Annotated in this window: 87 protein-coding genes; 10 read left to right on the forward strand and 77 right to left on the reverse strand. The window is 29.3% G+C overall.

Translation table 11 applies throughout. The features are described 5' to 3' along the window. The first annotated feature begins 46 nt into the window (after window positions 1–46). The 3 genes from VIM70_RS19575 to VIM70_RS19585 all read left to right on the forward strand — a co-directional run bounded on the left by VIM70_RS19575 (window position 47) and on the right by VIM70_RS19585 (window position 4,733). A complete protein-coding gene (locus VIM70_RS19575; RefSeq protein ID WP_331947463.1) occupies window positions 47–232 on the forward strand; it encodes a hypothetical protein in 186 nt (61 codons plus the stop codon). A gap of 218 nt (window positions 233–450) precedes the next feature. After that, the gene (locus VIM70_RS19580; RefSeq protein ID WP_331947464.1) at window positions 451–3,402 is read left to right on the forward strand and encodes a hypothetical protein; all 2,952 of its coding nucleotides are present in this window, start codon (window positions 451–453) and stop codon (window positions 3,400–3,402) included. A gap of 176 nt (window positions 3,403–3,578) precedes the next feature. Continuing rightward, window positions 3,579–4,733, forward strand: a complete 1,155-nt coding sequence (locus VIM70_RS19585; RefSeq protein WP_331947465.1) for an acyltransferase — start codon at window positions 3,579–3,581, stop codon at window positions 4,731–4,733. 135 nt (window positions 4,734–4,868) lie between these two features. Here VIM70_RS19585 and VIM70_RS19590 read toward each other — a convergent pair whose 3' ends face one another. The 11 genes from VIM70_RS19590 to VIM70_RS19640 all read right to left on the reverse strand — a co-directional run bounded on the left by VIM70_RS19590 (window position 4,869) and on the right by VIM70_RS19640 (window position 16,900). Continuing rightward, window positions 4,869–5,297, reverse strand: coding sequence for a putative ABC transporter permease (locus VIM70_RS19590; protein WP_331947466.1), 429 nt, complete (start codon window positions 5,295–5,297; stop codon window positions 4,869–4,871). 153 nt (window positions 5,298–5,450) lie between these two features. Next, window positions 5,451–6,437 carry a glycosyltransferase family 2 protein gene (locus VIM70_RS19595; protein ID WP_331947467.1) on the reverse strand — a complete coding sequence of 329 codons (987 nt, stop codon included), beginning with the start codon at window positions 6,435–6,437 and terminating at the stop codon, window positions 5,451–5,453. Between the two features lie 13 nt (window positions 6,438–6,450). After that, window positions 6,451–7,362, reverse strand: coding sequence for an NAD-dependent epimerase/dehydratase family protein (locus tag VIM70_RS19600; RefSeq protein WP_331947468.1), 912 nt, complete (start codon window positions 7,360–7,362; stop codon window positions 6,451–6,453). Between the two features lie 54 nt (window positions 7,363–7,416). Further along, entirely contained in the window at window positions 7,417–9,147 is a 1,731-nt protein-coding gene (locus VIM70_RS19605; RefSeq protein ID WP_331947469.1) for a thiamine pyrophosphate-binding protein, read from the reverse strand. Window positions 9,148–9,166: 19 nt separating this feature from the next. Continuing rightward, on the reverse strand, window positions 9,167–9,586 hold the full coding sequence (locus VIM70_RS19610; protein ID WP_331947470.1) for a GtrA family protein: 420 nt from the start codon (window positions 9,584–9,586) through the stop codon (window positions 9,167–9,169). Next, window positions 9,583–10,917: a lipopolysaccharide biosynthesis protein RfbH gene (gene rfbH, locus VIM70_RS19615; RefSeq protein ID WP_331947471.1), complete on the reverse strand. Its 1,335-nt coding sequence runs from the start codon at window positions 10,915–10,917 to the stop codon at window positions 9,583–9,585. Before rfbH ends, VIM70_RS19610 begins: the two co-directional genes overlap by 4 nt. Further along, complete coding sequence (rfbG, locus tag VIM70_RS19620) at window positions 10,911–11,990, reverse strand: CDP-glucose 4,6-dehydratase (protein WP_331947472.1); 1,080 nt, start codon at window positions 11,988–11,990, stop codon at window positions 10,911–10,913. Before rfbG ends, rfbH begins: the two co-directional genes overlap by 7 nt. After that, a complete protein-coding gene (rfbF, locus tag VIM70_RS19625; protein WP_331947473.1) occupies window positions 11,975–12,748 on the reverse strand; it encodes a glucose-1-phosphate cytidylyltransferase in 774 nt (257 codons plus the stop codon). Before rfbF ends, rfbG begins: the two co-directional genes overlap by 16 nt. Window positions 12,749–12,847: 99 nt before the next feature. Continuing rightward, the gene (locus VIM70_RS19630; RefSeq protein WP_331947474.1) at window positions 12,848–14,215 is read right to left on the reverse strand and encodes a DUF6056 family protein; all 1,368 of its coding nucleotides are present in this window, start codon (window positions 14,213–14,215) and stop codon (window positions 12,848–12,850) included. 448 nt (window positions 14,216–14,663) lie between these two features. Beyond that, the gene (locus tag VIM70_RS19635) at window positions 14,664–15,941 is read right to left on the reverse strand and encodes an FAD-dependent oxidoreductase (protein ID WP_331947475.1); all 1,278 of its coding nucleotides are present in this window, start codon (window positions 15,939–15,941) and stop codon (window positions 14,664–14,666) included. Next, window positions 15,938–16,900, reverse strand: coding sequence for a sulfide/dihydroorotate dehydrogenase-like FAD/NAD-binding protein (locus VIM70_RS19640; protein ID WP_331947476.1), 963 nt, complete (start codon window positions 16,898–16,900; stop codon window positions 15,938–15,940). The genes VIM70_RS19635 and VIM70_RS19640 overlap by 4 nt, the downstream gene beginning before the upstream one ends. Window positions 16,901–17,053: 153 nt before the next feature. Here VIM70_RS19640 and VIM70_RS19645 point away from each other — a divergent pair, with 153 nt between their 5' ends. Then, window positions 17,054–17,749, forward strand: coding sequence for a phosphatase PAP2 family protein (locus tag VIM70_RS19645; protein ID WP_331947477.1), 696 nt, complete (start codon window positions 17,054–17,056; stop codon window positions 17,747–17,749). A 50-nt stretch (window positions 17,750–17,799) separates the two neighbouring features. Here VIM70_RS19645 and VIM70_RS19650 read toward each other — a convergent pair whose 3' ends face one another. Both VIM70_RS19650 and VIM70_RS19655 read right to left on the reverse strand, forming a co-directional pair. Next, window positions 17,800–20,118: an ATP-dependent Clp protease ATP-binding subunit gene (locus tag VIM70_RS19650; protein WP_331947478.1), complete on the reverse strand. Its 2,319-nt coding sequence runs from the start codon at window positions 20,116–20,118 to the stop codon at window positions 17,800–17,802. Window positions 20,119–20,219: 101 nt separating this feature from the next. Beyond that, window positions 20,220–20,372, reverse strand: coding sequence for a hypothetical protein (locus VIM70_RS19655; protein WP_331947479.1), 153 nt, complete (start codon window positions 20,370–20,372; stop codon window positions 20,220–20,222). Between the two features lie 231 nt (window positions 20,373–20,603). Here VIM70_RS19655 and VIM70_RS19660 point away from each other — a divergent pair, with 231 nt between their 5' ends. Next, the gene (locus VIM70_RS19660; protein WP_331947480.1) at window positions 20,604–22,202 is read left to right on the forward strand and encodes a recombinase family protein; all 1,599 of its coding nucleotides are present in this window, start codon (window positions 20,604–20,606) and stop codon (window positions 22,200–22,202) included. 183 nt (window positions 22,203–22,385) lie between these two features. Here VIM70_RS19660 and VIM70_RS19665 read toward each other — a convergent pair whose 3' ends face one another. Further along, entirely contained in the window at window positions 22,386–23,516 is a 1,131-nt protein-coding gene (locus tag VIM70_RS19665) for a D-alanyl-D-alanine carboxypeptidase family protein (protein WP_331947481.1), read from the reverse strand. A 135-nt stretch (window positions 23,517–23,651) separates the two neighbouring features. Between VIM70_RS19665 and VIM70_RS19670 the strand changes: the two genes are divergently transcribed. Together VIM70_RS19670 and ytfJ are read left to right on the forward strand one after the other, a co-directional pair. Then, window positions 23,652–24,248 carry a DUF2953 domain-containing protein gene (locus VIM70_RS19670; RefSeq protein WP_331947482.1) on the forward strand — a complete coding sequence of 199 codons (597 nt, stop codon included), beginning with the start codon at window positions 23,652–23,654 and terminating at the stop codon, window positions 24,246–24,248. Beyond that, a complete protein-coding gene (gene ytfJ, locus VIM70_RS19675) occupies window positions 24,241–24,663 on the forward strand; it encodes a GerW family sporulation protein (protein WP_331947483.1) in 423 nt (140 codons plus the stop codon). Before VIM70_RS19670 ends, ytfJ begins: the two co-directional genes overlap by 8 nt. Before the next feature lie 124 nt (window positions 24,664–24,787). Here the strand turns inward: ytfJ and scpB are convergent, their stop codons facing one another. The 37 genes from scpB to dapF all read right to left on the reverse strand — a co-directional run bounded on the left by scpB (window position 24,788) and on the right by dapF (window position 56,220). Next, on the reverse strand, window positions 24,788–25,387 hold the full coding sequence (gene scpB / locus VIM70_RS19680; protein ID WP_331947484.1) for an SMC-Scp complex subunit ScpB: 600 nt from the start codon (window positions 25,385–25,387) through the stop codon (window positions 24,788–24,790). Between the two features lies 1 nt (window position 25,388). Continuing rightward, window positions 25,389–26,129 carry a segregation/condensation protein A gene (locus VIM70_RS19685; RefSeq protein WP_331947485.1) on the reverse strand — a complete coding sequence of 247 codons (741 nt, stop codon included), beginning with the start codon at window positions 26,127–26,129 and terminating at the stop codon, window positions 25,389–25,391. A 229-nt stretch (window positions 26,130–26,358) separates the two neighbouring features. Beyond that, window positions 26,359–27,462, reverse strand: a complete 1,104-nt coding sequence (locus VIM70_RS19690; protein ID WP_331947549.1) for a D-alanyl-D-alanine carboxypeptidase family protein — start codon at window positions 27,460–27,462, stop codon at window positions 26,359–26,361. A gap of 286 nt (window positions 27,463–27,748) precedes the next feature. Next, window positions 27,749–28,627, reverse strand: coding sequence for a tyrosine recombinase (locus VIM70_RS19695; protein ID WP_331947487.1), 879 nt, complete (start codon window positions 28,625–28,627; stop codon window positions 27,749–27,751). Between the two features lie 268 nt (window positions 28,628–28,895). Beyond that, a complete protein-coding gene (gene spoIIM, locus VIM70_RS19700) occupies window positions 28,896–29,546 on the reverse strand; it encodes a stage II sporulation protein M (protein WP_331947488.1) in 651 nt (216 codons plus the stop codon). A 239-nt stretch (window positions 29,547–29,785) separates the two neighbouring features. Next, complete coding sequence (gene spo0A, locus VIM70_RS19705; protein ID WP_331947489.1) at window positions 29,786–30,598, reverse strand: sporulation transcription factor Spo0A; 813 nt, start codon at window positions 30,596–30,598, stop codon at window positions 29,786–29,788. Between the two features lie 195 nt (window positions 30,599–30,793). Next, complete coding sequence (gene spoIVB, locus VIM70_RS19710) at window positions 30,794–32,005, reverse strand: SpoIVB peptidase (RefSeq protein ID WP_331947490.1); 1,212 nt, start codon at window positions 32,003–32,005, stop codon at window positions 30,794–30,796. 352 nt (window positions 32,006–32,357) lie between these two features. Then, the gene (gene recN / locus VIM70_RS19715; RefSeq protein ID WP_331947491.1) at window positions 32,358–34,052 is read right to left on the reverse strand and encodes a DNA repair protein RecN; all 1,695 of its coding nucleotides are present in this window, start codon (window positions 34,050–34,052) and stop codon (window positions 32,358–32,360) included. An 11-nt stretch (window positions 34,053–34,063) separates the two neighbouring features. Continuing rightward, on the reverse strand, window positions 34,064–34,516 hold the full coding sequence (locus tag VIM70_RS19720) for an arginine repressor (protein WP_331947492.1): 453 nt from the start codon (window positions 34,514–34,516) through the stop codon (window positions 34,064–34,066). Then, complete coding sequence (locus tag VIM70_RS19725; RefSeq protein WP_331947493.1) at window positions 34,485–35,366, reverse strand: NAD(+)/NADH kinase; 882 nt, start codon at window positions 35,364–35,366, stop codon at window positions 34,485–34,487. The genes VIM70_RS19720 and VIM70_RS19725 overlap by 32 nt, the downstream gene beginning before the upstream one ends. Window positions 35,367–35,381: 15 nt before the next feature. After that, window positions 35,382–36,203 carry a TlyA family RNA methyltransferase gene (locus VIM70_RS19730; protein WP_331947494.1) on the reverse strand — a complete coding sequence of 274 codons (822 nt, stop codon included), beginning with the start codon at window positions 36,201–36,203 and terminating at the stop codon, window positions 35,382–35,384. 35 nt (window positions 36,204–36,238) lie between these two features. Continuing rightward, entirely contained in the window at window positions 36,239–38,101 is a 1,863-nt protein-coding gene (dxs, locus tag VIM70_RS19735; protein ID WP_331947495.1) for a 1-deoxy-D-xylulose-5-phosphate synthase, read from the reverse strand. Between the two features lie 151 nt (window positions 38,102–38,252). Then, on the reverse strand, window positions 38,253–39,122 hold the full coding sequence (locus VIM70_RS19740) for a farnesyl diphosphate synthase (protein ID WP_331947496.1): 870 nt from the start codon (window positions 39,120–39,122) through the stop codon (window positions 38,253–38,255). A 45-nt stretch (window positions 39,123–39,167) separates the two neighbouring features. Beyond that, window positions 39,168–39,413 carry an exodeoxyribonuclease VII small subunit gene (locus VIM70_RS19745; RefSeq protein ID WP_331947497.1) on the reverse strand — a complete coding sequence of 82 codons (246 nt, stop codon included), beginning with the start codon at window positions 39,411–39,413 and terminating at the stop codon, window positions 39,168–39,170. Further along, a complete protein-coding gene (gene xseA, locus VIM70_RS19750; RefSeq protein WP_331947498.1) occupies window positions 39,413–40,618 on the reverse strand; it encodes an exodeoxyribonuclease VII large subunit in 1,206 nt (401 codons plus the stop codon). The genes VIM70_RS19745 and xseA overlap by 1 nt, the downstream gene beginning before the upstream one ends. Further along, window positions 40,608–41,456: a bifunctional 5,10-methylenetetrahydrofolate dehydrogenase/5,10-methenyltetrahydrofolate cyclohydrolase gene (locus tag VIM70_RS19755; RefSeq protein ID WP_331947499.1), complete on the reverse strand. Its 849-nt coding sequence runs from the start codon at window positions 41,454–41,456 to the stop codon at window positions 40,608–40,610. The genes xseA and VIM70_RS19755 overlap by 11 nt, the downstream gene beginning before the upstream one ends. A gap of 138 nt (window positions 41,457–41,594) precedes the next feature. Then, window positions 41,595–41,990, reverse strand: coding sequence for a transcription antitermination factor NusB (gene nusB, locus VIM70_RS19760; RefSeq protein ID WP_331947500.1), 396 nt, complete (start codon window positions 41,988–41,990; stop codon window positions 41,595–41,597). Window positions 41,991–42,077: 87 nt separating this feature from the next. Then, window positions 42,078–42,467, reverse strand: coding sequence for an Asp23/Gls24 family envelope stress response protein (locus VIM70_RS19765; protein ID WP_331947501.1), 390 nt, complete (start codon window positions 42,465–42,467; stop codon window positions 42,078–42,080). Between the two features lie 80 nt (window positions 42,468–42,547). After that, a complete protein-coding gene (locus VIM70_RS19770; protein ID WP_331947502.1) occupies window positions 42,548–43,057 on the reverse strand; it encodes a SpoIIIAH-like family protein in 510 nt (169 codons plus the stop codon). Between the two features lie 41 nt (window positions 43,058–43,098). After that, the gene (gene spoIIIAG, locus VIM70_RS19775) at window positions 43,099–43,746 is read right to left on the reverse strand and encodes a stage III sporulation protein AG (protein ID WP_331947503.1); all 648 of its coding nucleotides are present in this window, start codon (window positions 43,744–43,746) and stop codon (window positions 43,099–43,101) included. 50 nt (window positions 43,747–43,796) lie between these two features. Beyond that, entirely contained in the window at window positions 43,797–44,390 is a 594-nt protein-coding gene (spoIIIAF, locus tag VIM70_RS19780) for a stage III sporulation protein AF (RefSeq protein WP_331947504.1), read from the reverse strand. Window positions 44,391–44,455: 65 nt separating this feature from the next. After that, a complete protein-coding gene (gene spoIIIAE / locus VIM70_RS19785) occupies window positions 44,456–45,604 on the reverse strand; it encodes a stage III sporulation protein AE (protein WP_331947505.1) in 1,149 nt (382 codons plus the stop codon). Window positions 45,605–45,651: 47 nt separating this feature from the next. Further along, on the reverse strand, window positions 45,652–46,035 hold the full coding sequence (spoIIIAD, locus tag VIM70_RS19790) for a stage III sporulation protein AD (RefSeq protein WP_331947506.1): 384 nt from the start codon (window positions 46,033–46,035) through the stop codon (window positions 45,652–45,654). Between the two features lie 61 nt (window positions 46,036–46,096). Then, window positions 46,097–46,294: a stage III sporulation protein AC gene (spoIIIAC, locus tag VIM70_RS19795; RefSeq protein WP_331947507.1), complete on the reverse strand. Its 198-nt coding sequence runs from the start codon at window positions 46,292–46,294 to the stop codon at window positions 46,097–46,099. Window positions 46,295–46,307: 13 nt separating this feature from the next. Further along, window positions 46,308–46,826, reverse strand: a complete 519-nt coding sequence (gene spoIIIAB, locus VIM70_RS19800; protein WP_331947508.1) for a stage III sporulation protein SpoIIIAB — start codon at window positions 46,824–46,826, stop codon at window positions 46,308–46,310. Between the two features lies 1 nt (window position 46,827). Then, on the reverse strand, window positions 46,828–47,748 hold the full coding sequence (gene spoIIIAA / locus VIM70_RS19805) for a stage III sporulation protein AA (RefSeq protein ID WP_331947509.1): 921 nt from the start codon (window positions 47,746–47,748) through the stop codon (window positions 46,828–46,830). Window positions 47,749–47,944: 196 nt separating this feature from the next. After that, entirely contained in the window at window positions 47,945–48,502 is a 558-nt protein-coding gene (gene efp, locus VIM70_RS19810) for an elongation factor P (protein ID WP_331947510.1), read from the reverse strand. A 343-nt stretch (window positions 48,503–48,845) separates the two neighbouring features. Then, on the reverse strand, window positions 48,846–49,247 hold the full coding sequence (locus tag VIM70_RS19815) for a hypothetical protein (RefSeq protein ID WP_331947511.1): 402 nt from the start codon (window positions 49,245–49,247) through the stop codon (window positions 48,846–48,848). 2 nt (window positions 49,248–49,249) lie between these two features. Beyond that, window positions 49,250–49,696, reverse strand: coding sequence for a hypothetical protein (locus VIM70_RS19820; RefSeq protein WP_331947512.1), 447 nt, complete (start codon window positions 49,694–49,696; stop codon window positions 49,250–49,252). A 6-nt stretch (window positions 49,697–49,702) separates the two neighbouring features. Beyond that, window positions 49,703–50,479, reverse strand: a complete 777-nt coding sequence (locus VIM70_RS19825; RefSeq protein ID WP_331947513.1) for a hypothetical protein — start codon at window positions 50,477–50,479, stop codon at window positions 49,703–49,705. A gap of 11 nt (window positions 50,480–50,490) precedes the next feature. Next, complete coding sequence (locus VIM70_RS19830; RefSeq protein WP_331947514.1) at window positions 50,491–50,955, reverse strand: hypothetical protein; 465 nt, start codon at window positions 50,953–50,955, stop codon at window positions 50,491–50,493. Further along, window positions 50,945–51,388, reverse strand: coding sequence for a competence type IV pilus minor pilin ComGF (locus VIM70_RS19835; protein ID WP_331947515.1), 444 nt, complete (start codon window positions 51,386–51,388; stop codon window positions 50,945–50,947). Before VIM70_RS19835 ends, VIM70_RS19830 begins: the two co-directional genes overlap by 11 nt. Then, window positions 51,385–51,888, reverse strand: a complete 504-nt coding sequence (locus tag VIM70_RS19840) for a type II secretion system protein (protein WP_331947516.1) — start codon at window positions 51,886–51,888, stop codon at window positions 51,385–51,387. Before VIM70_RS19840 ends, VIM70_RS19835 begins: the two co-directional genes overlap by 4 nt. After that, the gene (locus VIM70_RS19845) at window positions 51,869–52,312 is read right to left on the reverse strand and encodes a type II secretion system protein (protein ID WP_331947517.1); all 444 of its coding nucleotides are present in this window, start codon (window positions 52,310–52,312) and stop codon (window positions 51,869–51,871) included. The genes VIM70_RS19840 and VIM70_RS19845 overlap by 20 nt, the downstream gene beginning before the upstream one ends. A gap of 20 nt (window positions 52,313–52,332) precedes the next feature. Further along, on the reverse strand, window positions 52,333–53,529 hold the full coding sequence (locus VIM70_RS19850; RefSeq protein WP_331947518.1) for a type II secretion system F family protein: 1,197 nt from the start codon (window positions 53,527–53,529) through the stop codon (window positions 52,333–52,335). Between the two features lie 41 nt (window positions 53,530–53,570). Beyond that, window positions 53,571–55,250, reverse strand: a complete 1,680-nt coding sequence (locus VIM70_RS19855) for a GspE/PulE family protein (protein WP_331947519.1) — start codon at window positions 55,248–55,250, stop codon at window positions 53,571–53,573. A 148-nt stretch (window positions 55,251–55,398) separates the two neighbouring features. After that, window positions 55,399–56,220, reverse strand: coding sequence for a diaminopimelate epimerase (dapF, locus tag VIM70_RS19860; protein ID WP_331947550.1), 822 nt, complete (start codon window positions 56,218–56,220; stop codon window positions 55,399–55,401). Between the two features lie 156 nt (window positions 56,221–56,376). On the opposite strand from dapF, the gene VIM70_RS19865 reads away from it, so the two are divergent. Beyond that, the gene (locus tag VIM70_RS19865; protein ID WP_331947520.1) at window positions 56,377–58,110 is read left to right on the forward strand and encodes an Rqc2 family fibronectin-binding protein; all 1,734 of its coding nucleotides are present in this window, start codon (window positions 56,377–56,379) and stop codon (window positions 58,108–58,110) included. A gap of 138 nt (window positions 58,111–58,248) precedes the next feature. On the opposite strand, the gene VIM70_RS19870 is transcribed toward VIM70_RS19865, so the two are convergent. From VIM70_RS19870 to mraZ, 25 genes are all read right to left on the reverse strand, one after another. Next, a complete protein-coding gene (locus tag VIM70_RS19870) occupies window positions 58,249–58,440 on the reverse strand; it encodes a hypothetical protein (RefSeq protein WP_331947521.1) in 192 nt (63 codons plus the stop codon). Between the two features lie 464 nt (window positions 58,441–58,904). Beyond that, window positions 58,905–60,044 carry a class I SAM-dependent RNA methyltransferase gene (locus VIM70_RS19875; RefSeq protein ID WP_331947522.1) on the reverse strand — a complete coding sequence of 380 codons (1,140 nt, stop codon included), beginning with the start codon at window positions 60,042–60,044 and terminating at the stop codon, window positions 58,905–58,907. A gap of 154 nt (window positions 60,045–60,198) precedes the next feature. Continuing rightward, window positions 60,199–61,479: a uracil permease gene (uraA, locus tag VIM70_RS19880; RefSeq protein WP_331947523.1), complete on the reverse strand. Its 1,281-nt coding sequence runs from the start codon at window positions 61,477–61,479 to the stop codon at window positions 60,199–60,201. Window positions 61,480–61,545: 66 nt separating this feature from the next. Further along, window positions 61,546–62,079 (reverse strand): bifunctional pyr operon transcriptional regulator/uracil phosphoribosyltransferase PyrR, encoded by a 534-nt coding sequence (pyrR, locus tag VIM70_RS19885; RefSeq protein WP_331947524.1) that lies wholly within the window; start codon window positions 62,077–62,079, stop codon window positions 61,546–61,548. Window positions 62,080–62,299: 220 nt separating this feature from the next. Then, window positions 62,300–63,211: an RluA family pseudouridine synthase gene (locus VIM70_RS19890; protein WP_331947525.1), complete on the reverse strand. Its 912-nt coding sequence runs from the start codon at window positions 63,209–63,211 to the stop codon at window positions 62,300–62,302. Then, the gene (lspA, locus tag VIM70_RS19895) at window positions 63,212–63,658 is read right to left on the reverse strand and encodes a signal peptidase II (protein ID WP_331947526.1); all 447 of its coding nucleotides are present in this window, start codon (window positions 63,656–63,658) and stop codon (window positions 63,212–63,214) included. Window positions 63,659–63,771: 113 nt separating this feature from the next. After that, window positions 63,772–64,371, reverse strand: a complete 600-nt coding sequence (locus VIM70_RS19900) for a TraR/DksA C4-type zinc finger protein (RefSeq protein WP_331947527.1) — start codon at window positions 64,369–64,371, stop codon at window positions 63,772–63,774. Window positions 64,372–64,482: 111 nt separating this feature from the next. After that, window positions 64,483–65,175, reverse strand: coding sequence for a 5'-methylthioadenosine/adenosylhomocysteine nucleosidase (locus VIM70_RS19905; RefSeq protein WP_331947528.1), 693 nt, complete (start codon window positions 65,173–65,175; stop codon window positions 64,483–64,485). Between the two features lie 121 nt (window positions 65,176–65,296). Beyond that, window positions 65,297–65,908, reverse strand: coding sequence for a DivIVA domain-containing protein (locus VIM70_RS19910; protein ID WP_331947529.1), 612 nt, complete (start codon window positions 65,906–65,908; stop codon window positions 65,297–65,299). 16 nt (window positions 65,909–65,924) lie between these two features. Beyond that, the gene (locus VIM70_RS19915) at window positions 65,925–66,698 is read right to left on the reverse strand and encodes an RNA-binding protein (protein ID WP_331947530.1); all 774 of its coding nucleotides are present in this window, start codon (window positions 66,696–66,698) and stop codon (window positions 65,925–65,927) included. A gap of 12 nt (window positions 66,699–66,710) precedes the next feature. Beyond that, window positions 66,711–66,980 carry a YggT family protein gene (locus VIM70_RS19920; RefSeq protein ID WP_331947531.1) on the reverse strand — a complete coding sequence of 90 codons (270 nt, stop codon included), beginning with the start codon at window positions 66,978–66,980 and terminating at the stop codon, window positions 66,711–66,713. 83 nt (window positions 66,981–67,063) lie between these two features. Then, window positions 67,064–67,510 carry a cell division protein SepF gene (locus tag VIM70_RS19925; protein ID WP_331947532.1) on the reverse strand — a complete coding sequence of 149 codons (447 nt, stop codon included), beginning with the start codon at window positions 67,508–67,510 and terminating at the stop codon, window positions 67,064–67,066. A gap of 1 nt (window position 67,511) precedes the next feature. After that, window positions 67,512–68,186, reverse strand: coding sequence for a YggS family pyridoxal phosphate-dependent enzyme (locus VIM70_RS19930; RefSeq protein ID WP_331947533.1), 675 nt, complete (start codon window positions 68,184–68,186; stop codon window positions 67,512–67,514). A gap of 123 nt (window positions 68,187–68,309) precedes the next feature. After that, the gene (locus tag VIM70_RS19935) at window positions 68,310–68,999 is read right to left on the reverse strand and encodes a DUF881 domain-containing protein (RefSeq protein ID WP_331947534.1); all 690 of its coding nucleotides are present in this window, start codon (window positions 68,997–68,999) and stop codon (window positions 68,310–68,312) included. Window positions 69,000–69,011: 12 nt separating this feature from the next. Then, complete coding sequence (locus tag VIM70_RS19940) at window positions 69,012–69,350, reverse strand: small basic family protein (protein ID WP_331947535.1); 339 nt, start codon at window positions 69,348–69,350, stop codon at window positions 69,012–69,014. 10 nt (window positions 69,351–69,360) lie between these two features. After that, window positions 69,361–70,083 (reverse strand): DUF881 domain-containing protein, encoded by a 723-nt coding sequence (locus VIM70_RS19945; protein ID WP_331947536.1) that lies wholly within the window; start codon window positions 70,081–70,083, stop codon window positions 69,361–69,363. Window positions 70,084–70,129: 46 nt separating this feature from the next. Continuing rightward, window positions 70,130–70,936: a cell division protein FtsQ/DivIB gene (locus VIM70_RS19950; protein ID WP_331947537.1), complete on the reverse strand. Its 807-nt coding sequence runs from the start codon at window positions 70,934–70,936 to the stop codon at window positions 70,130–70,132. A gap of 332 nt (window positions 70,937–71,268) precedes the next feature. Then, a complete protein-coding gene (gene spoVE, locus VIM70_RS19955) occupies window positions 71,269–72,375 on the reverse strand; it encodes a stage V sporulation protein E (protein WP_331947538.1) in 1,107 nt (368 codons plus the stop codon). 20 nt (window positions 72,376–72,395) lie between these two features. Beyond that, window positions 72,396–73,349 carry a phospho-N-acetylmuramoyl-pentapeptide-transferase gene (gene mraY, locus VIM70_RS19960; RefSeq protein ID WP_331947539.1) on the reverse strand — a complete coding sequence of 318 codons (954 nt, stop codon included), beginning with the start codon at window positions 73,347–73,349 and terminating at the stop codon, window positions 72,396–72,398. 2 nt (window positions 73,350–73,351) lie between these two features. After that, window positions 73,352–74,815, reverse strand: a complete 1,464-nt coding sequence (locus VIM70_RS19965) for a UDP-N-acetylmuramoyl-tripeptide--D-alanyl-D-alanine ligase (protein WP_331947540.1) — start codon at window positions 74,813–74,815, stop codon at window positions 73,352–73,354. Next, on the reverse strand, window positions 74,816–76,279 hold the full coding sequence (locus VIM70_RS19970) for a UDP-N-acetylmuramoyl-L-alanyl-D-glutamate--2,6-diaminopimelate ligase (protein WP_331947541.1): 1,464 nt from the start codon (window positions 76,277–76,279) through the stop codon (window positions 74,816–74,818). It lies immediately after the preceding gene. 295 nt (window positions 76,280–76,574) lie between these two features. Further along, the gene (locus tag VIM70_RS19975; RefSeq protein ID WP_331947542.1) at window positions 76,575–78,764 is read right to left on the reverse strand and encodes a stage V sporulation protein D; all 2,190 of its coding nucleotides are present in this window, start codon (window positions 78,762–78,764) and stop codon (window positions 76,575–76,577) included. 64 nt (window positions 78,765–78,828) lie between these two features. Next, window positions 78,829–79,314, reverse strand: a complete 486-nt coding sequence (locus VIM70_RS19980; RefSeq protein ID WP_331947543.1) for a hypothetical protein — start codon at window positions 79,312–79,314, stop codon at window positions 78,829–78,831. 27 nt (window positions 79,315–79,341) lie between these two features. Next, window positions 79,342–80,274 (reverse strand): 16S rRNA (cytosine(1402)-N(4))-methyltransferase RsmH, encoded by a 933-nt coding sequence (rsmH, locus tag VIM70_RS19985; protein ID WP_331947544.1) that lies wholly within the window; start codon window positions 80,272–80,274, stop codon window positions 79,342–79,344. Between the two features lie 31 nt (window positions 80,275–80,305). Continuing rightward, entirely contained in the window at window positions 80,306–80,734 is a 429-nt protein-coding gene (mraZ, locus tag VIM70_RS19990) for a division/cell wall cluster transcriptional repressor MraZ (protein ID WP_331947545.1), read from the reverse strand. 389 nt (window positions 80,735–81,123) lie between these two features. Here mraZ and ychF point away from each other — a divergent pair, with 389 nt between their 5' ends. Then, on the forward strand, window positions 81,124–82,221 hold the full coding sequence (gene ychF, locus VIM70_RS19995) for a redox-regulated ATPase YchF (protein WP_331947546.1): 1,098 nt from the start codon (window positions 81,124–81,126) through the stop codon (window positions 82,219–82,221). A gap of 47 nt (window positions 82,222–82,268) precedes the next feature. Here the strand turns inward: ychF and VIM70_RS20000 are convergent, their stop codons facing one another. Continuing rightward, a complete protein-coding gene (locus VIM70_RS20000; RefSeq protein WP_331947547.1) occupies window positions 82,269–84,563 on the reverse strand; it encodes an AAA family ATPase in 2,295 nt (764 codons plus the stop codon). A 249-nt stretch (window positions 84,564–84,812) separates the two neighbouring features. Between VIM70_RS20000 and VIM70_RS20005 the strand changes: the two genes are divergently transcribed. Further along, a complete protein-coding gene (locus VIM70_RS20005) occupies window positions 84,813–85,235 on the forward strand; it encodes a hypothetical protein (protein ID WP_331947548.1) in 423 nt (140 codons plus the stop codon). The last annotated feature ends 171 nt before the right edge of the window (window positions 85,236–85,406 follow it).

Below are 85,406 nucleotides of genomic sequence, written 5' to 3' on the forward strand. Positions count from 1 at the left end.
TAATTAATATATATTAAGTAAGTAATTAATTGATGAGGTGTGTTAAATGGGCAATGACTTAAAAAAAATAATACATGAAGAAATTAACGAACCACTTATTAAAATAGTTGATAATTCCAGTAAAAAACCTAAAAAGATTGATTCTAAGCTAGTTGTCCTTTTGATTATAGTTAGCTTTTTAGCTGTATTTTTACTTTACTATGCATACAAAATGCTAAATATTTATTTCTAAATCATTTTATGTTTAAATCATAATTTTAACTGACGTCCCGAATAATTAATAACTTTAGATACGTTATTGAAAATAATGGAATGCATACTATACTCATCTATTTCACAAAATATAGATATAAATTAATTAATATCTCCCAAACTTATTATAAATTAAAGGGAATTATGGTTAAAATAATCTAAAATGCACAAGTCATAATAGCTGGGGGATTACAAGATATGAAAAAACTATTGAAAACTATATTTATTTTATTATTATTTTGTGTTTTATTACTATCTTCTCATAATTCATATGCCTCTCTACCAATGAATAATCAAATAGTTAGATCAGACAAAGTTTGGAATATCCAATTTAATAAAGAGCTTAAATTTGATAATGTGAAGAAATCTATAACCGTATTAGATAGTTCAGGATCAGAAGTAAATATAACCTTTGAGCTCGGTGACGATATGAAATCTATTTTAATTTTTCCCCCAGTAAAAGGATATAATTTAAGAGAACAATATACTTTGAAAATAGATACAGATATCTATTCAAAAGACAATATGAAGTTGCAATCACCAATACAGATGAATTTTAAAATTATTAATAACTTACTTATAGAAAACAATAAAAACATTAAAGTTATTTTTAATGATAATTGCAATAACTTAACTAAAAGTGGTTGGATCAAAGGTTCTGAATATACACAGAACTCATTTATATCAGATAACATTGAGAGTAAAAATTATTCCACTCCTATTCCATATGGGCAATATTTATTTTATAACAATATTCTAAATTCAAGTGCAAAAATTAATAAATATATCCAAATAGGTGCTGGTCCTTTTAATATAGAATTCGATGCTAAAATAACGAATTTACAAACTCCCTCGTCAAATCTTGGTTGGAGAGGCTTTGTAGTAGATGTCCTTGCTAATAATAAAAGATATTATTTTAGTTTTAATAGCAAAAATTCAGATAACAAAATAAAAGTAAACTTATTGAATAATATTTCAGGAGCAAATTCTTTTCAAACGGTAGATGCAATTTTGCCAAACGATAACAATATTCATAGATGGTCCTTAAAAAATGATGGGAATAAAACTATCTCATTATTATTAGATGGAAAAGTTATAGGAAGGTTTATTAATCCCCAATTACCAGCTGCGAGTCTTACTGATAGGGTTACCCTCTATAGTGATATGAATAATGCACTTACTGGTTTTAATAAAGTATATATTGAAAATTTCTCCATAGTTAAATCCTTATCAATAAAAAACTATACTCAAGTGGTTTATGAAAAGAACCAAACTATAAAAACTTCTATAACTATGGCATATGACGATAAAAAAATTATAAAAGATAAGCAATATTATATTAAATCATACTTATACAAAAACGATAAAATTATAGCACAATCTGACCCTGTACTGGTAGATAATATAAATATATCTTTAACTCTAAATAATATAACTCAATCAGGAGAAATGAAACTTATATTGAAGCTTGTTACTGGTATTACTCAAATTGAAGAAACATCAAAAATTATACATATTAACATTTCAGTTGCTAATTTAGAGCCAGGTCAGGCTATAACCTCTCACTCAGGAAACATATACTTATATACCCAAATGGGTAAGATGTTAGCAGAGGGCAAAAGTGATGCAGAGCACAGCGGGTGGGAATTAGGATCATACACTGATAATGAAAACAAAAAAAATGGAACGATAATAGAAAATGGAGAAAATGCACTTAAAATCAAAATGCCTGTAACTTTAAATGGTTGGTTTAGAATTTATGTAGGTTATGTTACTGGTACAGAAAGTTTTAAAATAGGTGTTACGAATGGTACTTCGCCTCTCCAAATAAATGGAGACATTTCTCTTGAATCTAAAGATTTATATGGTGATCAATGGATTAATGAAAAATCTACAATAATATCAAATTTTGATAATAATTCAATTGTGCTTTCCACAAACTCCTACCAAAGAGCGCGGATTGCTTATATTAAATTAATAGGTTTAACAGATGAACAGATTTCCTTATATAAAAAACAAAAGGAGAATAAAAATACAGTTATTTATGATTTTGATGGATATTCTGATTTCTTCTCTGGGAAATACCCTACTGTTGATATGCTTAAAAGTGAAACTGTAGATAAACTTGCTAATAAAAATGTTGGAGAAATAAATTGGTGTTTAGGAACTACAGGTATGTTACATTATAATAGTAAATATGCTGGCAAAGCATTTGTTGGTGTTGAAGAATTTGATGAACAACTAAGAGATGGAGATAAGTTAGCAAAATATCAAATATTAAATATCCTAAGTTCTGGAAAGTCCCCTTTAGAAATTGTGGCTCATAGAGGATTTGAAAAAGGAGTGAAGGTAAATGCTTCACTTAGAATGGATGCATTTTACAATCCAACTATTTACGGTGCTTTCAATGGGGCTATGTATAATGAATATAATCAATTCACTCAAGTTGGGAATTTTCCACTAAGCTATTACTACCCAGAAGTTAGAACTTATATAAAAAACGTACTTTTAGAAGCAGCTTCTTTTGATAATGTAGAAGGTTTAACATTAGATTTTTGCAGGTACCCAACAGTTTTTGGAAGTGAAACCCCTTCTGGCGAAAAAGTACTCATTATGAATGAATTTTTAAGAAGTCTACGAAAAGAACTACCTAAAAACAAAAGCATTACCATAAGAATACCCTATAATGATCCTATAAAATATGGCTTCGATATTGAAACTTGGATTAAAGAGGATTTAGTTGATACATTGGTACCATCAAGCATAGGCTTTGAAGAGTTCTTTAATATTAAACCTTATGTAGACATGGTTAAAAATACAAATGTAAAGTTATATATTGGTATTGCTGCTGATGTTAGTGGTCATGATATAACAAAGGAAGAAGAACAATTGGTAAAGAAAGGATTATATGTACACAATAAGGTATATTTAAATATTCAGCAATATTTACTACGGGCTTATGACATATATGAAGGTGGAGCTGATGGAATATTTTTATTTAACTCTAGCGCCGAACTTTATATTGACAATATCGCACCACTTGAATCATCGTTCTTGGGTGACAAAGTCCTAATTGAAAAATGGCATGAATTTGATTATATATCAGGTTTTGTAATAAACAAAATTAATGTCTTAAAGCCCCCCTTTTAATGATGATAACACTACACTAAAATCAGAACTTAAATATATTTCGGTAGTTTTTACTTTAAAAATAAATAGGTTTTAATAACATTATTTTACTACTTAAAAAGTGGTGTCAAAGGTAAATCAATGTGATATAATAAATTATAAGACGACATAAAATTGATTTAAGGGGTTGACAGTTCTTGGACAAAACACGATATACACTTTCTCAAGGTAATTCAATGCTGATAAATATACTCAGGTTATTTGCAGCGGAAATGGTGCTTTTCGGGCATAGCATCAGATATTTAGACTTGTTTCCTAGGTTGAATCCACCATATATGGGAGCTATTGAAAATTTTAGTGTTATTATATTATTCGTTATATCAGGCTTCTTAATCTTTTATTCCCTTGATAAAAAAAAGGACATGACTTTTAATTCTTTCTTTTTGAATAGATTTTCCAGAATATATTCTGCCTTAATACCATGCCTTATATTAATTGCACTATTAGATTTTATAAATTTGAAATACTTCAATTATCAATTGAAATATCATAATGCGTTTAATTTTAAAACATTACTTGGTAATATTTTTATGTTACAGGATTTGCCAATAAAAACTATAAATGGAGTTACTTCAAAAATATTTAATTTTAATTTATTGAATTTTAATAGCTTAACGAGTTTTGGTTCTGCTAGACCTCTTTGGACAGTTGCTATTGAGTGGTATATTTATTTATTTTATGGATATTTCTATATAATTATGATTAAAAAAAAGAAATTGAATATTTCTAATTGGGTTATATTTTTCTTAGTGAGTATTGTTCCTCTTTCCAATGTCATAACCGGTAGGGGAAATGGATTACTTTTGTATTGGTTAGCTGGTGGTACTGTTTTTTACTTAATTAAGAATATAAGTGGAAAATTCAACGTGCAGGTATTAATATTTTTAGGCTTACTAAGCTTCTGCTTTGCTTTTTTAGATACTTTACCTATTGCAGATTATTATGATACTAAATTTGTGCTTTTATTCTCTTTATCATTTTTTTTGTTCTTAGTAGCTTTTAAAGATAATGAAAGTAAGTTAGTGATTAAAGCAAATAATATATTAAAAAAGTTTACTAAATACTCATATACCTTATATTTAATACATTATTCGTTAATTGATTTATTGGTTCAAATCTTAAAATCAGAGAATAAGTATGTTGTTTTAGTGATTTGTATTATAACATCAAATGTTGTCGCTTTAATAATGTATGGATTTGGAGAAAAGTATAGTGGAATAATTAATATAAAATTGAATAAAATATTTTTGAATGTTAAACCTAATAAAAGTGACACTTTTTTAATGAAGTAGTTTTTTAACTCTAAAATGTTAATTACCTATTATTAACATTAACCCAATTATATAAGAACAAATAAAAAACTCCATGAAGTAAGTTCAAACAACTTATTTCTTGGAGTTTTTTAATTTTCACCGTCTAGTATAACCTCATTTAAAATTGTCATTAAAGCTGATACCATTCTCAATGCGTTCTATAAAATCATGTATATGCTCAAATAAAATCCCATATGCCATCCATACAGGTACATAACTTAGTGTAATTATTCCATAAATTGATAATGTTGTATTTGCATAGTTCCATGGGCACTCGCCTAAAATCAACCTAAGAAATAGTCCACTAATTAGTTCTACTGTAAATATAAGGACCATATATATTCCCCCCCGAGCCAAAAGGGGAAGATGTCTAATCCTATTATGAACAGGTTCAAGAAATACTGCAAGACCATATATAGGAAACATCCAGATGCAAGTAGTTCCCCTGAGTAAGACATCTCCCTTTAGCATAGCTCCAAAACCATTCCAAAAAACCTCAGCCAATAGTCCTATAAATCCGTATATAACAAATTTTTTCCACATGAGAATATTGTGTCTATTCTATTGCAAAATATACAACTAATTTTTTCAGATTTATATTATGCTATTGTTGGCGATTCTATGATACATTACTTATTGTAATTGTTCACTATATTTTGTATGGTTGTATCTAATAATGTCATAAATGCATTGTATTTATGTTTCAATATCTGCGGCCACTTCATCTAAATAGTTATCTTCTTGTTTTTCATCAAAATTAATTCTCATTTCTTCAATCACTAATGGTCTATTCATAACTCTAGTATTTATATTCATAATATATTCTCCAACTAAACCAATAAAGAAAAGTTGCATTGATCCAAAGAAAAATACACCTATAATTATTGGTGCCATCCCAATAGGAAAATGATTCCAATATATTAATTTTAATATTAGATATACTAAAGCAACTATTATACTTAATCCAGATAATGCAAATCCTATAAAAGTTGCAATCCTAAGACCCATCTTAGTATACGATGTAAAACTAAGCATAGCAGCATCGTATAATATATATAAATTGTTACTTGTTTTACCAGCTCTTCGTTTTGCTTGTTCATATGGAATATCTTTTCTTTCAAAACCTAATTCAGCAACAATCCCTCTTAAAAATGGTGAAGGATCCCCTAAATTTCTAAGGATATCAACAAAGCTTTTATCATATAATCCAAACCCTGTGAAATGTTCTATTTGTTCCACATTAGACATTTTTTTTATAGCTTTGTAATAACACGATCTTAGAAAATACATCAATTTATTTTCTTTACTTGTAGTCTTTATACCACAAACTATTTTATATCCATTTTTCCATTCTTTAATAAATTTAGGAATCATACTAATGGGATCTTGAAAATCAGCACACATAAGAATCGTACAATTACCTGTTGTTTGACATAATCCATAATAAGGTGAATTAAACTGCCCAAAATTTTTTGCATTAAATATAGCCTTTATATTATTATTTTTTCTACATAAATCCACTAATAATAATCTCGTGTTATCATTAGAATAATTATCTATAAATATAATTTCATAATCATAGATTACTAATTCATTTTTAAACAATTTAACAATTTCTTGACTTAAAGGAATTACATTTTCTTCCTCATTATAAGTAGGAATTAAAATACTTATCTTTTTCATTAAACTAACATCCTTAATTAATAAATTTTAAAATTTTCTTTATTCCCTCATCAAATTTCACGCTACAAGACCAAACTAAATTTTTCTTTAATTTATCTATAATCGGTTCAAAGCTTATGACACCTTCTTTATTATATGGTATTGCCCCAAATTGTAATTCACTTGTTGATTTACAAATATCTTTCATATCTATTACAAAATCTTTAAGTTGTCTACTTGTTCCACTTGCAATATTATATAACCCATCATTGCAAGATGTATTTGCAAGTAAATACATGGTTTTAGCTACATCTTCTACATAGATAAAATCCCAGCTTTGTACACATTGAGTTAAGGGTATACTCTCATTCCTTTTCATCTTATTTAGCGCTGACATAACTAGTGTTCCTTGATAGTCATAAACACCATATACACTAAATATTCTTGTCCATATAAATTTCATGTTATTTTCTCTAGCCATTATTTTTAGTGTTTCATATGCCCTTAACTTAGCCTTACCATATTCAGTAGTAGGTCTAGACTCATAGAGTTCATCAATTTTACCGACGCATTTTCCATATTCCGCCTGAGAACCAGCTCCTATAAATATGTTGCATCCTAATTCTTTTGCAACCTCCATAGCCTTTATTGCGTATTGGTAATTTTTATTCTGCAGTATAACATCATCACGGTAGGGAATTCTTGCTCCCTCCCATGCCAAATGATAAAATATATCTACTTTTTTATTTGTCATTACACCTATTATATCTTCGATTTTTTCCATACCTGTTTCAATAATTGTAAGATGATTACTTTCTGGTAGTCTATTAATTTTTTTTGAATTAGGTCTTACTACTGCTATTACATTACAATTATTTTTCAAATATTCCTTAATGATATGCACTCCTATAAAGCTAGTAGCACCAGTTATTACTACGTTTTTCATAATTATGCCTCTTTCTATTTTACTAAATTATAAACTAGTATTATTACTTCTACTTTAAACATTACAAATCTCCATTAATTTATTAAATAAACTTCTCTCTAAAAGTGGATCTTGATCATTAATCGGTCTACCCATAGCAAGCTTAGGATACAAATAAGTAGTATCAGTTAAGCTTATTTCTATAAAACAAGGTTTATTATCCAATAACATATCTTTGCATCTCGAAATTTCCTCTACAGAATTTATATTTGTGTATCGCAGGCCATACGCAATTGCAATTTTCTCAAAATCAGGAGTTGTATAACCAAATTCTTTTTTAGTTTGTACAAAATTAGATTCAAAGTACATTTCCTGAAAATGACGAATCATACCTAGTGATTTATTATTAAGCAAAACAATCTTAACAGGAATATCTTCTCTAACTATAAACTGAAGTTCTTGGATATTCATCTGTAATCCACCATCTCCATTAAAACTAATCACATTTTCACGGCTACCATAATATGCACCAATAGCAGCTGGCAATGAATACCCCATTGCACCATGTCCTCCAGAAAAAAGCATTTTTTGCTTACTCTTCATAACAAAAGATTGTGCCACCCATATTTGATTTTGACCAACATCTGTTGTTATAATAAAATTATTTGGCACATTATATGAAAATTCTTTTATAATATCAGTTTCATATTGTGAATCAATTTCCTTAAGTTCTTCTCGTATCTTTTTACATGAATTTATCCACTTCTCGTATTTATATTTTACGTCGAACTTTTCTGTATTCAATATTGATATTATTTTTTTTAAGTCTGCAACAATAGATATCTCGTCATCTTTAATTTTATTAGTAAGTTCTCCACTGTCGATATCTATTCTTAGAATTTTTGCATTTTCTGCGAATATTTTCAGATTACTTCCTGTTTGCCTACAATCAATTCTAGAACCAATACTAATAATTAAATCACTATTAGATATTACAAAATTTGCACATCTATTCCCATAAGCACCCACGAATCCGAAATTGTTATCATCGCCATCTGGCATTACATCTCTTCCGATCATACTTGTAACAACAGGAATTCCAGCCAAATCAACAAAATTTCTAAACTCATCAACTAAATTTGCACTGTTGATTCCATTCCCTGCTAGAATAACAGGTCGTTTAGATTTAAGTAGCATATCTAAAATAATATCTTTAATTTTTTTATAATATAAATTTGATTTTTCATCCTCTTCTGGTTCATATCCTTTTAATTTTTCCGGAATAATATTTGCTCTTTGAATATTCATAGGAATATCAATAAGTACAGGACCTGGTCTTCCATTACAACTTATAAAAAAAGCTTTTTCAAGTTCAGACCTTATGTTATTTTCATCATCAATCTTCACTGCATATTTTGTAACTGATTTTACAATGCTTACAATATCAGTTTCTTGAAATCCCTTTTGCCTAACAAGTAAGTCTCCCTTTGATTCGTAGGTATTAACCTGACCAGTAATAAATATACAAGGAATAGAATCAAAATAGGCATTTGCAATCCCTGTAATAAGATTTGTAGCACCTGGTCCACTTGTAGCGTATGCAACTCCAGGTTTCTTTGATGTTTGAGCATATCCACAAGCACAGAATGCAGACCCTTGTTCATGATAATTCACATGTGCCGAAATGGACTCCTTGTATTTATCAAAAGAATCCATAAGGTGTGTAACCATGCCACCAGGATAACCAAATACATCCGTTATTTCTTTTTCAATTAAAAAAGTTACAATATAATCACTTAATTTCATATTACAATTCCTCCTATACTTACTTAAATGCCCAGAATTTATTTAATAAAAAATTAAGGGGTATAGTAATAATTAAATTTAATGCTGGTGCAATTATTTTAGAAATATTTAAATAATCAACCATAGCTATTAGTAAAATTGTGCTCAATACAAATGTTGCACCGTATGACACAAAAGTTTTTATCATAGGTTTTAGATTGTTTTCATTACTCTTTTTAAATACAAATTTACTGTTCCAATAGTAAGCATTTAACACACTTATAAAGAAACCAACCGTATTTGCCACAATATAATTTATTCCAAAATAAATTAATATATAATAGGTAGCAAGTGAAATAAGAGTGTTAGAAAGCCCAACTATTCCAAATTTAATAAATTGCGCTGCTAGTTTCAATAATTCTTTTTTATTAACATTTAGCTTAGTAGAAAAATTCATCATTTAATGGCTTCTTTTATTGTCTTAACCATAAAATCAATCATATCATTGTTCATTCCTGGATAAACTCCTACCCAAAAGGTATCATTCATAATTCGGTCTGTATTTGTTAGATCACCAACAACACGATATCCTTCGCCACTAGCCCTCATCTCATCAAAACAAGGATGTTTTATTAAATTTCCTGCAAATAACATTCTTGTCTGAACACCATTGCTTTCAATATATTGAACAACTTTATTTCTATCTAAACCTTCTTTACATGTTATAAGGAACCCAAACCAACTTGGATCAGAATTTTCACATGAGACAGGTAAAATAAGCTTATCTTCAACCTCTAATAGACCTTCTTTTAATCTTTTAAAGTTTTCTTTTCTTCTCTCAACAAAAGAAGGAAATTTTTTAAGTTGAGCACATCCAATAGCGGCTTGCATATCAGTAGCCTTTAAGTTATATCCGAAATGTGAATACACATATTTATGATCATATCCAAAAGGTAATTCACCATACTGGTTATCAAAACGATGTTTACATAAATTATCCACTCCAGAAGGGCAAACACAATCCCTACCCCAATCTCTAAGTGAACGAATTATTTTATTAAGTAATGGATTATTTGTATATACTGCTCCACCTTCACCCATTGTCATATGATGTGGTGGATAGAAGCTTGATGTTCCAATATCGCCAATTGTACCTGTGAATTTTTCTTCTCCGTTTATTATGTATTTAGATCCAAGGGCATCACAGTTATCTTCAATAAGCCATAAGTTGTTTTTGTTACAGAATGCTTTAACTGCACTTAAATCAAAAGGATTCCCTAATGTGTGAGCAATCATGACAGCCTTAGTATTATCTGATAATGCCTTTTCAAGCATTGTTACATCAATATTATATTGTGGAATAGTAACATCAACAAAAACTGGAACCGCACCAAACTGAATTATAGGGGTGACAGTAGTAGGAAATCCTGCCGCAACAGTAATAATCTCATCCCCACGTTTAACAGCTCTTTCACCTAAAAGCGGAGACGTTAATGCCATAAAAGCAGCTAAATTAGCACTTGAACCTGAATTAACAAGACTACAATATTTAACATTTAAGTATTTAGCAAATTCACTTTCAAACTCATTTGTATATCTTCCTGATGTAAGCCAAAACTCAAGAGAGCTGTCTACAAGGTTAGTCATTTCAGCGTTATCATAAACTCTTGATGCATAAGGAATCCTTTGGCCTACTACATAGTCTTCCTTTTTATGGTATTTCTCACAATACTCACTAACGAGTTTTAAAATTTTTTCTTTATCCTTTTGTTCATTTAATTTATCTAACATATTTTATTCTCCCTCTCGAAAAACTCTGTTATTTGTTTATTCATACATTCATCAATATCATTTTTATTCAAATAACATTTTGAAAAGTCAACTGTTTTTTGAATTGCTGTTTCAACATCCCATCTAGGGCTCCACCCAAATACATTTTTAATTTTTGAACAATCCAACTTTAAAAAATTAGCTTCGTGAGGTCCTCCCATGAATTTGTCTTCCCAAGCTATGTTCTCTCCCCACTTTTTGCAAAACATGTCTACCAAAGTTCCTGTTGTTATACAATCACCGTCATTAGGTCCAACATTATAGTAACCTGCATATTTTATATTTTCATATTGCATTGATGCAATCATAAGATATACAGATAAAGGCTCTAATACATGTTGATAAGGTCTAGTTGAATGGGAATTTCTTACAATTATAGACTCTTTTTTTTCTGCTGCTCTAATACAATCTGGAATTATTCTATCATTAGCGAAATCTCCACCACCTATAACATTTCCAGCTCTAGCTGTAGAAATAGCAACTCTTCCATCTGTAAAAAAAGAATTTTTATAACCATGAGTGACAATTTCCGAGCAAGATTTACTATTCGAATAAGGATCAAAGCCATCTAACGGTTCATTTTCACGGTATCCCCATTCCCATTCATTATTTTTATAAACCTTATCAGTTGTAACATTTAAAAATGATTTTACATATGAATTTTTTCTTACACATTCAAGTATATTGACAGTTCCCATTACATTTGTTTCATAGGTATAAACTGGTTCTTTATAACTCTCAAGTACAATTGGTTGCGCTGCAAGGTGAAAAACTATCTCAGGCTTGTACTTATTAAACGTGCCCATCAACTTTTCCAAATCTCTAATATCACCAATTACCGAATTAACACCTTTTTCAATTTGTGAAATCTCAAACAAATTTGGTTTCGTAGGTGGGATTAAAGAATACCCAGTAACCTCAGCACCTGCTTTTACAAGTATCTTACAGAGCCAAGAACCCTTGAACCCAGTATGACCTGTTACTAAAACTTTCTTTCCCTTATAAAACTCCAAGTTTCTTACCATTTTTTCCATGGTGCTTTCCCACTTTCCCATAAAAATTCAAGCTGCTGTTTATCTCTCTGTGTATCCATACAGCTCCAATAACCTTCATGCTTATATGCCATAAGCTCACCCATTTTAGCAACTTTTTCTAATGGAGTTTTTTCGAATACAGTACTATCACCTTCAATATACTCAAAAATCTCAGGATTAAGGACCATAAATCCTCCATTTATCATACTACCGTCATCGTCATTTTTCTCTCGAAAAGAATCAATTGTATTATCCTCATTAATATCAAGAACACCAAATCTTTGTGCAATATTTATTGCTGTCATGGTAGCTATCTTTCCATGAGTTTCATGAAACTTAACAAGTTCAGCAATGTTAACATCACTAACCCCATCTCCATAGGTAAGCATAAATGGTTTATTACCAATGTATTTTTGAATTCTTTTTATACGTCCACCCGTCATCGTATTAAGGCCTGTATCAACTAATGTAACTTTCCAAGGTTCTGAAAAATTGCTATGTACAGTCATTTTATTATTTTCACTAAAATCAAATGTAACATCACTTCTATGTAAATAATAGTCTGCAAAGTATTCTTTAATCATATGAGCCTTATATCCACAACAAATTATAAAATCATTATATCCATAATGTGAATATATTTTCATAACATGCCATAAAATAGGCATGTCTCCAATTTCTATCATTGGCTTTGGTTTTAAATGACTTTCCTCTGAAATTCTTGTTCCAAATCCACCTGCTAATAGTACCACTTTCATATTTCAACATCTCCTATATATATATGATCCAAATTTCTAAAAACTGTGTATAATTACTCTCATGTCCACGTTTCCTAATTGTTCAAATCGACTGGTTTGTTATCTGTTTTTCGTGTCAACAATTATATAGATACCATAATACGACGTATAATATGTTTCATATTTAGGCTTATGATTAGCACGATTCATACGAGTAAAATAGTTGTTTGTACTTTGAGGATATTCAGGAACTATTACCTCCGTTTGACCCTTTTCTTTGGCTTCTTTAATCAAAGTTCGCCACTCGGTTGTGGTGGTTCGTAAAGCGTTCATCCACACATAACTTTTAACACCAATATACGCCAATAAACAAATAGATACAATGCTTACCAAACTGAGTTTAGCCAAGTTTTCATTAACCTTAATATTCCTAAGTAAAAATATCAAAACAAAATCCAGCCAGAGCAGTGTTCCATATGGTGGGGTGTATGGTACAAGGCCCCATATAACAATAGAAGCCACAATTCCAATTAAGTATTCAAAATTATTAATAAATAGCTGTTTCACTTCTCCTCTTGTTAATCTTACTAAAGTGAAAACAAACAAAAACAATAATATAGTCAATATAACTAAATTGAGATGACTTGTTCCCATGAGTGTTGCCATATGCACTTTCAAACTTAATTTCATTCTTGTCAATATACTGAGATGAAATACTAAACTATCATGACTTTGACGTATTCTGTTGAAATTTCCCGGTGCAAAAAAACAAAAACAGTAACCTACAAATAATCCGCTATGTATAAATATTCGCTTTATTCCTGCCTTTTGTTGATAAATGAAAACGAGTGTTTTAATCATTATTATTATAATACAAATAACACCTAATACTTCATGTGTAATTCCTGCAATAAATCCCAAAATATTAAATAACACGATCCATCTTTTCTTCAAAACGAATTTTCTTGAAATTAGCTTGTTTAGCATCACCATATATATTAGATAAAGCAACATTGTCAAAGCATACATACATGTCATCGTCCACATTGACATAATTCCCACTGCTGCATTATACCAGAATAGTGTCACACTAAAAACCAAAATTACCAGTGGATTTCGGACAATTCCTTTTAACGAACCAAACGCCAAAATACCACTTACAAGAACAATTCCTGTGTATATGATAACGCTGACTACCGCCGTAAATAATTGTCCGAACATTTCTAAAAATGGCACACATATTGTTCCTAAAATTCTTCCATTCCAAAGACTATATTCATAAGTCATTTTGCTCCAAACTTGGCTCCAAGATGTTATCAGGCTACCAATATTTCTGTTTGGATTATCTAAATATAAATTAATTCCAGTTACATGCTGTCCTAAAACATCATCACCAAGCGGCATACGATAATATATTAGCATAAACCAGAGAGTAGCAAAGAATAATATAATTACAATGCTCAGCAACTCTCTTTTATTAATTTTCAAAAATTTCACCCCCCATTAACCATGTAATTAAACCATTTGAGATAGTACCTATACCATAATATACTATATGGTGTTTATAGTATATAGTATATTACTTCCGTTCATCAGTTTTACATACATAATAAAAGAGTTAATTTTGGCGAATATCAGCAAAAGATACTACTTTTTCATCCTTTATATCAAATCATAATTATAGTTTATCATTTATTTAGAGTGTACGGGTAATATTTTATGTAAATATACTTATTATTTTCAAAATTACCACTTAAATGTTTAATCATATAAAATTAAATGAATATCAATAAATACATAGATAATAGCATTATATATTCCTTATGTCCTCTTTAAGCCTTGTTTGCTTAACAATTTAGCATTTACACCTTAATGGGACATAATAGCTTATATTGTAATATAAGCTATTATGTCCCATCTTAACTTCCATTTAAATTTATATTAATTTTTCCTTAAATATATCAGTTAAATTTAATTTCTCTACTTTCCTCTTAATTTCGTCTATATTCATTGTATAAAGTCCAAGTTCCTGCATTCTTTTAAAATACTCTGCTCCCGCAAAAGTATATCTATTTCTTCTGCCTTCTTTAGATTTCATTTTTTCATTTGCATAGGCTATTATATCTCCAACAGCTAGGGATCTTGGTAATATTAATAGAGGCATTCCTAAGCAATTTCTTATTGCATTATGACCTGCTAGTGCACCCGTTATCATAGCCTCTGTGTGACCTACAAATAATCCAGACTTTTCTCCTGCGCAAAACATATTATCTAGTCCTACAACCTTCATACTGTCCGTTCTCGGAGCTACCGATAGGTATCTTATGGAGTTCCCCTTTCCTCCTGCAATTGGATCAATATATTTAGCGTTTTCAAGCCCTTGAATTTTTCTTAATTTATCCAATGGATAATATGAAGTCATAAGTTTTGCATCTCCTGTATCTAATAAAATCATATTTTCTGCAAACTCTTTGATGGCATATTGTTGACACACCTTCACTTTAAGTTTATCTAAATTTACATCCTCTTCTGGAACTTTTAAAACAACCACTCCTGTCTCATTTAGCTTTTTCATAACATCATCACTTAAAGAAGACTTAGCCAGTTTACACGAACCGCTAAAAGCTCCATATACATCTTCTTCTCTTTCACCTTTTAAATCTTCAATACCCGCTCTGTAACTTATGCTTACTCTCGGACCAAAAGCTGGACATCTTAAAACACACATTGAACAGCCATTCCCGTATTTTAAGCAGTTTCCCATTGGACCTGTTGAACCTGTGGTTTCTATAAATACATCAGCTTCTACATATTTCCCATCTGATAGATAAATTCCTTTTATTTTATTTCCTTCTTTTTCAACATCTACCACTCTTGTTATCATATTTAATTCTATATCCATAGCTTTTAAACATTTTACCACCGCTGGTTCAATCATATTTACATCATAGAGCCAGGCATTTTTATGCGCAGGAAAATCAACATTCTTATGTCTACTATTCCCATCAGTAACATGTATTAAATCACCTGCCCCAAGTGCTATCAGTTCTTCAGCAGCAGTATATCTACCATTATTTCTCATTATACCACCTGCATTACCAAGCCCTAAAAGCATATCTGTTTTTTCATATATTACAACCTCAGCTCCTGCTTTTTTTGCTGTGATTGCCGCGCTGCAGCCAGACCATCCACCACCAATTATGATTACTTTCAAAATATTCTCCTCCCTTCCAATACATATTTAGGTTCCGTCTGCATTTTGCAGAGCCTTCTTAATTTAAGATCGTTATTTATTCTTGTACAACAACCACATATTCCTTCTCCACAGCACATCTTAGCATTATTACAACAAGAATATTTGATATTTTCGTCAATATCTTCTACTACCTTCATAAGTCCATAATTTAATACATCTGCAGCATCACAGTGAACTAAACTAATATCATTATTACTAATTAAATTATTTAATATATTATTAAACTCTTCTGTTATCTTGCCATTTACTATAGTATTGCAGTTTATAATTTTTGAAGCATATTTTTGTATATATTCAAAAACAAAACTATTTTTATATGGTGAATTATCAAGAATAACAATAATTTCATTATTATTTGCGTGCAAATATTTAAGCACTGGTATCATAGGTGCCTGACCTATCCCTCGTGCTACAATTAAGCACTTACTATTCTTAATTTTATATATGTTTTTTAGTCCTAAAGTACCATTCCAAAATGGCCCTTTTATTAGTAGTTCTTCCCCTACATTTAACACATTTAATGCTTTGGTTTTAGGCCCTTTAACTTCTATTGCAATAGTTATAGTATTATTTCTCGTATCAGTATCCACTATTGATATAGGCATATCAAACTTGGTTTCAGTATCTGGTCTACGTGCAAAAACATAACTTCCAACGTGAACCAATTCACTTACCAATTTATCACTTGCACACGCTTTAAATGTAACAATATTATCTTCAAATTTATTTTTCTCTAATATTTTACAATTGTAATATTTTCTACTTTCTTTAGCTTTATAGTTGTTTGAAGCATATTCTTGATAAATACATACTCCATTAAAATTGCAGCAGTCACAGAAATCTTTACCTGCTAGCTGTGAACATAATATACAATCTCCTGTTTCTGCCAGATGGCAAGGACATGGTTGAGACGCCAAACAACGATAATCACTAATAAATTCAATAATATATAGAGTTATAATTCACTAAATTTTATATTAATGACATAATATTCATAAAAACCTTTTAAAAAATCATTGAAATTTTTCTTATTTTCAGTTAAACTAATCTTTGAAGAAAGGACTGATTATGTGAAAAAACTTATTAAAAATCTACTGCCACTATTACTTATTGGTTCTATTCCTTTATCTAATTTATTTTATTGGACATTAAATAACACTCAAAGAGGCGTTTATGATTTATCTACTGATTTAGATAGATCTTTACCACTTATAAAAATATTCATAATTCCTTATATGTCTTTATGGTTTTTCTTAGCCATTTGTTTTACTTATTTGTGCTTTAAAAACAGAAAAGTTTATTATAAGATTATGGTTACTTTAGTACTATGTTATGTTGCTGCATTTATTACTTTTTACTTTTTTCAAACCACTACTCCAAGGCCCCTAGTTACAGGACATGATATATTCTCTAAATTAGTTTTATTTACCTATAATTCTGATAAACCATTTAATTGTTTTCCAAGTATACATGTAATTACTGCATACTTAGCTATGAAAGGAATTAATGCTACCAATGCTAGAAAATCAATAAAAATTCCAGTAAATATTATGGGATTTCTTATTATTATATCTACTCAACTTGTTAAACAACACGTAATAATGGATATTTTTTTCGCATTATTTTTATGCGATGTAATTTACAATTCTATTGTGTATGTTGAACGCCAATACAATCTTTATAATTCCAAAAAGACTTATGAAAAAAGTTATGAAGAAGATTTTGAAAAAAAATATACTATGGGCAAACAAAATATTAATCAATAATTAAAATAAAGCATAAAAGCTGCTAAGTATTTTTTAGCAGCTTTTATGCTTTATTTTATAACAATTTTATTGTCTTTTAATCTTATGGATATATTTGACCCTTCACTAAATTTATTTTCAAGATAATGCTCTGCAATTTCATCTTCAATGTATTTTTGAATAGTACGCCTAAGTGGCCTTGCCCCATATTTTTCATCATAACCTTTTTCTAGTATAAAGTCCTTAACATCTTCTGAAACCTCTAATATAATCTTTTTTTCTCTTACCTCTTCCATTACTTCCATAATCATTAAATCTACTATTTTGCGAAGCTCATCCTTTTTAAGAGGGGTAAATACAATAATCTCATCTACTCTATTCAAAAATTCTGGTTTAAAAGATTCTTTTAAAGCATCCTTCACACGAGCTTCTAAGATATCGTAATTATCCTGAACAAAACCAATGTTACTTGTTTTAAACTTAGTACCTGCATTGGATGTCATTATAATTACAGTATTTTCAAAGAAGACAGTTCTACCTTGACTATCTGTTAGTATTCCATCTTCTAGAATTTGCAGTAGCATGTTAAATACATCCGGATGAGCCTTCTCTATTTCATCTAAAAGTATTACTGAATATGGCTTTCTTTTAACTTTTTCAGTCAATTGCCCACCCTGATCATAACCTATATAACCTGGTGGTGCTCCTATAAGCTTTGAAACTGTATGTTTTTCCATATATTCAGACATATCAATACGTATCAGTGCTTCCTCGCTCCCAAAAAGCTCACAGGATAGTGCTTTAACTAGCTCTGTTTTCCCTACCCCCGTTGGTCCTACAAAAATAAAAGAAGATGGTTTTTTCTTTTTTCTAAATCCTGAACGATTCCGCCTAATTGCTCTAGATAAACTTATTATAGCCTCATTTTGGCCTATAACCCGTTTATGTAATCTTCCTTCCAAGTTTAACAACCTTTTTGCTTCTTTTTCTGTAATCTTTTGAATCGGAATTTTAGTCCATGACTCAATTACAAAAGCAATATCTTCTATAGTAATTTGAACTTCACTGCATTTTTTTTGGGTCTCATTAATATCTTCTTTTATTTTGCATAACTTCATCCTATATTCTGCAGCTTTTTCAAAATTTCCATTTACCTCTGCTTCCTTCTTATTCTTTTTAATTTTTTCTGATTCCTCTTTTAATCCTGCCAGTTCCACAAGGCCTTTATTTTTTAAATTGGCTCGAGAGCCTGCTTCATCAATAACATCTATAGCTTTATCTGGCAAGAATCTATCTGTTATATATCTTTCAGATAAATTTACAACTTCCTCAATTACTTCATCTGATATTTTAACTTTATGATATTCTTCATAGTAACCTCGTATTCCTTTTAAAATTTCAATTGTCTCCTCTATACTAGGTTCCTCAACTAAGACTGGTTGAAATCTTCTCTCAAGTGCTGCGTCTTTTTCTATATATTTTCTATATTCCTCAAGGGTAGTCACTCCAATGACTTGTATATCTCCCTTAGCTAAAGCAGGTTTTAAGATATTGGCTGCATTCATCGCTCCGCCTTGGACTTCACCAGCACCCATAATATTGTGTACCTCGTCAATAACCAATATTATATTTCCATTTTCCTTAGCTTCTTCAATAATTGACTTCATACGGCTTTCAAATTGTCCTCTAAATTGTGTACCTGCAACTACCGCAGTGAGATCAAGTAAATAAACTTCCGCATTAAATAATTTTTCTGGAACCTGTTTTTCTACAATTCTGCAAGCAAGGCCCTCTGCAATAGCTGTTTTACCGACACCCGCTTCACCAATTAATATAGGGTTATTTTTAGTTCTTCTGTTTAAAATCTGTACTACGCGATCTATTTCCTTATTCCTCCCAACAACCTTATCTACAGCATTTTGCTTTGCTTTGTTTGTTAGGTTTATTCCATATGTATCTAAATGTTTTCGTTTCTTTTTAAACAAGTTCTTTTTTAATTTGTCTTCAGATATTTCTTTAATCTTTGGGGAAGTTTCAGCCTCATCCTCTATAAAATTGTCACTTTTATCAGCTGGAGTAAATAATCCATTTAAAATATTTCCAATAATGTTTTTTTTATCATCACTTTCAATATTCATATCTGTTTCATCTAAATCCTGAAGATTCATATCTTCCAAATTCATATCTTTAAACATATTACCCATTTGCTCATTTAAGCTTTCAATATCCTCGGAAGATAACCCCGCTTGTTGCATCAATTGATCCATAACTGGAATACCCTTTTTTTTAGCACATTCTATACATAATCCTATAGTTTCAGTTTTTCCATTTTCAATTTTTGATGTTAATATCATTGCTATATTTTTTTTGCATATTTCACATAACTTCATATAACTCATCTCCATATTTTATGATGTATTGAATATTATTATAGTATATCATTTTTTAATAAGATTTGTTCCAAAAAATCGGATTGTTTAGTTAAATTAGCCTAAGTAATCATAATTTTTTCTATTAATTGGGTTATTTCTTCTAATGAAAGCTGCGACGTTATTAGCTTTGCAAAGGTCCGTGTATACCGTTCATTCAAAAGTTCTACTTCTCTCTCATTTAATTCTAAAAGAATTGTGGAATTAACCTTCATGATAATCCTCCAAATAAGCTATTATATTATAGTATGTATCTTTAAACTTAATGTTACAAAAATGTATATAACTAAATAAATTTAGTTATATACATTTTTACGTAATATTATTTTTTAAAAGACATATCTTTATTTTGTAAAGATATTATTGTTTATAAGATAAATAGTTTTATCTTTTATGGCTTTAGAAAAAAAATATTATTTTAAATCAATTATTGAGGAGTAAATAAATTGAAAATCGCTGCTATATACTCCAGAAAATCAAAAATTACGGGAACAGGAGAATCAATTATTAATCAAATTGAAATATGTAAACGTGAAGGTAATCATTTGGGTTTTGAAAAATTTATAATATACGAAGATGAAGGTTTTTCAGGTAAAAATATTAAAAGACCCCAGTTTCAAAAAATGCTCTCTGATTCAAAAGAAAAAAAATTTAATGTACTGATATGTTATAGGTTAGATAGAATAAGTAGAAATATCTCTGATTTTACTCTCCTTATAAATGAATTAGACAATTTACACATAAGCTTTATAAGTGTAAATGAACGTTTTGATACTTCAACACCTATGGGGCGCGCCATGATGTACATTGCCTCCGTTTTTGCGCAACTTGAACGAGAAACTATAGGAGAGCGGGTTCGTGACAATATGTTAGAACTTGCTAAAACTGGAAGATGGTTAGGCGGTCAAACGCCTTTAGGCTATGAAAGTAAAAAACTATTCTATTTAGATTCTCAGTTCAAACAAAAGACAATGTATACATTAGCACCTATAAAAAAAGAATTAGATGTCGTTAGAATAATTTACAACAGATATTTACAGTACAAATCAATTAATCAAGTTTTTATTTACATTTTTAAAAAGAATATCAAAACAAAAAACGGAGTCGATTTTAATAAGAAAAGAATTCAACTTATATTAAGGAATCCATTATATGTTAGAGCAAACGACACTGTTATAGAACATCTTCAAATTATTGGCATGAATGTAATGGGAAAAGCTGATAATAAGCATGGTATTTTAACCTATAATAAAAGTAAAGGTTCAAAAATTAAACGAGACATAACTGAGTGGATAGCTGCGATATCAACTCATGATGGTATTATTAGTGCTCCCCTTTGGATTAAAGTTCAACAAATATTAGATGAGAATAAAAACAAAGCTCCAAGGCTCGGAACTTCTGCTGCGGCACTGCTCACAGGGTTTTTAAAATGTTCCAAATGTGGTAAAAGCATTATTGTAAAACATGGTCATATAAGTGCGATAACTAATAAGAAAATTCAATACTATGTCTGCAGTACTAAAGATTATTCAAGAGGGGAAAGATGTAATAATCCTAATATCCGAGTAGATGAGCTTGAAAAAATAGTTGTTGATAATTTAAAAAATATCACTATACAAAAAAGCATTTTATTAGATGAGTTAAATAAAATCAAAAGTGAACAATCTAAAAATAGTTTCATGTTATCTGAAATAGATGGTTTACCTAAATTAATAAATATAAAACAAAGTCAAATAGATATTCTTGTAAATCAATTATCTTTAAGCAACGAAATGTCCCAATATATAACACCTCAAATTTCTAAATTAGGAATTGAATTAGAGAAATTAACTATTAAATATGAAAATTTAAAAGATATTTCTTATCAATACAAAGATGATAATTCGAATGTAAATAATTTTTTATATTCTTTAGATAACTTTTCATCAATAATAGATACCTTAAATTTTAATAACAAACGTTTATTACTTAATACTGTTGTTAAGTCAATATATTGGGATGGTTATAAAGGTATTGTAAAAATTGATTTAGTGCGTTTAAAGTAAACACTAAACTGCTTATCGCAGTTTAGTGTTTCTAGAACAAAATTCACTTCCGACATCAATACAGTCGTATGGTTCATAACTCATCAATATAACCTCCTAAAGTACTCTACTATTAAAATATTTAAAAAGGTTAAAATTGTTACAACTTAAATTGAGATAAATAGTAGAGGCTTTGCTGTTTTTTTATTTATTGAGAATTATTAAGTTCTTTATCTTATCCAAATTTTGTTTAAAATTGCTTTTCTTTTTCACTTCATTTTTGCTTACTAGAGCTTGTGTATAAAGGAGTTTATTATTTGCATAGATTTCTATCCTACCAACATTTTGTCCTGCTTGTATCGGTGTATATACTTTATATAGGGGCTTTTTAATTTTAAATTCAATTTTCTCATCTTCTTTTACCGGAATTATAATATCTTTATTACTTACTAATTGTAAATCATCAATTCCATTTTCTACACTAAGGCGCGCTAAAACATTATCTTTATTGATTATCTTTTTATATTGATAATTTTTTTCTATATAATTATTTATTTTTTCAGTTTCTTTCCACCTAGGTGTACAATTTAGTGTAACTATTATGATATCTCTATTTTGAATTTTAACAGAAGTTACTAAACATTTACCTGCTTTTCCAGTAAATCCAGTTTTTACTCCAGTAGCATTTGGTAAAAGATATAGAATCTTATTTATATTGTGATAACTTCTAGTAAAGTTATACTCTTTAGCATCAATATCTTTAGAACTTACTATATCATTAAAAAATTTAATTTCTTTTGCTTTTGAAGTAATTAAAGCTAAATCATATGCTGTAGAATAATGATTGCTACTATCTAGTCCATGAGGTGATTCAAAATTGCTATTTAATAAGCCAATTTCTAATGCATATTCATTCATAAGCTTTAAAAACTCATCAACACTTCCACTTATTCCTTCTGCAATTGCAATTGAAGCATCATTTCCTGACCTTAACAATAGTCCATATAATAACTCTTTTAAAGTTATTTCTTCCCCTTCCTTTAACCCAATTTCAGAACCGCGTATAGAAGCAGCCTTTTTTGATATAATTATTTTCTTGTTTAAATCTCCACATTTAATTGCTACTAAGGCAGTTATTATTTTTGTAGTACTTGCAATTTCAATTGGAGTGTATGCATTTTTTTCATATAAAACACGTTTTGAATCACAATCTAATGCTATAGCACTAATAGCATTAACATTTATATCTGTAGCATAGACATTTTGAATTAAAGTTGTAGATAAAAGAAACAATCCCAAAAACAATGATAAATATACTTTAAATTTCCTTTTCATAATTTCACCTCTTTTAGATTTTAATATATTTTAAAAATTTAAATACTTATAGATAATGTAAATTACAATACCTTATTGATATTTTTATATGATTTTGGGTATAATACCAGTTATTGAATAAAATCGGAGGTTACGATGCTTAAATATACAATAGTATTCATTTTAGTGATAACAGTTATATTATTTCCAATCCCTTTAAAAATAACTCTTAAATATATAAACAAAGTTTTGGAAATTTACATATATAATAAAGGATTTATGGTAAAAAGCCCTTTGAAAAAAACTATAAAAAACACTACAAAAGGTGTTTCAATAGATCCTTCAAAAGGAAACAAAATAGAAACTTTCTTGAGATCTTTAAATCTAAGTGATATAAAATTGATTATTCATCAAACTAAAAGCTTAAAGTTTAAGTCTACTTTCTCTTTAAATACTAAAATAGAATATGGATTAGATGATGCTGCTATGGTAGCTATCTTATATGGTTTAATTCATTCCACTTATAGTCTTTTGTATTTGATGTTAAAGAGTTTTGTAAAAGTTAAAGAGATAGATTTTAAAGTTATTCCTCATTTTGAAGAAAATGATTTATATATGGAAATTTCAAGTATAATTTATATCAATTTAGCAAAAGTTATTTATATGGCATTTAAGATGTTACCTTGCCTTGTAAAAATAAAACACAACAAATTTAATATTAAAAATTATAAAGGAGGAGATATACATGGATAATCATCCAATTGAAAACTTAATGAGGAGTACCATGGAAAATATAAAAGATATGATAGACGTAAACACCATTGTAGGGGATCCTATAAAATCACAAGATGGTACTACAATTATTCCTATTTCAAAAGTATGTTTTGGTTTTGCATCAGGAGGAAGCGAATTCAATAACATTAAAGATTCAGATTTAACTACTAAATATCCTTTTGGTGGTGGTTCTGGTGCTGGAGTCACTGTTAAACCTGTTGCATTTTTAGTTGTTAAAAATGATTCTATAAGACTACTATCTGTAGATCAACAAAATACATATGATAAAATCGTTGATGCTGTACCACAGGTAATAGATATTATTAAGGGTATGTTTAAAGATAAAACTGACAAAGATACAGAGCCTAGTGATAAAGAAAATTCAGATAAATAATTGCTTTTAATTATTAAATATAAAACTTTTGATATTTAAAATAATAACTCCACTATAATAAATTTTAAGTAAAAAATTTATTATAGTGGAGTTATTAACTATATACAAATCATCTTCCAAAAGTCTATTCAAAATGATCTAGATCAGTATTCGGCCTCAGATTGTCTTTATTAACATCTTCTAAATGCGGCATTTCATCTAGACTATGAAAATCGAAATGTTTAAGAAATTCATCCGTAGTTACATAAATAATTGGTCTCCCAGGAACATTTTTTCTTCCACTTTCCTTGATTAATTTTTTTTCTGATAAGGTATAAACAGCTCTATCACTCTTGACCCCTCTTATCATCTCAATTTCCACTCTCGTGATTGGTTGTTTATATGCAATTATTGCTAAAGTTTCAAGTGAAGCTTGGGATAAAGATTGCCTAATATTTGTCTTTAATAGTTTTTGAACATACTCACTATTACAGGATTTTGTAACAAATTGATATTCATTATTAGTGACTAAAATCCTAATACCTCTGCTTTCTTCTTCATATTTCAATCTTAATTCATTTAATAGCTCTCTTGTAAAATTAGTGCTGCATTCTAATATACTTGCCATTTCATTTAGCTTTAATGATTCTCCCGCAACAAACAACAATGATTCAATAATAGAGAAATATATGGATTTAGTAGAATTCTTTTCACTCTCTAATCTTTTAACATTAAATTCATTCATATTAAATTACCCTTTCTAAATATATATCTTTAAAATTACTTTCTTGAATTACCCTAACACTTTTAATTTTAATTAGCTCTAGTAATGCTAAAAAAGTAACGATAATTTCCAATTTTGATGAATAACCATAAATAAATTTGGTAAAATGAATTTTCCCAAAATAATCAAGTTTTTCTTTCAATTCTTCCATTTTATCTTCTATTTTATATTCATCTATTAGTATTTTTTTAGTGATAACATTATCCGTATCCATTTTATTTATATATTCTAACATTAAATCATTGTAATAATTATATAAATCCAAAATCGTAACATTCCTTAGGAAATCTATTTCTTTATTAGTTTCATTGTTTTCTTCGATTATTTCGGGCTTTTTACTAATCATTATACCAGTGTCCTGTTCCATAATTTTTAGGCTTTCTGCAATAACTTTGTATTTTCTATACTCTATTAATTTATTTAGTAATTCCTTTTCAACATCATTTTCTTCATCCTCGCTAAGTTCTTCTTTATTTTTAGGCAATAAGTATTTGGATTTTATCTCAATTAATGTTGCAGCAATAACAATAAATTCTGATGTCACCTCTAAATCCATTTCCTTCATGCTTTTGAGATACTGCATATACTGATTTGTTATTTCAACAATGTTTATATCATAGATATTCATTTCATTTTTCTTAATAAGATGTAATAACAAGTCAAATGGGCCTTCAAAATTAGTTACTTTTATACTTAATGGCATGTACACTCTCTCCTAAATAAATAATTAATTATAAAGAAATATTTAATTTACTTTTATTTCTCTATATCAAGTTTATTTTAATTATAATGCATCTTGGAAAGAATAACTAGTATCTTGTTATAATCTAAATTTCAATATTAATATAAAAACAATTTATCTTTATTAAAGGATAATAAATTATAAAAATTTAGCTTCTAAGCAAGTTTTTTGCCCAGAAGCTATAATTTTATTAAATTGATTTATCAAATAAGTCTAAAAAATTACTTTTAATATTATCCCATAATCTAGATTTTTTAATATCTCTATCGCTATAGATATTAATTTTACCGCTTAAATTATTGTCAATATATATTTCACAAATTCCAATTACTGCATCCTTTTTATATTCTTTAAGCCCTTCATTTATAACAAACTTCTTAGTAATTATATTTTTCTTACCTCTCTCAAGTGTTATGAGAAAATCCTTTTGTGCTTTGGCCATTAGGAACTTATCACCTTTTTTATTTAAAGTTACTTTTTCTAAGTCTTGATCTTTTGTTATAACTTTTTTAGTTTCAAATTTAGAAAATCCATAATTCATTAACATACTTGCATCACTATTTCTTATTTTATAAGTAGGGGCACCCATAATTATTGCAAGCATTCTTACATTGCTTCTGATTGCAGTAGCTGATATACAATATTTAGCCTCGTCTGTAAATCCAGTTTTAAGCCCATCACACCCATTAAAAAACCTAACAAGCTTATTATGATTTACAAGACCAATTGGTGACTTTCTACCTTCAGAGATAGTTTCCATATAGGTTCCAGAATATTTTAATATTTTAGAATGTTTTAATAACTCTCTAGACATAATTGAAATATCATATGCAGTTGTAAAATGTCCATCTGCAGGTAACCCAGTACAATTTTTAAAACTAGTATCTTTCATATTAAGACTTTTTGCCTTTTCATTCATCATATTTACAAAAGCACTTTCGCTACCTCCTAAATACTCTGCCATTGCCACTGCTGCATCATTTCCTGATGCGATGGCAATACCTTTTAAAATTTCTTCCACCGTTCTTATTTCGCCAGTATCAAGTATCATACTGCTTCCACCCATCTTTTTAGAGTTTTCACTTATAGTCATTTTGTCTTGTAATTTAATCTTACCTGAATCTATTGCCTCCATAGCCAGTAACATAGTCATTATTTTAGTTACTGATGCAGGTGCGAATTTTTCATGAGAATTTTTCTCATATATTATTTTTCCACTAGATGGTTCCATTAATAGTGCTGAACTTGCTTGCACTACAATTCCCTTAGTATCCTTATTTTCTCCTACTGCCATAGCTGATATACCAAAAAGCTGTGTTGTAAAAATTAATGATAAAATTAAACATAATACATTTTTAAAGCTCGTTCTCATATGCATCCTCCTCGAATTCCTTTCCGCTAGATAACAATTTTAAAATGCCATCTGCTCTATTCAAAATTTATAACATTATTTTTACCAATTTACATTGATATTATCACTATTTATTTGTAATAAATTAAAAATATTATTTTAACTGTAAAACAAAAAAAATCCACCTTCATAATAAATGAAAGCGAATTCTTATTTCTAATCATAATCTTTATGCTCTAGGATGAGTGTTCTTATAAATCTCTGCCAATTTACTCTTTTTAACTATTGTTGTATAAACCTGAGTCGTAGACATACTATTATGACCTAAAAGTTCTTGAACTGAAGTTATACCAGCACCATTTTGCAATAAATGAACAGCAAATGAGTGCCTTATTGTATAAGAATTTATTGTTTTTTTTATGTTTGTGTTTTTAGCATACTCTTTAATTATTTTCCAAAACCCTTGCCTTGTCATCTTGTTACCCTTTATATTTAAGAATAGTAAATTCAAATTATTAAAATTCATTTTAAATCGAATCTTCAAATATAAAGATAGACACCTAACTGCATGAGAACCTATAGGAATTATTCTTTCATTTTTCTTACCATTATTGCAACTTATGTATAACAATTCTAAATTAATATCATATATTGTTAAACTTAAAAGTTCTGAAACCTTTATACCTGTTGCATACATCAATTCTAGCATTGCTTTATCTCTAGACCCCTTTACCGTTAATTCCTGTGGTTGATTTAATAATTCATCTATTTCCTCTATAGTAAGAATTTGGGGTACATTCCTTTTAATTTTAGGAATAGAAAAATATGCTGTAGGATCATATTGTGCATAATCATTTTCAATAAGATATTTATAGTAATTTCTGATAGAAACTATACTTCTCGCAATAGAACTATTTGCGCGACCCTCTTTTTTAAGATGCTCAGAATATGCCATTATTGTTATGTTATCAATAATTTCTATAGTTTCATTTTTATTTTCTGAGAATTCTATAAATCGTTTAACATCCCTAGTGTAAGCTTCTACAGTGTTTTTAGTTAAATTCTTATTTTTTAAATTTTCAATATAGTTTATCAATAAATTTTTCATAATTTTCTCCCATATTTTAGAGAATATTTATATTTATATTAAGGTTAGACTTTAAAAAATAAATAAAATGTAAGAATATAATTATAAACTAATTTGTAATTATTATCAACTAATTTGTATACAACAACACTGTTTTTGTAAACATTTGTATTATTAATTAAATTGTGCAGCATATAATCTACAGCTTTGGGCATAAAAATCCCAATTATTAATAAAATAATGAAACATTTTATTGTTAACATAACAAAATGCAATAAATCTTTATGCTTCACTTAACTACACTTCCCAAATTATTAATAAGATTTTTAACAAAATATGGTGCAATATATGATTCTATAACTATTCCTATAAAAAGGAAAATTATTAATACAATAAAGATTACGCTATAATATATTAACCTACTTGATAGACTACTTGTCCATTGTTTATTAAACTTATTTTTAAGTAGCATTATAGAAAATTCCATTGATACTACTGATGCAAAAATAATGCACGGAATATAAATTATATTTTGAGGCAATACCCCTAGTATTGCAATTCCAATACCACTCTTTCCGAGCCCACTAATCATAAAACTAAAAGTAAACCCAACAGTAAATCCTTTTAATAAATCAATTATTAAAATTACTGGTATTCCGACAATAGTTAAGCCTAAAAACCAAAGAAAAATAATCACAGGGAGATTATTTTTAATAGATTGTAAAAATATTAATTTATAACTAATCCCACTAGTGTTTGTTGGATCAATAAAATTCGTCAAGTAATTCACTAAATCATTTCGTTCAAATTCCCCCATGTATTTAACGCTATAGATACCTAAAATTATACCTGTAAATACACAAAGAATGCTTATAATATACAACCAAAAATTCTTTTGTATATGTTTGTTTATATTACTTACTAATGTATTAGATGACATAAATTTTTCCCCCTTTGTTTATTATTTTATTTACTTAGTATCTACTCATAATATGTTGTTAAAATTATTCACGTTATTTTGTATATGAATATTATAACTTAGTTCATATTTATGATAGTAAAGAGGGTTATATGCATACTTAATTTAACATTAGTAATAACATAGTTTTTTATACTTCATATTTCCTTATTAAAATAATATAACCTATACAAATAAATTGTATAGGTTATATTATTTAATTAACTAACTCTGTTCTGTAATCTTAATTTATCGGCAACCATTGCTATGAATTCACTATTTGTGGGTTTTCCTTTAGCATTATGTATAGTATAACCGAATATTTTATTTATAGTTTCAACTTGTCCACGTCCCCATGCTACTTCTATAGCATGTCTAATCGCTCTCTCTACCCTACTAGCGGTAGTATTAAACTTTTTAGCAATGGATGGATATAATTCCTTTGTTACTGCAGAAAGAAGTTCTATATCGTTTACTACCATTGTAATTGCTTCCCTTAAATACATATAACCTTTAATATGAGCTGGAACGCCAATTTCATGAATTATATTTGTAATTTCAGCTTCTAAGTCCATTGGTTCGTTACGACTTTTTCTAGTTTCAGTTGTATCAATAAATGAAATTGATTTTTTACTGGTATCGCTAGAAATTGTATTGTTAAACATCTGTCTTATTCGTTTTGTAAAAACTTCCATATCAAATGGTTTTACTACATAATAATCTGCACCTAAAGCTATAGCTCTTTGTGTAATTTTATCTTGTCCTACTGCAGATAATACTATTATTTTAGGTATTGGATCAAGCTCCATGCTACCTAATCTTTCTAGTACACCAAGACCATCTAAATGTGGCATAATGATATCTAATACTACTAAATCTGGTTTTCTCTCTTTTATTAATTTAAGAGCCTCTATACCATCTTTTGCTATGCCTGTAACCATAATATCTCTTTGGCTTAACAAATAATCATTTAAAATATTGCAAAATTCTTTATTATCATCTGCAATAAGCACGCTAATTCTAGTTTCTTCCATATTATAACTCCCCCTCACTAATAAATTCCCATATCTTAACAAATATTAATTCGACAAAAGAATTACAATTCCTTCTTAAATTAAGAAATTTTACAAATAAATAATTATTATTCGTCTTTTCTAAAATAAAGGATAGCATATGCTATCCTTTAACTCCTAATATATATTTTACCCCTTTTTCTAAAAAAATACTAGCTATTTTGCTAAAATACCAGCATCTTTTAGCATCCATTCTATATATATTCCATATCCTACTTCAGGTTTATTTATTAATACATGGGTCACAGCACCTATAATTTTATTGTTTTGAATTATAGGACTACCACTCATTCCCTGAACTATACCACCAGTTTTTTCTAGAAGTCTTGGATCTGTAACTTTAATAACCATACTTTTAGATCCAGATGTATTTTGTGGTAATAATTTCTGTATTTCTATTTCAAACATTTCCGGTTCACTACCATTTATAGTTGTTAAAATTTGAGCTTTTCCTACTTTAATTTCACTTCTTAAACCTATTTTCATAGGCTTATTAAATTTATCATTTATAAGACTTTTAGTCCCATCTCCAAATATACCACATTCTGTATTTGTAATTATCTGACCTTTAATTTTGTCTTCATTTATAAAGAGACCTCTTAACTCTCCTGGGCTTCCTCTTGTTCCTTTTTTTATGGACACAATATTAGATGATACAATTACACCACTATTAACATTTAGTATTGTTCCAGTATCAGAATCCGTAATTGGATGACCTAGCGCAGCGAATTTTTTAGTTTTATCATCATATAAAGTTAATGTCCCAACACCAGCAGTTGAATCTCTTACCCATAGCCCAATTTTTTGTTTTCCATCGGAAGAATCCAGCGTTGGTTTTACTTTTATTTCAAACATATCAGAATTTTTACGTTGTAATTTAAGAATAAGTTCTGAATTTTTTCCTTTATTTACAAACCTCGTTAAATCTTCCGCACTATTTATTTCAACATCATTAATTTTTATTATACTATCTCCTATTTGTATACCTGCTTTTGCAGCAGGACTTGATACTTTACCATTAGCACCATTAATATCAGATAAAGCTACTACTAAAACACCTTTGATATTGAGTTTAACGCCAATTGGTTGACCTCCTGGATAAACAGTTATCTCTTGACTGTTTTTTGCAAAAGTTGATTTAACTGCTAATACCTTTTGAGTATTATCTATTTCACCCTTCTTTTTTTCTATACTAGGTTTAATAATAATACTACTTTTATCTTGTTTTGCAAATTGGCTCGTATACAAACTTTCTATAGATCTATTAAACATGGAAACAACTTTATTTTGAACATTAAAACATGAATATAAAGTGATTATTAACAGAGGTGTCATAACCCAACATAATATACTTACTCTTTTCTTCATAAGCTTTACCTCCTTTTCTTTTTTTGTCATTACTCTAAGTTACCCTCGAATTCTTTATATTATGCTATACCATAAATTCAAAAACAGTCAAACACATAGATTTAAAACTAATTTTTGATATATTTAAAATATCTTTCTTAATTAGAATTATTTCCACCTTTTTTTAAATTATTAATCTTAGATTATTTAAACTTTATAGTTTATAATGAATATTTTTTATTTGCTAAATTAAAGATTCAAGTAATAATAAAATATAAACTATGGTAATAAAAGAGCAAAAAAAATAAAGCCTTAATAATATGACTTTATTTTTCCCTATAACACATATTTTTATTAATGTTTTACAAAAAAATTACAAACTAATTATTTTCTTGTTTTTAGCCATGTTTATCATTTCTTTAGAATTTTCTAAGGTTAATTTTGTAACCTCTGTGCCACCTATCATTCTAGCAATTTCTTGCTGTTTTTCTTTATCATTCATTTTTATAATATTAGTATAGGTTTTATTATTTATAACATTTTTAGATATTAAATAATTAATATCTGCCATACTAGCTATTTGCGGCAAATGAGTTACACAAAAAACTTGATGGTTTAATGATATTGAATACATTTTTTCTGCAACACATTGTGCGATTCTACCACTAATACCAGTATCTATTTCATCAAAGATAACCGTAGGTATTTCATCTTTATCAACGAATACAGTTTTGAGTGCAAGCATTATACGTGACAATTCTCCACCAGACACAATATCCTCTAAAGGATTCAAAGGTTCTCCAGGGTTAGTAGATATACAAAATTGAACTTTATCACAACCATTTTCATAAAATTCGTTTTCTTGTTTTACTTCAATATGAAACTTACTTTTTTCAAGTCCGATGTAATTTAATTCCTCTTTTATTTTATATTGAAGATCTTTTGCTGTATCACATCTAATTTTATGAATTTCATTTGCTAGAATTTTCATTTCACTCTCTATAACAACTTTTTCTTTTTTAAGAATAGTAATTATTTCACTACTATTAGTTAATTCTTCATACTCAATTTCAATTTTATCTTTATATTGAAAAATCTCTTCAATTGTTGGACCGTACTTTTTTTTACAAATGTTAATTTGGTTTATTCTACCGTTCATATATTCTAATTCTTTTTCATCAAAATATATTGTGTCTCTTAAATCTCTTAGTTCCGCAATGTTTTGTTCTATATTAAAGTAGCTTTCTTCTAAAGAGTCTGTAATTATTTTTATTTTCTCCATGTGTTTTTCAATACTTCGGAGTTCTTTAATTGTCATGGCTAAATTGTCAAATACTGACGTATTTTCTTCATCACTGGTATATAACAATTCATAACTTTTTGATAAATGTTTTTCCAAATTTTCTGCGTTACTGACTATTGCATATTTTTCTAAAAGTTCTTGATCTTCACCATTTTTAAGATTGGCATTTTTAATTTCTTCTATCTGATAATTTAAGAAATCAATTCTTTTTTCCCTCTCACCTTCATTGCCTTCAAGTTTAAGAATTCTATTTTTCATATTAGTCATTTTTGTATATTTCTCATTATACCCAGAAAGAACATGATCAATCCTATCAGTTCCAAATGAATCCACATAAAATATATGATTAACTTTATCTAATAAATTATGGTTATCATGTTGTCCATGAATATCTAATAGATTTTTGCTAATGTGTTTAACCTTTGAAAGCAACATTGATTTACCATTTACTTTAGCAATGCTTTTCCCAGATTGAAATGTTTCGCGACTAATAAATACTGTGTCCTCATAATCAATATCCATCTCATCTAAAACATTTTTATTACTTTTGGTATCTATAGTGAAAATTGCTTCAACATAAGTTTTATCTTGCCCTGTTCTAATTAAGTTCTTATTAAATTTTCCACCTAACACATAATTTATAGCATCAATTAAAATTGATTTTCCTGCTCCTGTTTCACCTGAAAGAACATTAAAACCTCGTTCAAAATTAATACTCAATTTCTCAATTAAGGCAAAATTCATAATATTTAATTGTAGGAGCATACTAATTCCTCCTATTCACTAATCATTTTTTTAATTCTTTGGATTATTTCTTTTGTATCTTCTTCGCGTCGTACTAAAATAAAAACAGTATTATCTCCAGCTATAGTTCCTACAATTCCATTGAATTTTAACGAATCTAACGCTTCTGCTGCAGCAGCCCCAGCTCCCGAAATAGTTTTAAGCACTATAAAATTATCCACATGATCAACATAAATCACTGTTTGAGAAAAAATATTCACCAATTTATTTGATAAAAAACTATCACCGGGAGAACTAGTTGCATATTTGTGAGTTCCATGTGAATTCATAACCTTAATTAATTTTAATTCTTTTATATCCCTAGATACAGTTGCTTGAGTAATCTCAAATCCATTATTTTTTAATTCTTCCGCTAACTGCTCTTGAGTTTCAACCTCTTTTCCCTGAATAATCTCAATTATTTTTGCATGACGTGAAATCTTCATCTTTTTCTCCCTCACAATCTATTGTTCTAGAAATTATTTTTTTTCTCAAAATGTCAAAATAATTATAGTCATTAAATTTAACCAACCTACATTTTATATTAGAAACACTAACTACTATTTTTTCAAAATTATTTAACTCTATTACCCGTTGTCCATCTAAAGTCAAAAATATACTTTCATGTTCACATTTTATACTTATAGCTATCTCACTTTTACAGTCCAGCACTATAGTTCTCAAAGATAAAGATAGAGGACAAATGGGTGTTAAAGCTATTACATCTAAATTAGGATAAATTATTGGTCCCCCAGCAGATAAAGAATATGCTGTAGACCCTGTTGGCGTAGATATTATAAGTCCATCCCCTGTATAATTAATATAAAACTTGTTATTTATATAAATCACATATTTAACAACTCTCGCTAGTGTACCCTTTGATACAACTATATCATTTAAAGCAGTATAATTTTCACTCTCTCCCCGATTAGGCAAATTGCAATTAAGCATTATTCTGTCTTCAACATAATAATCATCTTCAATAAATCTTTTCATAGCGCTTTCAAATTCTAACATCTCCACACTAGAAAGAAATCCCAAATTACCAATATTCACTCCTAATATAGGTATATTAGGGTTATTTAAATTCCTTGATGTTCTTAAAATTGTTCCATCTCCACCTAAAGCAATAATAATATCCAAATGATCATACTTGATATTCTGAAGGCCAATGGCATCTTTAAATATAAATATATTCTTATCATCAATATATTTATTAACAATATTTTTTACATATTCACTTATTTTTCCATCTTTGTCCTTAGTGGTATTTATATTAATGCCAATGCTTTTCATATTCCCTCCTTGATCCTAATTTAAATCTTCATGAGCTTTATTAACTAATTGTTTTATATTGTCTCCAAGATAACTTACATAATATTCTTTAAGTTCATTTTCTTTATCTTTTGTAAAATAAATTAAATATTCAATGTTGCCATTTGGTCCTTTTATGGATGAGTAATTAACATTAATAACCTTTACATTCAGACATTTCAGAAGGTTTAGAAATTTAACTATAACTCCCACATGGTCACTAGGTTTTTTAACTACACCTTTTTTATTTACTATGCCTATACCTACTTCAAATTGTGGCTTTAATAAAGCTACAACACTGCCATCATTTTTTAATAGGTTGAGTAAATTTGGAATAACTTTTTCAAGTGAAATAAATGATACATCTATACTAGCAAAATCAGCAAGTTCACCTATACTATTTAGATACCTTATGTTTGTCTTTTCCATTGATACTACCCTCGCATCGGTTCGGAGCTTTTCATCTAATTGATTTGTTCCAACATCAATAGCGTATACCTTAGATGCCCCATGCTGGAGCATGCAGTCCGTAAACCCTCCTGTAGATGCACCTATATCAATACAGACTTTAGTTTTAAGATCAATGTCAAAGCAAATTATAGCCTTTTGAAGCTTCAATCCCCCCCTACTTACATATGGAATATCTTCTCCAATAAACTCAATTCTAGACAATAAATCTACCTTTTTCCCACATTTAGTACTCCTAATACCATCTACAAATATATTTCCAGAAATTATATTTTCCTTTGCTCTTTCCCTTGAAAATAAAATTCCCCTTTCAACTACAATAACATCCAATCTCTCTTTATTTTCCAACATAAAAAACTCCTCAAAAATTAACTAAATAACCTTATTTAAACTAACTTTAAAATACTTTCAAAAATTCCATCCACATCTAATTTACATAATCTATACAATATGTCAACTTTTCCGTGAGGAATAAATTCATCTTTTAGTCCTAAATTAATAACCTTTGTAGCGGTCCCCAATGAATTTACATATTCCAGCACTAATGACCCTAAACCACCATGTACAAGGTTATCCTCTATAGTCACTAAAGAATACTTTTTATCCACTAGCTCAGAAATTAGGGTTTTATCAATAGGCTTAATAAAACATGCATTAATTACAGTAGCTTCTACTCCAATATTGCTTAACTTTTCTCTAACTAAAATAGCATCTTGAACCATTTTGCCTGTAGCTATAAAAGCTATTTTTCCACCTTCAAAAATAGTTTCCCATTTTCCTTTCTTAAAGTCTTCAATTGGAGACATTAAAACGTTACAATTATCCCCTCCCCTAGGGTATCTTATAGCAATTGGGTAATCTTGTTTAACTGCAAATGTTAACATAGTTTTTAGTTCACTTATACATTTAGGGGCCATAATTGTCATATTAGGAATATGAGATAAATATGATAAATCAAATACTCCTTGGTGTGTTTCTCCATCTTGCCCAACTATTCCAGCTCTATCTATTGCAAAAATAACAGGTAACTTTTGAAGACATACATCATGTAAAATTTGGTCATATGCTCTCTGAAGAAAAGTTGAGTAAACTGCAAAAATGGGTTTTAACCCTTGCGTTGCCATTCCTGCAGCCATAGTAACTGCATGTTGTTCTGCAATTCCTACATCAAAAAATCTATTTGGAAACTCTTTTGAAAATGTCTTAAGACCTGTACCGTCAGGCATTGCTGCTGTTATTGCAACAATATTTTTGTTCTCCTTTGCAAGAAGCGTAATCTGCTCTCCAAATGCATCAGAATAACTTTCCGTGTGTCCACTAAGTGGCTCTCCACTTAAGCAATTAAATGGTCCAGGTCCATGAAATTTATGCGGTTCTTTTTCGGCAAATTTATAACCCTTGCCCTTTTTAGTTATGACATGAATAATCACTGGTCCATTTATATTATTAGCAAGCTTTAATACTTTACTTACTTCTTTAATATCATGCCCATCTATAGGTCCTAAATATTTTATACCCATATGTTCAAACAACATCCCTGGTACAATAACCTGCTTTATTCCATTTTTAAGTTTTTGAATTGAACTCACCATACCGTCACCTACGCTAGGTATTTTTCTAAGCGTAGCATTTATTTCCTTTTTTATTTTGTTATACGTTGGATCAATTCTAAATTGGCTTAAATACTTAGATATTCCTCCAACATTTTTAGAAATAGACATTTGATTATCATTTAAGACAATAATCATTTTGGTTTTTCTAAATCCAACATCATTTAAAGCCTCAAACGACATGCCTCCTGTTAGTGCACCATCACCTATTACTGAAATAACATGATAGTCTTCTTTCAATAAATCTCTAGCTCTAGCAATGCCGAGTCCAGCAGAGATAGAAGTACTACTATGACCTACATTAAATATATCATATTTACTTTCTTCTCTTTTAGGAAAACCACTTATTCCACCATAATTTCGAAGCAAATCAAATTTATCTTTTCTTCCAGTAAGGATTTTATGTACATAAGATTGATGACCAACATCCCATATGACCTTGTCTTTATTTAAATCAAAAACATTATATATACTTAATGTTAATTCCACTATACCTAGATTAGAGGCTATATGCCCTCCTGTTTTCGATACTTTTTCAATTAAAAATTCTCTAATTTCTTGTGCAAAAGCATTCAATTCTTGTATAGACATTTTTTTTATTGCATTTATATCATTATATTCATCTAATATTTTACCCATATATCTAGCCTCTTTTATTAAATATATTATTTTACCCACATTTATGGAAATATTATATCATATAATATTATTTAATTCAAAAGCTATTTCCAACTAGAAAACAATTTAATTACATTTAATACAAAAATAATTAATAACCAAAATTGTATTTTTAGTATTCTCTTTTTAATAAAAATTCTGTGAGTTCTTCTAAATATTTTGTATCTACCTTAAGCTTTTTTAACATTTCAAAACACTCCTGTGTCAAATCATTACACTTTTCTTTACACTTTTCTATACCATACATGGTTATAAAAGTGGTTTTATTATTACACTCATCGCTTTTTACATTTTTTCCCAAAATAGTTACATCACCAATTATATCTAATATATCATCTTTTATTTGAAATGCTAATCCTAATTTATCACCATATTTTTTTAAATTACTTAAATCCTCAGCATTCGCTTTACCTAGGATAGCACCACATACTATTGCCGCTTTTATTAGTTCTCCAGTTTTATTTCTATGCATATACAGAAGTTCTTCCTCTGATATTGCCTTTCCTTCACTTAAAATGTCACATATTTGCCCTGCTATCATCCCTTCGGCACCAGCAGCTTTTGCTAAGGATGCACTTGCTTTAATTTTATTTAAATCTCCATCTAAACATTGATTTAACATTATTATCATGGCCTCATTTAATAGGCCATCCCCTGCGAGTATTGCTATTGCTTCGCCATAAATTTTATGATTTGTAGGTTTACCCCTACGCAGATCATCGTTATCCATACAAGGCAAATCATCATGAATAAGTGAGTATGTATGAATCATTTCCAAGGCTGCTGCAAAAGGCAGAATTTCTCTATAATCTTTCATGTACATATCATATGTAAGAAGCATTAAAATCGGTCTTATTCTTTTTCCGCCTACTTTTATACTATAAATCATTGCTTCAAAATTTCTATTGCTAATTTCACGCTTTTTTTCAAAATATTCACTTATCCATTGTTCTACATCATCTTTCAGCAATTTTATATTCATTTTATCCCTTCTTTTCTTTTTAGAGTAAAAATAGTATAGTATAAACTAATTTTCAAATACCTTCTCAGAAACATCTGCAAGACTCACAAAGTCTTTTTCGCCTTCATCTGTTAATATCTTTATTTTACCTTCTGTATCGTTTAAAATCTTGTATAAACTATTGCAGATTTTTATACCTTCTTCATAATTAATCATCGTTCCTTCGAGTGTTATTTCATTTCCATCCATCAGCTCTACAATTTCTTCAAGTCTTTTCATCATGTTTTCATATGATTCTTTTTTCTTTGCCATTATAATTCCTCCAAACTGCTTAACTTAAATCTAGTGCAACCGTCCTTTAACGTAATTTTCACCTCTTTTATATTTTTAAGTTCAATAATTTCGCTAATAACCTCATTTTCATTGTTTTGTAACACTGCGTATCCTTTATTTAATACATTCAAAGGGTTATGCGCATATAAAAGAGCATTAAATTTGGATAATTTCTGCTTTTCTAGTGAAATTTTTGTATTAAATTTGTAATTTAGATTCTTTTGCAAATTATCAATAAGAGTATATTGATTTACAATAAAATTTAAAGGATTATTAATTTTTAAAGTTTTATTTAATAAATTAACTTTATTATATTCTTTAGTAATCTTAAATTCCACAGATTTTAGTAACAATTGCCTAAATGCTTTAATTTCATTATTTAAGTCTTTTATATTCCTTACAGCAATTTCTGCAGCGGCTGATGGTGTTGGTGCTCTATGGTCACATACAAAATCTGCTATAGTAAAGTCCGTTTCGTGACCAATTCCAGTAATTATAGGTATCTTAGAATTATATATTGCGTAAGCTAAGTTTTCCTCATTAAATGCCCATAATTCCTCTATTGATCCTCCTCCTCTTGCAATAATAATTAAATCTACATTTTTTAAATTATTAAAATATTTAATACCTTGTTCAACATCTGCGCTAGCATTTATTCCTTGAACAATGGATGGATATATAAGCATGTTTACCAATGCATTGCGTCTTGTCGCCACATTAATAATATCTTTAACTGCTGCTCCAGTTGGCGATGTAATTACTCCTATTCTAGTAGGAAATGAGGGTATATCTTTCTTGTGAGCTTCATCAAATAATCCATCTTTTTTTAATTTATCCTTCAGATTTTGAAAAGCTAAAAATAACTGTCCTTCTCCATCTGTTTCCATGGAGTCACAATAAAATTGATATGCCCCCTCCTTTTCATAAACAGAAACCCTTCCGCGAATAATAACATTCATACCATCTCTAGGTGTAATTCTAAGACCGGAAGCATGTGATTTAAACATTACACAATTTATCTTTCCAAATGAATCTTTTAATGAGAAATATATATGTCCACTAGAATGCAATTTCACATTAGATAGTTCTCCTTTAACATTAGCATTGTTTAATATAAAGTCACTATCTATTACTTTTTTAATGTATCCATTAAGGGCAGTTACTGTTATTACTTTAATAAACATTATCGCTCCATGCAGAGCAAGCATTTTTTATAAGCATTGTTGTAGTCATAAGCCCTGTTCCACCTGGTACAGGGGTAACATAGCCTGCTCGATCAATAACCTCGTCAAAACACACATCCCCAGTAATTTTATTATTTACCATTGTAGTTCCAACATCTATAACAATCGCTCCTTCTTTAATAAAATCACTCGTTACAAAACTGGGCTTGCCTATTGCAGCAACTAAAATATCTGCTGTTTTACAAATTTCCGCAAGATTTTTTGTTTTAGAGTGACATATAGTTACTGTTGCATCTTCATTAAGTAGCAATTGAGCTGCCGGTTTTCCTACAATATTACTTCTACCAATAATAACAGCATGTTTTCCTTTAATAATACATCCAGTATTTTTAATCATTTCAATGACACCCAAAGCAGTACAAGGAATAAAACTTTTCTCTCCCTTATAAAATCTACCCATATTTACATCAGTTAATCCATCAATATCCTTTTTATATGAAATTTTGGAAGTTATTTCTTTCTCATTAAACTTTTTTGGTAAAGGCAATTGAAGAATTATCCCATCCACACTATCATCTTCATTAAACTCTTCTATAATATCAATAATATCCTTTTGATTGCAATCTTTATCCAATTCAATGCAAGTATAAGAAATACCTAATTTATCGCAAAGATTATTCTGGCTTTTCACATATGATGCACTGCCTCCATCCTCGCCAACTAATATGGTCTTAATTGAGGGTACTCGCACACCCTTTTTAACCCTATCATTTATAATTAACTTAATTTCATTTCTGTAGTTTTCAACTATTCTCTTACCATTAACTTTAATTCCCATATTATCATCTCCTTTTATACATTTTTAAAATACTACTTAGTATTTTAAAATTCTGATTTAATTAAAAGTTCCTCTTTTAATTAAATAAAATAACTAGTCAAGGACTAGTTATTTTATTGTTATTTACTCTTACTTTTTCTAAAGCATCTTTGCTAATATACCATTTATAAAAGCTGGTGAACTATCTTCACCATATATTTTAGCAAGTTCAATTCCTTCATTTACAGAAACCTTACCTGGTATTTCTTCCTCAAATAATATTTCATATGTACTTATTCTTAAAATAGCTAAATTCATTTTAGATAGTCTATTAAGTTTCCACTTAATTAAGTGTTTTTCAATGTTTTTATCAATTTCCTTACCATTTTCATGAACACCGACTAACACTTTAGTAATGTATGCCATATCTAGATCCTTTAGATCAACATCTGTATTCTCTTTAAAGTTTTCAATTATATCCTGATAATTCTCTTTATTTATTGACATTTCAAACAGCAATTTCATTGCTGTTTCTCTTGACTTTCTTCTATTCATTAGTAATCCTCCCAATTTTTCATATAACATTACGACATAAATGTAATAATAGCAATAAACACCCTCTATTACGGAGGGTGTTTATTGTTATGCTTCTATTTCCTCTAGCTTTTCTATTTTGGGTAATACAACATTTTGTACATACACGTTTACTGCTGATACTGTAAGTCCTGTCATCAGCTCTACAGATTTTTTTACATTTATTTGTGCCTTTTCAGTGACTTCTGGGATTTTAACACCATATTCAACTACAACATGCAAATCAATAATTGCACTATGTTCTCCTACATTTACTTTAACACCCTTAGATAAATTTTTCTTTCCACTTAATATTTGTGTTATTCCCCCAACGAGACTAGCACTCATTCCAACAATTCCCTTTATTTCTGCAACAGCTAATCCAGCTATAACACTAACCACATCCTCAGATATCTTAACAACACCCATTTCTGTTTCATTTAAAATCTTATCTTCCATATTAGTACCCCCTTATTTAGCTTAGGTAAAACATGCAATGCTATACTTATTATATCAGATAAATATAGCATTTACAATTACTATTGTTTGATCTTAACTTCAATTTTTTCTAATTTTGTTTTATTCATTACAACATCGTTAATGCTACGAAGTTCCGCTTCTGTAAGTTGTTTTTTATCGGATTTTACGAGTATTTGTACCTTGTCATCTACTATGCTACACATTGCATCATCATACCCTAGAGCTTTTAGTGCAAGTTCGACGTCCGCTTCATTTTGTGAAGCCATCGATATGTTTAAGTATTTATCAGCAGCTGTTGCCTTTTGTTCTTTTGGAGTATTGGTATCATCTATTAAAGCTTTGATCGTTTGAAGAGTACTTGCATTTTCTTGTTCCCTTGATAATTTTGCTTCTACAAAATAGGTTGAAGTTGTAGCAGTTTTGCTTTGTTTTAAAGATATTGCACTTTTCTCAGTATTGAAATTTGTATCATTTACATATAATGGTCCATTCACCTTTGTTGCAAGATACCCTGCAAACACAATAAGCACTACCAACGTAACAATTATACCAGACTGTTTTTTATTCATAATGTTCCCCCCCATCTACCTTTCTAAGAAATTATATGCTACTAGTTCATAGGATATACATTAACTTTGTCTTCAGGCAAATTAAATAAATTAATTACTGCCTGTCTAATCCTAAGTTCAGTAATTTTTTCACCTGATCCCTGTGCTACTACGCAAACACCTGTAATAATAGGCTTGTATGTCTTTACAATTAGTGGTTCATTTGCATCTCCATTATTCGACATAACAACAGTACTTCCATTATTCTCTTGAGTTATGTTTCTTTTTCCACCTGTTGTATCATTTTCTACAGTAAGGCTTTTTGAATCATTAACATTTACCGCAGGAACACTTTCTTCTCCACTCTCAAAATATATCATAAGTTGTACCTTTCCAACCCCTTGAATTCCTTCAAGGGTTAACTTAAGTTTGTTTTCTAATTGTGCTTCATAATCACTTGTATCTATCGGGTTAGTTTCCGTAGCAACTTTATCCTTTTGTACTACAGGAGCTACAGTTGAAGTAGCTTTGGGTGTTTTAAAAAAACTACTTGCTAAAACTATTACTACAGCCACTAAAACCATTAATATCAAGTTTCCTAATAATTTGTCAGATTTTTTTGTTTTATCGTTTTTTTTACTTTCCCCATTATTATTTAACTTTGTTTTAATAAACTCAGTAATTTTACTAAGTAAATTATCATTGTTCATAGAAATCCCCCTCTTTTCTTGTTTTTATATACGAATTAAATATCATATATTTATGAATTTAATTTATAAACAGTAATGACAGCATTAGGTATTTTAAATTTACTACTTAAAAGCTTCTTTATTTTATTTCCTTGTTCATCTTGCAAAACATTTTTATTTCCTACATTTACATTTTTAGTATTTATTACTATATTTTTGATGTTTTGAACTCCTTTTTCCACAATTTCAATTTCAACATTTTTAATATCGAATGTTCCATCTTTACTATCATATACAATCTGTATATCAGCATTGTACTTATTTTCCGGATAAGTTTCTTCTAAACTCAATAAACATTCATTTTCTAGATTCTTTTTAAAATTTTCTGTAGTATTTATTATGTTAATGTCTTTATACTTTTTAATATCTACATTGGCGGTACTACTCTCCATGTAACTTGTTGCTTTACTTGAATAAGAATTTATATCAAAATTTTTATCAAACATCTTCATTATAGGGTTTATTATTACTACAATTAACATCAGTCCTAAAACAAATTTCGCATATTTTTTCATACTATTATCTGGCAAGATCATCTCCACCGCGGTAATAAAAAATACAGCAATGGTAATGTTTGTTATCCAGACTTTCAATAATTCTATCAAATTGTCACCACCTCCTTTATAATTAAGTGAACGCCTGACGGATGAATCCTAACAATCAGTAATTTTTAGCCCATTATTATACCTTTTCCAGTGGAAGCTACTATTGCAACCATTATGAAAAACATTACACTTACTGATATTACGCAAGACATTAAAAGTAGAATAGAATCTCCTACAGAATTTATACAATCTACTGTTCGCTCATCACTTATAGGTTCAATTAGTGCAGCTGCTGCTTTATATAAGAAAGCCATAATTAACAATTTTATAATAGGGAATAATACTATTATTATAAGAATAATTAACCCAAGACCACTTATTGCATTTTTTAGAAGAAGTGAGTATCCGGCTACAGTAGAAATTGCATCAGATAAACATTTTCCAACTACAGGTATAAAATTATCTACTGCAAATTTTGCTGTTTTTATAGTAACCTGATCTATAGTTTTTGCAGCTATGCTTCTTAAAGTAATTACCCCAATAAATACTGTCATCACTATTCCCTGAATCCAAATAGCAATTTGTTTTAGAAGTTTTGTTAAATTTTTTATTTTATAATCACTGGATATGTTTTTTACAAATTGTAATACAAAGCTCATAAATATTATAGGAATGATAATATCTACATAGATTCTAGAACTTACAGTAGCAAAACCCATTATTACAGGATCAAGTAAGGTTGCCTCTGCAAATCCTCCTACAGTTGCTAAGAGCATCATTAAAACTGGGATAAGTGCCGCCATAAAATCTGCCATATTAAGTATGGTGGTTTTAGTTAGTTCCACTACTATATAAAAACTTTTAGTTATCATCACAATCATTACACCATAACATGCAAAATAAGCGATGTTAGACAAACTCTCTTTGTTAAAAGCACTTTGAAGATTATGAAGCAACGCGCAAATAACCGCTATAATCATAAGGCTTCCAATTAACTCCATTGAAGCAATAACTTCTTTAAATGTGTATTTAATAACATAATTCGAAATTTCTTTAAAACTAAATCCGTTTTCACCAGTCTTTATAAATTGTTCTACAAAAGCTCGAGGCTCCATATCATTAAATATTTCATATTTCGTTTTTACATTAGAAATATAATCATATAAATTGCTTATTTCCTGTTGTTCTTTTACTCCTACTTTGCCTATCTCTGTAGCTTGTACACTAATAGGCAAACATATTAAAAATAGTAAAATCAATAATATTTTTTTCATATTATACCTCTTCGTCAAAATTAGTAATATTTTTTTCATATCAACATCTACATTATCTTCAAAATAGATTGCATTACCGCCATTAAGATAGGTATTGCCAAAACTAATATCAATATTTTTCCAGAAAATTCAACCTTTGCTGCAATACTACTCTCGCCAGCATCTTTGCAAATCTCACTGCAAAAGGAAGCTAAATAAGCAATGCCTAGTATTTTAAAAACCGTGTTTAAATAAATAACATCAATATTTGCCTTATTTGCTAGTGTTTGCATAAAACCCATTATTATTGTAAGCTTATTAACCATAAATAAAAAAATCAATATTCCTGCTACAATACTAACTTGAATTGCTAGATCATCCCTTCTGCCTTTGAAAATAAGCACGATAAATAATGCCGTAAAAGCAAATGCAACAACTTTGATTATTTCCATAATCTCCTCCTTGCCTGTCTCTATAAGCAGATAACAATTATAAATTGTTGTCCTACTTGTCCTAAAATTGAAACAAAGTTTTTACAGAACTAAACAGGTTGTTTACTAAATTTATAACCATCATAAGAAGCAGAATTATCCCCGCTAAATTTGCAACTACAGCGATGTCATCCTTACCACCACTTTTTAAAATCTTATCTATTATAATAATCAGAATACCTGTTGCACCTATTTTAAATAGCAAACTTACATCTAACACGTGTTAACCCCCCCTATATTAATGCTATTACAAGCATTGCCCCAAAAGAAAATCCTAAATATCTATACATTTTTATATTTTTGTTCATAAATTCTTCTGATATCTTAATTTGCTTTTTTAAATTTGCTATTGTAAGCGAAAACATGCTATTTTGACCTTGTATATCAGATTCCCCCAGTGTCTTAGATAAATCCAAAATAACATTTATATCATCGGCATTTAGATACATTTTATTTTTTGTTGCATTCACAGCACTATTCATAGCCTCATATACATTTTCATATTCATTGTCAGACAGCAATTCACTTGTTTTATTAAAAAGTTCATTAATAGGCTCTTTGCTTTTACTTGCTATACTTTTAAATGCATCTGGCAAAAGAGCATGTACATAAGTTATTTCATTTTGAAGTTGGTAAATTGCTCTTTGAACTTCATTTAGTTGAAATACTCTATATTTAAGCCGTTCACTGTATATAAATCCAGCCATTGTTGAAGCACCCAAAATTACAATACATGCAATTATTTTAATCATATTATGACCTCCACATATCTGTGCCTTTAGTAAAATCATAAATACATTCTATTGTCCCAATTCCTCTTTTGTTGTTAAGCACAATTCCCCTAGTAAATACATAGTTTTCCATGATATCTTTAAAAACTAATCTTTTATACAAGTCCTCAATTCCAAAACCATGAATAGTTGTAATTAGACTGATTCCAGAATTCAGTGCCATTAGAATACTCTCCATATCCTTTTGGGTACCTATTTCATCACAAACTATCACATCAGGTGACATACTTCTAATTGCCATCATAATTCCTTGACTCTTAGGACAATTATCTAATACATCCGACCTAATGCCTACGTCCATTTGGGGTATTCCTTTAAAAGAACCAGCTATTTCAGACCTCTCATCAATAATAGAAACATTTTTTCCATGGAATTTTTTATCTCTATCCCCTTGTGATATCTGTCTGGAAATATCTCTAAGTAAAGTAGTTTTTCCACATTTGGGTGGAGATATAATTATTGTATTGTAAACCGAATTATTATTAGTAATATATGGCATTACTTTATCAGCACAACCAATAATTTCTTTACATGCTCTTATATTTATAGACGATATGTCTTTAATCGTTTTTATGCTATTATTTTCAATAACACAAATTCCACATAGTCCAACTCGGTGTCCACCTTTTATAGTTATATACCCCTGCCTAATTTCATCTTCAAAAGCATATATTGAGTAATTGCTTATCCTCTGCATTATGTATTTTATATCTTCTGGCGTTGCGATATAATCCCAGATTTCTTCTTTACTGCCAATGTGAATGGACAGAGGCTTGTTTACTTTTATCCTAATCTCTTCAAGTTGCTGTAAATTATGGACCTGTTCCAATTTGCTTCTAATATTTTTAGGTAATATTTCAAATAAATCATTAGTGACTAACATTTTTTTCGCCCTCCCATATATAATTTGTATTATATATTATCGTAAAATATTCCTCATAAATCAAAAATTTATTAACTTAAATAAGATTCATTTTACCAAATATATGTGCTGTGACCTAAAAAAAGAACAAAAAAAAAGGACCATCTCAAAATGATTTAAAAAATCATTTTTGAGATAGCCTCTCTTCTTTTTAAATTTAAACTCTTAGCATGTAATCGCCATTTCTAGTGTCTATTCTTATAGTTTCACCTTCATTAACAAACATTGGAACTTGAATTATTGCTCCTGTTTCTACAGTAGCTGGTTTTGTTACACTTGAAGATGTGTTTCCTTTAACACCTGGTTCAGTTGCAGTAATAAGTAATTCTACAAAGTTTGGAGCCTCTACTGAGAAAGCCTCATCCTTATAAAATTTTATTATAGCAAACATATTTTCTTTTAAGTATTTTATTGCATCTTCAACTTTTTCGTAGTTAAGTGGTATTTGTTCAAAAGTTTCTTGATCCATGAAGTAGTATAGTCCGTCAGCTGCATATAAATACTGCATTTCTTTTCTTTCTATAACTGCCTCTTGTAATTTTGTAGTTGGGTTAAACGTTTTTTCTGTAACCCCTGAGTTTATAACGTTTCTTAATTTAGTTCTTACAAATGCAGCTCCCTTACCAGGTTTTACATGTAAAAAATCTATTACGGTGTAAACTTGTCCACCTTCATCAAATGTAGTTCCTTTTCTTATGTCTCCCGCTGATATCATTTAGTATCCCTCCAAAATTCATTAATAATTCAATTAATCCATTTATATTATAATCTTACTAGCTGAAACCCTAACGCCTAAACGTAACCTTTATATATATTATCATATTTAGTATAGACTAACAATACTTGATTTATACACTTAAACACATATGGACTCTTTGAAAGGTATTCATACCACGTTTTATACCCCAGGCTTTCCATAAACATTATATATTAATATAAATTTGTATACATATACCTGATATAAGTCAATCCACTAATTAATAAAAGTAATATAAACATTCCAGTTGAACAATATTATTTTATCAAAATTAGATAATATTTGCAAATATATTTACTAATCACTTGTTTTTCAAAAAATCGATTTTTATAATTGTAATTTTCGAATCTTTATTTGTATTAATGCTTTTTATACTTAAAAAATTTTCACTTTCATTTAATGAACATAAGTAGCTGTACAATAATTTTATATCTCCCTTATAATTAACCTCCACATTACATATTCCATCTTCCAACATACTCATAGATTTAAATACAAAATTCTTATTTTTTCCTAGACATTCTATAATATCACTATATCCGTATTTATCTACATTATTAGTATTTTTAACATTCGGGGTACTAAATGCCTGATTTTTAACGTTAATAAATTTATTATTAACTAAAATAAATTTATAAGAGAATATAACCATTACCAAAACCAAAATAACTAACATCCATCTAGATCTTCTATTTTTATACATTTTTAAACCTCTAATATAACTTTGAAGTTAAATTTCCCTTCATTTTTAATATTTGGTGTTAATTTTATTATTGAATAATGATTTTCTATACTTCTTATAGCGTCATTAAATTCCTCATAACTTTTAATTTCAATGTCTATTTCTAAATTGTCTTTAGTTAAAATTATATTTTTATAACTTAAATTGTTTTTACTTAAAAAATCACTGAGTTCTTTGTATTTTTCAATAATAACTATATCGCGTTTAACATTTTTCTTTTCACTTATTTTATTATTTACATTATAAGTATTTGTATCTCTATCTTTTGTATTATTAGATATATTTAATATACAGCTAAGTAAAAAAATATTTATTATTAAAATTATCATACTAATTATTTTAATTTTTTTATTTTTTATTTTATTTTTTTCATCTAAATACCAATTAGGAATAAATGTTTCTTTTATCATATTATTTTATCCTTTTACTATAATATATTTTAGCAATTCTTCTCGTTTTAATTCATCTAAAATTTGACAAGATAATCCTAAATATTCAAACTTATCAATATTTAATTCTTTAACATTTGTGTAATATATTTTCTCGCACAATTTTGCATTAGCATTATATTGTTCTAAAAAGTCATCCATTATCTGTGAAAATTTCAACATTGACAATTCCTTAATACTTGCAATATGGTTAGCAACAATCTCTTCGTCATGGCATATTAAGAAATATAAATTATAATTATAATAAAAAACTAGTATATATTTTTTTACATTTATTTTACTTGAATAATAGTTTTTAAAGCAAAATTGAATTAAGTTTACTTTCTTCAAATTGATATTGTTATTTATGCTATTTTCTAAAATATCTAAATTATTACCCTTAAGACAAAAAACTAATATTTGCATATTAAATTCATCTTTTTTTATTAACTTATAGGTAAATACAATATTATCTATATCCTTATAATAATATCTTAACTCATTTTTAATCATATCATTTATTAGATATTTTTTAACTATTGGCAATGTTACCAGTTTAATATAAACTGTTTCACCTTCAACGAGAACATATAGATTTTTGTTTTTTATATCAACTTGGAAGTCTTTTATATTCTCATTGTCCTTGCAATATGTATTTTCATAAGAAATCTTGTTCACTTTATTTAAAATTCTGTGTTTAGAAAATTCCATACCCGAAATACTTTTCGGTGAAATTTCTAGAAACATATTTTTTCTAAATTTCATTATTTTCCTCCTTATTTAAGCGGACGTTCAGTTTTTATAAATACCATCTCAAAACTTCCGTCTATAACTGCTAAACTATAATAATCTTCTCTATTTCTACTAAGTTCGAAGGGTGTTGTAAAAATAAATTCATTTGTCGAATTAGGATGAGTCACCTTAGCCTTTCCATAAGTTACAATGCTACTTGTAGAATTAGGAAAGAACTTATTTATTTCTTTTTCTTTTATTTCTATACTATTTGCATTAATACAAGATAAAAATAAAGTCATTAAATACTCTTTGTCCTTTTGATAAGTATCTTCTATTTTATTAGCATCTGTTTTTTTAATACTATCCTCATTTAATATATATCTTTTAGCGCTGATAGAATACTTTACTTCTGCCATATATATATCAAATATTGACATCATAATGGCTAAACAGATAACCCCTATTAGAATTGTATAAATCAATATAAATCCCTTTTTAGTTTGCATTTTCTATCGCCAAACACCTCTCAATACTTTGACCATTCTTCCAAATCACTTTTATATAAAGAATTTTTCCGGATTTTATAGCCACAAAATCTTTTACATCATCTATAATAATATTATTTCCAGTCCCATTTTCTGTATTAGGGAAAATACGTACGTCTTCGTTTACACATTTTATATACTTTGTGCTAATTCCTTTGTAATAATTTATATAAATAACATTCCCCTCAGTTTTTACTTTATATGCTGTCTGATTCACTTCTTTTTCTATTACTGCTATGGCTTCGTTTAAATAGTTAAAACCATTATCTTGTAATATGATATTTTTATAGCTTTTCTCATAAGATATAAGTATACTATCTACCACTCCCACCATTAGAAATACCAAGGCCATAGCAATCACTATTTCTATAAGCGTAAATCCCTTTTTTTTCATTTATGGTCACCTTTATAGAAATTACACTGAAATTCTAATATATCCTTATTCCCTCCAGCAAGTAATGATAGGCTTACTTTATAGACCTCCACCGTTGAGATATTTTTTATAAGATCGCTTTTTATATATGAACTTTCACTTACATGTAAGATATCTTTTACAAAATCACATTTTATATATGCATTTTCAACAAGTGCCTGGTTTGAAAACAATCCTATTCCACCTGTTTTAATTTTATCAAAATCCATATTCTCTTTGTTAATATATACTCTTTTCTCCGTTTCCAACTGCTTTAACTCAACAAATGTCATATTATATATAATATTATTTTTTAAAGCTTCAATTATTAAAACATTATTATTTATAGTTTTAATATCTTTTTTCATATTCAAAGAAGTTACGTCAAAGGACATCATACAAATAAAAATAATAGCAAATACACCTAGGCTACATATTACCTCCACTAATGTGAACCCTTTTTTAGTCAATGATTGAAACATAGCCTGTATCTACTTTCATGGTAATGTGATGGGTTTTTTCATTATTATCTTTTATAGTTATTGTAAATGCATCATTACTAAACCCATAATTATCAATTTGAATTTCTCCACCTTTTCGCCTTCCCGTAATTTCAAAGGATGTTATCTTATTTGATAGTATTAGTTTGTTTACCACTTTCATTTCATATGCTAACTTCATTTCCTTTTTTGTCATATCAAAATATATATTTGCAGTACAATAATTTTCTCTACAATATATTTTAGAATTATTTATAAAACTTACAACAGCACTACAAGCGTAATCTGAATCAACTTTATTTTTTAAAGTTTTATAATACCTAATTGAAACAACACTACATCCTCCAATTAAACTCATAATAGATAAAACTAAAATTATTTCAATTAATGTAAATCCCCTGCGCATAAATCCTCCTTATTATTCATTTAAACTTTACCTGCTGCATCCATAACATTGAGCATTGGTAGCATGACCGCGAGTACTATTGTCCCAATCATAATTCCTAAAAATATTATTAAAATTGGTTCTAGTAGCACTGTCGCTTTCTCTACATTTTCCTGTGCATCTTCATAGAAGACATCTGCTGCTGTTAAAAACATTCCATCTAAATTGCCCGTTTCTTCACCTATTTTTATCATAGATATAAAAAATTGTGGAAATAACTTCATTTCATTTAAGGAACTCCATAATTCTTTTCCATTTTTTATATTATAAGAAACTATTTTAAGTTTTAACTTAAAATAGTTATCACCAACAACATCATCAATTATTTCAAAAGACTTTAGTATTCCCACACCACTACTTAATAATATATTAAGTCCTCTAGAAAACCTTGAGAAAATAAGTCGTTTGTACACAGGACCTAATATTGGACAAATAAATTTAAATTTGTCAAAAACTATCTTGCCCTTTTCTGTTTTTACATATCGTGAAAAAATTAAAACTGTTATTAAAATAATTATCAAAATCCATAATAAATTACTGCTTGCAAAGTTACTTGCTCCCAAAACGAGTTTTGTTATTAGTGGAATATCTGCATCGAAAGAATTTAAATTAGTAATGAAGACTGGAATTACCTTTATAAGCAAAAACAATGATACTATCATTAATGTTAGAAATACAGTACATGGATAAATCATTGAATTCACTATTTTTTTTAAGAGTTTATTCTCTTTTTCATAATACTTAGATAATTCTTCTAAGATTATATCCAATTTTCCACTCTCCTCGCCTAAATAAATCATATTTATCATAAACTCAGGAAATACATTTGTAGTCTTTCTCATACTTTCAAAGAGGGAATTGCCTCTTTTTACATTTTCCCTAATGCTAATGAGACTGTTTTTTATGGATTTATGTAGCATTTGCTCATATAGTAAATTAAGAGTATCACATATGGGTATTCCTGCCTTAATGCATATTGAGAATTGCTTGCAAAATATAGATATCGTTTTTAAATTTGGTTTGGTATCAATTTCAGCTATTTTTTTTATAATCCTTGTTTTCATTAAAAATATTTCTTGCTTTCGTAATTGTAATGCTAATTCTTCAATACTATCACTATCAGTAATACCTTTTATTAACGTCCCATTCCATGTTTTAGCCAAATATTTATATTTCATATTATATTTCCCATCTTTGACTCCCTATTTCTTTATACACCTTATTTAAGACTATAGCTATAAGTAGCATTTACAAATTCTTCTATCGAGGTTATACCCTCAAGAACTAAAGTTTTACAGCTCTCGAAAAGTGAACTTAATCTTTTTTCATTACAATATTTCCAAAGCTCCTCGCTTATCCCACTTCTTGCTATAATTGATTTATGTATACTATCTAATTTTAACAACTCGTATATTACAGTCCTCCCTTTATATCCAGTTTCATTGCACTTATTGCATCCTAAAGCACTATAGGTTTTTTCTCCAGATTTGAATCCTAAATGAGAAAATTCATTATTAGTAATCTCATATTCAGTTTTACAGTATGAGCATAATTTTCTTACTAATCTTTGAGCTAATACTACAACTAATGAATCCGCAACAAGATATGCTGGAATACCCATGTCAATTAGCCTAGATATTGAGGCACTAGATCCATTTGTATGAAGCGTTGATAGCACAAGATGACCTGTTATAGAAGCTCTAACAGCTATTTGAGCAGTTTCTTCATCTCGTATCTCCCCGATCATGATAATATCGGGATCTTGCCTTAAAATACTACGTAATCCTGTTGAAAAAGTAAGACCCGCTTTATTATTTACATTTACTTGATTAATTCTTGGCATATTATATTCTATTGGATCTTCTATAGTAATAATATTTTTGCTTTTGCAATTAATTTCATTTAATAACGCATATAGAGTTGTTGATTTTCCACTTCCTGTAGGTCCTGCAACTATTATCATTCCATGAGAAAGCTTTAATATATCCCTTAAAATCGTAACTTTATCTGAGCTAAAACCTAATGAGTCTAAATTAATGAATCTTTCTGCTTTGTATAGAACTCTTATAACCAGTTTTTCTCCATACATTGTTGGCAGCGAGGATACCCTAAAATCGTAGTCTATTCCGTCTATATCCTCAGTTATCTTTCCATCTAGGGGAATTAATTTCGTAGCTATATCCATATTTGCCATTATTTTTATTCTTGTACATAATGATTTATATATATTACTAGGAATTTGATTTATTTCGTTTAGAATACCATCTACTCTCATTCTAATTATAGCAAAATCTTTAAAAGGCTCTAGATGGATATCACTAGCCTGTGCATTAACTGCCCTCTTTAGTAATGAGTTCGTTATCCTTATAACTGGTGCATCTTCAGTAGACAATGATGAATGAACATCTTCATTTTTTTGTTTAGCTTCTAGCATATATACTTTTTTCATTTCTTCAACTGCCACATCGACAATTTGTTTTCCATAGCAACTTTCAATTGCATCCGAAATATGACTCTCCAAGGCAAAGAATACTTTTATTTTTTTATTAGTTATAAATTTTAGTTCATCAATAACTTTTATTTCAAAAGGATTCGAAAATGCAACATGTACTTCATTGTCATTATCATAAAAAGGAATTAAATTATATTTTTGTGCTACCTCTTTTGATATTTGGTTATAGGCATCATTCTTGGTGAATTTAGATTCTAAATCAACATATGGTACGCCATAATCATTCTGTAGAACTAAAATGAACTCATTCAAATTCACTTTTATGTCACTGAGAATTATTTGTTCTTTACTACGATTGATTTTTTGTGAAAGTTCTACTACCTCTTTATACCGTTCTGATGTAATTAAGTTTTTTTCTAATAATGTTTGGAGTAAATTTTTTTTCATGTTATTTTACCTTTCCCAGTATGCAAGATTTGTAAAAGGATATCCTATTTGTAATTATTGTCATTCTTGGGTATTTTATTCACTTCCATAATCAAATTTTCTATAAAAAAACAACTGTACTATTAATAAATAGACAGTTGTTTTTGTTCTATTTTAAAAAATATTGACCGTCGAAGGTGATCTCTGCTGGACCTTCCATGATAACCTCCCCATTAAGAATCTCTATATTTAGTAATCCACCTGGGACCTGTACTGTAACTTTTTCCCCTGTATATCCTAGTCTATTTGCCGCTACCACCGATGCACAACTACCAGTACCACAGGCAAGTGTTGGTCCTGCACCTCTTTCCCAGGTTTTAACCTTTATCGTATTTTTGTCTACTACCTCGCAAAAATTCACATTTGTATTTTTAGGAAATAAACTGTGATGTTCAATGAATTTTCCTTCACTTACTTCATAATCATCATGTTTTCCAAAAACAATAGTATGTGGCACACCCATAAGCATTGACGTAATATAATACTCTTTATGGTTAATTTCTAGCTTTTTATTAATAATTTCTATGGATGATAATGCTGGTATACTTTCAGGACTAAAATTGTATTTTCCCATGTTTATAGTTACGCCTTCAGCAATTCCATCTTTAATACATATTCTCGCAAGTTTTACACCATCGCCAGTTTCTATTTTTATGTTTTCACCTGACACGTATTTTTTTCCCCATACATATTTAGCAAAACATCTTATACCATTACCACACATTGACGCATAAGAACCATCAGCATTAATAATAATCATTTGTATATCTGCTATATTACTTTTTCTAACCACTAAAATACCATCAGCACCTATTCCAAAGTGTCTATCACAAAGCTTGCTAGCTAATTCCTCTAAATTTACATATTTCCCTTCCAAATCCTCAATAACAATAAAATCATTTCCCGTTCCCTGCATTTTTGTAAAATTAATAATTTTCATATAACTCCTCCTTGCTATCCTTATGCCCTGACTTTTCAATAATTTTCTTTAATGGTATACTATTATTAACATTATAGTATATAATGTTTTATTTACAAAGCATAAATAAAGTTTATAATGATTAAACATAATGAAAGGATGATAAATATGGCACTAGATGGAATTTATTTATCTAGCCTCGTTGAGGAAATAAAAAATACAATTATAGATTGTAGAGTTGATAAAATAACCCAACCAGAAAAAGATGAAGTTATATTAAGTTTTAAAAAAAATAGAAAAGTCTATAAATTATTAATAAGTTCTAGCTCCAATTATCCTAGAATTCATTTTACAGACTTTAACAAACAAAACCCAATACAGGCGCCTAAATTTTGCATGGTTCTAAGAAAATATTTAAATACTGCCACCTTATTAGATGTTAGGCAACTAAATTCAGATCGATTATTAGTTATTGGTTTTAAATCCAGCGATGAATTAGGCTTTGACAGTGTTTACTCCTTAATAATTGAAATAATGGGTAGACACAGTAATATTAGTTTAGTTCGTACCCGAGATAATATAATTATGGATAGTATTAAACATGTTAGCTCAGACGTAAACAGTTATCGTGTTTTATATACGGGTGTAGAATATATATATCCTCCTGCGTCCACAAAATTAGATGTTTTTAATTGTGAGTTTGATGAATTCTATGAGTATATAACTGCTAAGGACATACCATTCACAGAAAAATTTTTCACGGGCAGCTTCACAGGAATAAGCTCTAACTTATCTTCAGAGATTTTGCACAGGTACTACGCAGAAAATACTGATTTTGATTTAGCCCATGCTAAAAACATTTATGCTTTTACAATAAACATGTTTAAAAACATACATGACAATGTATTTTTAGCTTCCTATTCTATTAATGGTGTATTAAAAGATTTCCACTCTGTGGAACTAACCTCTTTAAAAGATTATGAATATGAAAAATATGACTCACCATCGAAATTAATAGAGGATTTTTATTTTAGAAAAGATAAACATGATAGATTAAATGCTAAAAGCTCAAACCTTCAGAAGATAGTAAATAACAATATTAATCGTTGTGATAAAAAAGTGAAAATACTTAACAAAACCTTAAAAGACTGCAAAACTAAAGGTGATTATAAGTTAAATGGTGAACTACTAACTGCAAATATATACTCACTTAAAAAGGGTGACAAAGTTGCAAGTCTTATAAATTATTATAGTGAAAAAAGTGAGTACGTTCAAATAAAACTTGATGAACAAAAAACTCCATCACAAAATATTCAATACTATTACAAAAAGTATAATAAATTTAAGATAGCAGAAGAAATGGCTTTAATTCAAATGAATCTCACTAAAAACGAATTAAACTATCTTCATTCTGTACTAACTAACATAATTAATGTAGAAAACTATAACGGAATTGAAGATATTAAAAATGAATTAATAGAAACTGAATATATTACAGTAAAAAAACATAATAAAGCTAAAAAGGCAAAACCAACAAAACCTATGCACTTCATATCAAGTGATGGTATTGATATCTATGTTGGTAGAAATAATATTCAAAACGATTTATTAACATTAAAATTTGCCAATAAAAGTGATATGTGGCTACACACAAAAGATATACCTGGTTCTCATGTAATTATTAAAACCATTGATAATATACCTGAAACCACACTACTCGAGGCTGGAAACTTATCAGCATTTTATAGCAAATCTCAAAATTCCTCAAGTGTACCTGTTGATTACACTCAAGTGAGAAATGTAAAGAAACCCACAGGTGCAAAACCAGGCATGGTTATATACTCTACAAACAAAACTATGTATATAACGCCAAGTGAAAGTACGTTAGAAAGAGTTGACTAAAAAATAGGATTAATATTAACAAAGAAAAACGACTATATGCTAACATAGTCGTTTTTCTTTTATCTAAATGGTTTGTAAACATAAGTTACATAATAAATAATAACTTTTAATTGAAATTATCAACGAGAATAAATTTAACTACTTTTGATTAATTTCAATGCTCTGAACAAATTCAGCATTAACAAGTACGTTACATTTTTTAGTTTCAACCTCAATCCAATTATCAATTACATCAATTATTTTCCCTGCTACAACAACTATACCTGATGATCCTGTGCTTAATATCCTACAACATTGTCCTACACATTTTTTAATTACCTCGTTAGGCATGATAATTATCTCCTTTTTAATTGTATTACATTCATAATACCTTATTTTTACTAGTTTATATAATTATAGTCAAAAAATAAGACAAGAGATATACATATAATATATCCCTTGTCTTATCTTCATTTAGAAATCCTCATACCCATACCAATATCGGGTTAACGAGCTCTCTTTCCTATCCCTTGACCTTACCGCAGAGACATGCATAAAAGTATAAACTTTCTCCAAAGTGACTTGCAATAAGTAATGAAAAAACATTGAAATTCAATTTACTAATTCTTCTTTTTCCGATATAAATTTCTCGTAAGCCTGCCAGGACGGCAGGCTAGCAAACCTGAGCCAGGACGGCGAATGTGAGTGTTAGAGAAATTTATATAGGAAAAAGATTAGAATTTGTTAATTGAATTTCACGTTTCGATTTCTTATTTCAAATCACGTCCAGGAGTACTTTTATACTGGTCGCACCCTTAGTCTTCTTTTTTCTTCCTAGGAATTTCTTTTATATATTGATAATAATAACATAGTAATCTACCATTATATAATTTTCTGTTTTTATCTGCTTTTTTCCCAAATTCCTTTTGAAACTCACGATTAGATGTTATAACAAAGCAAGACCACTCATTTAAGCTTGAATACATTTCGCCAAGATCAACATGAAGTTTTTTTACCTCTTCTACCTCACCCAATCTTTCTCCATATGGTGGATTTGTAATTATAACCCCATATTTTTGCCTAGACGTAAACTCTTGCATTGGTATCTTTTGAAATTTTATAAATTCCTTAACTCCTGCTTTTTCAGCATTCTGACCTGCTGTCCTAAGTAGCGAGGCGTCAATATCTGATGCTAGTATATCAACTTCGTTTGGGTTTATAGTTTTTCTTGCGCCTTCTCGTACTTGCTCCCAAACATCCTTCTCTATATTGGGCCAAGTCTCACTCACAAATTCTCTGTTTAATCCTGGCGCCATGTTTTTCGCTATTAGGGCTGCTTCTATTGGAATAGTTCCCGAACCACAAAGTGGATCAGCTAAAACTCTTGAGCTATCCCATTTACTTATTAACACAAGGGCTGCAGCTAAAGTTTCCTTGAGTGGTGCCTCACCTGCATATTCTCTATATCCTCTCTTATGTAGTCCGACTCCTGAGGTATCTACGGATAGTGTTACTATATCTCTTAAAATTGCAACCTCTATCTTATAAACAGGACCATCTTCTGAAAACCACTCTTTATCATACTTTTTCTTCATTGATTCTACTACTGCCTTTTTTACTATGCCTTGACAATCTGGCACACTATGAAGCTGTGATTTTACTGATTTGCCTATAATATGCATTTTACCGTCTTCAGGTATTAAATTACCCCAATCTACTGCAAGTGTTCCTTGAAATAAGTCTTCGAAGGACAATGCCTTAAATTCAGCCATCTTGATATAAAGTCTCTCTGCGGTTCTAAGCCAAGTATTGCATATAGCAATATCCATTTCATCCCCTTCAAAAGTTACTCTTCCGTTTTCTACAATTAAATTTTCGTACCCTAGTACTTTTAGTTCCTTAGCTGTAACTGCTTCTATTCCAAAAGTAGTAGTGGCGATTAGTGTATACATCATATATTATCTCTCCTATTTCTTCTTATGCTTTTTGCTACTATCTCATATTATAATATCTCTATTTGTTATTATTGTCTAGAATTTTTAAATTAGACTTCTCTTTAAAAAAATAAAAGTGCCAGAATTACTCTGACACTTATGTTGGTAAATTTTATTAATTATCAGTCTTACTATTTACGGGTAAAATTAAGTTTAAAATTATACCAACCAAAGTCGCTAAAGCAACTCCTGCAATATCAACTTGTGCTCCGAAGAATGGGAACTTAATACCACCTCCACCAATACCTAAAACTATTATAACTGAAGCAATTATCAAATTTCTCTTTTTACTAAAATCAACTTTATCCTCCACAAAAATTCTAAAACCAGAGGATGCAATTATTCCAAATAACATTACGCTAACTCCCCCAATTACAGGTAGTGGAATATTACCTATTACTTCAGAAACTGGACCTATGAAGGATAATATAATTGCAATTATAGCAGCCCCTCCAATTACCCAAACACTGTATACCTTTGTAATTGCCATAACTCCTATATTTTCACCGTAAGTCGTATTAGGAGGCCCACCTACAAAACCAGCAAACATTGTAGCAATACCATCTCCCATAATTGATCTATGAAGCCCTGGATCTTTTGCAAAGTCGCGTCCACAAACATTACTTGTAACATATACATGTCCAATATGTTCAGCTAAAGTTACAAAAGCAACTGGAGCCATAAGCATTATAGCATTTATGTTAAAGGTTGGGAAAACAAAACTCGGTAATCTAATAAACTCTGCAGCCCCTATTTTTGTTAGAACTTCCTGTGGAATTACTCCTAAAATTATAGAAAGTATATATCCAACTGCCATGGCAATCAAAATCGGTACTACCCCGAAAAATCCTTTAAAATACATAGAGCCCATTATTGCTGTTCCTAAAGTTACCATTGATACTAATATCCATGTGGCTCTAGATACACCTTCAAGTGTTGGGCTTGTAAAGGTTGCATTTAATCCTGACCAATTTATTGCGGTGCCAGCTAAGCTAAGTCCTATTACAATTACAACAGAACCTACCACAACTGGGGATAAAATTCTATCTAACCATTTAGTTCCTACAAGCTTAATAATTAATGCTACGATTACGTATACCAACCCCGAAGCAATAATACCAGATAGCATAGAACTTTGTCCATATAACTTTGTAGCTACACCCATGGGTCCTATAAATGCAAAGGATGAACCTACATATGCCGGAAGCCTAGCTTTTGTACATAAAATATACAAAAGTGTTCCCACACCGCTACAAAATAGTGCAATTGAAGGACTAAGACCTGTGAGCATTGGTACAAGAATAGTTGCCCCAACCATTGCAAACAAGTGCTGGAAACTTAATGGGAGAGTCTTTAATATGGGTAATTTTTCATCAACATCTATGAAATCTTTCATTTGTTCCTCCTTTTAGTCTCGCTGGACTATATTAAAAGATTATGTATCCTCCTTGAAGCTATATCTTTAAAGTTCATATATACTAACTGAATCTTTTTCATCAATTTCTAAAAGTTCAACAGAAATCATCTCTTTGCCTGAAGTAGGTATATTTTTTCCTACATAGTCTGCTCTAATAGGTAGCTCTCTATGCCCTCTATCTACTAAAACGGCTAATTGTATCATTTGAGGTCTACCATTATCTATTAATGCCTCTATTGCTGCTCTAGCAGTTCTTCCAGTATACAATACATCATCTACTAAAATTATTTTTTTACCTCTTACCTCTATTTCTAAATTATTATTTAATACTGGCTGATTGTGTATTGATGTAAGGTCATCTCTATATAAAGTAATATCAACGCTGCTTACTGGAACTTTGATTCCCTCAAACTTCTCTATTAAAAGAGCAATTCTTTCTGCTATTGGTACCCCTCGCCTTTTAATTCCTACAAGAATAATATTTTCTATTCCTTTATTTTTTTCTACAATTTCATGTGCCACTCTTGTAAGTGTTCTTTCAATTGCTTTTTCATCTAATAACACTGATTTAAATTCCATTATTTCACCCCCTATAAATAGTATTATTTATTCTAATTTACCAATATAAAAAGCCTTTACCAAAAGGTAAAGGCATACTATACTTGTTTAATAGTATTGCTATCTTTATCCTTATGATCTCTCTGGAACATTTAAAGGCATAGATATTATATTAAAATCAGAACAACTTATGACATATGTACTTGTATCGTCAATATTTTATCACAAGCTAAACACTATTTCAACTGTTTTTTAACTTAGCTATCAGTTTTTCTAGATAATCTGGAAGCGGTGAAGCAAATTCCATATATTCATTAGTCCTTGGGTGAATGAATCCAAGTCTTTTTGCATGAAGAACTTGACCTTTTAAGTTAAAGCTCTGCTTTTTGAAACCATATATTAAATCACCAACTAAAGGATGTCCTATCTTTGCCATATGTACTCTTATTTGATGAGTTCGCCCTGTCTCTAAGTTACATTCTACTAATGTGTACTTATCAAATCTTTCTATTACTTTATAGTGGGTAACAGCCTTCTTACCACTTTCAACTATGGCCATTTTTATCCTGTCCTTAGGATGTCTCCCAATGGGCGCATCAATAGTACCTTCATCACTTTTAATTACACCTTCTACAAGAGCTACATAACTTCTTGTCATTGAATGATCCTTAAGTTGGGCTGCAAGAGAATTATGTGCATTATCATTTTTAGCAACCACTAATGCCCCAGATGTGTCTTTATCGATTCTATGCACTATCCCAGGTCTTAACACACCGTTAATTCCAGATAGGTCTGTGCAATGATTTAGCAGTGCATTAACTAGTGTTCCACTATAATTTCCTGGTGCAGGATGAACCACCATATCCTGTGGTTTATTAATTACAATAACATCACTATCTTCATATAAAATATCTAAGGGTATATCTTCTGCTTTTACGTTTAGTTCTACAGGTTCTGGAATTTTCAACGTAATTATATCCCCTAATTTCAATTTAAAATTACTTTTTTTACATTTTCCATTTACAATAGCATTTCCACCCTCAATAACTCCTTGAATATAAGATCTAGATTTATCTTCAAATTTATTTGAAATAAACAAATCTAATCGTACGCCCACTAAGCTTTCATCAACTTTAAACTCATAACTGTCCATTTATACCTCATCCTTTACTATAGAAATCGCCAAAATTAATGTTCCCACAACTACTAACATATCCGCTACGTTAAATGTTGGGAAATAATATACATCTTTAAAATGAAGTAAAATAAAGTCTACAACATATTTATAAAATATTCTATCATATAAATTTCCCAGTGCTCCACTTATAATCAAAGCAAAACTTATTCTTAGGAGTTTCGATTTTGGCTTACACTTAATAATATAGTATATCATACCTGCTATAATAAGTAGCGTAACTAAAGCGAGCAATATCAATTTATTTTGCAAAATTCCAAAAGCTGCTCCTCTATTTTCCAAATACTCTAATTTAAAAAAATCTTTAATTAATATAACTCCATCGGTTTGTTTCAAAGAACCTAGAGCCCAAATTTTAGTTAATCTGTCTAATAACAATCCCAAAAAAATAATCAGAAATTCCATACCCTTCCCCCCATTTGATGTAAAAAAAGTACATATTGCTATTAATTTGTGTTTTCCATGTAATAAATCTCCACAATATATACTTTTTTTACTCTTTGTAATTCATTTTATTGTTAATCCGGTAATTGATTTTTATATTGCTGATTACTTATTTTTTCTATTGGTTCAACATATCCGTCGTCGTCATCATCGTAGAACTCAACAATGTCTTCTAATTTATTAAAACGTTCTAATGCCTGATAAGTATCCTCGGCATCAACACCTACTTCGCCTTTGCTATTGTATTTAAAAAATGTACCAAGTACATCCTCTGTAGAGGATCTATTGTTTTGCTCTGCTGGAATCTTACTTTCTATTAATTTTTGACATACCACACAGTTATTAGCGTAGGGTATAGCTTCTAATCTCTCCTCAGTTATATCTGTTCCACAGCTTATGCATTTCCCATAGGTATGATTTTCAATGTTCTTTAAAGCATCTTCAATATCATTTAAAATTGACATTTCATTTTTCTTAAGTGCTAGTCCTTTTTCCTTATCAAATAATTCTGACGCAGTATCGGATGGATGATTATCATAAAAAGATAATTCTGACGCCATTTCACTGTTAGAATCTATAACCCCATTTTGTTTCATTTGATTAATAAGGTTAAGAACCCGTGATTGCTCACTTATCAATTTCCCTTTAAAATATAACATTTTTTTCTTTTCCATGATAGCAACTCCTCTTGTTTTTCATATAGCAATAATATTAAAAATATATATCTTCTATATGTTTATGTTTTCTCATGGAAAGAATTTTTATACTAAATTAATTTCTTTATACTAAATTAGCATTAACATATTATTTAAAATATTTGTAGAATTTTTCACTGCAATATCCTTAAATTTTTCATAATCCATTTGAGCACCATTATTTGCATTGTCTGATATTGATCTAATAATAATAAATGGGACTTCATTTAAATAACATACTTGAGCAATACTTGCTCCCTCCATTTCACAAGCTAAACAATCAAACTCTGCATTTAGCCATTCTATTTTAGAAACATCTGCAATAAATTGATCACCTGACACAATTCTTCCTGTGAAATGATTATGTCCTTTTATATCCTTGCATGCTTCATTTGCATATTCAATTAGCTTTGAATCGCATTTGAACTCAAAAGTATCTAATCTTGGAATCTGTCCTATTTTATAACCAAAAGCAGTCGTATCTATATCATGTTGTACTAAATTATTCCCTATTACAATATCCCCTGGGTATATATTATCGGCGGTTCCACCTGCAATACCCACATTTATAATATAATCAACATTAAAATCATCAATTAATATTTGAGCACAAACTGCCGCGTTCACTTTGCCAATACCACTTGTTACTATGACTACATTTTTATTATGAATGCTACCAAGACTAAATTCCATTTTAGCCTTAACCTCTTTTCTCCTAAAATCCATATCCCTAATCAGAAACTGAACCTCTTCTTCCATTGCTCCAATAATACCTATGTTCATTTTTTTATTCCTCCTTGTCATTATATGAATAACTCACATTTTCTAGTTTAAATTCGCCTAAAATATTTCAACATATTTTGTACATAAAAAATCTCACCCAATGAGTGAGATTTATATGTTTTTACTCTTTTGCAAAAAAACTTTTTATTTCCTCTATGTCATTGTCATGAAAATCTTTTTCATCAATATTTTTGAGTGATAGGTCAGAGTACTCTAAATCAACAGCCGCTTCATCTTCAATTCTATTATCACTAATTCCTTTACCCACATTATAATTTTTAAGATAATCATTTTCAAGTCCTTCAAACATCTCAAGCTGACAATTCATAAAATTTCTATATTTTGTTCTAAACTTTGCAAATTCTTGCTTAATTTTTTCATATTCGTCAGTTACCTTAATTACATCATTATGTGCCTTATCAAGCAATCTTTGTGAAGAATCATTTGCATTTTTAATAATTAATTCTGATTCCTTTTGAGCACAAAACTTGGCTTGTTCTGCTGCATTTTGAGCTAAAACTAATGTGCTTTGAATTGTAGATTCTATTTTAACATGGTGTTCTAACTTTTCTTCTAAAAAGCTTACTTTTTCTTTAAGCGTTGAATTTTCTTTATAGATAATTTCATATTCTTCAGATAACTCATCTAAAAAATCATGAACTTCATCAACATTGTATCCTCTTAAGCCCTTTTTAAACTCTTTATTATTAATATCCATAGCTGTTATTCTCATTTATTTCCCCCCAGACCTAAATATATTGCTTTATTACAACTTTTAATCTTCCCTTTTGAGTGGTTCCTACAATCTCTGCAACCTTAAATTTTCCATATCCCCTTATTGTCAAAGTGTCATTATTTTTAATGATTTTATCTTTTTTTAAACACTGATAATAATTTACTAATATTTTGCCCGTTGATATTAGCTGACTTGAGCTGTTTCTTGAAACATTGCATATACCTGAAATCATACCATCCAAACGAAATGAAGTAGATATAATAGTTTTCTCCTCGAATTTTCTTTCTGGAAGATTAAACAATGTAAAATCATATTCGTCTACTTCACAATGGCAATTCTTTATTTTAATCAAATTATTAATTATGTAACTACTAATATCACTACAAACTGGTGCATAACATGTTTCGCCTTCAATTATTAAGTCGCCTAATTTTTCTCGTTTAATTCCAAGGGACATTATTGCTCCTAAATAATCCTTATGGTCTATATTTGAGAATTTAGACTTGTTTTTAATTTTCAATAATTTTATTGGATATGTTACAGGTTCATCATAACAAGAAAATGATAACATTCTCCTGTCAGCATCATTAAATATGCCATTTGTAAATGATCTCACTTTGTCCTTCTCACATATAACTAAAATTTGGTTCCAAATAACTGGAGACACAAATTCATTAGAAAATATGATTTTATTTGTCTTTTCTGCTATTTCTATTTTATTAAATATATTAGAGATTAAATTCTTATCATCATAATTTATACCATTTAAAAAATCTTTTTTTTCCATCTTTATCTTACCTTAAAGAATCATTCCCAATATACTATACACAACTCTTCTTAAAACCATTATAATTACAAGTGCGATTATTGGAGAAAAATCTACCATCATATTTCCAAAATATCTCTCTTGAATTTTCCTACCTGGTTGTAGTAACGGTGCTGAAATCTTATGTACTATTTCTATATACTGATTTGTACGACCCGCATAAACCCAAGACAAAATCACTTCAATAAATATTGAAAACTCTAATACATTAAAAATAATGTTAAATAAATTATACAAATACAAATTATATACCCTCCTGAATTTTTCCAAAGTAGATAACAATTATTTGTTATTACCTTTAAATATTATTACAAAATAAATATGCCTTACTTATTCCAATTGAAAATTCCTTTTGAATTTAGTTCATTTTTCAATTCATTATTAACTTCTATGTTAGAAGGAGATATTATATATACTCCTTTTTCTACCTGCTGAAGCTCACCGCCTAGTGCATAACACACTCCTCCAACAAAATCTAATAATCTTTGTCCAGTTCTAGCTTCAAGTCCTGTAGTGTTAACTACTACGATTTTTCTAGATTTTAAGTTATCACTGATAACCATTGCTTCATCAAAATCATCAGGTTTTATAATAACTACTTTTGTAGAGCCTGCTGTATGGATATTTACCACTTTGCTTTGTTTTTTATTTGTACTCATCAATGATTCAATATCTCTGTCATCATCTTCATTTTCAATTTCTTGAACTTCATCTTCATCGTCTTCTGCCATACCTAAAAAACCCATTACCTTATTTATTACTTTACTTGCCATTTTATAAAACCTCCAGTTTTTTATAATCTCTTTTTCCAAATATATTCTCACCAAGTCTTATCATATTAGCTCCCGAATCTATTGCAATTTGATAATCTTTGCTCATACCTAATGATAGAAATTCCATGGAAACATTCTTATACTTAAAAGTCTTTAAATTATCAAATATATCTTTCATTTCACCAAAGTATTTTCTACAACTTTCCTTGTCTCCAATTGGAATTGTAGCCATTAGGCCTTTAATCTTTACATTGTTACACTCTTCAGATGTTTTTATTAAATCGCCTATCTCTTCAATATTAATACCAGTTTTTGCTTCTTCTTTTCCTATATTAATTTGAATTAATACGCTGGCAATTTCATTTTTAGCGGCATAACGTTTTTCAATTTCGTCTAATAAACGTATACTATCTAAAGAATGAATAAGGTGTACTTTTCCAACTATATACTTCACCTTATTAGTCTGTAAATGTCCAATAAAGTGCCACCTAACATCCTGGTTTAAACTATCATATTTTTCCATTAATTCTTGCACCTTATTCTCTCCAAAATCTCTAGCTCCAGATGCATATGCTTCCTTTATTTCATGAATTTTCCTAGTCTTAGAAACGCATATTAATGTTACGTTTTCTTGAATTTCATTTTTTATTCTATTATAATCTTCAGCGATCGCCAACTATCCGTCCCTCCTTGTTGTTTCCTTTAACTTAAAATAATTTCTTACTATCATTTCCCATTTATATTTTAATTCTTCATTAAACGGAAAATTCCTTCAATATTTTTATATTTATTTTATTATTTACTTATTTGTAATACTCAAGTAGTTATATGGAATTTTTCCATTATAAGATAATATCTTTATGTTATCTTCCTTTTCAACATTAACTTTAACTTCTCTTCCCCTTAATGATGTTAAGTGTGTTTGCTCTACCGTTAAATAATTATACAACACATCTTGATTTCCTATGGCACTAATGTAGAATGGAGGTATAATCTTCATCCCATTTAAATCAATGTTAGAGCCAGCACATAACCCATAATTATCATAAATAATTCTTTGACCATTAATAGATACTGCCTCTGCTCCACCATTTCTTAGATCATTTATCACTCGAACAATATCAGAGTCGTGAACTAACTGTAACATACTAGTATAGTCACCATCATCTAATGTAATTTTAACCCCTGGCCCTTGAACATCACTTTTACCTAGCATTAAATTATTATAAGTAAGTTCTTTTTGAACTGTCGCTTGATATTTTTTTTCATCACCATTATCATACTTTTGAAGCTTTGCGTTGATATTATAATATTCCTCTTTTAAATTGTTTATGTCGGAATATAATTTAGTTCTCTCATTATAGGCTGCATCATATTGATTAACATCCAAAAAATTACTTTTACCTCCAAATGAAATATTCATAGCTAAAAGTAACCCTATAATTATTGAAGCAATAAAAACAAATATTGTAGCCTCATTATTTTTCATTTAATCACCTCATTAATGAGATTTGGCTTTGTCTATTAATAGTCGCCTAATAATTGCAAAGTTTTCAAATATTCTTCCACCAAATACTATAACAGCAGCCAAATAAATTGGAATTCCTAATTTATCACCTAAATAAACCATTGCTACGGCCAAAGCCGCATTCCCAAAAAAACCTGATATAAAAATATCTGCCCTGAAGTTTTTAGAAATTGAACCTCTTAATGCACCAAAAACAGAATCTAAACATGCAAAAATTGCAACAGAAATATAAGGAGAGAATTTAACTGGAATATTAACATTCCATACAACTCCTAATATAATGCCTATTAACAATCCTACAAAAGCAACCATTTTATCACCTCTATTTCTTTACTATTGGATTAGCAAACTCAAATTTATATGTTGTATTAGATTTAGTAATTATGACTTTATTTGATTTTTCCCAAGTTACATCACAATTTTGCGCGAGAAGTTGTGGAATTGCTCCTGGAAAACTGATAGCACTTTCCAATATGTCATTTTTCCCAATTGCTTTAATAGTAATTCTTTTATTATAAGAAATTCTTTCATCATCTATAATAATAGCATTTCCAGCATTTCTTATACCACTTCTAGAGGTTAGTCTAATATCATTAATGGAAATTGCTTCAGCATCTGCAGCATTTAATTCATTAACAATATGTACTAAATCTGTATCATCTATAACCTGTTCTTGAGTACCACTACCAAAAATGCTACTTTTAGGGGTTATATAAATTGTAATACCTTGACCTTCTACATCAGTACCTCCAATGAGAATTCTTGTCTCATCCAATTCTTTACTTAATAATGCACTTTCTTGATCTCGTCCTCCTGCAGCAGATTCGTATTGCTTTGTTTTTACATCTAATTCATCAATTTTTTTCTGCATATCTTCTTTGCTCTTTTTAAGTTGTTCGTTTTCGGTTATAATTTCAGGTGTATTCTTGTCTGGCTCCACTGCTGCTGCATTTTGTTTACTTATCATTTTAAATTGATAAGTTATCATAAATCCTAACAATACACATATAATACCAATAGATATCTGAGATCTAAACTTCTTCATAGACTTCCTCCTAGCTACCCTCTAAAGGGATAGGGTTATTATTCTGCTATTTCTCTAAAAAAACAACAGGATTCCCTTCAAAACTAACATCTACATATCCCTTTGCATTTTTATATTCAGGCTGTGTAATAATATTTATAGCCTTATTAAATTTGCTTTTTAAATTCTGCGTTGTTCCAAATTTAATACACATCTCCCCGGCGAAAACCTTGACATCTAACACATTACTTACATCTACTAATGTTATATTACTATTACTATTAGTTTTTCTATAATCTTCAACAATAGTTGTTATTTCCTTTATAATACTAATTTTACGATCATTCTTTGCTCCAATTAAATTTCCAACTGCAATTTTTTCATAATTGAATCCAATCAGATTTATTAATTTCATACCTTTAATATCTGCTCTTTTTTCAAGTAAGCTTCCATCTCTATCTATAATATAGTAAGTATTGTTTACTTTTCCATAAAATAAAGCTACTTTTTCCTCTATATTTATTATAATTTTATTGGGCATAACTTTCTTTATTTCTACACCTAATATGTAAGGATTTTTCATTATTTTTTGTTTACTATCGTTAAATCTAGCATATAAAATATTACTTCCTAAGTGAATTTTAGCTATGTCATTAATTTGAGTTTTAGAAGCATTCACATTTCCTATAATTTCGATTTTCGTAATGTTAAAATAAGGCAACTTAAAACATAATGTAATCAATGTAGATATCATAATTATTACTAAAAACATTAAACTTCTTACTTTTTTTTTGTTTTTTCTTCTATGTAGTAATTCCTCTTTATTTTCTATAATATAATCGCCTTTTTTAAGATTATTACTTTTGTTTTTCATTCACTTCCTCGCATTCATAACAAATATTTTTTTAAATTTATACATTAAAATACACAATACTATTTTAGTAAATTGTACATCATAATTAAATTAAAGTTTTTACATATAAGTGTTATTATACACTTACATATATAATAACACTTAATTTGATAATTTTCATCTCAATTTTAATCTATTTTTTAATATTATTAGAAAAATTAATACTTTACAGACGACTTCCAATAATAACTCAGTAACGTACACTATAACTCTTATTATTAATTTAAAGCTACATGCCATCAAATTAAGTAAAAGCAATAGAAAAAGCCTTGCATATATGCAGGCTCTATATTCTAATTTTTATTTGCAGATTGCCTTGATACATTTAAAAGTATGCCCATTGCAAACATGTTAAAAACCAGAGCTGAACCACCATAACTTATAAAAGGAAGCGGTACACCTGTAACTGGCATTGATCCCGTGACTACTGCAATATTAATGATTGCTTGAACACCTATGACAGATGTTATACCAATTCCTAAAATAGTACCGTATATATCTTTGGCGGTAACTGCTGTTTTAATACCACGCCATACAAAAATAACAAATAATAAAATTATAAATGCGCATCCTATTAGACCTAATTCTTCTCCGATTATAGAAAAAATAAAATCTGTGTGCGGTTCTGGTATATACAAACATTTTTGTCTTGATAGTCCGATTCCGGCACCAGTAACTCCTCCTGAACCAAGTGCTAAAAGTGATTGAACTAGTTGGTATCCAGCACCTTGACTATCAGCAAAAGGGTTTGTAAAATTCATAAGTCTAGTCATTCTGTATGGTTCAAAAATTGTAGCAGCACCAACTGCGGCTACTAGTGATAATCCTATAGCAAAAATGTGAAAAAATTTTGCCCCTACTGAAAATAGAATAATTACAGTAACAATCATTATAACAGCTGCAATACTTAAGTTTTTCTCAAGCAAAATTATTCCTGCATAAAATCCCGAAACTAATAGGTATGGAAATACCCCTTTAAAAAATTCTTTAACTTTTTCTCCTTTTTTATCTAAACTTTTAGCCATAAACAAAACTACAGTATATTTTGCAATTTCTGATGGTTGAAAAGATGCAAATCCTAAATTAATCCATCTTTTAGCCCCATTAATAGCCGGGAATGCAAAAACTGCAAGTAAAAACACTACAGTAATTAACATAACAATACCTGTATATTTTTTTATAATGTGATAATCAATTTTAATAGCTGTAACCATAAAAATGCTGCCAATGACTGCCCATAGCAATTGTTTTTTAAAAAAGTATTCAGGATCATTAAAGTTAAAAGCCGCATAATATGAGCTGGCACTATAAACCATTACTACTCCGATTGTAACAAGAAGCATAATTGTTGCAAATAGTAGAAAATCTATCTGCCCCATTTTAACCTTGTATTTTTTCATATTATATCCTCCTTACATCACTAATAGGGAAATGATAGAAATCCAATCAAACAAAAAATCACTGTAACAACGGAGAATACTGCGACAACCTTTGTTTCATGCCATCCAAGTAACTCAAAATGGTGATGAATTGGAGACATCTTAAATACCCTCTTACCAGTAGCCTTAAATACTGAAACTTGAATAATAACAGATAGAGTTTCTAAAACATATACCCCACCTACAATAATAACAAGTAGTGGTGACTTTAGTATCATACCAATTGCCGCTACTGCGCCACCAAGTGCAAGAGCTCCCATATCTCCCATAAAAATCTGTGCTTTATAAGAATTGTATTTTAAAAAACCTAATAATGCCCCTGCTAACGCAGCGCAAAATATTGCAAGAGTGGAATGAAACATCATATTACTGACCAAAGCAAAAAATGTCATAACTACTATTGTAATTGAAGTAGCTAACCCATCTAATCCATCTGTCAAATTAACTGCATTTGTGGTTGCTACAAAATATATAATAATAAAAGGTAAATACCAGATACCTAGGTTTATGCTTTTGTTTGAAAATGGTATCAATATGTCTGTTCCTATTTTAAGAGAAGAGTAGTAACCAATTAATCCTGATACTATAACTAAAAGCAACATTTTTTGTTTAGAGGTAAGTCCTTCATTTTGTTTACGTGTTATTTTTAATAAATCATCAATAAGTCCAATTAATCCGAAAGCTATAAAACAATATACTGCAATCATAGCTTCATCACTAGTATGTCTAACAATAATTAACATTGTAATTATTGTTGAAATCATGAATATTATACCACCCATAGTAGGTGTTCCAGCTTTTTTAAGATGACTTCTAGGTCCTTCAGCCCTTATATTTTGACCGAATTTAAGCTTATGTAATAATGGGATTAATACTGGTCCTTGTAGAATTGATAATACAAATGCAATCATAACCGAATAAATAATTAAAGTCACTTTTATATCACCTCTTTAGCATTTATATTTTTATGTGAGTCCAGACTCACACGAGGATCTAAATCCTCGAGTTTATTAACTATACTCTCAAGTTTCATATATCTTGATGCTTTAACTAAAACAACATCATTTTGACGGATCATTCCATCTAGAAATGAAACTACCTCATTATATGTTTTAAAACTTCTATATTTATCTATATCGTTAAATCCTTCTTTATATGCCTCATTAAATTCACCTAGAGTAATTAATAAATCAATTTTCTTATGTTTAGCATATTCTCCAACTTGTTTATGCGCTTCATACGCTCTATCACCAATCTCCTTCATAGTACCAAGGATTGCGATTTTACAGTTCCCATTAATATTACAAAGTACATCAATTGCAGCTAGCATTGAATCAGGACTAGCATTATAAGCATCATTAATGATAGTAAACCCTTTACCTTTTGTTATGTCTAAACGCATAGACGTAGCTTCTAATTTTTTAAACCCTAAAGCAATTTCATTATAGTTCATACCCATTTCCCTTGCACATGCTATTGCGAGCATTGAATTCAGTATGTTATGACGCCCCGGTATATCCACCTCAATACTTATATCTATTTTATTTCCCTTGTCCATTATTTCAAATGTTATTTTTTCCTCGTAAATATTTAAATTACATGCCTTAAAATCGGCCTCGGAATCAATTCCTGTTTTTATAAGTTTATAGTTTGATGTTTTTAAATCTTTTAATAGGTCATTATCTGAATTTACAATTAAAACACTGTTTTTACTAAAAAAATCTGTTATCTCCATTTTAGCCTTTAAAATATTTTCTCTAGTTTTAAGATTTTCTAGGTGAGACATTCCAATATTAGTAATAATGGCAATGTTAGGTTTTGCTACCTCACATAAATTATGGATTTCTCCAAAATCACTCATACCCATTTCTAGAACCGCAACATCATAAGCCTTATCTAACTTAAATATCATCATTGGAAGTCCTATTTCATTGTTAAAATTACCTAAGGTTTTAAAAACTTTAAATTTTGCACTAAGCACTGCTGCAACCAAATCTTTTGTTGATGTTTTACCTGTAGAACCGGTAATTCCTATTACTTTTAAATTTAACTTATTTATATAAAACTTTGCAAGATTAAGTAATGCTTTTTTAGTATCTTCTACCTTAATTATACATGTTCTCTCATTTAGAAGCGCTTTTTCAAATTTCATTTCATCAATTAAACAAATTGTTGCTCCTTTGGCACTAGCCTCAACAATGAAATCATTAGCATTAAAATTTTCACCCTTTATTGCTATAAAAATATCATTATCTTTTATAACTCTTGTATCTATACTCACATTGTTAAACAATTCGCCTTCTATAAAGGCGCTTTCACCTTTCACAAAGGTGCTTTCGCCTTTAACTATTATTTCTCCATTAGTTGCCTCTACTATCTCGTCAAGACTAATATACTCCATCTAAAATTGCTCCTTTATTATATCTGAAATAACTTCTCGTTCATCAAAATGTATTGTTTTATCTTTTAATATTTGATAGTCCTCATGACCTTTTCCTGCGATAACAATTACATCATCATGTTTTGCAATTTCAATTGCTCGTTTTATAGCCTCTCGTCTGTTCTCTATAATTTCAAAATTATGTTTTTCAATACCGGATACTACATCATTAATTATTAACATTGGATCTTCTGTTCTTGGATTGTCTGAGGTTATTAATGAAATATCACTTAGGTTCGTTCCAATTTTGCCCATTATGGCTCTTTTGGTTTTATCTCTATCTCCACCGCAACCAAAAACACATATAAGTCTACCTTTTGTAAATTCTCTTACAGTTTCAAGTATATTCTCTAAGCCATCAGGGGTATGAGCATAATCTAAAATTATTTCAAATCCCAAGTCAAAATCATTTTTAACAAGTTCACATCGCCCAGGCACTTGCACATTTTGTAAAGCTAATTTAATTGACTCTAGGTCTACCCCCTGATTTAAGCAAACAGCTATAGATCCAAGAGCATTATATACATTGTAATTTCCTGGTATGCTTAGCTCTATTTCAGAGGAGTTATTCTTGTACTTCAAAGTAAATTTACTGCCCCTTGAGTGCATTTTTATATCAGTGGCCATAATATCTGCTTTGCTATTTAATCCATAACTTAATTTACTTCGTGTAATTAAACTATTACTTGTAATAGAGTTATAGGCTTTTGCACCGTATAAATCATCAATGTTAATTATAGAATTTTTACTATACTCAAATAGCTTTAATTTTGCATTAAAATAATTTTCAAAAGTTTTATGGAAATCTAAATGGTCTTGAGTTAAATTTGTAAAAATACTATCGTTAAACTCTATACCGTACACTCTGTCTAAACTTAAAGAGTGAGAAGAAACCTCCATAACACAATAACTTACTCCACAATCTAACATTTCCTTAAAAAGCTCATGAAGCTCCAGTGATTCTGGTGTAGTTCTCTCTGAATGAATTTTTTTTACTCCAATGTAATTTGCTATAGTTCCAATAAGACCTACTTTATAACCTTGCTGCTCCAAAATAGCTTTAATCATAAAAGCAGATGTTGTTTTTCCATTGGTACCAGTAACCCCTATCATTTTCATGCTACGACTTGGGTTTCCATAGTAATTAGCTGCACTTATAGCCAATGCCTTTCTACAATCCTTTGTCCTAATCACCGTAATTTTCGAATTTTTTTCTATATTTTTCTGACATACTACTGCAACAGCTCCATTGTTAATCGCATTTTGTATATACTTATGACCATCAACATTATATCCTTCAATGCAGAAAAACAAATCTCCTTGTTCAATTTTTCTTGAATCATATTGAATTTTCTTTATATCTATATCAATATTCCCGTTTATTAAATTAAAATCAATATTCTCCATGATCTTTTTTAAATTCATATTAACACTCCCTTAAATCATCACATAAATTACGTTTACACATATTATATGTTTATACTAAAGTATGGTTACAATAAATGTATTTTTACAAAATTAATTTTCTTTTTATTACTTTTTATTACTAACCTCTTTTGAAAATAGTATACAAGATAAAGCTGATTTTGTAAAAAAATTTACTAAGAAAAACTCTATACATTATAAATCCGACAGTTCAGAAATGCTGAGTCCTGTCGGTTTATATTTTAAAGTAATCATAATAATTATACACTATATATGATGTATAAACTATATACACCTAATCAGCAGTATAATCTAAATTCACTGTAATTATAGTTCCTTTTTTAACTTCTTTTCCTTCTATGCTTTGTGTTGCTGCTATTCCATTGCCAACAAACTTAACTTTTAGACCTAGACTATTTAAAAGTGCACTAGTTGCTTGCGTGCTATTTCCTACAATATTGGGCACCATGACCATATTACTGTCTGTGTTTACTGTCCCAGTATGCAAAATAATTTCAGCTCCTTCTTTAACTGTATATCCAGGTTTAGGAGTCATATCAGTAATGACATCTCCCTCTGAACTCAATTTCATTTTCAGATTATTATCTTTTAATAATTTTTCTGCATCTGATTTTTTAAGGCCTCTTACTTCAGGCACAATAACATCTTTTAGTAAGCTTTTACCAATTTCCTCACTAGAAGCATCAGATTTAATTGATAAGTAATTAAAAATATCATTGAAAAGTTGTTTTGCGACTACAGTTGCAATCTGCCCACCATAATAATTAGATGGATCTGGTTCATCTATATTAATTAGAATGGATATTTGGGGATCATTTGCGGGTGCCATACCTGCAAAAGACGAAACATATTTTTGTGGTGCATAAACACCATTTATAACCTTTTGAGCAGTCCCTGTTTTTCCAGCAATATGGTATCCTGCAATAAACGCTTTTTTACCACCACCACTTTCTATAACCTGTTCAAGGTAACTCCGCAGTTGTTTTGCAGTTGCCGCATCTTCTATTGTTCTTTCATTATAATTTGAAAATGTTTGTAGCACCTGCTTATTATTCAAATCATCGTAACCTACTATCTCTTTCATAACATGAGGCGTTATAAGTTTACCACCATTTGCTATTGCATTAAAAGCTGTTAAATACTGTATACAAGATAGTGTATTACTTTGACCAAAGGATGTTGTTGCTACATCAACAGCAGTCATATCTTTAGTTTTTCTAATTATTCCCAGTGCTTCTCCAGGCAAATCAATACCAGTTTTTTTACCAAATCCAAATAAAGCAATATACTTATTTAATTTTTCAGGACCCAATCTTCTGCCCAGTTCCATAAATCCAACATTACAAGAATTTTTTAAAATATCTACAAAACTTTCCGTTCCATGTCCTGTGGTTTTCCAACACTTTATTGTTCTACCACCAACTACAGTGCTACCATTACAAACAAATACATCTTTATCTGTAACTAATTTCTCTTCCATTGCCGCTGTAGCTGTTACCACTTTAAAAATTGATCCTGGCTCGAAGGTATCACTTACTGCTCTGTTTCTCCACGCCTTTTGATTTTCGTCAAAAGTTTTAGTAAGGTCCCACGGGTCATTGGGATTATAATCTGGTTTATTAACCATTCCTAGTATTTCTCCATTTTTAGGATTCATTGCAATTATACTAACGGCAGCTGCTTTATTATCAATCATAGCTTGCGCCGCTGCTTTTTCGCAAAAATACTGAATCATCTCATCTATAGTAAGAACTACGTCTTTTCCCTCTACAGGTTTTGTATAATCAGATATTGTATAAGGCAATTCTTCACTTTTTCTGTCTGTTTCAGAAATTTTCATTCCTGGAATGCCTGTTAAATATTTATTATAATATAGTTCAACGCCTGTTAAACCATTCCCATCAGAGTTTGTGTGTCCTAGAACATTAGCTAAAAAATTATTATTAGGATAATATCTTTTGGTATCACCAGTAATAACAATTCCACGAAGATTATATTTTTTTGAAAAGTCATTTACTTTATCGGTTACGTCCTTTTCTACCCTTCTCTTTAAAATGGCTGCCCCAATAGCTTTGCCCTTTGAACCTGTCTTAGTTAAAATAGCTAAAACATCTTTAGATTCCATTCCAAGTATTGTAGCAAGTCCTGGCGCAATATCTTTCATAGTTAACTTACTTTTTTTAGTAGTTTCACGTAATGAATTAAGATCTAAGTCTACTCTAAAAACATTTGCACTTACAGCTAACTCATTTCCGTTTCTGTCTAAAATTCGTCCCCTCTTTGCCGCAATACGAACGTCACTTGTCCACTGCAGAACTGCTCTTTCTTTATAATCTGAACCTTTAACTATCATTACATAGCTGAGCCTTGTAACTAATAGTAAAAACAAAAGAAAAAGTATGAAAAAGACAACTAACATTCTACGTTTAACGAATACCTTGTCTCTATACTCTTCTCTTGCCAAATTGTTTCCCCCTTGGTGGAACTCTCAATTGATGGCAATTATGTAGTTACTTACTTCTTGCCATCTAAAATATAATATTTTTTATTGTATTTACTACATCGTTTTTTATTCTGACATCTGAATTCCCAGGTGTTTCTAAGTTGTTTTTACTTAAATCTAAGTATTGTATTTCACTAATCCTTGGTTTAACCATATGAAGTTTCTCCGTAGCTGTTTTCTCCACATAACTTATATTTCTGAATTTGATTAATTCTACTTGATACGCGTCATTTTCTTTAGTCAATACATCTATGCTAGCTCTAGCTTTAGTACTAGCGTCTTGATAATGATAAATCATAGAATACCTTGCTACAATAATAATTCCAATAACCAAAGTCAAAAAAATATTTATCATAACGCCTTTTTTCTTTTTGATATCCTTTTGTTTTTTATTTTGATTAACTCGCTTTCGTGATTCTTCTAAATCTTCATATTTGTGTTTTTTAAGTGGTTCATATGGTGCTAAAACTGTATTTCCATCAACTCGAAACTTGTTTTTTTCTACTATCACTTTATTCACCCCATCCACAATTTAGAACTAAATCTTTTCTGCTACCCTTAGTTTTGCACTTCTACTTCTTGAATTCATTTCTATTTCTTCCTCTGTTGCTCTTATAGGTTTTCTACTTATAAGTTTTACGATTGGTGTTTTACCACACACACACATAGGTAACTCTTTTGGACATTTGCATGGATCTTCTAAGCTTTTAAATTTAACTTTGACAATTCTATCTTCAAGTGACTGGAATGTAATAATCGCCATTCTTCCACCACTTTTAAGTCTATGTATTCCATCTTCTATTGCTTTGTCGAGTATTTTCAATTCTCCGTTAACTTCAATTCTTATCCCCTGGAATGTTCTTTTAGCTGGATGCCCACCGTCCCTCTTAAACTTTGCTGGAATAGCTGCATCTATAACATTCACTAATTGTAGCGTTGTTGTAATCGGTTCCAACTTTCTTCTATCAACTATAAAATTAGCAATTCTTTTAGAGAACTTTTCTTCTCCATAATTTCTTAGAACATCTGCTATTTGCTGCTCATCATAGTTATTCACCACGTCAAACGCCGTAATTCCTTTACTTCTATCCATTCTCATATCAAGTGCTGCATCCCTCATGTAACTAAATCCACGTTCTGCATTATCTAGTTGATAAGAGGAGACCCCTAAATCCATAAAAATACCATCTACTTTTTCTATATTAAGTTTGTCGAGTATCGCATCAATATTATAAAAATTATCATGTACATAAGTAACATTGCTATATTCTTTAATTTTTTCCTTAGCGGCTTTTAATGCATCTGCGTCTTGGTCTATTCCAATAAGCCTACCTTTTGAAGATAGTCTTTTTAAAATTTCTAAAGAATGACCTGCTCCTCCTAGTGTACAATCGACATAAATTCCATCTTCTTTTATATCTAGTGCGTCAAGGCACTCATTTAATAAAACTGATATATGCTTAAATTCCATTTTTTATCTCCTTCTATTGTATCTAATAATTCTATAATCCTAATTCATTCATTTTTTCTGCTATCTCATCAAAATCCATATCTGAATCGTTATATTTGTCCCATTTATCCTTAGCCCATATTTCTATTCTTGTGGATACTCCTATACTTACTATTTCCTTTTTAAGGCCAGCATATTCGCATAAATTTTGTGGTATTAAAGCTCTTCCTTGCTTATCTATTGTTATTTCATTAGCACCTGAGAAGAAAAACCGTACAAACGATCTGGCATCCTTATTTGTTAATGGAAGTTTTTTTAACTTTTCCTCCATTACTTTCCATTCGTCCATTGTATATATGTACAGACATCCATCAAGGCCTTTAGTAATTATTAATTCACTGCCTAATCCATCTCTGAATTTTGTGGGAACAATCATTCTGTTTTTATTATCAATGGCATGTTGATATTCACCAATAAACATTTTATTCCCCCACTTTATAAAATTACTCCACTTTAATCCACTTTAAACCATTTTAAACCACTTTGAAGTAATATTCTATATAAAATTGAAAATTCCTTCTTGTTTTATTGAATTAAATTATTTTTTTAAATTAATTCAATTTATTTTTTGTTTTATTTAAATATATTTACAAAAAATTTAATTTTAACCATTTTAATATATCAAGTTAAAACAAAACTATAATTTACTTTCTTGAAATGCATTAGTATGTAGAGTATAATTAAAATATCTGAAAAAAAATTGACAATATTATAATAGACGAGGCTAGCATACTGGCTAGTTATTTTTTTGGGGGATGCCTTATCAAGTAATTAATAATCTTAAGCGTAGGAAAGGAATGTACATAATATATGAAGTTAGGAATTGTAGGTTTACCAAATGTAGGAAAAAGCACATTATTTAATGCAATTACAAAAGCAGGTGCCGAATCTGCCAATTATCCCTTTTGTACTATAGAACCAAATGTGGGTGTCGTTAGTGTACCTGACAAAAGATTGGATGTGCTACAGGCTATTTATAGTAGTAAAAAGATAATTCATACTGCTATTGAATTTTATGATATCGCTGGTCTCGTAAAGGGAGCAAGCAAAGGAGAAGGTTTAGGGAATAAGTTTTTATCTCACATTAGAGAAGTTGAGTCTATTGTTCATGTGGTAAGGTGTTTTGAGGATGAAAATATCATACATGTAGATGGAAATGTTGATCCGACCCGTGATATAGATACTATTAATTTAGAACTTATTTTTTCTGACCTTGACGTATTAGAAAGACGAATGGAAAGATCAGTAAAACTTGTTCGTTCTGGTGACAAAACAGCTAAAATGGAATTTGAACTTATGGAAAAACTAAAAGAGCATCTTGAATCTAACCTTCCAGCACGGACACTAGAATTTAACGAAGAGGAAGCAGCTTTTGTAAACACCCTTTTCTTAATTACTTCAAAACCCGTACTATACGCTGCAAACATCAGCGAAGATGATCTAATGTCTGGAAATACAGAAAACGATATGGTTAAAAAAGTTAAAGAATTTGCTTCAAATGAGGATTCAGAAGTAATTGTAGTTTGCGCAAGACTCGAAGAAGAATTATCCTCTCTAGAAGATGATGAGAAAATGGAACTTCTACAAGAATATGGTCTTAAAGAGACTGGTCTTGATAAACTAATTCACTCAAGTTATAGACTACTAGGACTCATGAGTTTTCTAACTGCAGGTCCTCAAGAAATAAGAGCTTGGACTATACACATTGGAACTAAAGCTCCTGCTGCCGCTGGTAAAATCCATTCTGATATAGAAAGAGGTTTTATAAGAGCAGAAATAGTTTCCTATGACAAGTTAGTTGAATGTGGATCAGAAGCCGCCGCTAAGGAAAAAGGACTATTTAGGCTTGAAGGAAAAGAATATATCATGCACGATGGTGATGTAGTTAACTTCAGATTTAACGTATAAAAAACAAAAAGGGCACAGATGCTAAAAAATTAGTATCTGTGCTTTTATTATTTTCTACTACTGTATTTTTTTAGTTCTTTGTTAATGGCTACCATTACGGAATCGAAGTTGGTATCAAAATCTCCCATTAGAACACTAATTGCATCATCTATGGAGGTCATAGTATATATATGGAAATTGCCATTTGCAATTTCTTGTTCAACTTCTTCATTTAAAACCAAGTCATCTGCATTTGACAAAGGTATCAGTACGCCTTTGCCTTCTATTGTGTCAATTGCTTTGCAGGCTGCAAAGAAACCTTCTATCTTATCATTTACTCCGCCTATAGGTTGAACCTCACCAAATTGATTAACAGAACCAGTTAGTGCGATATTTTGTTTTACAGGTATTTTACTAAGGGCTGAGAGCATGCATATTATTTCTGCAACTGATGCACTATCACCATCTATCTTCCCATAAATTTGTTCAAAGCTTAAATGAAAATCCACTGGAAGCCTTGTGAATCCTCCATTAATACTACTTATATATCCCTTTAATATATTAATGGATTTACTATGAATATTACCACTTAAATTGCTTTCTTCTTGAACATCTATAATATTTCCTGCTCCTTTGTAACAACAACAGGTAATCTTTATAGGTTTACCAAAGCTAAAATATCCCGTATCAATTACTGATAATCCATTCACTTGTCCAATTCTACTATTTGTAACCTCAATAAGCATTTTCTTTTCAACATAATTGTTTATTATTTCCTTTTCCATAATATCTTTTGTATACCCTATCTCGATTATATCATCTGCACCAATCTCTTCTTTATTTTCCCTATTAACCTTATTGCTAGATAAAATTAATAACTTATTTATTTCATTTTTATCATAATATATTCTTTTCCTACTCTGAGCCTTCCTAGATAGAATCTTCGCTACTTCTCTTAACGCTCCTTTTGTAAGGAACTTAAAATTATTTTCGCTACAAATTTTATTTATCTCAAATACCAAAGAACCCTTTAAATCATTGCATATGGTCTGTAGCGAATTGCATTCTGCTTTTATAGTGAAGATTTTTCTAAAGTCTTCATCCAAATTATAAAGCAAGTCATACGTCTCATAGTCTCCAATAAGAATTACCTTTGTTTTAATAGGAACCGGCTCTGGTTTTAAACTATTCAAAGACACTATTTCATAATGGTTAGCATTACATGAAACATCTACCTCTTCTGTTAATAGTGATTTTTTTAATTGAGAGTAAGCCGTAGGGTTGGCTATTAAACTATTCATTCTAATTATCAAACACCCTTCATTCGCTTTTAACATACTTCCACTTTTTATTAATCCTATATCTGTGGAATAAACCCCTTTATGATTTTCATATTCTATATTACCAATTAAATTTGTTAAATTAGGATCTTGTTCAAAAATAACTTGAGGAACTTGATTTTTACTATTATCTACAATTACATTAACAACATATTTGTATATAATTTCATTTATTCTTTCCTCGTCATCCTCATAACTTAAAGAGTAATTTTCTATCAGTTTTTTTTCAATATCACAACATACCATATCAAAATAGTTTGTTACAACTTCATCTTCTATAAATATATTTTTATATTCTTCTAATAAATCATACATTTCATTTTTATAATATGCTGCCATTATTTGTTTTATTTTATCTAGGTCTCTTATCTCAACCTCTTTTAGTTCCTCTAATATATCCTTAGCTTTATCTTTCAACATTTTTGCAATATCTAAAATAGTTTCTTTTCTCTCTTTATTTAATGTATCATATTCATTTTCAGACATTTCTTTGCCGTCACTTAAAGGTATAAATGTAAATCCACTGCTTGTGGACTTTATATCAAACCCTTTGTCTTTTGCTGTATCTATAAGGTTACCGATTAGTTCATTTCTTTTCCTATGAATGCTTTCCTCAATCTCTTCCTTTTCTTTGTTTGTAAAACCATTATAAAACTGAAATGTGTTTTCTAAATATTCATTTTGCATTTCTTCGATTAACCCTTTTAGCTTATTTCCGCCCCCATTACTTACAAATATAGGTTTAGGAGAATTTTCATCTTCATATAGTACATAACAAATATCTTTTGGTTTCTTTTTATTCTCTAAAATTTTATTTACGTATTTCATTATATCTTTAAGAGTTTCTTTTGAAAAATCGTCTATTAAATAAATATTAAAACCCTCCGTATCTATACTCATGGCAGTCTTAATATTTTCTATTACATCAATATATTGTGGCATAGAATCTAATGTTTCCCTTGAATACATATCTTCAATATCAAATTCATATATAATATCCTTTGGAGTTAATTCCCTGTTCATATTCCTCCTCCTTTCAATTCTTTATTATATTAATATTCTCAAATTAGGCATTGGGGACCAATATTATGGAATAGAACTAATAATATTTTCTGAATTTATGGATATATACTTCTTTTTATTAATTAATATCATAAATAAATATTGTAAATAGTCCTTTATTAATGCTTGAGTTAAATTACAACATAAGATATAATAAGCATATTGACTTTTTATAATTTTTATAATTTTTTATGTGAAGGAGTAATATTGATGGGATTAAAAGACAAATTGACCAATAGTTATACACAAGCTTATTTAAAAAGATATGGTGATAGACTTACACAAGCACAAGGTAGGGTTCTATCTGTCAAAGTAGATGAAAAGATTTATTGGAAGTTTTTTAAAATATTTTGTAAATTAACTGTAACCATCTTAGTAAAAGCAGATGGAAGTAAATCAATTTCTAAATGTGTATTTAAAAAAAGACGTTGGTTTAAAAAAGTGAACTTTATATCTGTGCTTCAAGGCCATACTGTTATAATTCAAGGAATGAAGGGCAAAAAAGGTAAAGAACATAGTGAGCAGATTCAAGTTGTAAACATTAGAAACATGACAACAAAAAAAGACCTGGTTCCAATGAAGGGTAATACTCAAAAAGTTCAAAGAGTAAGAGCTGATAGACGATTTAAATAAAATAATAGAAGCTATATGACAAAAGTCATATAGCTTTTTGTACGTCCAGCATGTTCGCTGAGCCGATAGGCTGAAAGAAGCCTATGTCACCTAACCAACGGGAAGACAACCTGAGAGCAAGGGCGCTACTGGTAACGGTAGGGTCTGAAGGAAGCAGCAGGGGAAATGTGG

This window comes from Clostridium sp. (assembly GCF_036569345.1).
GTDB lineage: Bacteria > Bacillota > Clostridia > Clostridiales > Clostridiaceae > Clostridium_AD.

Bases quoted from the DNA above. Each gene is read 5' to 3' on its own strand.
- scpB (WP_331947484.1), bottom strand. From the start codon at position 25,387: ATGAATGAATTTAATGTTAAAAGATTAGAGAGTGAAAAGAATTCTACT.
- xseA (WP_331947498.1), bottom strand. From the start codon at position 40,618: ATGTTTATTAAAGTAATAACAGTAACTGCCCTTAATGGATACATTAAA.
- VIM70_RS19770 (WP_331947502.1), bottom strand. From the start codon at position 43,057: ATGAATAAAAAACAGTCTGGTATAATTGTTACGTTGGTAGTGCTTATT.
- VIM70_RS19910 (WP_331947529.1), bottom strand. From the start codon at position 65,908: ATGAGAATAACAGCTATGGATATTAATAATAAAGAGTTTAAAAAGGGC.
- VIM70_RS20000 (WP_331947547.1), bottom strand. From the start codon at position 84,563: ATGAACAGGGAATTAACTCCAAAGGATATTATATATGAATTTGATATT.
- rfbF (WP_331947473.1), bottom strand. From the start codon at position 12,748: ATGAAAGTGGTACTATTAGCAGGTGGATTTGGAACAAGAATTTCAGAG.
- VIM70_RS19690 (WP_331947549.1), bottom strand. From the start codon at position 27,462: ATGGCAGTAGGAGAAAATAAGGATACTAAGGGAATTGTAGTGCAAGCA.
- VIM70_RS19840 (WP_331947516.1), bottom strand. From the start codon at position 51,888: ATGTTTCAATCATTGACTAAAAAAGGGTTCACATTAGTGGAGGTAATA.
- VIM70_RS19905 (WP_331947528.1), bottom strand. From the start codon at position 65,175: ATGAACATAGGTATTATTGGAGCAATGGAAGAAGAGGTTCAGTTTCTG.
- VIM70_RS19855 (WP_331947519.1), bottom strand. From the start codon at position 55,250: ATGAAAAAAAATTTACTCCAAACATTATTAGAAAAAAACTTAATTACA.
- VIM70_RS19730 (WP_331947494.1), bottom strand. From the start codon at position 36,203: ATGTTGGAAAATAAAGAGAGATTGGATGTTATTGTAGTTGAAAGGGGA.
- VIM70_RS19940 (WP_331947535.1), bottom strand. From the start codon at position 69,350: ATGGTTGCTTTTGTAGGATTGTTAATAGGCATTATATTAGGAGTTGTA.
- spoIIIAG (WP_331947503.1), bottom strand. From the start codon at position 43,746: ATGAACAATGATAATTTACTTAGTAAAATTACTGAGTTTATTAAAACA.
- spoIIIAD (WP_331947506.1), bottom strand. From the start codon at position 46,035: ATGGAAATAATCAAAGTTGTTGCATTTGCTTTTACGGCATTATTTATC.
- dxs (WP_331947495.1), bottom strand. From the start codon at position 38,101: ATGGGTAAAATATTAGATGAATATAATGATATAAATGCAATAAAAAAA.
- VIM70_RS19870 (WP_331947521.1), bottom strand. From the start codon at position 58,440: ATGCCTAACGAGGTAATTAAAAAATGTGTAGGACAATGTTGTAGGATA.
- efp (WP_331947510.1), bottom strand. From the start codon at position 48,502: ATGATATCAGCGGGAGACATAAGAAAAGGAACTACATTTGATGAAGGT.
- VIM70_RS19830 (WP_331947514.1), bottom strand. From the start codon at position 50,955: ATGCAAACTAAAAAGGGATTTATATTGATTTATACAATTCTAATAGGG.
- VIM70_RS19950 (WP_331947537.1), bottom strand. From the start codon at position 70,936: ATGAAAAACAAAAGTAATAATCTTAAAAAAGGCGATTATATTATAGAA.
- pyrR (WP_331947524.1), bottom strand. From the start codon at position 62,079: ATGGAATTTAAATCAGTGTTATTAGATGAAAAAGCAATTGAAAGAACA.
- spoIIIAE (WP_331947505.1), bottom strand. From the start codon at position 45,604: ATGAAAAAAATATTATTGATTTTACTATTTTTAATATGTTTGCCTATT.
- VIM70_RS19725 (WP_331947493.1), bottom strand. From the start codon at position 35,366: ATGAAAAGCATTGGCATTAATATAAATACCACTAAGGACAAAGATGGA.
- spo0A (WP_331947489.1), bottom strand. From the start codon at position 30,598: ATGGAAGAAACTAGAATTAGCGTGCTTATTGCAGATGATAATAAAGAA.
- VIM70_RS19970 (WP_331947541.1), bottom strand. From the start codon at position 76,279: ATGAATTTAAAAAAGATCATGGAGAATATTGATTTTAATTTAATAAAC.
- VIM70_RS19580 (WP_331947464.1), top strand. From the start codon at position 451: ATGAAAAAACTATTGAAAACTATATTTATTTTATTATTATTTTGTGTT.
- VIM70_RS19935 (WP_331947534.1), bottom strand. From the start codon at position 68,999: ATGAAAAATAATGAGGCTACAATATTTGTTTTTATTGCTTCAATAATT.
- VIM70_RS19925 (WP_331947532.1), bottom strand. From the start codon at position 67,510: ATGGCAAGTAAAGTAATAAATAAGGTAATGGGTTTTTTAGGTATGGCA.
- VIM70_RS19610 (WP_331947470.1), bottom strand. From the start codon at position 9,586: ATGATGAATTTTTCTACTAAGCTAAATGTTAATAAAAAAGAATTATTG.
- VIM70_RS19875 (WP_331947522.1), bottom strand. From the start codon at position 60,044: ATGATGTATACACTAATCGCCACTACTACTTTTGGAATAGAAGCAGTT.
- VIM70_RS19815 (WP_331947511.1), bottom strand. From the start codon at position 49,247: ATGTATAAAAATAGAAGATCTAGATGGATGTTAGTTATTTTGGTTTTG.
- VIM70_RS19600 (WP_331947468.1), bottom strand. From the start codon at position 7,362: ATGAAAAACGTAGTAATAACTGGTGCTACTAGCTTTATAGGAGTGCAT.
- VIM70_RS19745 (WP_331947497.1), bottom strand. From the start codon at position 39,413: ATGGCAAAGAAAAAAGAATCATATGAAAACATGATGAAAAGACTTGAA.
- VIM70_RS19650 (WP_331947478.1), bottom strand. From the start codon at position 20,118: ATGAAGTTATGTGAAATATGCAAAAAAAATATAGCAATGATATTAACA.
- VIM70_RS19665 (WP_331947481.1), bottom strand. From the start codon at position 23,516: ATGAAAAGGAAATTTAAAGTATATTTATCATTGTTTTTGGGATTGTTT.
- mraZ (WP_331947545.1), bottom strand. From the start codon at position 80,734: ATGTTTATTGGTGAATATCAACATGCCATTGATAATAAAAACAGAATG.
- rfbG (WP_331947472.1), bottom strand. From the start codon at position 11,990: ATGGAAAAAATGGTAAGAAACTTGGAGTTTTATAAGGGAAAGAAAGTT.
- recN (WP_331947491.1), bottom strand. From the start codon at position 34,052: ATGCTCCTACAATTAAATATTATGAATTTTGCCTTAATTGAGAAATTG.
- VIM70_RS19695 (WP_331947487.1), bottom strand. From the start codon at position 28,627: ATGAAAAATTTATTGATAAACTATATTGAAAATTTAAAAAATAAGAAT.
- VIM70_RS19755 (WP_331947499.1), bottom strand. From the start codon at position 41,456: ATGGGAATTAAAGTTAATGGTAAGAGAATAGTTGAAAACTACAGAAAT.
- rsmH (WP_331947544.1), bottom strand. From the start codon at position 80,274: ATGGAATTTAAGCATATATCAGTTTTATTAAATGAGTGCCTTGACGCA.
- VIM70_RS19685 (WP_331947485.1), bottom strand. From the start codon at position 26,129: ATGCCATTAAGTATAAAAGTAACTAATTTTGAAGGCCCATTTGACTTG.
- ytfJ (WP_331947483.1), top strand. From the start codon at position 24,241: ATGGATAATCATCCAATTGAAAACTTAATGAGGAGTACCATGGAAAAT.
- lspA (WP_331947526.1), bottom strand. From the start codon at position 63,658: ATGGAATTTCTGATTATTTTTTTGGGATTGTTATTAGACAGATTAACT.
- VIM70_RS20005 (WP_331947548.1), top strand. From the start codon at position 84,813: ATGGGATTAAAAGACAAATTGACCAATAGTTATACACAAGCTTATTTA.
- spoIVB (WP_331947490.1), bottom strand. From the start codon at position 32,005: ATGAAGAAAAGAGTAAGTATATTATGTTGGGTTATGACACCTCTGTTA.
- VIM70_RS19835 (WP_331947515.1), bottom strand. From the start codon at position 51,388: ATGAAAAAAAAGGGATTTACGCTTATAGAAATAGTGATTGCTATGGCC.
- spoVE (WP_331947538.1), bottom strand. From the start codon at position 72,375: ATGAAAAAATACAAGGTTAAAATGGGGCAGATAGATTTTCTACTATTT.
- VIM70_RS19765 (WP_331947501.1), bottom strand. From the start codon at position 42,467: ATGGAAGATAAGATTTTAAATGAAACAGAAATGGGTGTTGTTAAGATA.
- VIM70_RS19590 (WP_331947466.1), bottom strand. From the start codon at position 5,297: ATGTGGAAAAAATTTGTTATATACGGATTTATAGGACTATTGGCTGAG.
- nusB (WP_331947500.1), bottom strand. From the start codon at position 41,990: ATGAATAGAAGAAAGTCAAGAGAAACAGCAATGAAATTGCTGTTTGAA.
- VIM70_RS19655 (WP_331947479.1), bottom strand. From the start codon at position 20,372: ATGAAGGTTAATTCCACAATTCTTTTAGAATTAAATGAGAGAGAAGTA.
- spoIIIAB (WP_331947508.1), bottom strand. From the start codon at position 46,826: ATGATTAAAATAATTGCATGTATTGTAATTTTGGGTGCTTCAACAATG.
- spoIIIAA (WP_331947509.1), bottom strand. From the start codon at position 47,748: ATGTTAGTCACTAATGATTTATTTGAAATATTACCTAAAAATATTAGA.
- spoIIM (WP_331947488.1), bottom strand. From the start codon at position 29,546: ATGTCATCTAATACATTAGTAAGTAATATAAACAAACATATACAAAAG.
- VIM70_RS19890 (WP_331947525.1), bottom strand. From the start codon at position 63,211: ATGGACAGTTATGAGTTTAAAGTTGATGAAAGCTTAGTGGGCGTACGA.
- VIM70_RS19820 (WP_331947512.1), bottom strand. From the start codon at position 49,696: ATGATAAAAGAAACATTTATTCCTAATTGGTATTTAGATGAAAAAAAT.
- VIM70_RS19740 (WP_331947496.1), bottom strand. From the start codon at position 39,122: ATGAATATAAAATTGCTGAAAGATGATGTAGAACAATGGATAAGTGAA.
- VIM70_RS19670 (WP_331947482.1), top strand. From the start codon at position 23,652: ATGCTTAAATATACAATAGTATTCATTTTAGTGATAACAGTTATATTA.
- VIM70_RS19945 (WP_331947536.1), bottom strand. From the start codon at position 70,083: ATGAAGAAGTTTAGATCTCAGATATCTATTGGTATTATATGTGTATTG.
- VIM70_RS19900 (WP_331947527.1), bottom strand. From the start codon at position 64,371: ATGGAAAAGAAAAAAATGTTATATTTTAAAGGGAAATTGATAAGTGAG.
- VIM70_RS19595 (WP_331947467.1), bottom strand. From the start codon at position 6,437: ATGAAAAAGATAAGTATTTTAATTCCTACTTATAATGAGGAAGAAAAT.
- VIM70_RS19575 (WP_331947463.1), top strand. From the start codon at position 47: ATGGGCAATGACTTAAAAAAAATAATACATGAAGAAATTAACGAACCA.
- uraA (WP_331947523.1), bottom strand. From the start codon at position 61,479: ATGAAAGATTTCATAGATGTTGATGAAAAATTACCCATATTAAAGACT.
- VIM70_RS19915 (WP_331947530.1), bottom strand. From the start codon at position 66,698: ATGGAAAAAAAAGATTTTTTAAATGGTATAAATTATGATGATAAGAAT.
- rfbH (WP_331947471.1), bottom strand. From the start codon at position 10,917: ATGTTAGATAAATTAAATGAACAAAAGGATAAAGAAAAAATTTTAAAA.
- VIM70_RS19850 (WP_331947518.1), bottom strand. From the start codon at position 53,529: ATGAAATATAAATATTTGGCTAAAACATGGAATGGGACGTTAATAAAA.
- VIM70_RS19825 (WP_331947513.1), bottom strand. From the start codon at position 50,479: ATGAAATTTAGAAAAAATATGTTTCTAGAAATTTCACCGAAAAGTATT.
- VIM70_RS19845 (WP_331947517.1), bottom strand. From the start codon at position 52,312: ATGCGCAGGGGATTTACATTAATTGAAATAATTTTAGTTTTATCTATT.
- ychF (WP_331947546.1), top strand. From the start codon at position 81,124: ATGAAGTTAGGAATTGTAGGTTTACCAAATGTAGGAAAAAGCACATTA.
- VIM70_RS19605 (WP_331947469.1), bottom strand. From the start codon at position 9,147: ATGAAATTAAGTGATTATATTGTAACTTTTTTAATTGAAAAAGAAATA.
- VIM70_RS19865 (WP_331947520.1), top strand. From the start codon at position 56,377: ATGGCACTAGATGGAATTTATTTATCTAGCCTCGTTGAGGAAATAAAA.
- VIM70_RS19965 (WP_331947540.1), bottom strand. From the start codon at position 74,815: ATGGAGTATATTAGTCTTGACGAGATAGTAGAGGCAACTAATGGAGAA.
- VIM70_RS19720 (WP_331947492.1), bottom strand. From the start codon at position 34,516: ATGAAGATTTCACGTCATGCAAAAATAATTGAGATTATTCAGGGAAAA.